Annotated in this window: 103 protein-coding genes, 3 tRNA genes, 1 pseudogene and 1 riboswitch (1 of these 108 only partly in view); of the genes and pseudogenes, 59 read left to right on the top strand and 48 right to left on the bottom strand. The window is 71.2% G+C overall.

From position 1 onward, the window contains the following. Together ACFYMU_RS00535 and ACFYMU_RS00530 are read left to right on the top strand one after the other, a co-directional pair. On the top strand, positions 1–2,481 hold the 3' portion of the coding sequence (locus tag ACFYMU_RS00535; RefSeq protein WP_388366203.1) for a transglycosylase domain-containing protein. The gene continues 225 nt to the left of window position 1, outside the view; the window shows 2,481 of its 2,706 coding nt (coding positions 226–2,706); the start codon falls outside the window, past its left edge; it ends in the stop codon at positions 2,479–2,481. 129 nt (positions 2,482–2,610) lie between these two features. After that, the gene (locus ACFYMU_RS00530) at positions 2,611–4,119 is read left to right on the top strand and encodes a glycosyltransferase family 87 protein (RefSeq protein WP_388366201.1); all 1,509 of its coding nucleotides are present in this window, start codon (positions 2,611–2,613) and stop codon (positions 4,117–4,119) included. Positions 4,120–4,197: 78 nt separating this feature from the next. Here ACFYMU_RS00530 and ACFYMU_RS00525 read toward each other — a convergent pair whose 3' ends face one another. From ACFYMU_RS00525 to ACFYMU_RS00515, 3 genes are all read right to left on the bottom strand, one after another. Then, on the bottom strand, positions 4,198–5,229 hold the full coding sequence (locus tag ACFYMU_RS00525; RefSeq protein WP_388366199.1) for an alanine racemase: 1,032 nt from the start codon (positions 5,227–5,229) through the stop codon (positions 4,198–4,200). Positions 5,230–5,354: 125 nt separating this feature from the next. Beyond that, positions 5,355–6,473 carry a lipid II:glycine glycyltransferase FemX gene (locus tag ACFYMU_RS00520; RefSeq protein ID WP_388366197.1) on the bottom strand — a complete coding sequence of 373 codons (1,119 nt, stop codon included), beginning with the start codon at positions 6,471–6,473 and terminating at the stop codon, positions 5,355–5,357. 155 nt (positions 6,474–6,628) lie between these two features. Next, on the bottom strand, positions 6,629–6,946 hold the full coding sequence (locus tag ACFYMU_RS00515; protein WP_388366195.1) for a hypothetical protein: 318 nt from the start codon (positions 6,944–6,946) through the stop codon (positions 6,629–6,631). 263 nt (positions 6,947–7,209) lie between these two features. Here ACFYMU_RS00515 and rpsF point away from each other — a divergent pair, with 263 nt between their 5' ends. The 4 genes from rpsF to rplI all read left to right on the top strand — a co-directional run bounded on the left by rpsF (position 7,210) and on the right by rplI (position 8,957). Further along, positions 7,210–7,500: a 30S ribosomal protein S6 gene (gene rpsF, locus ACFYMU_RS00510; RefSeq protein ID WP_388366193.1), complete on the top strand. Its 291-nt coding sequence runs from the start codon at positions 7,210–7,212 to the stop codon at positions 7,498–7,500. Between the two features lie 77 nt (positions 7,501–7,577). Then, positions 7,578–8,174 carry a single-stranded DNA-binding protein gene (locus ACFYMU_RS00505; RefSeq protein ID WP_388366191.1) on the top strand — a complete coding sequence of 199 codons (597 nt, stop codon included), beginning with the start codon at positions 7,578–7,580 and terminating at the stop codon, positions 8,172–8,174. Positions 8,175–8,255: 81 nt separating this feature from the next. Continuing rightward, positions 8,256–8,492, top strand: a complete 237-nt coding sequence (gene rpsR, locus ACFYMU_RS00500; protein WP_003949403.1) for a 30S ribosomal protein S18 — start codon at positions 8,256–8,258, stop codon at positions 8,490–8,492. 18 nt (positions 8,493–8,510) lie between these two features. After that, positions 8,511–8,957 (top strand): 50S ribosomal protein L9, encoded by a 447-nt coding sequence (gene rplI, locus ACFYMU_RS00495; RefSeq protein ID WP_388366189.1) that lies wholly within the window; start codon positions 8,511–8,513, stop codon positions 8,955–8,957. 102 nt (positions 8,958–9,059) lie between these two features. On the opposite strand, the gene ACFYMU_RS00490 is transcribed toward rplI, so the two are convergent. Further along, the gene (locus ACFYMU_RS00490; RefSeq protein WP_388366187.1) at positions 9,060–10,397 is read right to left on the bottom strand and encodes an MATE family efflux transporter; all 1,338 of its coding nucleotides are present in this window, start codon (positions 10,395–10,397) and stop codon (positions 9,060–9,062) included. Positions 10,398–10,855: 458 nt separating this feature from the next. Here ACFYMU_RS00490 and dnaB point away from each other — a divergent pair, with 458 nt between their 5' ends. After that, positions 10,856–12,328, top strand: coding sequence for a replicative DNA helicase (gene dnaB / locus ACFYMU_RS00485; RefSeq protein WP_388366185.1), 1,473 nt, complete (start codon positions 10,856–10,858; stop codon positions 12,326–12,328). A 268-nt stretch (positions 12,329–12,596) separates the two neighbouring features. Here dnaB and ACFYMU_RS00480 read toward each other — a convergent pair whose 3' ends face one another. Further along, positions 12,597–13,847, bottom strand: a complete 1,251-nt coding sequence (locus ACFYMU_RS00480) for an MFS transporter (RefSeq protein WP_388366183.1) — start codon at positions 13,845–13,847, stop codon at positions 12,597–12,599. A 1,185-nt stretch (positions 13,848–15,032) separates the two neighbouring features. Further along, the gene (locus ACFYMU_RS00475) at positions 15,033–16,148 is read right to left on the bottom strand and encodes an FAD-dependent oxidoreductase (RefSeq protein WP_388366181.1); all 1,116 of its coding nucleotides are present in this window, start codon (positions 16,146–16,148) and stop codon (positions 15,033–15,035) included. 69 nt (positions 16,149–16,217) lie between these two features. On the opposite strand from ACFYMU_RS00475, the gene ACFYMU_RS00470 reads away from it, so the two are divergent. Both ACFYMU_RS00470 and ACFYMU_RS00465 read left to right on the top strand, forming a co-directional pair. Beyond that, entirely contained in the window at positions 16,218–16,895 is a 678-nt protein-coding gene (locus ACFYMU_RS00470; protein WP_388366180.1) for a TetR/AcrR family transcriptional regulator, read from the top strand. A 100-nt stretch (positions 16,896–16,995) separates the two neighbouring features. Beyond that, entirely contained in the window at positions 16,996–18,381 is a 1,386-nt protein-coding gene (locus tag ACFYMU_RS00465) for a serine hydrolase domain-containing protein (protein WP_388366178.1), read from the top strand. Positions 18,382–18,435: 54 nt separating this feature from the next. Here the strand turns inward: ACFYMU_RS00465 and ACFYMU_RS00460 are convergent, their stop codons facing one another. Together ACFYMU_RS00460 and ACFYMU_RS00455 are read right to left on the bottom strand one after the other, a co-directional pair. After that, on the bottom strand, positions 18,436–18,888 hold the full coding sequence (locus ACFYMU_RS00460) for a GNAT family N-acetyltransferase (RefSeq protein ID WP_388366176.1): 453 nt from the start codon (positions 18,886–18,888) through the stop codon (positions 18,436–18,438). A gap of 56 nt (positions 18,889–18,944) precedes the next feature. Then, positions 18,945–19,403 (bottom strand): MarR family winged helix-turn-helix transcriptional regulator, encoded by a 459-nt coding sequence (locus ACFYMU_RS00455; RefSeq protein ID WP_388366174.1) that lies wholly within the window; start codon positions 19,401–19,403, stop codon positions 18,945–18,947. A 141-nt stretch (positions 19,404–19,544) separates the two neighbouring features. On the opposite strand from ACFYMU_RS00455, the gene ACFYMU_RS00450 reads away from it, so the two are divergent. Continuing rightward, positions 19,545–20,762 carry an MFS transporter gene (locus tag ACFYMU_RS00450; protein ID WP_388366172.1) on the top strand — a complete coding sequence of 406 codons (1,218 nt, stop codon included), beginning with the start codon at positions 19,545–19,547 and terminating at the stop codon, positions 20,760–20,762. Positions 20,763–20,835: 73 nt separating this feature from the next. On the opposite strand, the gene ACFYMU_RS00445 is transcribed toward ACFYMU_RS00450, so the two are convergent. After that, positions 20,836–21,702 (bottom strand): GNAT family N-acetyltransferase, encoded by an 867-nt coding sequence (locus tag ACFYMU_RS00445; protein WP_388366170.1) that lies wholly within the window; start codon positions 21,700–21,702, stop codon positions 20,836–20,838. Positions 21,703–21,899: 197 nt separating this feature from the next. Between ACFYMU_RS00445 and ACFYMU_RS00440 the strand changes: the two genes are divergently transcribed. Continuing rightward, the gene (locus ACFYMU_RS00440) at positions 21,900–22,523 is read left to right on the top strand and encodes an HAD family hydrolase (RefSeq protein ID WP_388366168.1); all 624 of its coding nucleotides are present in this window, start codon (positions 21,900–21,902) and stop codon (positions 22,521–22,523) included. A gap of 14 nt (positions 22,524–22,537) precedes the next feature. Here ACFYMU_RS00440 and ACFYMU_RS00435 read toward each other — a convergent pair whose 3' ends face one another. From ACFYMU_RS00435 to ACFYMU_RS00415, 5 genes are all read right to left on the bottom strand, one after another. Then, a complete protein-coding gene (locus ACFYMU_RS00435) occupies positions 22,538–23,020 on the bottom strand; it encodes an NUDIX domain-containing protein (protein WP_388366166.1) in 483 nt (160 codons plus the stop codon). 188 nt (positions 23,021–23,208) lie between these two features. Then, positions 23,209–24,114, bottom strand: a complete 906-nt coding sequence (locus tag ACFYMU_RS00430) for a LysR family transcriptional regulator (protein WP_388366164.1) — start codon at positions 24,112–24,114, stop codon at positions 23,209–23,211. Positions 24,115–24,399: 285 nt separating this feature from the next. Next, complete coding sequence (locus tag ACFYMU_RS00425) at positions 24,400–25,554, bottom strand: cystathionine gamma-lyase (protein WP_388366162.1); 1,155 nt, start codon at positions 25,552–25,554, stop codon at positions 24,400–24,402. Next, positions 25,551–26,078 carry a low molecular weight protein-tyrosine-phosphatase gene (locus tag ACFYMU_RS00420; RefSeq protein WP_388366160.1) on the bottom strand — a complete coding sequence of 176 codons (528 nt, stop codon included), beginning with the start codon at positions 26,076–26,078 and terminating at the stop codon, positions 25,551–25,553. Before ACFYMU_RS00420 ends, ACFYMU_RS00425 begins: the two co-directional genes overlap by 4 nt. Positions 26,079–26,087: 9 nt before the next feature. Beyond that, positions 26,088–26,465, bottom strand: a complete 378-nt coding sequence (locus ACFYMU_RS00415) for a phage holin family protein (RefSeq protein WP_388366158.1) — start codon at positions 26,463–26,465, stop codon at positions 26,088–26,090. Positions 26,466–26,524: 59 nt separating this feature from the next. Between ACFYMU_RS00415 and ACFYMU_RS00410 the strand changes: the two genes are divergently transcribed. From ACFYMU_RS00410 to ACFYMU_RS00395, 4 genes are all read left to right on the top strand, one after another. After that, a complete protein-coding gene (locus ACFYMU_RS00410; RefSeq protein WP_388366156.1) occupies positions 26,525–26,842 on the top strand; it encodes a cupin domain-containing protein in 318 nt (105 codons plus the stop codon). A gap of 169 nt (positions 26,843–27,011) precedes the next feature. Then, on the top strand, positions 27,012–27,224 hold the full coding sequence (locus tag ACFYMU_RS00405) for a DUF5326 family protein (protein ID WP_388366155.1): 213 nt from the start codon (positions 27,012–27,014) through the stop codon (positions 27,222–27,224). Positions 27,225–27,579: 355 nt separating this feature from the next. After that, the gene (locus ACFYMU_RS00400) at positions 27,580–28,305 is read left to right on the top strand and encodes an IclR family transcriptional regulator (protein ID WP_388366934.1); all 726 of its coding nucleotides are present in this window, start codon (positions 27,580–27,582) and stop codon (positions 28,303–28,305) included. A gap of 99 nt (positions 28,306–28,404) precedes the next feature. After that, complete coding sequence (locus ACFYMU_RS00395; RefSeq protein ID WP_388366153.1) at positions 28,405–28,842, top strand: SsgA family sporulation/cell division regulator; 438 nt, start codon at positions 28,405–28,407, stop codon at positions 28,840–28,842. 97 nt (positions 28,843–28,939) lie between these two features. Here the strand turns inward: ACFYMU_RS00395 and ACFYMU_RS00390 are convergent, their stop codons facing one another. Next, entirely contained in the window at positions 28,940–30,310 is a 1,371-nt protein-coding gene (locus tag ACFYMU_RS00390) for a YibE/F family protein (RefSeq protein ID WP_388366151.1), read from the bottom strand. Between the two features lie 72 nt (positions 30,311–30,382). Then, positions 30,383–30,538: riboswitch (TPP riboswitch) on the top strand. On the opposite strand from ACFYMU_RS00390, the gene thiC reads away from it, so the two are divergent. Both thiC and ACFYMU_RS00380 read left to right on the top strand, forming a co-directional pair. After that, positions 30,531–32,333 carry a phosphomethylpyrimidine synthase ThiC gene (gene thiC / locus ACFYMU_RS00385; protein WP_388366150.1) on the top strand — a complete coding sequence of 601 codons (1,803 nt, stop codon included), beginning with the start codon at positions 30,531–30,533 and terminating at the stop codon, positions 32,331–32,333. (Overlaps the previous riboswitch by 8 nt.) Before the next feature lie 281 nt (positions 32,334–32,614). Further along, the gene (locus tag ACFYMU_RS00380; RefSeq protein ID WP_388366148.1) at positions 32,615–34,831 is read left to right on the top strand and encodes a PAS domain-containing protein; all 2,217 of its coding nucleotides are present in this window, start codon (positions 32,615–32,617) and stop codon (positions 34,829–34,831) included. Positions 34,832–35,202: 371 nt separating this feature from the next. Here the strand turns inward: ACFYMU_RS00380 and ACFYMU_RS00375 are convergent, their stop codons facing one another. From ACFYMU_RS00375 to ACFYMU_RS00365, 3 genes are all read right to left on the bottom strand, one after another. Next, entirely contained in the window at positions 35,203–36,069 is an 867-nt protein-coding gene (locus tag ACFYMU_RS00375; RefSeq protein ID WP_388366146.1) for a hypothetical protein, read from the bottom strand. Between the two features lie 217 nt (positions 36,070–36,286). Further along, positions 36,287–37,378, bottom strand: coding sequence for a metallophosphoesterase (locus tag ACFYMU_RS00370; RefSeq protein WP_388366144.1), 1,092 nt, complete (start codon positions 37,376–37,378; stop codon positions 36,287–36,289). A gap of 247 nt (positions 37,379–37,625) precedes the next feature. Then, the gene (locus tag ACFYMU_RS00365) at positions 37,626–38,741 is read right to left on the bottom strand and encodes a LacI family DNA-binding transcriptional regulator (RefSeq protein ID WP_388366142.1); all 1,116 of its coding nucleotides are present in this window, start codon (positions 38,739–38,741) and stop codon (positions 37,626–37,628) included. Between the two features lie 443 nt (positions 38,742–39,184). Here ACFYMU_RS00365 and hisC point away from each other — a divergent pair, with 443 nt between their 5' ends. The 4 genes from hisC (at position 39,185) to cydD (ending at position 46,757) form a co-directional block, all read left to right on the top strand. Next, positions 39,185–40,264 (top strand): histidinol-phosphate transaminase, encoded by a 1,080-nt coding sequence (gene hisC / locus ACFYMU_RS00360; protein WP_388366140.1) that lies wholly within the window; start codon positions 39,185–39,187, stop codon positions 40,262–40,264. A 304-nt stretch (positions 40,265–40,568) separates the two neighbouring features. Next, a complete protein-coding gene (locus tag ACFYMU_RS00355) occupies positions 40,569–42,077 on the top strand; it encodes a cytochrome ubiquinol oxidase subunit I (RefSeq protein WP_388366138.1) in 1,509 nt (502 codons plus the stop codon). Positions 42,078–42,097: 20 nt separating this feature from the next. Further along, positions 42,098–43,105: a cytochrome d ubiquinol oxidase subunit II gene (cydB, locus tag ACFYMU_RS00350; RefSeq protein ID WP_388366137.1), complete on the top strand. Its 1,008-nt coding sequence runs from the start codon at positions 42,098–42,100 to the stop codon at positions 43,103–43,105. Between the two features lie 97 nt (positions 43,106–43,202). Continuing rightward, positions 43,203–46,757, top strand: a complete 3,555-nt coding sequence (gene cydD, locus ACFYMU_RS00345; RefSeq protein ID WP_388366135.1) for a thiol reductant ABC exporter subunit CydD — start codon at positions 43,203–43,205, stop codon at positions 46,755–46,757. A gap of 501 nt (positions 46,758–47,258) precedes the next feature. Here cydD and ACFYMU_RS00340 read toward each other — a convergent pair. The 4 genes from ACFYMU_RS00340 to ACFYMU_RS00325 all read right to left on the bottom strand — a co-directional run bounded on the left by ACFYMU_RS00340 (position 47,259) and on the right by ACFYMU_RS00325 (position 51,772). After that, entirely contained in the window at positions 47,259–48,146 is an 888-nt protein-coding gene (locus ACFYMU_RS00340; RefSeq protein WP_388366134.1) for an HAD family hydrolase, read from the bottom strand. A gap of 77 nt (positions 48,147–48,223) precedes the next feature. Further along, complete coding sequence (locus tag ACFYMU_RS00335; protein ID WP_388366132.1) at positions 48,224–49,126, bottom strand: LLM class flavin-dependent oxidoreductase; 903 nt, start codon at positions 49,124–49,126, stop codon at positions 48,224–48,226. A 79-nt stretch (positions 49,127–49,205) separates the two neighbouring features. Then, complete coding sequence (locus ACFYMU_RS00330; RefSeq protein ID WP_388366129.1) at positions 49,206–49,766, bottom strand: RNA 2'-phosphotransferase; 561 nt, start codon at positions 49,764–49,766, stop codon at positions 49,206–49,208. A gap of 251 nt (positions 49,767–50,017) precedes the next feature. Then, positions 50,018–51,772, bottom strand: a complete 1,755-nt coding sequence (locus ACFYMU_RS00325) for an SDR family oxidoreductase (RefSeq protein ID WP_388366127.1) — start codon at positions 51,770–51,772, stop codon at positions 50,018–50,020. A 265-nt stretch (positions 51,773–52,037) separates the two neighbouring features. Here ACFYMU_RS00325 and ACFYMU_RS00320 point away from each other — a divergent pair, with 265 nt between their 5' ends. From ACFYMU_RS00320 to ACFYMU_RS00295, 6 genes are all read left to right on the top strand, one after another. Further along, positions 52,038–53,000, top strand: a complete 963-nt coding sequence (locus ACFYMU_RS00320) for an ABC transporter ATP-binding protein (protein WP_388366933.1) — start codon at positions 52,038–52,040, stop codon at positions 52,998–53,000. Further along, positions 52,990–53,898, top strand: a complete 909-nt coding sequence (locus ACFYMU_RS00315) for an ABC transporter permease (protein ID WP_388366124.1) — start codon at positions 52,990–52,992, stop codon at positions 53,896–53,898. The genes ACFYMU_RS00320 and ACFYMU_RS00315 overlap by 11 nt, the downstream gene beginning before the upstream one ends. Beyond that, positions 53,895–54,806 (top strand): ABC transporter ATP-binding protein, encoded by a 912-nt coding sequence (locus ACFYMU_RS00310; RefSeq protein ID WP_388366121.1) that lies wholly within the window; start codon positions 53,895–53,897, stop codon positions 54,804–54,806. The genes ACFYMU_RS00315 and ACFYMU_RS00310 overlap by 4 nt, the downstream gene beginning before the upstream one ends. 10 nt (positions 54,807–54,816) lie before the next feature. Continuing rightward, complete coding sequence (locus ACFYMU_RS00305) at positions 54,817–55,536, top strand: ABC transporter permease (protein WP_388366931.1); 720 nt, start codon at positions 54,817–54,819, stop codon at positions 55,534–55,536. Positions 55,537–55,778: 242 nt separating this feature from the next. Further along, positions 55,779–56,018, top strand: a complete 240-nt coding sequence (locus tag ACFYMU_RS00300) for a hypothetical protein (RefSeq protein WP_388366119.1) — start codon at positions 55,779–55,781, stop codon at positions 56,016–56,018. A gap of 273 nt (positions 56,019–56,291) precedes the next feature. Further along, positions 56,292–56,379, top strand: a tRNA-Ser gene (locus ACFYMU_RS00295). A 216-nt stretch (positions 56,380–56,595) separates the two neighbouring features. Here ACFYMU_RS00295 and ACFYMU_RS00290 read toward each other — a convergent pair. The 9 genes from ACFYMU_RS00290 to ACFYMU_RS00250 form a co-directional block, all read right to left on the bottom strand. Further along, positions 56,596–57,411, bottom strand: coding sequence for an HAD family hydrolase (locus ACFYMU_RS00290; RefSeq protein ID WP_388366117.1), 816 nt, complete (start codon positions 57,409–57,411; stop codon positions 56,596–56,598). Next, positions 57,408–58,685, bottom strand: coding sequence for a serine--tRNA ligase (gene serS, locus ACFYMU_RS00285; RefSeq protein ID WP_388366114.1), 1,278 nt, complete (start codon positions 58,683–58,685; stop codon positions 57,408–57,410). Before serS ends, ACFYMU_RS00290 begins: the two co-directional genes overlap by 4 nt. A gap of 536 nt (positions 58,686–59,221) precedes the next feature. Then, entirely contained in the window at positions 59,222–60,154 is a 933-nt protein-coding gene (gene pheA, locus ACFYMU_RS00280) for a prephenate dehydratase (RefSeq protein ID WP_388366112.1), read from the bottom strand. A 248-nt stretch (positions 60,155–60,402) separates the two neighbouring features. Further along, complete coding sequence (gene efeB, locus ACFYMU_RS00275) at positions 60,403–61,767, bottom strand: iron uptake transporter deferrochelatase/peroxidase subunit (protein WP_388366109.1); 1,365 nt, start codon at positions 61,765–61,767, stop codon at positions 60,403–60,405. Between the two features lie 8 nt (positions 61,768–61,775). Next, entirely contained in the window at positions 61,776–63,842 is a 2,067-nt protein-coding gene (locus ACFYMU_RS00270) for a copper resistance CopC/CopD family protein (protein WP_388366929.1), read from the bottom strand. A gap of 97 nt (positions 63,843–63,939) precedes the next feature. Further along, on the bottom strand, positions 63,940–64,410 hold the full coding sequence (locus tag ACFYMU_RS00265) for a copper chaperone PCu(A)C (protein ID WP_388366106.1): 471 nt from the start codon (positions 64,408–64,410) through the stop codon (positions 63,940–63,942). Continuing rightward, positions 64,407–65,078 (bottom strand): SCO family protein, encoded by a 672-nt coding sequence (locus tag ACFYMU_RS00260; protein ID WP_388366104.1) that lies wholly within the window; start codon positions 65,076–65,078, stop codon positions 64,407–64,409. The genes ACFYMU_RS00265 and ACFYMU_RS00260 overlap by 4 nt, the downstream gene beginning before the upstream one ends. Before the next feature lie 26 nt (positions 65,079–65,104). Continuing rightward, positions 65,105–65,860, bottom strand: a complete 756-nt coding sequence (locus ACFYMU_RS00255; RefSeq protein ID WP_388366102.1) for a YcnI family protein — start codon at positions 65,858–65,860, stop codon at positions 65,105–65,107. A gap of 144 nt (positions 65,861–66,004) precedes the next feature. Further along, positions 66,005–66,823, bottom strand: coding sequence for a hypothetical protein (locus ACFYMU_RS00250; RefSeq protein WP_388366100.1), 819 nt, complete (start codon positions 66,821–66,823; stop codon positions 66,005–66,007). Between the two features lie 242 nt (positions 66,824–67,065). Here ACFYMU_RS00250 and ACFYMU_RS00245 point away from each other — a divergent pair, with 242 nt between their 5' ends. After that, entirely contained in the window at positions 67,066–67,518 is a 453-nt protein-coding gene (locus tag ACFYMU_RS00245; protein WP_388366097.1) for an ATP-binding protein, read from the top strand. A 249-nt stretch (positions 67,519–67,767) separates the two neighbouring features. Here ACFYMU_RS00245 and ACFYMU_RS00240 read toward each other — a convergent pair whose 3' ends face one another. Both ACFYMU_RS00240 and ACFYMU_RS00235 read right to left on the bottom strand, forming a co-directional pair. Continuing rightward, positions 67,768–69,258: an aminopeptidase P family protein gene (locus ACFYMU_RS00240; RefSeq protein WP_388366094.1), complete on the bottom strand. Its 1,491-nt coding sequence runs from the start codon at positions 69,256–69,258 to the stop codon at positions 67,768–67,770. A gap of 83 nt (positions 69,259–69,341) precedes the next feature. Further along, positions 69,342–70,892 (bottom strand): PP2C family protein-serine/threonine phosphatase, encoded by a 1,551-nt coding sequence (locus ACFYMU_RS00235; protein WP_388366091.1) that lies wholly within the window; start codon positions 70,890–70,892, stop codon positions 69,342–69,344. A gap of 480 nt (positions 70,893–71,372) precedes the next feature. Here ACFYMU_RS00235 and ACFYMU_RS00230 point away from each other — a divergent pair, with 480 nt between their 5' ends. Both ACFYMU_RS00230 and ACFYMU_RS00225 read left to right on the top strand, forming a co-directional pair. Next, a complete protein-coding gene (locus ACFYMU_RS00230) occupies positions 71,373–72,038 on the top strand; it encodes a bifunctional DNA primase/polymerase (RefSeq protein WP_388366088.1) in 666 nt (221 codons plus the stop codon). Between the two features lie 54 nt (positions 72,039–72,092). Beyond that, positions 72,093–72,695 (top strand): hypothetical protein, encoded by a 603-nt coding sequence (locus ACFYMU_RS00225; protein ID WP_388366085.1) that lies wholly within the window; start codon positions 72,093–72,095, stop codon positions 72,693–72,695. Positions 72,696–72,952: 257 nt separating this feature from the next. On the opposite strand, the gene ACFYMU_RS00220 is transcribed toward ACFYMU_RS00225, so the two are convergent. The 3 genes from ACFYMU_RS00220 to ACFYMU_RS00210 form a co-directional block, all read right to left on the bottom strand. After that, positions 72,953–73,945, bottom strand: a complete 993-nt coding sequence (locus ACFYMU_RS00220) for a DUF5926 family protein (protein WP_388366084.1) — start codon at positions 73,943–73,945, stop codon at positions 72,953–72,955. Positions 73,946–74,279: 334 nt separating this feature from the next. Further along, positions 74,280–74,909 (bottom strand): ATP-binding protein, encoded by a 630-nt coding sequence (locus ACFYMU_RS00215; protein ID WP_388366081.1) that lies wholly within the window; start codon positions 74,907–74,909, stop codon positions 74,280–74,282. Positions 74,910–75,015: 106 nt separating this feature from the next. After that, positions 75,016–75,825 (bottom strand): glycerophosphodiester phosphodiesterase, encoded by an 810-nt coding sequence (locus ACFYMU_RS00210; protein WP_388366078.1) that lies wholly within the window; start codon positions 75,823–75,825, stop codon positions 75,016–75,018. Positions 75,826–76,095: 270 nt separating this feature from the next. Between ACFYMU_RS00210 and ACFYMU_RS00205 the strand changes: the two genes are divergently transcribed. Both ACFYMU_RS00205 and ACFYMU_RS00200 read left to right on the top strand, forming a co-directional pair. After that, a complete protein-coding gene (locus ACFYMU_RS00205; RefSeq protein ID WP_388366076.1) occupies positions 76,096–77,517 on the top strand; it encodes a S1C family serine protease in 1,422 nt (473 codons plus the stop codon). 82 nt (positions 77,518–77,599) lie between these two features. Then, positions 77,600–77,684, top strand: a tRNA-Ser gene (locus tag ACFYMU_RS00200). A 168-nt stretch (positions 77,685–77,852) separates the two neighbouring features. On the opposite strand, the gene ACFYMU_RS00195 is transcribed toward ACFYMU_RS00200, so the two are convergent. Further along, on the bottom strand, positions 77,853–78,608 hold the full coding sequence (locus ACFYMU_RS00195; protein ID WP_388366073.1) for a GntR family transcriptional regulator: 756 nt from the start codon (positions 78,606–78,608) through the stop codon (positions 77,853–77,855). 78 nt (positions 78,609–78,686) lie between these two features. Here ACFYMU_RS00195 and ACFYMU_RS00190 point away from each other — a divergent pair, with 78 nt between their 5' ends. From ACFYMU_RS00190 to ACFYMU_RS00180, 3 genes are all read left to right on the top strand, one after another. Next, on the top strand, positions 78,687–78,965 hold the full coding sequence (locus ACFYMU_RS00190; RefSeq protein WP_388366070.1) for a hypothetical protein: 279 nt from the start codon (positions 78,687–78,689) through the stop codon (positions 78,963–78,965). A gap of 13 nt (positions 78,966–78,978) precedes the next feature. Beyond that, a complete protein-coding gene (locus tag ACFYMU_RS00185; protein ID WP_388366068.1) occupies positions 78,979–79,293 on the top strand; it encodes a hypothetical protein in 315 nt (104 codons plus the stop codon). A gap of 268 nt (positions 79,294–79,561) precedes the next feature. Continuing rightward, complete coding sequence (locus ACFYMU_RS00180; protein WP_388366065.1) at positions 79,562–79,876, top strand: hypothetical protein; 315 nt, start codon at positions 79,562–79,564, stop codon at positions 79,874–79,876. Between the two features lie 424 nt (positions 79,877–80,300). Here the strand turns inward: ACFYMU_RS00180 and ACFYMU_RS00175 are convergent, their stop codons facing one another. After that, entirely contained in the window at positions 80,301–80,522 is a 222-nt protein-coding gene (locus ACFYMU_RS00175; RefSeq protein WP_388366062.1) for a hypothetical protein, read from the bottom strand. Positions 80,523–81,174: 652 nt separating this feature from the next. Continuing rightward, positions 81,175–81,471: a hypothetical protein gene (locus ACFYMU_RS00170; protein WP_388366059.1), complete on the bottom strand. Its 297-nt coding sequence runs from the start codon at positions 81,469–81,471 to the stop codon at positions 81,175–81,177. Positions 81,472–81,596: 125 nt separating this feature from the next. Between ACFYMU_RS00170 and ACFYMU_RS00165 the strand changes: the two genes are divergently transcribed. Then, positions 81,597–82,169, top strand: a complete 573-nt coding sequence (locus tag ACFYMU_RS00165) for a GNAT family N-acetyltransferase (protein WP_388366056.1) — start codon at positions 81,597–81,599, stop codon at positions 82,167–82,169. 176 nt (positions 82,170–82,345) lie between these two features. Here ACFYMU_RS00165 and ACFYMU_RS00160 read toward each other — a convergent pair. Next, positions 82,346–82,726 (bottom strand): annotated as a pseudogene (locus ACFYMU_RS00160) (VOC family protein); the annotation flags it as partial. 93 nt (positions 82,727–82,819) lie between these two features. Between ACFYMU_RS00160 and ACFYMU_RS00155 the strand changes: the two are divergent. Beyond that, the gene (locus ACFYMU_RS00155; RefSeq protein ID WP_388366053.1) at positions 82,820–83,809 is read left to right on the top strand and encodes a helix-turn-helix transcriptional regulator; all 990 of its coding nucleotides are present in this window, start codon (positions 82,820–82,822) and stop codon (positions 83,807–83,809) included. A 298-nt stretch (positions 83,810–84,107) separates the two neighbouring features. On the opposite strand, the gene ACFYMU_RS00150 is transcribed toward ACFYMU_RS00155, so the two are convergent. Then, positions 84,108–85,448 (bottom strand): helix-turn-helix domain-containing protein, encoded by a 1,341-nt coding sequence (locus tag ACFYMU_RS00150; RefSeq protein WP_388366050.1) that lies wholly within the window; start codon positions 85,446–85,448, stop codon positions 84,108–84,110. A gap of 186 nt (positions 85,449–85,634) precedes the next feature. Between ACFYMU_RS00150 and ACFYMU_RS00145 the strand changes: the two genes are divergently transcribed. The 3 genes from ACFYMU_RS00145 to ACFYMU_RS00135 all read left to right on the top strand — a co-directional run bounded on the left by ACFYMU_RS00145 (position 85,635) and on the right by ACFYMU_RS00135 (position 87,442). Further along, on the top strand, positions 85,635–86,366 hold the full coding sequence (locus ACFYMU_RS00145; RefSeq protein WP_388366047.1) for a DUF4232 domain-containing protein: 732 nt from the start codon (positions 85,635–85,637) through the stop codon (positions 86,364–86,366). A 249-nt stretch (positions 86,367–86,615) separates the two neighbouring features. Further along, a complete protein-coding gene (locus ACFYMU_RS00140) occupies positions 86,616–86,837 on the top strand; it encodes a hypothetical protein (RefSeq protein WP_388366045.1) in 222 nt (73 codons plus the stop codon). A gap of 200 nt (positions 86,838–87,037) precedes the next feature. Beyond that, the gene (locus ACFYMU_RS00135; RefSeq protein WP_388366043.1) at positions 87,038–87,442 is read left to right on the top strand and encodes a hypothetical protein; all 405 of its coding nucleotides are present in this window, start codon (positions 87,038–87,040) and stop codon (positions 87,440–87,442) included. A gap of 56 nt (positions 87,443–87,498) precedes the next feature. Here the strand turns inward: ACFYMU_RS00135 and ACFYMU_RS00130 are convergent, their stop codons facing one another. The 3 genes from ACFYMU_RS00130 to ACFYMU_RS00120 form a co-directional block, all read right to left on the bottom strand. Further along, positions 87,499–88,470 carry an MvdC/MvdD family ATP grasp protein gene (locus tag ACFYMU_RS00130; protein WP_388366040.1) on the bottom strand — a complete coding sequence of 324 codons (972 nt, stop codon included), beginning with the start codon at positions 88,468–88,470 and terminating at the stop codon, positions 87,499–87,501. An 18-nt stretch (positions 88,471–88,488) separates the two neighbouring features. Beyond that, positions 88,489–88,680, bottom strand: a complete 192-nt coding sequence (tgmA, locus tag ACFYMU_RS00125) for a putative ATP-grasp-modified RiPP (protein ID WP_388366037.1) — start codon at positions 88,678–88,680, stop codon at positions 88,489–88,491. A gap of 456 nt (positions 88,681–89,136) precedes the next feature. Beyond that, positions 89,137–90,012 carry a bifunctional DNA primase/polymerase gene (locus ACFYMU_RS00120; RefSeq protein ID WP_388366034.1) on the bottom strand — a complete coding sequence of 292 codons (876 nt, stop codon included), beginning with the start codon at positions 90,010–90,012 and terminating at the stop codon, positions 89,137–89,139. Between the two features lie 334 nt (positions 90,013–90,346). Between ACFYMU_RS00120 and ACFYMU_RS00115 the strand changes: the two genes are divergently transcribed. From ACFYMU_RS00115 to ACFYMU_RS00080, 8 genes are all read left to right on the top strand, one after another. Further along, entirely contained in the window at positions 90,347–90,658 is a 312-nt protein-coding gene (locus tag ACFYMU_RS00115; protein ID WP_388366031.1) for a hypothetical protein, read from the top strand. 306 nt (positions 90,659–90,964) lie between these two features. Beyond that, positions 90,965–92,242: an acyl-CoA dehydrogenase family protein gene (locus tag ACFYMU_RS00110; protein WP_388366029.1), complete on the top strand. Its 1,278-nt coding sequence runs from the start codon at positions 90,965–90,967 to the stop codon at positions 92,240–92,242. Then, positions 92,239–93,468, top strand: a complete 1,230-nt coding sequence (locus tag ACFYMU_RS00105; protein ID WP_388366026.1) for an OB-fold domain-containing protein — start codon at positions 92,239–92,241, stop codon at positions 93,466–93,468. The genes ACFYMU_RS00110 and ACFYMU_RS00105 overlap by 4 nt, the downstream gene beginning before the upstream one ends. A 1-nt stretch (position 93,469) precedes the next feature. Continuing rightward, positions 93,470–94,501 (top strand): acyl-CoA dehydrogenase family protein, encoded by a 1,032-nt coding sequence (locus ACFYMU_RS00100; RefSeq protein ID WP_388366023.1) that lies wholly within the window; start codon positions 93,470–93,472, stop codon positions 94,499–94,501. Next, positions 94,498–94,923: a MaoC family dehydratase gene (locus ACFYMU_RS00095; protein WP_388366020.1), complete on the top strand. Its 426-nt coding sequence runs from the start codon at positions 94,498–94,500 to the stop codon at positions 94,921–94,923. Before ACFYMU_RS00100 ends, ACFYMU_RS00095 begins: the two co-directional genes overlap by 4 nt. Further along, positions 94,920–96,086, top strand: coding sequence for a lipid-transfer protein (locus ACFYMU_RS00090; RefSeq protein ID WP_388366018.1), 1,167 nt, complete (start codon positions 94,920–94,922; stop codon positions 96,084–96,086). The genes ACFYMU_RS00095 and ACFYMU_RS00090 overlap by 4 nt, the downstream gene beginning before the upstream one ends. Positions 96,087–96,241: 155 nt before the next feature. Continuing rightward, on the top strand, positions 96,242–96,796 hold the full coding sequence (locus ACFYMU_RS00085; RefSeq protein ID WP_388366014.1) for a SigE family RNA polymerase sigma factor: 555 nt from the start codon (positions 96,242–96,244) through the stop codon (positions 96,794–96,796). A 120-nt stretch (positions 96,797–96,916) separates the two neighbouring features. Further along, a complete protein-coding gene (locus ACFYMU_RS00080) occupies positions 96,917–98,572 on the top strand; it encodes a long-chain fatty acid--CoA ligase (protein ID WP_388366012.1) in 1,656 nt (551 codons plus the stop codon). A 108-nt stretch (positions 98,573–98,680) separates the two neighbouring features. Here ACFYMU_RS00080 and ACFYMU_RS00075 read toward each other — a convergent pair whose 3' ends face one another. Both ACFYMU_RS00075 and ACFYMU_RS00070 read right to left on the bottom strand, forming a co-directional pair. Continuing rightward, the gene (locus ACFYMU_RS00075) at positions 98,681–103,051 is read right to left on the bottom strand and encodes a PAS domain-containing protein (protein WP_388366009.1); all 4,371 of its coding nucleotides are present in this window, start codon (positions 103,049–103,051) and stop codon (positions 98,681–98,683) included. A 225-nt stretch (positions 103,052–103,276) separates the two neighbouring features. After that, complete coding sequence (locus ACFYMU_RS00070; protein WP_388366006.1) at positions 103,277–103,708, bottom strand: SSI family serine proteinase inhibitor; 432 nt, start codon at positions 103,706–103,708, stop codon at positions 103,277–103,279. Positions 103,709–103,910: 202 nt separating this feature from the next. Here ACFYMU_RS00070 and ACFYMU_RS00065 point away from each other — a divergent pair. Continuing rightward, a tRNA-Ser gene (locus ACFYMU_RS00065) sits at positions 103,911–104,001 on the top strand. Between the two features lie 63 nt (positions 104,002–104,064). On the opposite strand, the gene ACFYMU_RS00060 is transcribed toward ACFYMU_RS00065, so the two are convergent. Together ACFYMU_RS00060 and ACFYMU_RS00055 are read right to left on the bottom strand one after the other, a co-directional pair. Further along, positions 104,065–105,609, bottom strand: a complete 1,545-nt coding sequence (locus ACFYMU_RS00060) for a tyrosine-type recombinase/integrase (RefSeq protein WP_388366003.1) — start codon at positions 105,607–105,609, stop codon at positions 104,065–104,067. Continuing rightward, positions 105,610–106,176, bottom strand: a complete 567-nt coding sequence (locus ACFYMU_RS00055) for a helix-turn-helix domain-containing protein (protein ID WP_388366001.1) — start codon at positions 106,174–106,176, stop codon at positions 105,610–105,612. Positions 106,177–106,285: 109 nt separating this feature from the next. On the opposite strand from ACFYMU_RS00055, the gene ACFYMU_RS00050 reads away from it, so the two are divergent. The 10 genes from ACFYMU_RS00050 (at position 106,286) to ACFYMU_RS00005 (ending at position 113,071) form a co-directional block, all read left to right on the top strand. Continuing rightward, positions 106,286–106,507, top strand: coding sequence for a hypothetical protein (locus tag ACFYMU_RS00050; protein ID WP_388365998.1), 222 nt, complete (start codon positions 106,286–106,288; stop codon positions 106,505–106,507). After that, a complete protein-coding gene (locus ACFYMU_RS00045) occupies positions 106,504–106,878 on the top strand; it encodes a helix-turn-helix domain-containing protein (protein ID WP_388365995.1) in 375 nt (124 codons plus the stop codon). Before ACFYMU_RS00050 ends, ACFYMU_RS00045 begins: the two co-directional genes overlap by 4 nt. Before the next feature lie 75 nt (positions 106,879–106,953). Then, positions 106,954–107,739, top strand: a complete 786-nt coding sequence (locus ACFYMU_RS00040) for a phage antirepressor (RefSeq protein ID WP_388365992.1) — start codon at positions 106,954–106,956, stop codon at positions 107,737–107,739. Positions 107,740–107,865: 126 nt separating this feature from the next. Further along, on the top strand, positions 107,866–108,159 hold the full coding sequence (locus ACFYMU_RS00035; RefSeq protein WP_388365989.1) for a DUF6907 domain-containing protein: 294 nt from the start codon (positions 107,866–107,868) through the stop codon (positions 108,157–108,159). A gap of 91 nt (positions 108,160–108,250) precedes the next feature. Next, a complete protein-coding gene (locus ACFYMU_RS00030) occupies positions 108,251–109,951 on the top strand; it encodes a hypothetical protein (RefSeq protein ID WP_388365987.1) in 1,701 nt (566 codons plus the stop codon). Between the two features lie 38 nt (positions 109,952–109,989). After that, complete coding sequence (locus ACFYMU_RS00025; RefSeq protein ID WP_388365984.1) at positions 109,990–110,253, top strand: hypothetical protein; 264 nt, start codon at positions 109,990–109,992, stop codon at positions 110,251–110,253. Positions 110,254–110,465: 212 nt separating this feature from the next. Further along, a complete protein-coding gene (locus ACFYMU_RS00020) occupies positions 110,466–110,912 on the top strand; it encodes a hypothetical protein (RefSeq protein WP_388365981.1) in 447 nt (148 codons plus the stop codon). A 153-nt stretch (positions 110,913–111,065) separates the two neighbouring features. Beyond that, positions 111,066–111,866 (top strand): hypothetical protein, encoded by an 801-nt coding sequence (locus ACFYMU_RS00015; RefSeq protein WP_388365979.1) that lies wholly within the window; start codon positions 111,066–111,068, stop codon positions 111,864–111,866. Continuing rightward, entirely contained in the window at positions 111,859–112,194 is a 336-nt protein-coding gene (locus tag ACFYMU_RS00010; protein ID WP_388365976.1) for a hypothetical protein, read from the top strand. Before ACFYMU_RS00015 ends, ACFYMU_RS00010 begins: the two co-directional genes overlap by 8 nt. Before the next feature lie 304 nt (positions 112,195–112,498). After that, positions 112,499–113,071: a helix-turn-helix domain-containing protein gene (locus ACFYMU_RS00005; RefSeq protein ID WP_388365973.1), complete on the top strand. Its 573-nt coding sequence runs from the start codon at positions 112,499–112,501 to the stop codon at positions 113,069–113,071. Positions 113,072–113,169 lie beyond the last annotated feature (98 nt).

The raw sequence follows: 113,169 nt of genomic DNA, 5'->3' as shown, positions 1-113,169 counted from the left end.
GGCGCGGGACGCGGCGCCGGCGGCGGCGGAGGCCGCCGCGGCGGTCCCGGCGGCCCGAACGGGCCCGGCCGCGGCAGGGGACGCGGCCCCGACCCGTCCAGGAAGCGTTTCATCGACTACCCGCGCGCGGGCAAGTACGGAGCCGCGCGCTGGTTGCCGTCGTGGAAGCTGGCGTCGGGGCTGTTCATCGGCTTCATAGGAAGTCTGGTGGCGGTCGCGGGCATCGGGTACGCCATGGTGAGCGTCCCGAAGGTGGCGGATACCGCGACCGCGCAGAACAACGTCTACTACTGGGCCGACAACACCCAGATGGTCGCCACGGGCGGTGAGACGAACCGCCAGATCATCAGCTTCTCGGAGATCCCGAAGGCGATGCGGTTCGCCGTCATCTCCCAGGAGAACAAGACGTTCTACACGGACAGCGGCATCGACCCGAAGGGCATCGCCCGCGCCGTCTTCAACATGGCCACGGGCGGCCAGACCCAGGGTGGCTCCACCATCACCCAGCAGTACGTGAAGAACGCCAGGCTGGACGACCAGTCCCAGACGATCTCGCGGAAGTTCAAGGAGATCTTCATCTCCATCAAGGTGGGGGCCACCGTCAAGAAGGACGAGATTCTGGCCGGCTACCTGAACTCCGCGTACTACGGTCGCGGGGCCTACGGCATCCAGGCCGCCGCCCGCGCGTACTTCAACAAGGAGGCCAAGGACCTGAACCCGGGCGAGTGTGCCTTCCTGGCGGCGATGCTCAAGGGCGCCACGTACTACGACCCGGCGGGTGCGACGTCGATCGACCCGATCGCAGCCACCCCTGACAAGAACCGCAAGCGGGCCGAGCTGCAGATGCAGGACACCCTCGACAAGATGGTCCAGTACGGCCATCTGGACGCGACGGAGCGGGCCCGTTACACCAAGCTCCCCCCCGTCCAGAACCCGCGGTCCAACACCCGGCTCAGCGGGCAGATCGGCTATCTCGTCGACCTCGCCAACAGCTATCTGGTCACCCACAGTGAGCAGACCCACATCACCGCGAGCAGGTTGCAGCAGGGCGGCCTTTCGATCTACACGACCTTCGACAAGAAGAAGGTCAACCAGCTCCAGGCCGCGGTGCAGAAGGTGCAGAAGGCGAACATCAAGCCCAAGGAACGTCCCAAGACGGACACCTTCGTGCAGTTCGGCGGCGCCTCCGTGGACCCCGCGACGGGTGCCATCAAGGCCATCTACGGCGGTGAGGACGCGACCAAGCACTTCACCGACAACGCCGACTCCACCGGCGCCCAGGTGGGATCGACGTTCAAGCCGTTCGTGCTGGCGGCGGCCATGCAGTACGGCGTCCGCAACCCCGAGGGGCTGCCCTCCCAGGCGCAGGACGAGCGCAAGCAGGCCTCGGTCAAGAGCATGTACAGCGGCAAGAACAAGCTCAAGATCATGGAGTACGACAAGAGCGTCTGGAAGAACGAGAAGGGTGAGGAGTGGCTGCAGACGAACGACGGCAATGAGTCGGTGGGGAGCCCGCCGGACTACAAGATCGACCTCCGCGAGGCGATGCGTCTGTCGGTCAACTCGGCCTACGTCCAGCTCGGCATGGATGTCGGCCTGGACAAGGTCAAGCAGGCTGCCCTGGACGCGGGCATCCTCAAGTCCAGCCTCGCCAGCGCCCGCTTCCCGTCGTTCTCCATCGGCACCTCCTCTCCGAGCGCGATCCGCATGGCCGGCGCCTACGCCACCTTCGCCGCCAGGGGCAAGCACAACGAGCCGTACTCCGTGCAAAAGGTCACCGGCATTGAGGGGACGGCCTTCGAGTACACCGCGCAGCCCACTGAGGCGTTCACCCGGCCGGTGGCCGACAATGTGACCGACGTCCTCAAGACCGTGGTCGAGAAGGGCACCGGTACCGCGGCGCAGCTGCCCGGCCGCGATGTGGCGGGCAAGACCGGTACGACCGACGGCAACAAGTCGGCCTGGTTCGTCGGGTACACCCCGCAGCTGTCGACGGCGATCGGCATGTACCGCATGGACGACAACGAGAAGAACAAGTCGCGCCAGTTCCTGGAGATGTACGGAACCGGCGGCCAGAAGAAGATCCACGGTGCTTCGTTCCCCGCCGAGATCTGGCACGACTACATGGCGCAGGCGCTCAAGAACCAGCCTGCGGAGTCCTTCCCCACGCCCGAACCCATCGGCGAGGTCATCAACGACGCCCCGAGCCCGAGCGCGGTGCCCACGCCCACCGAGACGGTGACGAACAGCCCGACCCCGACGCCGACGCCCACGCCGTCGCTGACCGTCCCGCCCCCGCCGACGCCGAGCTTCACCTGCGGCAACTTCGGCTGGAACTGCAACACCAACGGCGGCACCAGCAACGGCGGTACCACCGGCGGCAGCACGGGCGGAACGACCTCCTCACCGTCGCCCACCCTCAGCAGCGGAAGCTCCCGGGGGAACGGCAACGGTGGCATCTTCGGAGGCCCGTACGGGTAGTCGTCACGGACTGTGTTTCACGTAAAACGCTCTGTTTCACGTGAAACATCGGCCGACGAAGGGCCGTCACACCGGTCAGGTGTGGCGGCCCTCGGCGTTCCCTCAGCCGGATGCGGCAGGATGGCCCTCATGCCCAGTGCGGAGACGACGCGAGCGAGTGTGCACGAGCCGGACACGGTGCGGCCGACCAGGGAGGACGAGGTCGCCGCGGCCGGCAGTGAGCTGATCGGGGGCCCCATCGGGCGACGCGCGCTGCTCGGGACGTCCTGGTGGACACCCGTGCGAGTCGTGGCGCTCGTCGCCATCGGGATGTTCGCCCTCGGCATGGTCCAGAAGCTGCCCTGTTACGACAGCGGCTGGTTCTTCGGCGCCAGTTCGCAGTACACACATGCCTGCTACTCGGACATCCCGCACCTCTACCAGGGGCGCGGCTTCGCCGACGGTCTCGTGCCGTACTTCGACAGGCTCCCGGGCGACATGGACTACCTCGAGTACCCGGTTCTCACCGGTGTGTTCATGGAGGTCGCGTCATGGCTGACACCGGGCGGCGGGGAGCTCCAGTCCCGTGAGCAGACCTACTGGATGGTCAACGCGGGGATGCTCATGGTGTGCGCCGCGGTCATCGCCGTGTGCGCCGCCCGCATTCACCGCCGGCGCCCCTGGGACGGCCTCCTGGTCGCCCTTGCGCCTGCCTTCGCGCTGACGGCCACCATCAACTGGGACCTGCTCGCCGTGGCCCTGCTCGCCGCCGCGATGCTGATGTGGTCGCGCGGTCATGCCCTCGCCTTCGGCCTGCTGGTCGGGCTCGCCACGGCCGCCAAGTTCTATCCGTTCCTGGTACTGGGGCCGCTCTTCGTGCTGTGCTGGCGGGCGGGCAAGTGGCGTGAGTTCCTGGCCGCGCTACTGGGGGCCGCAGGCGCGTGGCTCGCGGTCAATCTGCCCGTGATGTTCCTCGCCCCCGAGGGGTGGGCGAAGTTCTACAGCTTCAGCCGGGAGCGCGGGGTCGACTTCGGGTCGGTGTTCCTGTTCGTCTCACGCTGGTTCGACGTGCAGATCACCTTCGACACGGCCAACGCCTGGGCGATGATCATGATGCTCTTCGTCGCCGTGGGCATCGTCGCGATGACGCTCACGGCGCCGCGCCGCCCCCGCTTCGCTCAGCTCGCGTTCCTGATCGTCGCCGCGTTCATCCTCACCAACAAGGTCTACTCGCCGCAGTACGTGCTGTGGCTGGTCCCCCTCGCCGCGCTGGCACGGCCGCGCTGGCGGGACTTCCTGATCTGGCAGGCGTGCGAGGTGGCGTACTTCCTCGGGATCTGGACGTACCTCGCGTACACGACCAGCGGAGACGCCCACAAGGGTCTGCCGACGGACGGGTACCAACTGGCGATCCTCGTGCATCTGCTGGGGACGCTCTACCTGTGTGCCGTCGTCGTGCGCGACATCTTCATGCCGGAACGGGACATGGTGCGCCGGGCCGGGGACGACGACCCGGCGGGCGGCGTGCTGGACGGCGCCCCCGACGTCTTCGTACTGGGAGCCGCAGCTCATCCGCCGCGTCACGCCGCACACTTCGACGGGCCGCAGGTCGACTGGGGCAGCCGGGGCACGGAGCCCACGGGACACGGTTCGCCCTGAGCGAACAGGGTGCTGGGACGCCGTGCGAAAGGCCGTACACGGTCTCCGTGGACGGCCTTCGTGCTGTCCCGCGCGGGCTCAGCGGTCGACGAGCCGGTCGAACTGGGTGGTGGTGTGCCGCAGATGGGCCACCAGCTCGTCGCCGACCTTCGGCTCCGTGGCGTCCGCCGGAACGAACAGGATCGAGACCTGCATGTGCGGGGGCTCGGCGAACCAGCGCTGCTTGCCCGCCCACACGAACGGGGACAGGTTCCGGTTCACCGTCGCGAGCCCGGCCCTGGCCACGCCCTTGGCGCGGGGCATGACGCCGTGCAGGGCCTTGGGGGCCTCCAGGCCCACCCCGTGCGACGTTCCGCCCGCCACGACGACCAGGAAGCCGTCGGAGGCCGCCTTCTGCTGCCGGTAGCCGAACCGGTCACCCTTGGACACGCGCGTGACGTCCAGGACGGCCCCGCGGTACTCGGTCGCCTCGTGGTCCCCCAACCACAGCCGTGTGCCGATCCGGGCCCGGAAGCGGGTCTGCGGGAACTGCTGCTGCAGTCGCGCCAGTTCCTCGGCCTTGAGATGGCTGACGAACATCGTGTGCAGCGGCAGCCGGGCCGCGCGCAGCCGGTCCATCCAGCCGATGACCTCCTCGACGGCATCGGAGCCGTCCGTGCGGTCCAGGGGAAGATGGATGGCGAAGCCCTCCAGGCGGACGTTCTCTATGGCGGCGTGCAATTGCGGCAGTTCCTGCTCGCTCACCCCGTGCCGCTTCATCGAGGACATCACCTCGATGACCACACGGGCTCCCACGAGCCCGTACACGCCGTCCACGGACGACACCGAGCGGATGACGCGGTCGGGCAGCGGCACCGGCTCCTCGCCCCGCCGGAACGGGGTCAGCACCAGCAGGTCGCCGCCGAACCAGTCCTTGATCCGGGCGGCCTCGTACGTCGTGCCCACGGCGAGGATGTCCGCGCCCAGACGCGTGGCCTCTTCCGCCAGCCGCTCGTGGCCGAAGCCGTAGCCGTTGCCCTTGCAGACGGGGACGAGCCCCGGGAACTGCTCCTGCACGTGCTTGTGGTGTGCCCGCCAGCGCGCGGTGTCGACATAGAGCGTGAGCGCCATGGCCGGTCCCGGAACCTTTCTTGTGGCTGCGGTGTGTCAGGGTCTGAAAGGGAATTGTGACGGATTCGCCCGGCCGGCGGGGCCCGATGCCCGGCAGTCGAGCGCCCCGGCAGGGCTCCGGCAGGTCAGCGGCGCGACATGTAGATGTCGAGCGCCTTGTGGAGGAGCTTGTTGAGCGGGAAGTCCCACTCGCCGAGGTACTCGGCGGCCTGCCCGCCCGTGCCCACCTTGAACTGGATCAGGCCGAAGAGGTGGTCGGTCTCGTCCAGCGAGTCGGAGATGCCGCGCAGGTCGTAGACGGTGGCGCCGAGCGCGTAGGCGTCGCGCAGCATCCGCCACTGCATCGCGTTCGACGGCCGGACCTCGCGTCCGACGTTGTCGGAGGCGCCGTAGGAGTACCAGACGTGCCCGCCGACGATCAGCATGGTCGCCGCCGACAGGTTGACCCCGTTGTGGCGGGCGAAGTAGAGCCGCATGCGGTTGGGGTCCTCGGTGTTGAGGGCCGTCCACATGCGCTGGAAGTACGACAGCGGGCGGGGCCGGAAGTGGTCGCGCACAGCGGTGATCTCGTACAGCCGCTGCCATTCCGCGAGGTCCTGGTAGCCGCCCTGGACGACCTCGACGCCCGCCTTCTCGGCCTTCTTGATGTTGCGGCGCCACAACTGGTTGAAGTTCTTGTGGACCTCTTCCAGGGATCGGTTGGCGAGGGGGACCTGGTACACGTACCGGGGTTGCACGTCGCCGAAGCCGGCGCCGCCGTCCTCCCCCTGCTGCCAGCCCATGCGGCGCAGCTTGTCGGCCACCTCGAAGGCACGCGGCTCTATGAAGTCCGCCTCGATGTCGCGCAGGCGTTTCACGTCGGGGTTCTGGATGCCCTGCTTGATGGAGTTGGCCTCCCAGCGCCGGATGATCACCGGCGGGCCCATTTTCACCGAGAAGGCACCCTGCTGCCTGAGGTGTGCGAGCATCGGCCGGATCCACTCGTCCAGATTCGGCGCGAACCAGTTGATGACCGGGCCCTCGGGCAGGTACGCGAGATAGCGCTTGATCTTGGGCAGCTGGCGGTACAGCACCAGTCCGACACCGACCAGCTCGCCGCTCTTGTCGAACCAGCCGAGGTTCTCCGAGCGCCACTCCGCCTTGACGTCCGCCCAGGCCGGAACCTGCATGTGGCTCGCCGACGGCAGGCTCTGGATGTACGCCAGATGCTGCTCGCGGCTGATCGTCCTCAGGGTCAGGCTCATTCGGGGCGCTCCTCGGGCTGGTGTGTCCCCATGGGTACAGGGGCTCCGGCTCTCGCGCCGAAGCCTACTGCGCCCTGCGAGCGCCCCGTCTGGCCGTGTGGAACCTTTGTGCGGCGAACCGCCGGGCGGTCCGTGACCGTCCGGCGGCTCCGGCGTCAGCCTCCGACGACCCCGCCGAACAGGCCGCCGTGCGCCATGCCGAGGAAGAAGCCGATGGCGGCGGCACCGAGACCCAGGACCAGGCCGAAGCGCTCGCGGGTCGTCACGGAGATGAACTGTCCGTACGCGCCCGTGATGATCCCCACCAGGCCGGTCCAGGAGCTGACGAGATGCAGGTTGGGGAACATCGCCGTGACCAGGGCCGTGATCCCGAGGACCAGGGTCACCCCGAGCATGGTGTCCTGGACGGGATGCGGCTTGCCGTCGGTGGCGAAGAGGGAACCGGTGGTGCTGGGTCGCAATACCTGTGCCATGGGGCACCTCCTGCGGAAGTCGGCGCTTCGTAGCGCCATACACACCCGATGTGTACAGATTGACGGCTCTCGGGCCCGGATTTCAACCGGAAGTCGTGTGCGGGTACTCTGTACCGTCTGCACCGGTGTCTGTCCAGGCCGAGCCGGGGAAACCGCCGAGCGGCCCCCGATTGTCAGTGGCGGCCGATACCGTTGCGTACGCATCACAACCCTCCTGCCACGGAACGACCGTGGCCGCTGAGTCCAGAGGAGGTGGGTTCCACATGCGTCACTACGAGGTGATGGTCATCCTCGACCCCGATGTCGAGGAGCGCGCTGTCTCCCCGCTGATCGAGAACTTCCTTTCCGTCGTCCGCGACGGTGGCGGAAAGGTCGAGAAGGTCGACACCTGGGGTCGTCGTCGTCTCGCGTACGAGATCAAGAAGAAGCCCGAGGGGATCTACTCGGTCGTCGACCTGCAGGCCGAGCCTGCGGTCGTCAAGGAGCTCGACCGCCAGATGAACCTGAACGAGTCGGTCCTCCGGACCAAGGTCCTCCGCCCCGAGACCCACTGAGCGTCCGCGCTCAGCCGGTCCCGGGATTCGAGTAGCAGTACAAGCAGCCAGCAGCAAACCCGCCGAGAGGTTCCCCCATGGCAGGCGAGACCGTCATCACGGTTGTCGGCAATCTTGTCGACGACCCCGAGCTGCGCTTCACCCCGTCCGGTGCGGCGGTCGCGAAGTTCCGCGTCGCGTCCACCCCCCGCACCTTCGACCGCCAGACGAACGAGTGGAAGGACGGCGAGAGCCTGTTCCTGACCTGCTCGGTCTGGCGCCAGGCGGCGGAGAACGTCGCCGAGTCGCTCCAGCGAGGCATGCGCGTCATCGTGCAGGGCCGGCTGAAGCAGCGGTCCTACGAGGACCGTGAGGGCGTCAAGCGCACGGTCTACGAGCTCGATGTCGACGAGGTCGGAGCGAGCCTGCGCAATGCCACGGCCAAGGTCACCAAGACCAGCGGTCGCGGCGGCCAGGGTGGTTACGGCGGCGGTGGCGGCCAGGGTGGCGGCCAGGGTGGCGGCGGTTGGGGCGGCGGCCCCGGCGGCGGTCAGCAGGGCGGCGCTCCGGCCGACGACCCGTGGGCGACCAGCGCTCCGGCCGGTGGCCAGGGCGGCGCTGGTGGCGCTGGTGGTGGCGGCGGCTGGGGCGGCGGCTCCGGCGGTGGCGGCTACTCGGACGAGCCCCCCTTCTAGACCTTCGGGTCGGGTCCTCGGGACCGGGCCGGGTCGAGGGCGGGGCATACCCCAACTTCTTGATCACACAGGAGAAACACCATGGCGAAGCCGCCTGTGCGCAAGCCGAAGAAGAAGGTCTGCGCTTTCTGCAAGGACAAGGTCACATACGTGGACTACAAGGACACGAACATGCTGCGGAAGTTCATTTCCGACCGCGGCAAGATCCGTGCCCGCCGCGTGACCGGCAACTGCACGCAGCACCAGCGTGACGTCGCCACGGCCGTCAAGAACAGCCGTGAGATGGCGCTGCTGCCCTACACCTCCACCGCGCGCTAAGGGAAGGGTGACCGACTCATGAAGATCATCCTCACCCACGAGGTCTCCGGCCTCGGTGCCGCGGGCGATGTCGTCGAGGTCAAGGACGGCTACGCCCGCAACTACCTCATCCCGCGGAAGTTCGCGATCCGCTGGACCAAGGGTGGCGAGAAGGACGTCGAGCAGATCCGTCGTGCTCGCAAGATCCACGAGATCCAGACCATCGAGCAGGCCAACCAGGTCAAGGCCCGGCTCGAGGGTGTGAAGGTCCGCCTGGCGGTCCGCTCCGGCGACTCCGGCCGTCTCTTCGGTTCCGTCACCCCGGCCGACATCGCCTCGGCGATCAAGGCGTCCGGTGGCCCCGAGGTAGACAAGCGCCGTATCGAGCTGGGCGTGCCGATCAAGACGCTGGGCTCTCACGAGACGTCCGTGCGTCTGCACCCCGAGGTGGCCGCCAAGGTCAGCATCGAGGTCGTCGCGGCGTAAGCGCAGTACTCGCTGAAGCGACTGTGGGGCCGCACCCTTCGGGGTGCGGCCCCACGTGTTGGTGGCGTTTCACGTGAAACATCGTGAAACGGCAGCCTTCGGTCAGCGCGTCGCGCCGGTGACGATCCATTGCCCCGAGCGGGAGCGCAGCCACAGCGTGAGCATCCGCACCGTCATCATCAGGGTCATCGCCGCCCACAGGGCCACCAGCCCGCCGCCGAGGGCCGGAACGAGCAACGCCACGGGAGCGAAGACGGCCAGCGTGAGCAGCATCGCCCAGGCGAGATAGGGTCCGTCGCCCGCCCCCATCAGCACCCCGTCCAGGACGAAGACGACCCCGCACACGGGCTGTGTGGCGACCACGAGCACCAGAACGGGCAGGGCCGCGTCGTGCACGGCCGGATCGCTGGTGAACAGCGGCAGGATGAGCGGGCGGGCGGCGAGGACCAGCAGTCCGAGCGAGACCCCCGTGACGACGCCCCACTGCACCATGCGACGGCATGCGGCACGGGCACCCTCGGCGTCGTTCGCGCCGAGATGGCGTCCGATGATGGCCTGCCCGGCGATGGCGATGGCGTCCAGGGCGAAGGCGAGCAGGTTCCACAGGGACAGGACGATCTGGTGTGCGGCGATGTCCACGTCACCGAGCCGGGCGGCCACGGCGGTGGCGATCACCAGGATCGCCCGTAGGGAGAGTGTGCGGACCAGCAGGGGAACTCCGGCCTGGGCACAGGCACGAATCCCGGTCATGTCGGGCCGTAGCGAGGCGCCGTGCCGACGAGCGCCTCGGGTGACCACCGAGAGATACACGGCGGCCATGCCGCACTGGGCGATGACGGTTCCCCAGGCGGAGCCGGCGATGCCCAGACCGGCACCGTAGACGAGGCCGGCGTTGAGGGCGGCGTTCGCGACGAAGCCCGCGCCGGCGACGTACAGCGGTGTTCTTGTGTTCTGCAGGCCCCGCAGGATTCCCGTCGCGGCCAGGACGACGAGCATCGCCGGGATGCCGAGCGCCGAGATCCGCAGATAGGCCGTCGCATGCGGGGCGGCCGTCGGTGAGGCGCCGAAGAGGTCCACGATGCCGGGGGCCGACGGCAGGACGACGGCGACGACGGTCACGCCGAGCAGGAGCGCCAGCCAGATGCCGTCCACGCCCTGGCGGATGGCGGCCCGCAGATCGCCCGCGCCGACGCGGCGGGCGACCGCGGCCGTGGTGGCGTAGGCCAGGAAGACGAAGACGCTCACGGCCGTGGTGAGGAGGGCCGAGGCGACGCCGAGGCCGGCCAGCTGTGCGGTGCCGAGATGGCCGACGATCGCACTGTCGGCCATCACGAAGAGGGGCTCTGCGACAAGTGCGCCGAAGGCCGGAACGGCCAGGGCGACGATCTCCCGGTCGGACCGGCGTCGGCCGGCGCGGGGTGGCGCGGAAGCCTGTGTCATGGCCACCAATCTAATCGTCCACAGGTAAGCGACGCAATCGGGGTCTGACCCTTACAGTAAATCTCGGGTGCCGCGGTGCTGTGTACCGTTCGTGAGGATCTTGAGCCGACCGGGGAAGTTTTTCTTCTGCACAGCCGGTGGACGGGAAAGTAGCAGGTCAAGAGGGTTCGAGGGGAGGATTCGCGGGCTTGTTCACAGCGCTGTCCACCGTGTCGTGCACAGGTTTTGAGGGGTTCTCCACAGGATGGGGCCTGTCATCCACATGCCCTGTGGATAACCAGATTGGCTGACGGTGCCGACGGGCCTACCGTGGTCCGGCGCCCGCTTCCCGTCCGTCCTCGGGAACGCGTACATCCGACGCGTCTGAACCGGAGCTGGGCTTCTCGCTTTGTCAGTGTCGTGTCCTAGAACAGAGGTGCACGGCGAGGTCCGCGTGGCGGACGGGAGGAGGCGGCCCGGTGAGCCTTTCCGAGCCCTTGGACGATCCGTGGGCCGACAGTGGACCCAGCGATCGTGTGCCCGCCTCCCGCCGCCGGGAGGACGGCCGGGGCCGCGACGAGCAGCACGACCGGGGCCGCGACAGCGGTGCGTGGGACGGTGGAGGGGCCTCGTTCGAGCGTGTGCCGCCTCAGGACCTCGATGCCGAGCAGTCCGTCCTCGGTGGCATGCTGCTGTCGAAGGACGCGATCGCCGATGTCGTCGAGGTCCTCAAAGGCCACGACTTCTACCGGCCCGCGCACGAGACGATCTACCAGGCCGTCCTCGACCTGTACGCGAAGGGCGAGCCGGCCGACCCGATCACGGTCGCCGCCGAGCTGACCAAGCGCGGCGAGATCACCAAGGTGGGCGGCGCCCCCTATCTGCACACGCTGGTCCAGACGGTCCCGACCGCGGCGAACGCCGAGTACTACGCGCAGATCGTGCACGAGCGCGCGGTCCTGCGCCGCCTGGTCGAGGCGGGCACGCGCATCACGCAGATGGGGTACGCGGCAGACGGCGACATCGACGAGATCGTCAACAGCGCACAGGCGGAGATCTTCGCGGTCACCGAGCAGCGCACGGCCGAGGACTATCTGCCCCTCAGCGAGATCATGGAAGGCGCGCTCGACGAGATTGAGGCGATCGGCTCACGGTCCGGGGAGATGACGGGAGTCCCGACCGGCTTCACCGATCTCGACCAGCTCACCAACGGCCTGCACCCCGGCCAGATGATCATCATCGCCGCCCGCCCCGCCATGGGTAAGTCGACGCTGGCCCTGGACTTCGCCCGCGCGGCGTCCATCAAGCACAACCTGCCGAGCGTCATCTTCTCGCTGGAGATGGGGCGCAACGAGATCGCGATGCGTCTGCTGTCCGCCGAGGCACGCGTGGCCCTGCACCACATGCGGTCCGGCACGATGACGGACGAGGACTGGACCAGGCTCGCGCGCCGTATGCCGGACGTCTCGGCCGCCCCGCTCTACATCGACGACTCGCCGAACCTGTCGATGATGGAGATCCGCGCCAAGTGCCGCCGCCTCAAACAGCGCAACGACCTGAAGCTGGTCGTGATCGACTACCTGCAGCTGATGCAGTCCGGGTCCAAGCGGTCGGAGAGCCGGCAGCAGGAGGTCTCCGAGATGTCCCGGAACCTGAAGCTGCTGGCCAAGGAGCTGGAGCTGCCGGTGATCGCGCTCTCGCAGCTCAACCGAGGCCCGGAACAGCGTACGGACAAGAAGCCCATGGTGTCCGACCTGCGTGAGTCCGGCTCGATCGAGCAGGACGCCGACATGGTGATCCTGCTGCACCGCGAGGACGCGTACGAGAAGGAGTCGCCGCGGGCGGGCGAGGCGGACATCATCGTCGGCAAGCACCGCAACGGCCCTACGGCGACGATCACCGTCGCCTTCCAGGGCCACTACTCCCGTTTCGTGGACATGGCGCAAACCTGAGGCAAGCACGTGGGGCCGGGGCTCGCAGCGACGGAACGTCTTCGAACGAGTGGACACGTCCAGTCGTTCCGGCCGTGGCCGGCGGGGCGGGACCGGCCACGCGGTGCGGTCCGGCCCGCGCACGGCATCCCGCTCACGGCGCTGGCCGATCCGGCAGTACGTCCACCGTCGCCGGACCCTGGGCCGGCACTCAGCGGTCAGGGCCGGAGAACGCCTGAGCCGATTCGCGGCCGCATCCGCCTGCCCCGGTCGAAGACAGCCTCACCCGTCACCTTGTGCCGTGCCGTCGAACGGACGGGAGCGCGAGTATCACCCCGACCGCGGTCAGTTGCCACACCACGCCGAGCCCGAGGAGCCGGTCTGCCCCTACGACGTCCGACACCGGCCCGGCCAGCGCCAGTCCGAGCGGTCCCAGGGCGAAGGCGCCCAGGCTGTCGAACGCACTGACACGTCCGCGGACCTCGGCGGGCATCTCGCGCTGGACGACGGTCGTCACCAGGGTGTTGCACACCGCTGCCCCGGCCCCTGCAAGGAGTGCGGCTGCGGCCACCCAGCCCAGCGGCAGCCGCGCCGCCAACGCTGCTGCCGGGAGGGCCCAGCCCAGGGACGCGGCCACGGACCAGACGAGTGCCCGGTTGGGGTTCCTGCCGAGCAGGGCCAGGCCGCTGCCGATCGAGCCGATTCCGTAGAGGGCCAGCACCAGCCCCCAGGCACTGGCACCGCCGAGCCGCTGCTGGGCAAGAGCCGGTCCCAGCACCAGGAACGGTGCCCAGAGGACGCAGTTGAAGAGGCCGATGTGGAGGGTCGTGACCCACAGCCATGTGCGGGAGGTGAACTCCCTCCAGCCGCGCCCCAGGTCGGCGACCAACCCCTGGCGGGGCGTGGCCGACTGTGAGAGGGGCAGCCCGGCCAAGGCCAGGATGCTCACACCGTAGGTGACCGCGTCGACAGCGACCACGGTGCCCGCATCGGAAACGGTGATGAGCAGACCGGCCAGGCCTGGACCTGCGACCGAGGCCACCGCCTGGGCGATCTGCAGCAGCGAGTTGGCGTCCGCAAGGTCGTCTGCAGGAACGAGGCCGGGCACCAGAGCCGTCAGGCCCGGGCTGAATCCTCCCTCACCGACTCCGAGGACCACCGCCAGCACCACCGCTTCCCAGACCCTCGCGCCATGGGTGAGCAGCAGTACGGCCAGTGCGCCCTGGGCGGTGAACCGGAGCAGGTCCGCGGTCAGCATGACTGCACGGGCTCCGAGCCGATCGGTGAACACTCCGCCGAGCAGCAGCACGGCCAGCACCGCGAGGATCCGCGCCGCCATCACCACGCCGACGGTGCCGGCCCCGCCACCGGGCATCTGCAGCACGGCGAAAGTCGTACCGATCGTGTTCATCCCGGTGCCGAGCAGCGATGTGCTCTGGCCGATGAGGAAGCGGCGGAACCGGGAGTACCGCAGCGTCCGCAGGCGGTGGGTGGTGGCCCGGGGCCCGGAGGCAGCGGGCGGACGAGTGCGAAGCGTCATGGCTCCGCACTTTTCCTCTGTCAACCTATTACCTGCAAGCGATTCCGGGAAATAATTTCCGGTATTTCGCGAGTCATTTACTTCCGGATGAATTGGCGCAGTAAATGGCCCGTATTTACTGCAACATGCCTGGTGGTAGGATCGGTGGCAGCAGAATAGGGCAGGCTTCATGGAGTTCATTTACTGCGGATGGCCAGCATGAGTCAGCACCACAACGACGGTGTGGGAACACCTCGCCCGGCGCCGGTGGAGTACAGCGTCGCCGTTGACCGCTATCTCTCTGCGGCCGATCTCGGCAGCGCTTCCCGCCGCGTCTACCGCATCTCGCTGGCCGGGTGGTCCTGGCCATTGGTCGACCGCCGGGCTCCGACCGGTCGCGAGCGTCGGGGGGCCCGCCCGCCTGTGGTCCCTCTTGCCCTGCTCGACGACCCGAGGGCCCCTCAGCGGCTGCAAGGGGCACTGTCCGACCGTGCCGCCGCTGCCGAGCCGCGCACGCTGGCCCGCGAACTGGCCTGCCTTCGAGCCGCTACGGCATGGTGGCTGGCAGAGGGCTGGATAACCGCAGACCCGGCCGCGGGGCTGGCGCCGCCGGCGCCGTGTCCAGGACCGGTGCCGGACTCCTCTGGGGCTTCCGCGGCTGCGAGGGTCACCGCAGCCGACCCGGATCGGGCCCGCGCCGCCCTCGCCTTGCGGGCTCCGCTCAGGGAGTTGACCCTGTGGCACCTCCTGCACGAGTCGAGAGCCCCCGTCGAACAGGTGCTCGCCCTCAACATCGACCACCTCGACCTACCCGGTCGACGCACCAGGGCGCCCGCGGTAACCCCCCTGAGCTGGGGGCGGGGCACAGCACGCCTGCTGCCCATGCTGCTGACCGGGCGCACTGCGGGGCCCGTGTTCGTCACCGACCGGCGGGCCCCCGCCTGTACGCCGGCAGTCGACCGCTGTCCGGTGACCGGCCGAGGGCGGCTTTCCTACCGCCGGGCCGCAGAGCTCTTCACCGCCGCGACCAGGCCGATCGATCCAGTTGGCCGGGGCTGGACCCTGCTTGCCCTGCGTGATCGGGCACCCCGGAACGGGCCGGTCCCCAGATGACCTCCCGGCACGCTGGAATCCACAGTCTCCCGAAGACGCCCGCTGGTCGTGCGAAGCACCACTGGCAGCCGGCCGACGGTCGGCGCTCGAGTCTCAGACTCCGTCGGGTCGGAAGAACGCGAGCATGCTCCGGGCGGCATCCGGCGACATCAGCAATTCCTGGATGTCCGCGGACATCCGGGCGGCAGCGCTGGTGCGTTCGAACATCTCGCGTTCGTACTCCCTGACGGCGGCGGGAAAGTCGTCCGGCTGCGCGGCCAGCGCGAGGCCGAGCAGGGCGCCGTCGAGCAGCGCCATGTTGGCGCCCTCTCCCACCGGCGGCATCAGGTGCGCGGCATCGCCGAGCAGCGTGACGCCTGGCGTCGACGGCCAGGTCAGGCCGACCGGAAGACTGGTGATCGACCGCGGCACGACCGTGTCGTCGCAGGCCGCGATCAGTGCGGTGAACCGTGGGTCCCAGCCGGGGAGCAGGTCGATCAGCCGCGCCCGGGCGGCGGCCGGGTCGTCGAAGGGGATCCCGCTGGTGGTGAACCAGTCCTCGGCGGTGTGGTAGAAGCTGAGGCCGATGCGGACGCGGCCGTCGCCGTTGCGCTGCGCCGCCAGGGATATTCCGTCGCCGAGCACCCAGTAGTTGCCGCGCCCGACCATCGCCGAGAGGTCGGGGTGCGTGCGGTCGATGTCGGGAATGCCGATCTCGACGACGTTCTGACCGATGTGCACCGGGCGGGCGTCGGTGAGCAGTGCGCGGACCCGGGACTGCGCGCCGTCCGCGCCGACCAGCAGGTCGTACGTCGCACTGCTGCCGTCGGCGAAGTGCAGCAGGCCGTTGTCGGCGGACGTGAACGTGTGTCCCCAGCGGACCACGTCTTCGGGGAGGGAATCCAGCAGCAGGTTGCGCAGATCGGCGCGGTCGACCTCGGGTCGATCGAGCGGGGCGTCGTCGGGCGTGTCCTCCTGGAGCAGCAGAGTGCCGTCCGGCTCGAGAAGACGCATGTCCTGGCCTTCACCGCGGGCGATCGCGGAGAACTGGTCGATCAGACCGGCCTCGCGCAGTGCCCGCTGGCCGGAGTGGATGTCGAGCATGCCGCCCTGACCGCGCGCCGCGCGTGACGATTCACGTTCATGCACCACGGCGTCGATGCCGTTCACGTGCAGCACACGGGCGAGGGCCAGGCCGCCGAGGCCGGCTCCGACGATGGCGATGGTCATGGTTGCCTCCTTCGATACACCGTATTGATCAATACAGTGTATCGATCCGTGCGATGTATTGTGAGCGCCATGTTGGTGTGGGAGAGGCCGGAGCCACCGGATCGACCCGTGCCGGCCCCGTTGAGCCGGGAGCGGATCGTGCGAGCGGCGATCCAACTGGCGGACGCGGACGGCCTGGACGCGGTGTCGCTGCGCAAGGTCGCCACCGCGTTGGACGTCCGTCCGATGCGGCTGTACGGCTACATCGCCGGCAAGGAGGAGTTGCTCGACCTGATGGTCGACGCCGTCCACGCCGAGATCCGGCCGGTCGGAGACGGCTGGCGGGAGGTGCTCCGGTCGCTCGCCGAAGCCACTCGGCACGCCGCTCACGAGCACGAATGGCTGGCCGATCTCCTGGGTGGCCGACCCCAGCTCGGGCCGCACGCGCTGGCCAGCGGGGAGACCGTGGTGGCCGCACTGCGCGGCGTCGACGTGGACGCCATCATGCCGCTGGTCGCGGCAGTCAACGCGTACGTGATCGGCGCGGTGCGTCGGGAGATCGCCGAGCGGCGTGCCGAGCGGGCCACCGGGATGGACGAGAAGGGCTGGCAGGCATCACTGGGGCCCTATCTGGAGCGGACCTTCGCCACCGGCCGATTCCCCGCGCTGGCCACGGTGGTGCGTGATGCCGCCCATCTGGATGCCGACCGCACCTTCCAGATCGGCCTCGATTGTCTGCTCGACGGCATCGGGGCCCGCATCATCTGAGATCACCATGTCACGCGACGCGGGCCCCACAGCCGTCCGAGGCGGGCGACCCGGAATCAAAGCGCTCGACGTGGGAGGCCGGGCCGGGTGGACTGGGGGCATGACGACATCTCAGGAAGAGCTTCTCCCCGCCACCCGCAGGGCGCTGCTGCACCGCATCGCCGTCGCTCAGACGGAGGGGCGGGCGCCGTCGCTGGCGGCTGCCGTCGTACGGGACGGGCGGACGGTGTGGCACGGTGCGCGCACCTCTGTGGAAGGCCATGCCCCGGACGAGAACGTCCAGTACCGCATCGGGTCCATCACCAAGACCTTCACCGCGGTCCTGGTGCTGCGGCTGCGTGACGAGGGTGCGCTGGATCTCGGTGACCCGCTGGAGAAGCACCTGCCCGGCACCGGCGTGGGGGAGGCCACCATCGCCGAACTGCTCGCGCACACCGGTGGTCTCGCAGCCGAGTCGCCCGCGCCCTGGTGGGAGCGTACGCCCGGCTCGCTGCGCCCCCGGCTCGCGGATGTGCTGGGCGAGCAGCCGCTGCGGCACCCGGTCGGTCGCAGGTTCCACTACTCCAACCCGGGCTACACGCTTCTGGGCGCGCTGGTCGAGGAGGTGCGCGCTGCCCGGTGGGAGGACGTGCTGCGGCATGAGGTCCTGGAGCCCCTGGGTCTGCACCGGACGAGCTGTCGACCGCAGGCGCCGCACGCGGGTGGCTGGGCGGTGCATCCATGGGCGGACGTGATACTCCCGGAGCCTGCGGAGGATCTGGGCCGTATGGCGCCCGCCGGTCAACTGTGGTCGACGACGGGCGACTTGGCGCGCTTCGCCGTCTTCCTGGCCCGGGGCGACGACCAGGTGCTGAGCGCGGAGTCCGTCCAGGAGATGCGGACGCCCGCGGCGCCCGCCGAGGCGGAGGATGTGAGGGACGGTTCCGCCTACGGTCTCGGGTTGCAGCTCCAGCGTCGTGACAGGCGCCTTCTCGTCGGGCACTCCGGCTCTCTGCCGGGCTTTCTGGCGGGTCTCGCCCTGAGCGTGGAGGACGATGCTGCGGCTGTGGTACTGGCCAACTGCACCTCGGGGCCGTCGACCTTCACTGTCGCGGCCGACCTCGTCGGCATCGTGGCCGAGGCCGAGCCCCGGATTCCCGAGCCGTGGCGGCCGCTTCCCGGTGTGGACCCGTCCGTCCTGGAACTGACGGGGCAGTGGTACTGGGGTACGGAGGGTTTTGTCCTGCGGCTGACGGGCGACGGTGATGTCTCGCTGGCTCCGCTGTCCGGCGTGGGCCGTCGCTCACGCCTGCGGTCCAACGGCGATGGCACCTGGACGGGGCTCGACGGCTACTACGCGGGAGAGCTGTTGAAGGCCGTACGACGGCCGGACGGGTCCGTGAGCCATCTGGACCTGGGGTCCTTCGTGTTCACGCGACAGCCGTACGACGAGGGGGCTCCCGTGCCCGGTGGCGTGGATCCCGAAGGGTGGAGCGGGATCCAGTAGAGGACGGGTCGCGGGGGCGTGTTTCACGTGAAACACGCCCCTTCGTCCGGAGTCTCAGAGTGGCAGTTTGAATCCGACATGAGACGCCTCGAAGCCCAAGCGCTCGTAGAAGCGGTGGGCGTCGGTGCGCGTGGTGTCGGAGGTCAGCTGGACCAACCGGCAGCCGTGGCGCCGGGACGCGTCGATCGCCCACTCGATGAGCCGTGCCCCGAGGCCGCCGCCGCGCTCGTCGGCGTGGATGCGTACGGCTTCGATGAGCGAGCGGGTCGCGCCTTTGCGGGACAGCCCAGGGATGATCGTGAGCTGGAGGGTGCCGACGACACGGTCGTCGCGCACGGCGACCACGAGGTGCTGGTTCGGGTCATCGCGCAGCCGCTCCAGGGCGCTCAGGTACGGCGTCAGATCGTCGGGTGACTCGCGCTGGGCACCGAGGGGATCGTCGGCGAGCAGGGCGACAATGGCCGGGACGTCGGCCGCGACAGCGGGGCGAATGTCGAGATCTCCCATGACGGCACCCTAAGCGGATGGGTGCGGCAGCCGCGTGGGCAGGGTGCGAGCGGGCCTCAGGCGGATACGCTCAAGGATTCGACGACGCGGACCAGCGGTGCCAGTTCGGGGTTTTTCGCCGCCTCGTCGAGCGCTTCCCGCAGGGCGGCATCGTTGGTGGGTCGGGCCTCTTCCAGGAGCTTGAGGCCGGCCTCGGTGACGTTGGTGTAGATGCCGCGGCGGTCGGTGGGGCAGAGGTAGCGCGCGAGAAGACCGCGGTCCTCGAGCCGGGTGACCAGCCGGGTGGTGGCGCTCTGGCTGAGTACCACGGCGTCGGCGACCTGCTTCATCTGGAGATGTCCTCCGTCGCCGTCGTGCTGTCGGCTGAGCACGTCGAGCAGCGAGTACTCCCGCACGCTCAGGCCGTGTCCCGTCTGGAGGGCGCGCTCGATGTGGCCCTCGATCCTCCCGTGCAGCAGGGAGAGGGCGCACCAACCCTGGGCGAGGGCGGTGAGCGAGGGATCCGTCGCTGTCATGGCGTTGTCCTCCGTCCCGGAGCGGCTCAGCTCCAGGGTAGAGCACTTCTGCAATAGTCAGCGGTTGCATATATAGCGCGTCTGCAATTATTGTGCGAGAGCGTAAGACGCTCATGCAATCGTTTGGGAAGGTGTACCCCCATGCCTCTCGCGCTTCTGGCCCTCGCGATCGGGGCCTTCGGAATCGGAACCACCGAGTTCGTGATCATGGGTGTGCTGCCCCAGGTCGCGAGCGACTTCGGGGTCTCCATCCCCACCGCCGGCCTGCTCGTGACCGGATACGCCCTGGGCGTGGTGGTCGGTGCGCCGGTCATGACCGCGCTCGGCACCAAGGTCTCCCGCAAACGGATGCTGATGGTCCTGATGGGTCTGTTCGTCCTCGGCAACCTCCTCTCCGCGGTCGCCCCGGCCTTCGCGCTGATGCTGGTGGGCCGCGTGGTGGCCTCACTCGCTCACGGCGCGTTCTTCGGTATCGGCGCCGTGGTGGCCGCCGAGCTGGTCGCCCCGGAGAAGAAGGCCGGAGCCATCTCGATGATGTTCAGCGGCCTGACCGTCGCCAATGTCGTCGGCGTCCCGCTCGGCACGCTCGTCGGACAGTCCGCCGGGTGGCGCGTCACCTTCGCCCTCGTCGCCGCGCTCGGCGTGTTCGGGCTGTTCGGCGTGGCGCGACTGGTGCCCGAGATGCCCCGGCCGGAAGGTGTTCACCTGGGCCACGAACTGGCCGCCCTCAAGAACGTCCAGGTGCTGCTCGCGATGGCGATGACCGTTCTCGGTTTTGGCGGAGTGTTCGCGGCCATCACCTACATCGCACCGATGATGACCCATGTCGCAGGCTTCGCCGACGGCTCGGTCACCTGGCTGCTCGTCCTCTTCGGTCTCGGCATGGTCGGCGGCAACCTCATCGGCGGCCGGTACGCGGACCGTGCCCTGATGCCGATGCTGTATGCCTCGCTCGGTGGCCTGGCCCTCGTGCTCGCGCTGTTCACCGTGACCGCGCACCACAAGGTGCTCGCCGCGCTCACCATCGCGCTGATCGGTGCTCTCGGGTTCGCGACGGTGCCTCCGCTGCAGAAGCGGGTGCTGGACCACGCGCACGGCGCCCCGACCCTCGCCTCGGCCGCGAACATCGGCGCCTTCAACCTGGGCAACGCCCTGTCGGCCTGGCTCGGTGGCATCGTCATCGCGGCCGGCCTCGGCTACACCGCCCCCAACTGGGTCGGCGCCCTCCTGGCCGCCTCTGCCCTGCTGCTCGCGTTCCTCTCCGCCGCCCTGGAGCGCCGCGGTCCCGTCTCCGGCACGGTCGCCGTCGGCGCCACGAGTGCCGTGTCCGGCGAGCGGCGGAGCACCGTCCACCACTGAGCGGAGTCGGCTCTCCGACCGGACCGTGTGCCCCCGCGGAACCGGGGGCACACACGTGTGCGTCGTCGCGTCCTCAGCCTGCCGCCACCGTCAAGGGAGCGAAGCGCCGTCGCCAGTCGCCGGGAAGGTCCGGGACGCCGTGCGTCATGACCGCGTTGAAGCCGACGGAGGCGAGACCACGCTCCTTGAGCCATGCCAGCAGGTCCGCGTGCCGCACGTCGACATCGGTGCGCAGCGGGCGGTCCGTGGCGGCGGCCAGGGAGGAGACGAGGGCCTTCGCCGTCCCGAGATCCCGAGCGATGAGCGGGCCCACGACATGTGTGTCCATGTTGGGCCACGCGGCCGCGTACCCGGTGATCCGCCCGTTGTCCTCGGCGACCCGCACCAGGTCGGCGAAGGCGGGCAGTCGGGTGATCAGGTGCGTGCGGTCGACGCCGAAGACCTCTCCGTCCAACCGGACCAGGGTGGTGAGGTCCTCCGCGGTGGCGGGCCGCGTGGCGACGGCCGACGTCGGTCCGTCGGCCGTGAAGTGTCCGAGCACCATCTCGGAACTGCCGGTGGCCTTGAAGCCGAGTTCCTCGTAGAGGGGGCGCCCGTTGGGGGTCGCGTAGAGGGTGAGCGGAGAGGTGCCGCACTCCGCCATGACGTGCCGCATCAGCCGACGGCCGACGCCCCGGCGGGCATGCCGCTCGGCGACGAGGACCATGCCGATGCCGCACAGATCCGGAGTGTGCCGGGAGCCGTACCCGGTCACGACGCAGGCGGTGACGAGACCGCCCTCGGGGTCGTCGATGCCGTACCCCGTTCCTGCGGCGAGGAGCAGGCCCCACTTGTGTTCCTCCCGGGGCCAGCCCCGGTCCTCGGACAGGTCGGCGCAGGCGGTGAGATCCCGGGGCGTCAGCCGGCGAATGGGCAGGGCGGCGAGAGGAGGCATTGGCACGCAGGTCAGGCTGTCCGACCCGCACGTCCGGCGTCCACCGGTTTGTGGTCGAGCGGACACGCTTTTGGCCATGGCGGCAGGCAGATGCGGCGCACGACAGACGTTTCACGTGAAACGGCGCAGACCCCCGTCATGACCGGACGCCGGGGAAGGCCCTTCGGGCGGGGAACACGGCCACAGCACTAGCCTCCTCGGACATGGCGAGACTTCATCTCTTCGATCTGGACGGGACGTTGCTGCACGGGACCTCCGCACCCGTCGAGATATCGCGGCAACTCGGCCTGGAGACCGAGACGGTGGCGCTGGACCGGGCGATCGCGAGCGGGAGCATCGGTCCTCCCGAGTACGCGACGCAGGTGCACGCCCTGTGGTCGGCGCTCACGGAGGCTCATGTGGCGGCGGCCTTCGCGGCGGCTCCCTGGCTGGCCCGCATCGAGGAGGTGTGGGCACAGATCCGCGAGGACGGCGACTACTGTGCGGTCATCTCGCTCTCACCCTCGTTCTTCGTCGAGCGGCTGACGGGGTGGGGCGCGCATGCGGCGTTCGGTTCGCGGTTCCCCCCGCTGCCGTTCCGGGAACCGGTGGATCCGGCGGGGCTCCTCAGCGCCGCCGCCAAGGTGCACGTCGCGGACCGGCTCTGCGCGGAGTTCGGGGTGCGGCGGGCCGACTGTGTCGCCTACGGAGACTCGATGTCGGACCGGGATCTGTTCGAAGCGGTGCCCGTGTCCGTGGCGGTCAACGCGGACCGGCATCTGACGGGTCGCGCCACCCACTCCTACGTCGGGCGGGACCTGTGGGAGGCCTATGCGCTGGTGCGGTAGGGCCCGTAGGAACGTCAGCCCAGGTCCGGCGCGTGCATCGCTCGTACACCCTCGATGTTGCCGTCGAGGTAGTGCCGCAACGACAGCGGAACGAGATGGACCGACGCGATGCCCACACGTGTGAAGGGGACGCGCACGATCTCGTACTCGCCGCTGGGCTCCTCCACCTCGGGGCCGTGCCGAAGGCTCTCGTCCATGGACTCCAGGCGGCAGACGAAGAAGTGCTGGACCTTCACACCGGTCGCGCCGCCGTCCTCGCCGATGTGCTCGACCGTGTCCACGAAACAGGGCACCACGTCGGTGATCTTGGCACCGAGTTCCTCGTGCACTTCCCGGTGGAGCGCGTCGACGACCGTCGGGTCCGACGGCTCCACCCCGCCACCCGGGGTGACCCAGTAGGGATCGACGCCGGGCTTGGTCCGCTTGATCAGGATGAGGTCTTCACCATCGAGCAGGATGGCACGGGCGGTGCGCTTGACCACGGGACGAACGGTCATGGGTGAAATGTGGCCCAGCCCGTTCCATGTGAAACATCCCGCACCCCACATGGCGTCGAACCCCGCGTGAACACAGGGTGACGTGGGCGGTGGAGGGCTCGCGGCCGAGGTACGCCCTGGTCAGCAGCCCGTCCGGCGCCGCTCCGCCGCCGGCCGCCGTCCCCTTTGACCTCGCCCACCGTGGCCGGTCAGTTCCAGTCCGCTGCCGCCCGCAGCAGCCACTCGTGCGCCCGGGCGATGTGCGGCATGGCCAACGTCCCGGTGCGGACCACGAGGAAGTACGTCCGCAGCGGGGGTACCGCCGGTTCGTGGAGTGCCACCACGTCGCCCCGTTCCAGGGCCATGGCGCAGAGGTAGCGCGGGAGCACGGCGAGACCGGCGCCGGTGGCGACGCACGCGAGGACGGCCCGCAGATCGGGGACGATGACGGTGCCGGAGGCGGCCGGGCGGGAGTCGAAGACGGAGGCCCAGTACCGGGAGACGAACGGCAGCGACTCGTGCACCTCCACCATGGGGAAGTCCTCCAGGGCGGGCGCACCCTTGCGGCGCAGCTTCCCGGGGCCGATGAGGGAGGCCAGGGTCGGGGCCGAGACCAGCACGTGCTCCTCGTCGCAGAGCGGGATCGCCGTGAGCAGGGCGCCGCGTGGCCGGGTCGTGGTGATGGCCAGATCATGGTGTCCGGCGGCGAGCCCTTCCAGCGTCTCGTCGGCGTTGCCGAAGGAGGCGCGCAGGGCGAGCCCCGGGCCGTTGTCGCCGGTCAGCTGTGCCAGCGCGGGCAGGGCACGTTCGGCGGTGAACTCCGGTGGCCCGGCGAGATGGAGCGTGCGTACGGGCGCGTGGTCGTCGAGACCTGCCTCGGCGATCTCCACGAGGGCGTCCAGGTGGGGTGCCGCCTTGTGCGCGAGTTCGTCGCCGATGGTCGTCGGGGTCACCCCGCGCGCCCGGCGCAGGAAGAGGGGGCGGCCCAGCTGCCGTTCCAGGGTGCGGATCTGGGAGGTGACGGCCGGCTGGGAGAGGCCGAGCAGCGCGGCGGCGCGGGTGAAGGAGCCGGCCCGGTGCACGGTCACGAAGGTGCGCAGCAGGGCCAGATCCATGGTGCTCCCTTCCCGCTCCACACCCCCGACCGCGCCAACTATAAATAAGTCGATAGGTCTCTGTCGCTAGCGTGATTGGACACTGACACAGAGTCAACTAGCCTGGGTCGCGCGGTTCTTCGCGCGCAGAACCGGGACGGTCCGAGCCACGAGGGGGGAGGCTCGGACCGTCCGCCGTCCGCCGTCCGCCGTCCGCCGTCCGCTGTTCATGGACGGGGCCGCAGAGACAGCACGTCGGAGCCCGCGTGCGCGCAGCCGGGGCACCGGCCGCCGCTCGGGACGTGGTCACCGCGCCGACTCGTCGAGCGCGCGCAGCACGTCCGCCACCAGGTCCTCGGGGTCCTCGGCGCCCACGGAGAGGCGGATGAAGCCCTCGGGCACCGCGTCACCGCCCCAGCGTCCGCGCCGCTCGGCCGTGGACCGCACCCCTCCGAAACTCGTCGCGCTGTCGACGAGGCGCAGCGCGTCCAGGAAACCGTCGGCACGCGCGCGTGAAGGAAGGCAGAACGACACCACGCACCCGAAGCGCCTCATCTGCTGCGCGGCGATCTTGTGCGAGGGGTCGTCGGGCAGGCCCGGATAACGCAGTCCGGTCACCTCCGGCCGGCCGCGCAGTGCCTCGGCGACCGCGAGGGCGTTGGCGGTCTGCCGATCGGCGCGCAGCTGGAGCGTGGCCAGGGAGCGGTGTGCCAGCCATGCCTCCATCGGGCCCGGGATCGCGCCGACGATCTTGCGCCAGCGCCGCACGGAGGCCATCAGGCCGGTGTCCCGGGACGCCACATAGCCGAGGAGGAGGTCGCCGTGCCCGGTGAGCATCTTGGTCCCGCTGGCCACGGAGAAGTCGGCGCCCAGCTCCAGGGGGCGCTGACCCAGCGGGGTCGCCAGGGTGTTGTCGACGGCGACGAGCGTGCCCTGCGCGTGCGCCGCCGCCACGAGCCGCCGCAGGTCGCAGACGTCGAGACCGGGGTTCGAGGGGGTTTCGAGCCACAGCAGCCGTGCTCCGTCGAGGACGCCGAGCTGAGCGTCGCCGCCGGTCGGCGCGGTCCGCACCTCGACGCCGTACGCGGTCAGCTGCTCCCGCGCCAGAGGCAGCGCCTGGTAGCCGTCGTCGGGCATCACCAGGGCGTCGCCCGCGCGCAGCTGGGAGAAGAGGACGGCCGAGATCGCGGCCATGCCGGAGGCGAAGACGAGCGTCTCGACCCCGTCCTCGCCGGGCGCCTCGAGCTCGCCGATGGCGCGCTCCAGACGCGACCAGGTGGGGTTCTCGTCCCGCCCGTAGGTGTACGGCCCGGTCGGCTCACCGGGCAGGTGGTAGTGCGCGGCGAACACGGGACCCGGCAGGGTCGGCTCGTACTTGACCGGTTCGGGCAGCCCGGCCCGTACCGCTCGGGTGCCGTCGCCGACGCTCCCGCCGGCCACGCCGGTGTCATCCGGATTCATGCCGCCCGTCCCTCCATGTGCTCCCGTACCGCGGCGAGCAGACCGAGGCTCGCCTCCTCCACCATCTCAAGACACTCCTCGAAACCGTCCATCCCCCCGTAGTACGGATCGGGAACGTCGAGGTCGTCGCCTGCGGGTGCGAAAGCAGCCTGCGCGGCGCTCTCGGGTGACGGACGGGCGTAGGAGCGCAGCAGGTGGATCTTCGCCGCGTCCCCAGGGGTGGGCGCGAGGCGGCGCAGGGCCTTGAGGTGCCCGGCGTCGAGGGCGATCACCAGGTCGAGGCGGGAGAACCAGGACGGCTGGAAGCGGCGTGCCGTGTGATCACTGTCATAGCCGCTCTCCTCCAGCACGGCGACGGTGCGCGGATCGGCGCCCTCTCCCTCGTGCCAGCCGTCCGTGCCCGCGCTGTCGACCTCGACGAGGCCGGCGAGACCGGCCTCCTCGACGCGCGCACGGAAGACGTACTCGGCCATCGGGGAGCGGCAGATGTTGCCGGTGCACACGAAGCAGACGCGATAGGGCATGCGGCTCACTCAGTCTTCGTCGGGCAGGACGACGTGCAGTGCCCAGGAGACGACCGAGATGATCAGGCCGCCGAGCACGGCGGTCCAGAAGCCCTCGACATGGAAGCTCAGGTCCAGCTTGCCCGCCAGCCACGAGGTGAGCAGCAGCATCAGGGCGTTGACGACCAGGGTTATGAGGCCGAGCGTCAGGATGAACAGGGGAAAGGTCAGCACCTTCATGATGGGCTTGACCAGGAAGTTCACCAGGCCGAAGAGCAGGGCGACGACGAGCAGGGTGCCGACCTTCTTGCCGGTGCTCGAACCGGTCAGGGTGATCTTGTCGAGGATCCAGACGGCGACGGCCAGGGCCCCCGCGTTGGCGATCGTCTTGACTACGAAATTCTTCATGTGTCAGATCGTGGCAGACGGGGCCAGAGGTGAGTACCGAGCGAGGGCGGACAAGAACGATGAAGGCATTCCGGCTGGACGAACTGGAGGCGGAGCGCGCGGCCAACGAAGGTGCCTACCTCCAGTTCCTCAGGGAGCGGAACATGTCGGTCGGCCTGTACGCGCTGGGCGCGGGTGACCACGACCCGCAGAACCCGCACCAGCAGGACGAGGTGTACTTCGTGGTCAGCGGGCGCGCCTCCCTCACCGTCGGCATGGAGACCACCCAGGTCGCCCGTGGCAGCGTCGTCTACGTGCCCGCCGGGGTCGCCCACAAGTTCCACCACATCACCGAGGACCTGAGGGTTCTGGTGGTGTTCTCTCCGCCCGAGAGCTGAGCCCCGTCCCGGGGTTCCCTAGGGGGAGGATCAGGGGAGGACAAGGGGCGCGAGTCGCCCGTTCCCACCCCCGGCGGGCCTAGCATCGAAGGCAGGACACCGCAGGACCCGGACAGCAGGGCCCCCGAAGGAGTCGGGGGGCAACGGGTGGAGAGACAAGGACGAGGCGATGCGAGAGATCTTCGCGGGTTTGCCGTGGTGGGTGAAGTGGGTCGCGGTGCCGGTCATCGCCCTGGTCGTCTTCGGCGGCGTGATAGCGAGCGTCATCGGCTTCGTCATCGGGCTGCTCTTCAAGGTGCTGCTCTTCGTCGCGCTGGTCGGCGGTCTGATCTACATCGTGCGGAAGTTCATGTCGAGCTCGACCTCACGCGGGGACTGGTGAGCCGCCCCGGGTCCCCGGCCCGCCGGGTCGCCGGGCGTGCGGTAACGGGCGTGCGGTAACAGGAATCTGAGGTTCCCTCGGGCGGGGGAAGTTTTGCCGGTGACGCGGTCTGCGGGCGGCGGCCGACCGTTAAAGTCCGGAGCTCGACGCGCGGCAGGCCCCGCGCGCGGCGCATCCCCTCCCGCGTCCCCGCACGGGAGGTCCCCCTCGCGCTCCGGGAGTGACCTTGTCCACGGTTGGCACCGCACCCGTGAACTCACCAGCCCCGCCCACCCCGCCCGCACAGCGGCGCACCTCACCGGCGGAGGCGCACCGCCCGCCCGTGCAACCGCACTCCACCACCCTCATCGGATCCGTGCAGCGGGCGATGCGGCTGTTGGAGGCCGTCGCCGCCCGCGAGTACGGGGCCCCCGCCAAGCAGCTGGCGCGCGAGGTCGGCCTGCCCCTCCCCACGGCGTACCACCTGCTGCGGACCCTGACCCACGAGGGCTATCTGCGCCGGGAGAAGGGCGTGTTCTTCCTGGGTGAGGCCGCCGAGCGGCTGAGCGGCGCCGCGGCTCAGCAGAAACGTCGCAGCACGGTGGGTGAAGCGCTCGCACAATGGCGTGATTCCATCGGCGTCCCCGTGTACTACGCCGTCTACCGCGAGGGCGAGGTCGAGGTCCTCGGCGTCGCCGACTCCCCTGCCTGTCCGGCGGTCGCGGAGTGGGCCGACTTCCGCCGGACCGCGCACGCCCACGCGATCGGCCAGTGCCTGCTCTCCCAACTCGGCGCCGAGGCCCGCCGGGACCACCTCGACCGTCACCCCGTGCAGCAGATCACCCCGTACACCGTGCGCGACGAGCAGACGCTGCTGCGGCGACTGGAGGGCCTGGGGCGGATGGACCCCGTCGTCGAGCGCCAGGAGTACGCGCTCGGGACGGTCTGTGCCGCGATTCCCCTCACCGCGGGGGCGACGGCCGCCGCGGTGGCCATCTCCCTTCCGTCCCACCAGGCGGACCGGTTGCTGCCCGCGGCACGCCGGTTGCAGGCGGAGGCCGGCAGGCTGCTGGGGACACGCGCCCTCTCTATCAGCATCTGAAAACTCACTCCTTGTGATCTACCGTGTACTTTCAGCAAACTTGCATCAGGTGGCCGGTGATCATTCCTGGCCAGTCGAGGGCTACTGACGGGGTAGGCGATGCGCGAGTCGGTGCAGGCAGAGGTCATGATGAGCTTTCTCGTGTCGGAGGAGCTCTCGTTCCGCATTCCGGTGGAGCTGCATTACGACACGTGTGATCCCTATGCCGTGCGGCTGACGTTCCATCTGCCCGGTGACGCCCCCGTGACGTGGGCCTTCGGGCGTGAGCTGCTGGTGGACGGGGTGGGCCGGCCGTGCGGGGAGGGGGATGTGCACATCGCTCCCGCCGAGCAGGACACCTTCGGCGATGTGCTGATCCGGCTCCAGGTGGGCGCGGACCAGGCGCTGTTCCGTTCCGGGGCGGTTCCCCTCGTGGCGTTCCTCGACCGCACGGACAAGCTGGTGCCCCTCGGGCAGGAGGGTTCCCTCGAGGACTTCGACGCTCATCTGGAGGAGGCGCTGGACCGGATCCTGGCGGAGGAACAGAGCGCGGGCTGACGCCGCATGCGGCGCCGTAACGGTTCCTCGCAGCGGTACGGCAGATCCCCAGCGGGGTGCCGTAACGCTTCTGCACGGCGCTCCCGCGCGAGTCGACTCAGTGCCTGCGGCGGCGACCTCTTCCCCCACGAGCGGGCGCCGCAGTCCGGGCGGCCGGGGCGGCGGCGGTCGAGCGGTCCGCCGAGACCACGAGGGCGGCCAGCGCCGTGGTCACCGGCACCGAGGCGACCAGACCGATCGAGCCGACGAGCGTCCGTACGATCTCCTCGGCGACCAGCTCGCTGTCGGCGACCGTGACGACGCTGCTCTGCGCGATCGAGAAGAGCAGCAGCAGGGGCAGGGCGGCCCCCGCGTAGGCCAGGACGAGCGTGTTGACGACCGAGGCGATGTGGTCGCGGCCGATGCGGATTCCCGCGCGGTACAAGCCGCGCCAGCCCATCGACGGATTGGCCTCGTGCAGCTCCCAGACCGCGGAGGTCTGCGTCACCGTCACGTCGTCGAGGACACCGAGGGAGCCGATGATGACGCCGGCGAGCAGCAGACCGCTCATGTCGATGGACGGGTACAGGCCGTGGATCAGACCGGTGTTGTCGTCCGTGTTGCCGGTCAGCGCCGCCCAGCCGATGAACCACGAGCCCAACACACCGATCAGCGACAGCGAGACGAGCGTGCCGAGCACCGCCACCGAGGTGCGGGCCGACAGGCCATGACACATGTAGAGGGCGATCAGCATGATGGCGCTCGACCCGACCACGGCCACGACCAGTGGATTCGAGCCCTGCAGGATCGCCGGCAGGATGAACAGGCTCAGCACCAGGAAGCTGACGGCCAGCGCGACGAGCGCCATCACGCCGCGCATCCGGCCCACGATCACCACGGCGACGGCGAAGATGCCGGCGAGCAGCGCCATGGGGAAGGAGCGGTTCACGTCGGTCACCGAGTACTGGAGGTCCTTGGGCGCGGAAGGCTCGTACGCGACCACGACCTTCTCGCCCTGGTGCAACTGCCGTGACTGGTCCGGCTGGACGATCTCCGTGAATGTGCGGCCCTTGTCCTTGCCGGTGTCGACGCGCACCGTCGCCTTGTGACAGGCGCCGGCCGACTCCTGGAGGGCGGAGGACCCCTCAGCGGTGGAGGTGTCACCGGTCGGCGTGTCCCCCGAGGCGTTCACGGACTTGCAGTCCACCGCCACCAGCTTGGCGACCGTGGCCTGCTGGGACTGCCGGTCGAAGCCGACGCCGGTGCGCTTGTGCGCGGGGACGCCGTCGGGCCACAGCACCGCCAGACCGACCACGACCGCCACCGTGAACGGGATCAGGATCGCGGCGATGACGCGGCGCAGGTGCCGCGACACGGGGGCCGCGGGGCCATGGCCGTGGCTGTGCGCATGGCCGTGGCCGTCGCCGGCGCCATGGCCGTGGGGCGGCTCGGAGGGCAGGGGCGGAGGCGGGTGCTGTGTCGTGGTCACGGACCGAATCATCGCAAGAGTGCGCGAGGCCCACTGTTCAGCTTGCCCGAAGAGACGCTAGCGTGAGAGGACCTTTGCACACGCGGGAGCTCGGAGCACCGGGCTGAGAGGGCGCTGACCTCCGCAGACGCGATGTTTCACGTGGAACATGGCGAGCGGACACCGCTGCGTCGACCGCTGAACCTGTTACCGGGTAATGCCGGCGTAGGGAGTAGGTCTCATGACCATCAAGGACGCACGCACGCCTGCCTCCGTTCAGGACGACTCGTCCCAGGAGGCCGGGAAGTCCATCGGCTGGCACAAGGGATATGTCGAGGGTTCGCGCCCCGACCTCCGAGTGCCGGTTCGCCAGGTGCATCTCACCAACGGGCGGTCGGTCACCCTGTACGACACCTCGGGCCCGTACACCGATCCACTCGTCGAGACCGACGTCCGCAGGGGCCTGGCGCCGTTGCGGGAGAACTGGATCGTCGCCCGCGGCGACACCGAGGAGTACACGGGCCGTCCCGTCCGCCCCGAGGACGACGGAATCAGGCACACCGCGCCCCGCGGTGGGCTGCGCAACCTCGACGCGGTGTTCCCGGGCCGGCCGCGCCAGCCGCGCCGCGGCCGTGACGTGCAGGCGGTGACACAACTCGCGTACGCACGCCGAGGGGAGATCACCCCCGAGATGGAGTTCGTGGCGCTCCGGGAGAACGTCTCCCCAGATGTCGTCCGCGAGGAGCTCGCGGCAGGCCGTGCGGTGCTCCCCGCCAACGTCAACCACCCGGAGAGCGAGCCGATGATCATCGGCAAGCGGTTCCTGGTGAAGGTCAACGCCAACATCGGCAACTCGGCGGTGACGTCCTCCATCGAGGAGGAGGTCGAGAAGATGACCTGGGCGACCCGCTGGGGTGCCGACACGGTCATGGACCTGTCCACCGGCCGCAACATCCACACCACCCGCGAGTGGGTGCTGCGCAACTCCCCCGTGCCGATCGGCACGGTGCCGCTCTACCAGGCCCTCGAGAAGGTCGACGGGAAGGCCGAGGAGCTGAGCTGGGAGATCTACAAGGACACGGTCATCGAGCAGGCAGAGCAGGGCGTGGACTACATGACGGTCCACGCGGGCGTCCGCCTGGCGTACGTGCCGCTGACCGCGAACCGGAAGACCGGCATCGTGTCGCGGGGCGGCTCGATCATGGCGGCGTGGTGCCTCGCGCACCACAAGGAGTCCTTCCTGTACGAGAACTTCGAGGAACTGTGCGAGATCCTCGCGGCCTACGACGTCACGTACTCGCTGGGCGACGGCCTGCGGCCGGGCTCGATCGCGGACGCCAACGACGAGGCGCAGTTCGCGGAACTGCGGACTCTCGGGGAACTCAACCGCATCGCCCGGCGTTTCCACGTGCAGACCATGATCGAGGGCCCGGGGCACGTCCCGATGCACAAGATCAAGGAGAACATCGACCTTCAGCAGGAGATCTGCGAGGGTGCTCCGTTCTATACGCTCGGCCCGCTGACGACGGACGTCGCACCGGCGTACGACCACATCACCTCCGGCATCGGTGCCGCGATGATCGCCTGGTGGGGCACGGCCATGCTCTGCTACGTCACGCCCAAGGAGCACCTGGGCCTGCCCAACCGAGACGACGTCAAGACCGGCGTCATCACCTACAAGATCGCGGCCCACGCCGCCGACCTCGCCAAGGGGCATCCCGGGGCGCAGGAGTGGGACGACGCGCTGTCCGACGCGCGCTTCGAGTTCCGCTGGGAGGACCAGTTCAACCTGGCGCTCGACCCGGACACGGCCCGGGACTTCCACGACGAGACGCTCCCGGCGGAGCCGGCCAAGACAGCCCACTTCTGCTCGATGTGCGGACCGAAGTTCTGCTCGATGAAGATCAGCCACAGCATCACGGAGCGGTTCGGGGGTGAGCGGGCCGAGGACGCCACAGCCGACGACATCGCCGAGGGGATGCTGCAGAAGTCCAAGGAGTTCGCGGCGAGCGGGAACCGGCTGTACCTGCCCCTGGCCGAGTGACCACGGCCGGCGCCGGGACGCCCGGGAGCACGGGGACCGGCTGACGGCTGACGGGGGACGGCTGACGGGGGACGGAGCAAGGACGAAACGGGGGACGGGTGACGGGGGACGGGGTTCCGGGCGTGAGAGCCCCGGACCCCGAACCCCGGAGCCCCGAGCGACGGATCCCTCCCGGGCATCGTCGCTTTCGCCGAGCGTGCTCCGCTGATCGGCGTAGCTCTTGGGCGAGTGAGCCTGCCGTCCTCCTGGGCAGGGCAAAGATGCGCGGGAGGTGCTGCGCGATGGCTGGCGGTGACGTGCTCATGCTTGTCGACGAGAGCGGGCGGGTGCTCGAGTGGCGGCGTCCGGCCGAGGAACGGTACGGCTGGTCCGCGGAGGAGGCCGTGGGCCGTCCCGTGGCGGCGCTCATGCACGAGGTCGCGGCCGGTGACGCATGGCGCAGGGAAAGGTTCTCGGACCTCTCCCCCGTGCTGGTCAAGCCCGTACTGCAGGATGCCTCGGTGGGGTGGGAGGTGTTCGCCGCGGCGGACACCGCGACGGGTCAGGACGTGGCGATCCTGAGGGCGATGTTCACGCAGTCCCCGGTGGGCCTGCACGTCCTCGACGACCAACTGCGCGTGGTCCGCATGAACACCGCGACGCGCGCCCTGCACGACAGACCGGTCGGCCACCTGATCGGCAGGCATTTCACCGACGTGTACGGCCTGGAGAACGCCGAGGAGGAGGCGCGGGCACGCGAGGTCCTGGAGACCGGGGAGGCGGTGGTGAACCGGCTCGTCCGGGGCGTCCACGGCCAGGGCCGGCCCAGACGGCGCGCCTACTCCGTGTCCTTGATCCGCCTGGAGAACGCCCGCGGAGACGTACTGGGGCTGGTGGCGTCGGCGGTCGACGTCACGGAGCGGGAGAGCGCACGGCGGCGCCTGGCGGTTCTGGACGTGGTCCGCACCCAGGTGGGACAGCGGCTGGACGTCATCGCCGTCTGCGAGGAACTCGTCGATGCGGTCGTCCCGGCCTTCTCCGGGATCGCCGTGGTCGAGGTGATCGAGGACGTGGTCCGCGGAGAGGAACCGCCGCCGGCCCCCGTGCACCGGGACGTCCTGCTGCGCCGCGCGGCGTTCCGGGGCCGCATGTCGGCCCACCCCGTCGGTGACGTGCGCCGGCTGCCCCACGGCACCCCGTTCTCACGGGTGCTGTCCGACCTCAGGCCGCGTCTGGTCTCCGTGGAGGAGGACAGCCTGTGGCTGGCTGCGGACCCGGCGCGGGCCGAGGCCATCCGGCGCTCCGGCGCCCACTCCCTGATCGCGGTCCCCCTGTCCCTGCGCGGTGCAGCGCTGGGCGTGGTGAGCTTCTACCGCCATGAGTCGGAGGACCCCTTCGGCGACGAGGAGGTCGCGCTGGCGTCCGACGTGTGCGCGCACGCGGCGCTGTGCATCGACAACGCCCGCAGGTACACCCGCGAGCGGACGATCGCCGCGACGGTCCAGCGCCGGCTCCTGCCCCAGCGGGCCGGAGTCCGGACCACCGTGGACGTCTCCCCGCTCCACCTTCCGGGCCTCGAGGGCGGAGGAGCCTGGTTCGACGTGATCGCGCTGCCCGGCGCGCGGACCGCGCTGATCGTGGGCGACGTCGCCGGACGAGGCATGGCGGCGGCCACCACGATGGGCCAGCTGCGGACGGTCATCCACTCACTCGCCGCCCTGGACCTGCAGCCGGACGAACTGCTGGCCCGCCTGAACGACACCGCCGTCCTGCTCGCCGCCGAGCGTGCCGCGCTTCCCCCCGGGGACCCCCTGCACCGCGAACCCCTCAGCGCCGACTGCCTGATCGCCGTCTACGACCCGGTCGAACTGACGTGTACGATCGCCCGCGCCGGGCTCGCGGAACCCGTCGCCGTCTTCCCGGACGGGAGCTCGGCCACCCTGTCCGTTCCGTCGGGCCCGCTGCGCCCCCTTCTGGATCGCGGCCGCGGTCAGTCCGTCGCGGAGCTGTGCGACACCATCGTGTACGCCATGAGGGACCGTGACCCGGCGCACGAGACGGTCATGCTGCTCACCCGCACGAAGGCGCTGCCTGAGGACCGGGTCCTGACCGTCCCGCTGCCCATGGACCCCGAGGCCGCCCCGATCGCCCGCGCGGAGGTGCGGCGCCGGCTGGAGAGCTGGGGCACGGATGAGGAGACCGCGTTCACCACCGAGCTCATCGTCAGCGAACTGGTCGGCAACGCGGTCCGCTACGGGGCGCCTCCCCTGCGGCTGCGGCTGATCTGTGACCGCATGCTGACCTGCGAAGTCAGCGACGCGGCGACCAGCGCTCCCCGTGTGCAGCACGCGCGGACCGTCGACGAGACGGGACGAGGGCTCTTCATCATCGCGACCCTCGCCACACAGTGGGGCACGCGTTATCACCCGCAGGGAAAGACGATCTGGGCGGAACTGCCGGCGGAGGCGTCGCCGCAGGGCGTCCTCCCCGTCATGTCGCCCGGCGCCGTGCCGAGGTGAGTGCGAGGGAGCGGCCGGCAGGTCCCGCCCCGGGCGCCCCTGCCCGGCGGTTGCCGTAGGGGTGCGCGTACGGTGCCCGTGCCTGTACCCGTGCGGTGCTCGCGCCCGTATCCCATGCGCGGTACCGGTGCCCGTACCGGCACACCGTCACGAGCGTCCGTACCCGCGCACGCCGCAGGCACCAGTGCCGTCCCCCGTCGGACGGCCTGGTGTGCGACGACCTCGCGTCGGACGACCCCGGCGCCCGGCGCACCTGCCGTGTGACGCACCACCGACGACCCGCATCCGAGGCCCGTCGCCCGAGCCCCGTCGCCCGGGCCCCGTCGCCCGAGCCCCGTCATCCGGCCCCGTCGCCCGGCGGCCGCTGCCCGTCACTCCGGCTGGTGTTCCGGCCCCCCGAAGTCCGGGCTGGTGAAGTCCGGGCTGGAGAAGCTGGGTCGCGGTCCCGCGGCGGGGCCGCTGTCGGGGCTGCTGAAGCCCGGGCGGTCGTAGCCGAGGTGCGGGATACGGCTGGGTGTCGGTTCCGGTGTCTTCCGGCTCAGCGCGGCCGCGCCCGGATCGGCGAGCGCGTCGCGCAGGAACGGCAGGATGCCGTGCTCCAGCAGGGCCTCGCGCCACGCTTCCCTGGCCCGGGCCACCTCCGCCGTCAGCTCGCCCCTGGAACTCTCCTCGTGTGCGGAGGAACCGTTGCGCAGTGCGGTGAGCAGGAGGCCGATCGCGGCGACCAGTATCGCCGCCGCGGTCACCGCGCCGAAGACCCACCCGGTGGTCAGGAGGGTCCGGGCGAACGCCTGGTGCGGGTTGACCATCCTGAGGACGTAGCCCACGAGCAGGAAGATCGCCGCGGCGGCACCGGCGAGGAAGGGGGCGAGCACCGCGACGACGGCACCGGCCCCGGCGCTCGCGGCGGCCTCTCCCACGGCGGTGGCGAGCCCCAGCCCGTCCGGGTCCGGCCCCGTGGCGGCGGGCGTTCCTTCGTGGACGGGCGGGGCGGACGGCGCCGGCCGGCGCAGTTCCTCGCGCACCTTCACGTAGTGGTGGTACTCGGTGGCCGCCGCCGCGGTGATGAGGGCGGTGGCGTTCAGCGCCATGGTGCGCAGCTGTTCGGGGTTGAGCCGCTGTCCCACGGCGGTCAGGTCCGGGCGGTGTGGTGCGGAGCGCAGCGCCTCATCGAGGATCCGCTCGTATTCCTGGCGGTCCTCGCTCATCAGGTGCTGCGGAACGCTGTTCATGTGCATCCCCCGATGCTCCGTAGGGCTTGGGGCTCGGCATGCTGACGAGCCGTCGGGCAGAAACGGAGGGGAGCCTGCTACGGATAAGCCGATGGTAGAGCGGTGACGGCGCACGGTGACAGGGGGTTTCCAGAAATTGGCCCCGGTCCTGCGCCGTCCCTCGCCGGTTCCTCGCCGGTCCTTCACCGGTCCTTCGCCGGGGGGACTGCTGTCCGGCGAACGCTCAGACGCCGAGGGGAAGTTGCTGGACCAGCAGTTTTCCGGCCATGGTGACGCCGCCGTCCATCGCGATCGCCAGCCCGTCCGCGTACACGTGCGGTCCCTCGACCACCGGACCCGCGCCGTCCTCGCCGTCCTCGGAGCCGACCTCGCCCAGGAGGTACGGAATGGGACTGTGCCCGTGGACGACACGCCGGCCGCCGTAGGTGTCCAGGAGGGACCGTACGGCGTTGGCCCCGCCCTCGTCGCGGAAGGCGAACCGCTTCGTGAACTTCCGGAAGAGGTCCCACACCTCGTCCGCGTCGTTGCGCGTGAGTGTCTCCCGGACGGTGTCGTTGACCGCCTCGATGGAGTCGCCGTAGTCGAGGTAGGCGGTGGTGTCCGAGTGGACCAGCAGATGCCCGTCGACCTCCTCGACGGCGTCCAGGCGGGCCATCCACTGCAGGTGGTGGTCCTGGAGGCGGTCCATGTCGGTCTTCTGGCCGCCGTTGAGCAGCCACGCCGCCTGGAAGGTGGCGGTGCCCGCGCCGGAGTTGACGGGCGTGTCGCCGAACCGCTTCGCGCCGAGCAGCAGCAGCTCGTGGTTGCCCATGAGCGCCTTGCAGTAGCCGCCGGCCGCGGCCGCCTCCGCCGACAGCCGCATCACCAGGTCGATGACGCCGATGCCGTCGGGCCCGCGGTCGGTGAAGTCGCCCAGGAACCACAGCCGCGCCGTGCCCGCCGACCAGTGGCCCGCGGTGTCGATGAGCCCCTTCTCCTGGAGCGCCGCCACCAGCTGCTCGAGGTAGCCGTGGACGTCCCCGACGACGAACAGCGGGCCGGGACCGTCGGCGGGCTGCGGGGCGGGCGCCGCCGCGGGGTCGACGGCCACCTGGAGCGTGTCACCGCGGTTGATGACCGGCAGGTCCCGCTCCGTGGGGGTATAGGCGTCGGGGAACTCCTGGGGATACGTCTCCGCCGCGCCCGGGCCGGGGGCCTCGCTCGGGGGGACGCTCTGCGCATAGGGGCCGGTCTCATGGACGTAAGCGGGCACCCGGAAGTCGCGCAACGTAGCCGTCCGCTCCACCTCGGGTCCCTGACCGGCCCCCTGAGTCATCGACCCCTCCACCATCGCGCCGCATCTGCACCGCATCGGACTGCCTGGTCGCAGCGGCCCGCGGTGTCGTGCGCCCATCATAGGAATGCGGATCGCGCCATGTGATGACCCAGGGGTGGTGAATCGAGGGAGACCCCAGATCACCGAGGCTTTCGCCCTAATTGGGCGGGGCTCGTGCCGCCGGGACGCAAGGCCTTCCGCGGTCGGCCGCGGGCAACCGGTTCGTCACCCACGGACCGTCGGCGGGCTACCTCCCGTCGGGCGACCGGGGAGGGCTGACCGTGGTACGGGGCGGGCGCCGCCGCTCGGACGATGTACGCACGATCAGTTCCGTCGGTATCACCTGCTCGACCGGCTGGTCCGACTCCACTCCCTCGATGGCGTCGATGAGGAGCTGGACCACCGCGGTGCCGATCCGGCGCGGCTTCAGGGAGAGGGTCGTGACCGGCGGCTCGGTGTTGGCGTACACGGTGGACTCGCTGCAGCAGACGAGCAGCAGATCGTCGGGGACCCGCAGTCCGTAGCGGCGGGCGGCGGCCAGCAGGTCGGTGCCGTTGGGGTCGAAGAGTCCGTAGACGGCGTCGGGGCGGTCGGGGCGGGCCAGCAGCCGGTCGGCGGCGACGGCTCCCGCGCAGGGGTCGTGGGCCGGGTACGCCTCGTAGACGGGGTCCTGCCCGACGCGCTCGCACCAGTTCAGGTAGGCGGTCGTGGACAGGTGCGTGTAGGTGTCGGTCGTGGTGCCGGTCAGCAGTCCGATCCGACGGGCGCCCGCCTCGGCCAGGTGGTCGAGGATGCCCAGGACCGCGGCCTCGTGGTCGTTGTCTACCCACGCGGTGACCGGGAGGGAGCCGGCCGGACGGCCGTCCGAGACGACCGGTAATCCCTGCCGGACCAGCTCGCTGACCACGGGGTCCTGGTCGGACGGATCGATGACGACCGTGCCGTCCAGGGCGACGTTCGACCACACGTCGTGGCGCGAGGTCGCCGGGAGGATGACCAGGGCGTAGCCCCGGGCGAGCGCGGCCGAGGTGGCGGCTCTCGCCATCTCCGCGAAGTACGCGAACTCGGTGAAGGTGAAAGGTTCATCCCCGTATGTGGTCACGGTCAGGCCGATCAGCCCCGACTTGCCCGTACGGAGGGTGCGGGCGGCGGCCGAGGGCCGGTAGCCCAGCCGTTCGGCGACCTCACGGACATGGCGTCGGGTGGCGTCCGGCAGCCGCCCCTTGCCGTTGAGGGCGTCGGAGACGGTCGTGATGGAGACCCCGGCGGCGGCCGCCACGTCTCTGATGCCCGCCCGGCCCGGCCGGCTGCCTCGGCGGGAGGTTTCCGCGCGGCTCACCTGGTGCTTCCCTGCTGCTGTCATGGCGAGCCGATAGTAGGGCTCATGCGGTGGGGTAGTGCGGACGCATATGCACCCATTGAGAGGCACGTTTCTGCATGGTCAATGATCCCCAAATGCCTTGCATTGCAAGGGACTTGGGCCATGCGACAACAGTACGTGACTTGTCGACCCGCAGAAGCCTGCCAAGGTCGCCATATTGCGAAGAGGTCTCAACTCACCTTCACGAGGGATGCGCGCCACGGCGCGAGCCACCGGCGCGCGTGGTGACGGGCGACGCGCCCCTCGATTCATGCGCCTTCGTACGGTGATGTGCCGGGCTTCGTTCCATGATCGTCCCGGTTCCTTCCGTGATGTCCACGAAGGTTGTCCACAGCCCATTCGCAGCGACGCCGAATCCTCATAAAGTGAGAAGCATTGGAAGCCGGTGGCCGTCATGAGCCGGTGGTTGCGCGAGGAGGACTGCGGTGAGCGAGACGAGCCCGAGGCTGCGTGCCGAGCTGGAGGGTATCCCCACCTACAAGCCCGGCAAGCCTGCCGCGGCCGGCGGCCCGGTGGCCTACAAACTGTCCTCGAACGAGAATCCCTACCCGCCGCTGCCGGGCGTGATGGAGAGCGTGACCGCGGCGGCCGCGTCCTTCAACCGCTATCCCGACATGGCGTGCTCGGGCCTGATGCGCGAGCTGTCGGAGCGCTTCGGGGTGCCCCAGTCCCACCTCGCGACGGGCACCGGTTCGGTCGGGGTCGCCCAGCAGCTGCTGCAGGCCACGAGCGGCCCCGGCGACGAGGTGATCTACGCCTGGCGGTCCTTCGAGGCGTACCCGATCATCACGCAGATCAGCGGCGCGACGTCGGTGCAGGTGCCGCTGACCCCCGAAGACGTGCACGACCTGGACGCGATGGCGGACGCGATCACCGACCGGACCAGGCTGATCTTCGTCTGCAACCCCAACAACCCGACCGGCACCGTGGTGCGCCGGGCCGAGCTGGAGCGCTTCCTCGACCGGGTGCCGGGGGATGTGCTGGTGGTGCTCGACGAGGCGTACCGGGAGTTCAACCGCGACATCGAGGTACCGGACGGCGCGGAGCTGTACCGCGAGCGGCCGAACGTCTGCGTGCTGCGCACCTTCTCCAAGGCGTACGGCCTCGCCGGGCTGCGCGTCGGCTTTGCGATCGCCCACGAGCCGGTGGCCGCGGCCCTGCGCAAGACGGCGGTTCCGTTCGGCGTGAGCCAGTTGGCGCAGGAGGCGGCGGTCGCCTCCCTGCGCGCGGAGGACGAGCTGATCGGCCGAGTCGGCTCGCTGGTGTGCGAGCGCGCACGCGTGCTGGACGCGTTGCGCGCCCAGGGCTGGCACGTGCCCGACAGCCAGGCGAACTTCGTCTGGCTGCGGCTGGGGGAGCGCACGGTGGACTTCGCCGCCGCCTGCGAGCAGGCCGGTGTGGTGGTGCGGCCCTTCCCGGGCGAAGGGGTGCGCGTGACGATCGGTGAGACCGAGGCCAACGACATCTTCGTGAAGGTGGCGGAGGCGTTCCACAGGGAGCTCTAGCCTCCGTCGGTTCATACGGAGACCATCGCGCATCGCGGTGGTGAGCGTGTGCGGGTCGCCATGGGGGCGGCCCGCACCGTCGTCATGCCCTCGCGGGGCGGTACATGCCCTTGGTCCACGAGCCGGTGCCTGTTGGCCCGGGGTTTGGGGACCCCCCGCCCTTTCAGCGACTTAACTCATGAGTAATAATGCTTGTGAATGTGAACGCGTTCACAAGCGGGCAGTGTTGCTCCCGTGACAGGTGCAACAAGAAGGGCAGGCTGCCCCGCGTGACTTCGGCGACGTAAGGAAAGGAGGGGGCGACGTGGACCTGGCTTTGGCGCCGGAGACGTTGGCTCGGTGGCAGTTCGGCATCACCACCGTCTACCACTTTCTGTTCGTCCCGCTGACGATCTCGCTTGCCGCACTGACGGCAGGCCTCCAGACCGCCTGGGTGCGAACGGAGAAGGACACATACCTCAGGGCGACGAAGTTCTGGGGCAAGCTCTTCCTGATCAACATGGCGATGGGTGTCGTCACCGGCATCGTCCAGGAGTTCCAGTTCGGCATGAACTGGTCCGACTACTCGCGCTTCGTCGGCGACATCTTCGGTGCGCCGCTGGCGTTCGAAGCGCTCATCGCGTTCTTCTTCGAATCCACCTTCATCGGGCTGTGGATCTTCGGCTGGGACAAGTTGCCCAAGAAGCTCCACCTGGCCTGCATATGGATGGTCGCCATCGGCACGGTCCTGTCGGCGTACTTCATCCTCGCCGCCAACTCCTGGATGCAGCACCCCGTCGGCTACCGCTTCAACGAGGCGAAGGGGCGCGCGGAGCTCACCGACTTCTGGCACGTGCTGACCCAGAACACCGTGCTCACCCAGGTCTTCCACACCCTGTCGGCGGCCTTCCTCACGGGCGGCGCGTTCATGGTCGGCATCGCCGCCTACCTCCTGCTGCGCAAGAAGCACGTGGCGGTGATGAAGACCTCGCTGCGGCTGGGCCTCGTGACCGTCGTCGTCGCCGGCCTGCTCACCGCCGTCAGCGGCGACTTCCTCGGCAAGGTCATGTTCAAGCAGCAGCCGATGAAGATGGCCGCCGCCGAGGCACTCTGGGACGGCCAGGACTCCGCGCCGTTCTCGATCTTCGCCTACGGAGACGTCAGCGAGGGCCACAACAGCGTCGAGTTGTCCGTGCCCGGCCTCCTGTCGTTCCTCGCCAACGACGACATGAGCTCCTACGTCCCCGGCATCAACGACACCAACCAGGCCGAGCAGCAGAAGTACGGCACCGGCGACTACCGCCCCATCATCCCCGTCACCTTCTGGTCCTTCCGCTGGATGATCGGCTTCGGCATGGCGTCCTTCGCCATCGGCCTGGTCGGACTCTGGCTCACCCGCAAGAAGTTCATGTTGCCGCAGTACCTGCGGGTCGGTGAGGACGAGGTGCCGCACCTGGTCCTCTTCAGGAAGAAGGCACTGGGTCCGACGCTCACCGTGTGGTACTGGCGCATCGCGATCCTGACCCTGGCTTTCCCGCTCATCGCCAACTCCTGGGGCTGGATCTTCACCGAGATGGGCCGTCAGCCGTGGGTCGTCTACGGGGTGCTGCGCACCAGTGCCGCGGTCTCGCCCGGCGTCTCCCAGGGCGAGGTCATCACCTCGATGACCGTGTTCACGCTGCTCTACGCGATCCTGGCCGTCATCGAGGTCAAGCTGCTCGTGAAGTACGTCAAGGCCGGACCGCCCGAGCTGACCGAGGCGGACCTCAACCCGCCCACCACGATCGGCGGCGACTCCCAGGACGCCGACAAGCCGATGGCCTTCTCCTACTAGGCCGAGGGAGCGCTGACATCATGCATCTTCACGACGTCTGGTTCGTCCTGATCGCGGTCCTCTGGATCGGGTACTTCTTCCTGGAGGGCTTCGACTTCGGGGTCGGCATCCTCACCAAGCTGCTGGCCCGGAGCCGCCCCGAGAAGCGCGTGCTGATCAACACGATCGGCCCCGTCTGGGACGGCAACGAGGTGTGGCTGCTCACCGCGGGCGGTGCGACCTTCGCCGCGTTCCCCGAGTGGTACGCGACCCTCTTCTCCGGTTTCTATCTGCCGCTGCTGATCATCCTGATCAGCCTGATCGTGCGCGGCGTCGCCTTCGAGTACCGGGCCAAGCGGTCCGAGGAGTACTGGCAGCGCAACTGGGAGACGGCGCTCTTCTGGACCTCGCTGGTCCCGGCGTTCCTGTGGGGCGTGGCCTTCGGCAACATCGTGCGGGGTGTCAAGATCGACCGGCACCTGGAGTACGTGGGCACGTTCTGGGACCTGCTGAACCCGTTCGCGCTGCTCGGCGGCCTGGTGACGCTCAGCCTGTTCACCTTCCACGGGGCGGTGTTCACGGCGCTGAAGACGGTCGGGGACATCCGGGAGCGGGCACGGAAACTGGCCCTGAAGGTGGGGCTGGCGACCGCGGTGCTGGCGCTGCTCTTCCTCACCTGGGCCCAGATCGACCAGGGTGACGGGCGGAGCCTCGTCGCCATGATCGTGGCGGTGGTCGCGCTGGTCGCGGCGCTGGCGGCGAACCAGGCGGGGCGCGAAGGCTGGTCGTTCGCGCTCTCCGGCGTCACCATCGTGGCGGCGGTCGCGATGCTCTTCCTGACGCTCTTCCCGAACGTCATGCCGTCCACGCTCAATGCCGACTGGAGCCTGACGGTGACCAACGCCTCCTCGAGTCCCTACACCCTGAAGATCATGACGTGGTGCGCCGGGATCGCGACGCCGATCGTCTTGCTCTACCAGGGCTGGACGTACTGGGTGTTCCGTAAGCGCATCGGTACGCAGCACATCGCCGCGGAAGCGGCGCACTGATTTCGGCCGGTGGGTGTGTTTCACGTGAAACACACCCACCTGGGATCGAAGGGCATGTTTCACGTGAAACCTGCCCCAGGGGAAGAGGGTGTCTCAGGTGAAACCGATCGATCCGCGGCTGCTCCGTCACGCCCGCGCCACCCGTTCCTTCCTCGCGGCGGTCATCGGCCTGGGTGGCGTCGGGGCTGTTCTGGTCATCGCCCAGGCGATGCTGATCGCCGAGGTGGTGGTCGGCGCCTTCCAGCATCACCACTCGGTCGCCGGCCTGCGCACTCCCCTGGTGCTGCTGGTGGTCGTGGCGGCCGGTCGAGCGCTGGTCTCATGGCTCACCGAACTCGCCGCCCACCGGGCGAGCGCGGCGGTGAAGTCCGAGCTGCGGAGGCGGCTGCTGGAGCGGGCGGCGGCTCTTGGACCCGGGTGGCTGAGCGGCCAGCGGACCGGATCGCTGGTCGCGCTGGCCACGCGGGGAGTCGACGCCCTCGACGACTACTTCTCCCGCTATCTGCCCCAGCTGGGCCTGGCGGTCGTCGTGCCGCTGGCCGTGCTGGCGCGGATCGTCACCGAGGACTGGGTGTCCGCAGCCGTCATCGTCGGCACGCTGCCACTGATCCCGCTCTTCATGATGCTCATCGGCTGGGCGACGCAGTCCCGGATGGACCGTCAGTGGCGGCTGCTGTCCCGGCTGTCCGGACATTTCCTCGATGTCGTCGCCGGGCTTCCCACGCTCAAGGTGTTCGGCCGGGCCAAGGCGCAGGCCGAGTCGATCAAGCGGATCACCGGCGAGTACCGCCGGGCCACCATGCGGACGCTGCGGATCGCCTTCCTGTCGTCGTTCGCGCTGGAACTGCTGGCCACGATCTCGGTCGCGCTGGTCGCGGTGACCATCGGGATGCGGCTCGTCCACGGGGACATGGACCTGTACACCGGACTGGTCATCCTCGTCCTGGCGCCGGAGGCGTATCTGCCGTTGCGGCAGGTGGGCGCGCAGTACCACGCGGCGGCGGAAGGGCTCTCCGCGGCCGAGGAGATCTTCGCGGTGCTGGAGACGCCGGTGCCGGCCTCCGGCACACAACGCGTTCCCGAAGGGGAGATCACCTTCGAGGGAGTGACGGTCCGGTACCCCGGGCGGTCGTCCGACGCGGTGTCCCAGGTGTCCCTGGCGGTGGAACCGGGCGAGACGGTCGCCCTCGTCGGACCCAGCGGCGCGGGCAAGTCCACCCTGCTGAACGTTCTGCTCGGCTTCGTGCGGCCCACCGAGGGGCGGGTGCGGGTCGGGGGAGTCGATCTCGGCTCGGCCGATCTGCAGGAGTGGCGCTCGCGGATCGCCTGGGTGCCGCAGCGCCCGCATCTGTACGCGGGCACCATCGCGGAGAACGTACGGCTGGCCCGGCCGGACGCGGAGGACACGGCGGTGCGGCGCGCGCTGGCCGATGCGGGTGCGCTGGAGTTCGTGGACGCGCTGCCCGACGGGGACGGCACCGTGCTCGGCGAGGACGGGGCGGGGCTCTCCGCCGGTCAGAGGCAACGGCTTGCCCTGGCGCGGGCATTCCTCGCCGACCGGCCGGTACTGCTGCTCGACGAGCCCACGGCGTCCCTGGACGGGGCGACCGAGGCGGAGGTCGTGGCGGCGGTGCGCCGGCTGGCCGTCGGCCGGACGGTGCTGCTGGTGGTGCACCGGCCCGCGCTGCTGGGGGTGGCGGACCGGATCGTGCGGCTGGACGTGCGGGAGCACGCCACGGCGAGCGTTCTCCCACCGGCCGCGGCGGTGGCCGCGTCCCGGCCCGGCACGCGGGACGCGGTGCCCGCCCCCGAGGACGTGCCCGCCTTCGACGCCCCGCCGTCCACCTCGCGCGCGGAGCGGCGGGGAGATGTGCTCGCCCGGGTCCGTGCCATGGCCGGCCCCCGCCGTGGGCGGCTCGCGCTCGCGCTGCTGCTCGGCAGTCTCGCGCTCGGCAGCGCCGTCGGGCTGATGGCCACCTCCGGGTGGCTGATCTCACGGGCGTCCCAGCAGCCTCCCGTGCTGTATCTGATGGTCGCGGTGACGGCCACGCGGGCGTTCGGGATCGGGCGGGCCGTGTTCCGGTACGCGGAGCGGCTCGTGTCGCACGACGCCGTGCTGCGGATGCTCGCCGACACCCGGGTCGCCGTCTACCGCCGTCTGGAGCGGCTGGCCCCGGCCGGGCTGCGCTCGGCCCGGCGCGGAGACCTGCTGTCACGGCTGGTCGCCGACGTGGACGCCTTGCAGGACTACTGGCTGCGCTGGCTGCTGCCCGCCGGTGCGGCACTCGCCGTGTCGGTGGCGGCCGCGGGCTTCACCGCCTGGCTGCTGCCGGAGGCCGGCGTCGTGCTCGCCGTCGGGCTGCTGGCGGCCGGAGCCGGCGTACCCCTGGTGTCCGGGGCTGTGGCACGCCGCGCGGAGCGGAGGCTGGCGCCGGCCCGGGGCGTGCTGGCCACCCGGGTGACCGATCTGCTCACCGGCACGGCCGAGTTGACGGTAGCCGGTGCGCTGCCCGCGCGGACCGCCGAGGCGCGCCGGGCCGACGGCGCGCTCACCCGCATCGCCGCCCGCGCCGCCGCCGCCACCGCACTCGGCGACGGGCTCACCGCGCTGGTGTCCGGGCTGACCGTGACGGCCGCCGCCCTGGTGGGCGCGCAGGCCGTCGCCGAAGGGCGGCTCGGCGGCGTGGCCATGGCCGTCGTGGTGCTCACCCCGCTGGCCGCGTTCGAGGCGGTGCTGGGACTGCCGCTCGCCGTGCAGCACCGGCAGCGGGTTCGCCGGAGCGCCGAGCGGGTCTACGAGGTGCTGGACGCTCCCGAGCCCGTGCGGGAGCCGGAACGGCCGCGGCCGGCGCCCGCGTCGCCGTTCCCGCTCGTCGTGGAGGGGCTCGCCGCCCGCCACCCAGGGCAGCACGGGGACGCCTTCACCGGCCTCGGTCTCACTCTCGACGAGGGGCGCAGGATCGCCGTCGTCGGTCCCTCCGGGTCCGGAAAGACGACCCTCGCCCAGGTGCTGCTGCGGTTCCTCGACGCGGGTGCGGGCACGTACACGCTGGGCGGCACGGACGCGTACGCCCTCGACGGCGACGACGTGCGGCGTCTGGTCGGGCTGTGCGCCCAGGACGCACATCTCTTCGACAGTTCGGTGCGCGAGAACCTGCTGCTCGCGCGGAAGGACGCGAGCGAGGAGGACCTGCGCGACGCGCTCGCGCGGGCGCGGCTGCTCGACTGGGCCGACGGGCTGCCCGCCGGTCTCGACACGCTGGTCGGCGAGCACGGCACCCTGCTGTCCGGCGGCCAGCGCCAGCGACTCGCGCTGGCCCGGGCCCTGCTCGCCGACTTCCCGGTCCTCGTCCTCGACGAGCCCGCGGAACACCTCGACCTGCCGACGGCGGACGCGCTCACCGCGGATCTGCTCGCGGCCACGGAGGGCCGGACGACGCTCCTGATCACCCATCGGCTGGCGGGCCTGGAGGCGGTCGACGAAGTGATCGTGCTGGTGGACGGACGGGTGGTCCAGCGGGGCGCGTATGCGGAACTGGTGGCCGTGGAGGGGCCGTTGCGGGAGATGGTGGAGCGGGAGGCCCGCGGGGACCTCCTGGGCGAACGCACGCGCCCCATCGGCCCGGCCCGGCCGGTCTTCGCCGGCGACTAGGGCGTGTTGCGAAAGTGGCGTCGTCCGCCCGAAGGGCGGGGCCCGCGGCGTCTGGTGCGGTGCATCGCAAGGCGGAGGGTCGTCCGCGTACTGGGCGTACGCGGGCGATCCCGACAACGCGGCGAGGCGCCGTGCCAGGCGTCGCGGGGCAGACGGGACTTTCGCAACACGCCCTAGTGCCCCGGCAGGCCGCGTTCGCCCGTCAAGGGCGTCGCGACGGGGCGCACGTTGCCTGTTGGGCACTGGCCGGGCGACCTGGAGACGCGGCCCGCGACCGCGACGGGGCCTCACGCCCCGTGAACGCGCCCCGTCAACGCGCCCCTGAACACGCTCCATGAACGCGGCCCGCGGACTCGGCCGGGCGCCTCGATCTGCGGAGTCGGCCGGGCGCCGCGGCCTGCGGAGTCGGCCGGGCGCCTCGATCTGCGGACGCGACCGGGCGCCGCGACCGGGCGCCGTGATCGCGCGGTGCGACCGGGTGGTCCGACCAGGTAACGCCGCCTACAGCCGTTGCGCGAGGATCCGCTCGATCACCAGAGCCACTCCGTCGTCGTTGTTGGCGACCGTCACCGCGGACGCCGCGGCGATCGCGTCCGGGTGCGCGTTGCCCATCGCGTACGACCGGCCCGCCCAGGTGAGCATCTCCACATCGTTCGGCATGTCGCCGAAGGCGATGACCTCCTCGTGGGAGATGCCGCGCTCGGCGCAGCAGAGCGCGAGCGTGCTCGCCTTGGAGACACCCGGGCCGCTGATCTCCAGCAGCGCGCTGGGGCTGGAGCGGGTGATGCTGGCGCGGTCGCCCACGGCGACCCGGGCCAGGGTGAGGAACGCGTCCGGCTCCAGCTGCGGATGGTAGGCGAGGATCTTGAGGACCGGCTCGTGGGCGCCGGGCGCGTCCGCCGCCAGCAGTTCCTCGGCGGGCGCGAGCAGGTCCGGGATTTCCATGTGCAGCTTCGGGTACGACGGTTCCTGGTAGAAGCCGTAGGTCTGCTCGACGGCGTACACCGTCCCGGGTGCGGCGTCCCGCAGCAGTTGCACGGCGTCGACGGCGTTGTCCCGGGCCAGTTCGCGGACGTTGACGAAGCGGTGGGCGCCGGGGCCGCCGTGCAGGTCGACCACGGCCGCGCCGTTGCCGCAGATCGCGAGCCCGTGGCCGTGCACGTGCTCGCTGACGACGTCCATCCAGCGGGCCGGGCGGCCCGTGACGAAGAACACCTCGATGCCGGCGTCCTCGGCCGCGGCCAGGGCGGCGACCGTCCTCTCGGAGACCGACTTGTCGTCACGCAGGAGGGTGCCGTCGAGGTCGGTCGCGATCAGCCGCGGCGGAAGGGTGGAGGTCGGGGTCTCGGGCTGTCGGGTCGCTGAGGTCACCGGCCCATTCTCGCGCATATGCCCGCACGGGCGTGCGACGCTCTGCACAAGTGAGTGGTGACGCTGCTCACCAGAACCGTCACGGTCCGTCATGATCAAGCCAGTTGGGCGGTGGCTTCCATGGCGATCCGCTCGAAGACCTTCTGGTCGGCGGCGAAGTCGGAGTCGGGAATCGGCCAGTGGAGCACGATGTCGGTGAAGCCCAGCTCCGCATGGCGGCCCGCGAAGTCGACGAACGCGTCGAGGGATTCCAGCGGTCGGCCGCGGTCCGGGGTGAAGCCGGTCAGCAGGATCTTGTCGAGGCCGGTCATGTCGCGGCCGAGGGCGGCGCACGTGTCGGCCAGCTTCTCGGTCTGCCCGCGCAGGGCCCGTACCGACTGCTCGGGAGTGCCGTTCTCGTACAGCTTCGGATCGCCGGTCGTCACCCATGCCTGCCCGTGGCGCGCGGCGAGGCGCATACCGCGCGGCCCGGTCGCGGCCACCGCGAACGGCAGCCTGGGACGCTGGACGCAGCCCGGGATGTTGCGTGCCTCGTGCGCGGAGTAGTGGTCGCCCGTGAACGAGACGGAGTCCTCGGTGAGCAGCCGGTCGAGCAGCGGGACGAACTCGCCGAAGCGGTCGGCGCGCTCGCGCGGGCTCCACGGTTCCCGGCCGAGCACGGTGGCGTCGAAGCCGGTGCCGCCCGCGCCTATGCCCAGGGTGACGCGGCCGCCGGAGATGTCGTCGAGCGAGATCAGTTCCTTGGCGAGGGTGACCGGGTGCCGGAAGTTCGGCGAGGTCACCAGGGTGCCGAGGCGAAGCCGGTCGGTGACGCCGGCCGCGGCCGTCAGCGTCGGTACGGCACCGAACCACGGGCCGTCGCGGAAGCTCCGCCAGGACAGGTGGTCGTAGGTGTACGCAGTGTGGAAGCCGAGCTCTTCCGCGCGCTGCCAGGCCGCGCGGCCGCCCTCGCTCCAGCGGCGGTACGGCAGGATCACGGTGCTCAGACGCAGATGCATGCTCCGAGCGTAAGCGCAGGCGGAGGCCGGTCATCTCCGGCGCCGGCCGGCGCGGGCGCGGGGGATCACGGGTGGGAGGTCAGCGCGGGCCCGGAAGGCGCAGGTACTGCGGCGGCACGGCCCTGGTGAGCCATACCCCGTTCGCGCTGACGTGGAAGACGTGGCCGTCGCGGTGCATGGCACCGGCGTCCACGGTGAGGACCACCGGGCGGCCCCGGCGGGCGCCCACGCGGGTGGCGGTCTCGCGGTCCGGGGAGAGGTGCACGTCGTGGCGGTTCATCGGCCTGAGGCCCTCGGCGCGGATCGCGTCCAGGGACCGCGCCACGGTGCCGTGGTAGAGATGTGAGGGCGGGGTCGCCGGGGGCAGCCCCAGGTCGACGTCGATGCTGTGGCCCTGGCTGGCGCGGATACGGGTGCCCTCGATCGCGAACCGCTTCTTGTCGTTCGCGGCGACCACGTGGTCCAGTTCGCCGCGCGTGATGCGGAAGCCGTGCTCGGCCGCCGCGGCGAGCAGCGTGTCGATCTCGACCCAGCCGCCCTCGTCGAGCGTGAGCCCGATCCGGTCCGGCTGATGCCGCAGGTGTTTCGAGAGGTATTTCGACACCTTCACGGTGCGTCTCTCGTCGTGCCTTTCCGTCATCCCTCCAGCGTGCAGGAGAGACGTGGATCACGCACATGATTTTGCTCCGGATGTTTGATCCACAAGCAAGTGCGGTTATCCACAGGCCAGTTGAGCATTCTGTGGACAACTCGCCTTGTGCTGGGGGAGCTTTGGCCGACTGCGCCCGTGAGAACCGGTCGCGTTCACGATCGGGTGAAGGGCGGGCGAGGCCGGGCCCGGCCCGAGCGGCCTTTCGGGTGCGGCGGTCCGGCGCTCCGCAACGGGCTTGCTCACAAGCGCGGTTCCCACCGCGCGATCGCGCGCGCCACCCGCGGAGCGAAACGGGACATCATTCGCATACCGCGCGCCTCCGGGGTCACCGGCACGACGGCCTGGTCGCGCACGACGGCCCGCAGGATCGCATCGGCGACCTTCTCCGGCGGATACCCGCGCAGGCCGTACCACCGGGCCGCCCGCCGCTGCCGCCGCCTCTCCTCTTCTGCGTCGACGCCCGTGAAACGGGCGGTCGATGTGATGTTCGTGCGGACGAACCCGGGGCAGATCGCCGACACCCCGATGCCCTGCCCGGCCAACTCCGCGCGCAGGCACTCGCTGAGCATGAGGACCGCGGCCTTGGAGGTGCTGTAGGCGGGCAGCGCCTTCGAGGGCTGGTACGCGGCCGCCGACGCCGTGTTGACGATGTGGCCGCCCTGTCCGCGCTCGGCCATCTGCTTCCCGAAGAGCCGGCAGCCGTGGAGGACGCCCCACAGGTTGACGTCGAGGACCCTCCGCCAGTCCTCGGTGGTGGTGTCGAAGAAGGAGCCGGACAGGCCGATTCCGGCGTTGTTGACCAGCACGTCCACCACCCCGTACGCGGCGGCGACCTTCTTGGCGAGCCTCTCCATGGCCTGTTCGTCGGAGACGTCGACCGTCTCGGCCCACGCCTCGGGGGCTCCGATCAGCCGGGCCCGCTCGGCCGTGCGGGCCGCGCCGTGCCCGTCCCGGTCGACGGCCACCACGCGCGCGCCGGCCTCGGCGAAGGCGTACGCCGTGGCCCGCCCGATGCCGCTGGCCGCACCCGTCACCAGGACGAGCTGCCCGCCGAAGCGGTCGGCGTACCGCCCGGACGCCGCCGGCGTGGGCCGGCCGCCCTCCACGCCGGTCACGAACTCGGTGATCCAGGCGGCCAGCTGATCGGGGCGGGTGCGGGGGACCCAGTGCTTGGCCGGCAGGGTGCGGCGGGTCAGCCGGGGGACCCACCGCTCCAGTCCGTCGGAGAGCCGCTCCGACAGGAACGCGTCCCCCAGGGGCGTGATGAGCTGCACGGGCGCGTGGGCGTAGGCGTCGGTGCGCGGGCGGCGCAGCCGGGAGCGCACGTTGTCGCGGTACAGCCAGGCGCCGTGGGCCGCGTCCCGGGGCAGCGAGCGGGTCGGATAGTCGCCGCCGGGCACCTTCTCGAGGCGCCGCAGGATCCCGGGCCAGCGTCTGCCGAGCGGCCCGCGCCAGGCCAGTTCCGGCAGGACGGGGGTGTGCAGCAGGTACACGTACCAGGACTTGGCGCCCTGGCCCAGCAACTGGCCCACCCGGCGCGGGGTCGGCCGGTGCACCCGCTGTGCGATCCAGTGCCCGAAGTGGTCCAGGGACGGTCCCGACAGCGACGTGAAGGACGCGATCCGGCCCTCGGTGCGCCGGACGGTGACGAACTCCCAGGACTGCACCGATCCCCAGTCGTGCCCGACGAGGTGCACCGGCCGGCCGGGGCTGACCGCGTCCACCACGGCGAGGAAGTCGTCCGTCAGCTTCTCCAGCGTGAATCCGCCGCGCAGCGGCTTCGGCGCCGTCGACCGGCCGTGGCCGCGCACGTCGTACAGCACGACGTGGAAGCGGTCGCCGAGCCGGTGCGCCACCTCCGACCAGACCTCCTTGCTGTCCGGGTAGCCGTGGACCAGGACGACCGTCGGCTGCGCCGGGTCCCCCAGCTCGGCGACGCACAGCTCGATCCCGCCCGTCCGTACCCGGCGCTCGCGCGCCCCCACGAGAGTCACCCGTCCTCCGTCCAGCGCCACCGACTGCGCTACGTGCCCGTAACGTGACACGGGCGAATGTGACAGTTGTTAGAGAATTCGTCAATAGGTGCTGGGTGGGCTGTGGACAACTGTGGCGTCGCGGGACGACCCGGCCCGCGAGGTCACCTGGTTGTTCGACTTCAGGGGGACCCCTACGGGCCTGTACGACTGGAGTCTGAGGCGCAGACAGCTCTGCGGTCTGACGACGGCGGTGGGCCGCGTCACTACCGTCGTCGACGTGACTGTGATCGCGACCGAAAGCCTGAGCAAGCGGTTCCCGAGGGTGACCGCTCTTGACCGGCTCTCCGTGGACGTCGGACCCGGTGTGACGGGGCTCGTCGGCGCCAACGGAGCCGGAAAATCCACACTGATCAAGATCCTGCTGGGTCTGTCCCCCGCCAGCGAGGGCCGTGCCGAGGTGCTCGGACTCGATGTCGCCACCGAGGGCGGCGCCATCCGCGAGCGCGTCGGGTACATGCCGGAGCACGACTGCCTGCCGCCCGACGTGTCCGCCACCGAGTTCGTCGTGCACATGGCCCGCATGTCCGGCCTGCCCGCGGTGGCCGCACGCGAGCGCACCGCGGACACCCTGCGCCACGTCGGCCTGTACGAGGAGCGCTACCGCCCCATCGGCGGCTACTCGACCGGCATGAAACAGCGGGTGAAGCTCGCGCAGGCGCTGGTCCACGACCCGCAGCTGGTGTTCCTCGACGAGCCGACCAACGGCCTCGACCCGGTCGGCCGCGACGAGATGCTCGGCCTGATCCGCCGCATCCACACCGACTTCGGCATCTCGGTCCTGGTCACCTCCCATCTGCTGGGAGAGCTGGAGCGCACCTGCGACCACGTCGTCATCATCGACGGCGGCAAGCTCCTGCGCTCCAGCTCCACCAGGGACTTCACCCAGACCACCGCGACCCTCGCGATCGAGGTCACCGACACCGACGAGCACCCGGACGGCACCCGCGCGGTGCGCGAGGCCCTGAACGCGCGCGGGGTGACCACGCACGACGGCAGCGGGCTGCCCGGCGCCGGGCACATCCTGCTGCTGACGGCGGAGGGCGAGCAGACGTACGACCTCGTCCGGGACGTCGTCGCCGACCTGGGTCTCGGCCTGGTCCGCATGGAACAGCGCCGGCACCACATCGCGGAGGTCTTCAAGGACAGTGACGAGCAGCGGAAGGAGGCGGTCGGCCATGGCGGTTGAGCAGCCCACGGCCCGTGCGGCCGAGCAGACCCGGATCCACGACATCGGCTACCGCTCGTACGACGGCCCGCGCCTGGGCCGGGCCTACGCCCGCCGTTCCCTGTACTCGCAGTCCCTGCGCGGCGCCTACGGACTCGGCCGCTCGGCGAAGTCCAAGGTGCTGCCGATGCTGCTGTTCGTGGTGATGTGCGCGCCGGCGCTCATCATGGTCGCGGTCGCGGTCGCCACCAAGGCGAAGGACCTGCCGGTCGAGTACACCCGCTACGCGATCATCATGCAGGCCGTCATCGGACTCTACGTCGCCTCCCAGGCGCCCCAGTCGGTCTCCCGCGATCTGCGGTTCAAGACGGTGCCGCTGTACTTCTCGCGCCCCATCGAGACCGCCGACTACGTGCGCGCCAAGTACGCGGCCCTGGCCTCGGCGATGTTCATGCTGACGGGCGCGCCGCTGCTCGTCCTCTACGTGGGCGCGCTGCTCGCCAAGCTCGACTTCTCCCACCAGACGAAGGGATTCGCCGAGGCGCTGGTCTCCGTGGCGTTGCTCTCCCTGCTGTTCTCCGGGATCAGCCTGGTCATCGCCGCGGCCACGCCCCGCCGCGGCTTCGGCATCGCGGCCGTCATCGCCGTCCTCACCATCTCCTACGGCGCCGTCTCCACCATCCAGGCCATCGCCTACGTGCACTCCGGCGATTCCGCCGCCACCATCTGGACGGGCCTGTTCTCGCCCGTCACGCTCATCGACGGCGTGCAGACCGCCTTCCTCGACGCGACCTCCTCCTTCCCCGGAGGGGAAGGACCTTCGGCCGCCCAGGGAGTCGTCTTCCTCCTCGTCGTCCTGGGGCTCATCGCGGGCTGCTACGGCCTGCTGATCCGCCGCTACCGAAAGGCCGGACTGTGAGCACGCTATCCATCGACCATGTCTCGCGCTGGTTCGGCAACGTGGTGGCGGTCAACGACGTCACGATGACCATCGGCCCCGGCGTCACCGGTCTGCTGGGCCCGAACGGCGCCGGAAAGTCCACCCTCATCAACATGATGGGCGGCTTCCTCGCCCCGTCCACCGGCTCCGTCACCCTCGACGGCCAACCGGTGTGGCGCAACGAGCAGATCTACCGGCAGATCGGCATCGTCCCCGAGCGTGAGGCGATGTACGACTTCCTGACGGGGCGCGAATTCGTCGTCGCCAACGCGGAGCTGCACGGGCTGGGCGCGAAGGCCGCCCAACACGCCCTTGCCACCGTCGAGATGGAGTACGCCCAGGACCGCAGGATCGCCACGTACTCCAAGGGCATGCGCCAGCGCGTGAAGATGGCGTCCGCCCTGGTGCACGACCCGTCCCTGCTGCTGCTCGACGAGCCGTTCAACGGCATGGACCCGCGCCAGCGCATGCAGCTCATGGACCTGCTGCGACGCATGGGCGCGGAGGGCCGCACCGTGCTGTTCTCGTCCCACATTCTCGAAGAGGTCGAGCAGCTGGCGGCGCACATCGAGGTGATCGTCGCGGGACGGCACGCGGCGAGCGGCGACTTCCGGAAGATCCGCCGCCTGATGACCGACCGGCCGCACCGCTACCTGGTGCGCTCCAGCGACGACCGTGTCCTCGCGGCCGCGCTGATCGCCGACCCGTCGACGTCCGGCATCGAAGTGGACCTCGCCGAGGGCGCCCTGCGCATCCAGGCGGTCGACTTCGGCCGCTTCACCGCCCTGCTGCCGAAGGTGGCGCGCGAGCACGGCGTCCGGCTGCTCACGGTGTCGCCGTCCGACGAGTCGCTCGAGTCCGTCTTCTCGTATCTGGTCGCGGCGTAGGAGGCCCATGATGTATGACCCCACAGTCGCCCGGCTCACCTACCGGGGCCTGCTCGGCCGCCGCCGTGCCCTCATCCTCGGCGCGCTGCCCGTCCTGCTGATCGTGATCTCCGCGGTCGTCCGCTCGCTGACCGGCGCCGACGACCAGGTCGCCCATGACGTCCTCGGCGGATTCGCGCTCGCCACGATGGTGCCCATCATCGGCGTGATCGCCGGCACCGGCGCGATCGGGCCCGAGATCGACGACGGCTCCGTGATCTATCTGCTGGCCAAGCCCGTGAAGCGGCCCACGATCATCTTCACGAAGCTGATCGTCGCCATCGCGGTGACCATGGCGTTCTCGGCGCTGCCGACGCTCGTCGCGGGCCTGATCCTCAACGGCAACGGCCAGCAGATCGCCGTCGCCTACACGGTGGCGGCCCTGGTCGCCTCCATCGCGTACGCCGCGCTGTTCCTGCTGCTCGGCACGGTGAGCAGGCACGCCGTGGTCTTCGGCCTGGTCTACGCGCTCGTCTGGGAGGCGCTGTTCGGCTCGCTGGTCTCCGGGGCGCGCACCCTCAGCGTCCAGCAGTGGGCGCTCGCCGTGGCCCACAAGGTGTCCGACAGCTCTCTGGTCACCTCCGACGTGAAGCTGCCCACGGCGACGGCGCTGCTGATCGCGGTGACCGTGGGTGCCACCTGGTACGCGGGGCAGAAGCTGCGGACGCTGACCCTGGCGGGCGAGGAGTGACCGTCTCCCGGACCGTCCCCTAGGGACGCCCTGGGCACCGGCGGGACAAGTGCGCGGGCGCGGCCGGAAAAGGGGTCGCGCCCGCGCAGGCAGGGCGACCGGCGGCGCGCGGGGGGACAGGGACGACGCGCGCACGGACACGGACGCGTTCGACGCGCCCCTTACGACGGCTTTCTTGACAGCGGCTTCATCCGCGCCCGGGCACAGTGGGCACAAGGGATGCGCGGCGGAATGGAACGGGGATGGCAGCGCAGACACCGCGGGGCGGGGAGCCGGACGAGGAGGGGGAGGTCTGGGACGGCCTCGTGTTCGACGAGGACTTCATACGGTCCGCATCGGCCGCGGAGCCCTCCGCGCGCGCCCGGATGCTGGCGGCGCGCTGGCGCGACCGGGCGCCCGACCCCCAGCCGTGGCGGTCCGACGAGCCGCCCGCCGGCTGGTTCTTCAGCAAGGCGCGCCGCCGCAGGTGGCGCCGCAGGTAGCGGTCCCGTGCCCGTCGGCCGGGCGCTTTTTAATCGGTGGCGCCCGCCTCGGCGGACCGGCAGAGTGGTGGTGTCCACGACGCCGGACCAAGCCCGGCGCCACACACGGGGAGCGGAGTCCGGCGATGTCCAGTGACAGTACGTCGCACTCCCGACAGGGCAGCCCGCGGCAGGTCCCGGAGTAGTTTCCCCTCCGTGGAGCCCGCCCCGCCCGGGAGCTGCCCGGGGCGGCCGCTTCGAGCGCGCGATTCCCTTCGCGCGGGCCGCCCACCCGGAGGATTGGCCGAGTGGTAAGGCACCGGTCTGCTAAGCCGTGGTCGGGCCTGGAAAGCCCGCGCGCGTTCGATTCGCGCATCCTCCGCACGACTGAGTGTTCCGACACCAGACCCGACACCCGCCGCCTGACGGCTGCCGCCGGACACCCGGCAGCCGATACCCGACACCCGGCAGCCGATACCCGACACCCGGCAGCCGATACCCGACACCCGGCAGCCGATACCCGACACCCGGCAGCCGATACCCGACACCCGGCGTCCGATGGCCGGCGCCGGACGCCCCACGTCCGGCGCCGAACCGCTCAGCCCAGCAGCCTCTCCAGGACGACGGCGATGCCGTCCTCGTCGTTGGAGAGGGTCACCTCGTCCGCGACCGCACCCAGGTCCTCGTGCGCGTTGGCCATGGCCACGCCGTACGCGGCCCACGCGAGCATCGGGATGTCGTTGGGCATGTCCCCGAAGGCGATCGTGTCCGCGGCCTTCACCCCCAGGCGGCGGGCCGCCAGCGACAGACCCGTCGCCTTGGTCAGGCCGAGGGGGAGGAGCTCCACGATGCCCTCGCCCGCCATCGTCACCCCGACCAGGCCGCCGGCCGCCTGCTGCGCCGCCTCGGCCAGTTCGTCGTCGCCCAGCGTCGGGTGCTGGAGGTAGACCTTGTTCAGCGGGGCGGACCACAGCTCCGCGGCGTCCTGGATCGGTTCGTACGGAAGCGGTCCGCCGACCCGGTAGCCGGGGCCGGCCAGGACCTCCCCGTCCAGCCCGTCCCGGCTCGCCGCCAGCAGCAGCGGGCCCACCTCGGCCTCGATCTTCGCCAGGGCGAGCGCGGCGATCTGCCGGTCCAGCGTCAGCGACGTCAGCAGCCGGTGCTCCCCCGCGTCGTACACCTGGGCTCCCTGGCCGCACACGGCGAGGCCCCGGTAGCCGAGGTCGTCGAGGACCGGGCGGGTCCAGGCCACCGCACGTCCGGTGACCACGATGTGCGCGACGCCCGCCGCGGCGGCCGCGGCGAGCGCCCCACGCGTGCGCTGCGACACCGTCCCGTCGGAGCGCAGGAGCGTCCCGTCGAGATCGGTGGCTATCAGCTTGTAGGGAGAACCGGAGGGTTCGGCCGTGCTCACTCGGCCACGGGCTCCAGCAGCTCCCGGCCGCCCAGGTACGGGCGCAGGACCTCGGGCACCCGCACGGAGCCGTCCGCCAGCTGGTGGTTCTCCAGGATGGCCACGATGGTGCGCGGTACCGCGCAGAGCGTGCCGTTCAGCGTCGCCAGCGGCTGCACCTTCTTGCCGTTCCGCATGCGGACCGACAGCCGGCGGGCCTGGAAGCCGTCGCAGTTGGACGCCGAGGTCAGCTCACGGTACTTGCCCTGGGTGGGGATCCACGCCTCGCAGTCGAACTTCCGCGACGCCGACGCGCCCAGGTCGCCCGTCGCCACGTCGATGACCTGGAACGGCAGCTCCAGCGAGGTCAGCCACTGCTTCTCCCAGTCCAGGAGCCGCCGGTGCTCGTTCTCGGCGTCCTCGGGGGACACGAACGAGAACATCTCGACCTTGTCGAACTGGTGTACGCGGAAGATGCCCCGCGTGTCCTTGCCGTACGTCCCGGCCTCGCGGCGGAAGCACGGCGAGAAGCCGGCGTAGCGCAGCGGCAGCCGCTCCGCGTCGATGATCTCGTCCATGTGGTACGCGGCGAGCGGGACCTCGGAGGTGCCGACCAGGTAGAAGTCGTCCTTCTCCAGGTGGTAGACGTTCTCGGCGGCCTGGCCGAGGAAGCCCGTGCCCTCCATGGCGCGCGGGCGGACCAGAGCCGGCGTCAGCATCGGGGTGAGCCCGGCCTCCACGGCCTGCGCCATCGCCGCGTTGACGAGTGCCAGCTCCAGCAGGGCGCCGACGCCCGTCAGGTAGTAGAAGCGCGAGCCGGAGACCTTCGCACCGCGCTCGACGTCGATCGCGCCGAGCGCCTCGCCGAGCTCCAGGTGGTCCTTCGGCTCGAAGCCCTCGGCGCCGAAGTCACGGATCGTGCCGTGGGTCTCCAGGACGGCGAAGTCCTCCTCGCCGCCGACCGGGACGTCCGGGTGGACCACGTTGCCCAGTTGGAGCAGGAGCCGCTTGGTCTCCTCCTCGGCCTCGTGCTGCTCGGCGTCGGCCGCCTTGACGTCGGCGGCGAGCCGGCCGGCCTTCTCCAGCAGCCCGGTCTTCTCCTCGCCGGCGGCCTTGGGGATCAGCTTGCCGAGCGCCTTCTGCTCGGAGCGGAGTTCGTCGAAGCGGACGCCGGACGACCTGCGCCGCTCGTCGGCGGAGAGGAGGGCGTCGACGAGCGCGACGTCCTCACCACGGGCGCGCTGGGAGGCACGAACACGGTCGGGGTCCTCACGGAGCAGGCGAAGGTCAATCACCCCTCAAGGCTACCGGTGCGGGGTTCCGGCCCACGACTCCGTATTTCGATCAGTGAGGCATGTCCGGCTATGCGGCAATTACTCTGTGTGTCAAGGAAAAGGGGCGATGCACCCCGTAAGGGGGCGATGGGCGTGTGCCTCGTTGACCCGACTTCCCAGTGCGGAACGGGATTTGGTCTGCGCTTGTCCACAGGCATCCACAGTCGACCCAAGGTTATCCACAGGCTGTGCGGAAGATCTGTGGACTTCCGAGTTGATCAATCCGAATGCCGCACGAGAGGCGCGGAATTCCCGCTCCAAACCCCTACTACATGCACTTTCGGGTGGAAAAGGGTCGCCCTGAAGTGTTGGTCGAAAGAAACGAGTGGACAACTGTGGCGGACGGGGCGGTGGACGGGTGGAGGACTCTTAGGGGGATTTGTCGACCGCACCGTGCCGTGTTGTCGACTTGTCCCCAGATCGAGAAGCCCACCTGTGGATAACTTCTGTGGACAGCGAAAATCTGCAGGTAGGACCGACGCCCTGACGCCGGCAGTCTAGAACCGGCCGTCCTGGCAGCGCGCCACCCAGTCCGCGGCCGACACGAACTCGTCGTCCGACGTACCGGGCCGCAGGGCCCGCGCGTCACCCGGCCGGATGTCCGCACGCGGGTACGAGCCGAGGAAGCGCACCTGCAGACAGATCCGCTTGAGCCCCATCAGCGCCTCGGCGACCCGGCGGTCGGAGATGTGCCCCTCGGCGTCGATGCAGAAGCAGTAGTTCCCGATGCCCGCCCCGGTCGGGCGCGACTGCAGCAGCATCAGGTTGATCCCCCGCACCGCGAACTCGCCCAGCAGGTCGCGCAGCGCACCGGGGTGGTCGTCGCGCTGCCACAGGACGACGGAGGTCTTGTCCGCGCCGGTCGGAGCGGCCGGCCGGGCGGGCCTGCCGACCAGTACGAACCGCGTCTGCGCGTTCTCCGCGTCGTGGATCCCGGTCTCCAGCGCCTCAAGACCGTAGCGCGCGGCGGCGAACTCGCCCGCGAACGCCGCGTCGTAACGGCCCTCCTGCACCAGCCGCGCGCCGTCCGCGTTGGACGCGGCCGACTCCCAGACCGCGTCCGGAAGGTTGTCCTTCAGCCAGTTGCGCACCTGCGGCTGCGCGGCGGGGTGCGCGGTGACCGTCTTGACCTCCGAGAGCTTCGTGCCGGGCCGGACCAGCAGCGCGAAGGTGATCGAGAGAAGCACCTCGCGGTAGATCATCAGCGGCTCGCCCGCGACGAGCTCGTCGAGGGTCGTCGTGATGCCGCCCTCCACCGAGTTCTCGATCGGTACGAACGCGGCCTCGGCCTCGCCGCTGCGAACGGCGTCGAGCGCGGCCGGAACCGACACCATCGGGACGAGCTCCCGGGTGGCGGCCTCCGGCAGCGTGCGGAGGGCGACCTCGGTGAAGGTGCCCTCGGGACCGAGATACGCATAACTGGCTGGCATGACTTCACCCTAATAGGCGCGGCGGACCTCGGCTCACGCCCGTGGACGGCCGCGGCCCGCCCGGGCACGCGTCCCGCCCCGGCCCCTGGACGGCCGCGGCCCCTCCGGGCCGCCCGATCCGCCAGCCCGCCAGCCCGGCCGCCCGATCCGCCAGCCCGCCCGCCCGGTCCGCCAGCCCGCCCGCCCGGTCCGCCCGTCCGTCCGCCCGGTCCGTCCGTCCGCCCTGCCGGTCCGGCCCCGTCCGCCGCTCACCCCTCCAGCAGTCGCTGCCCCACGTACTCCCCCTTCGCCGCGCCGCCCGGAGCCGCGAACAGACCGCTCGCCTCGTGGCGGATGAACCGCGACAGCGCGTCCCCCCGGTCGAGCTTGCGCTGCACGGGGACGAAGCCGCGCAGCGGGTCCGCCTGCCAGCAGACGAACAGCAGGCCCGCGTCAGGGGTCCCGTCCGCGTCGAAGCCGTCGTGGAAGGAGAACGGGCGGCGGAGCATGGCCGCGCCCCCGTTCTGGTCGGGCCGGCTGATGCGGGCGTGCGCGGTGAGGGGCACGACCGGCTTGCCGTCGGCGCCGGTCCTCTCCAGGTCCATCGCGGTCGTCTCGGCGCCGCCGCCGAGCGGTGCCCCGTCGGACTTGCGGCGCCCGATGACCTCCTCCTGGGCACGGAGCGGGAGCTTGTCCCAGTCGTCGAGGAGCATGCGGATGCGGCGCACCACGGCGTACGAGCCGTTCGCCATCCAGGCCGGGCCGCCGGAGGCGGGGACGAAGATGCGCCGGTCGAAGTCGGGGTCGGCCGGCTTCGGATTGCGCGTGCCGTCGATCTGGCCCATCAGGTTGCGGGCCGTCATGGGGTGCGCGGTCGCGCCGGGGGAGCGGTTGAAGCCGTTCATCTGCCAGCGCAGCCGTGCCGCGCCGCCGGCGTCCTTCTGGACGGCGCGCAGGGCGTGGAAGGCGACGAGCGCGTCGTCGGCGCCGATCTGCACCCACAGGTCGCCGTTGCTGCGGCGGGGGTCGAGGCGGTCGGAGGAGAAGTCGGGCAGCGGGTCCAGGGCGGACGGGCGCTGCTTCTCCAGCCCGGTGCGGGAGAAGAAGCTGTTCCCGAAGCCGAAGGTGATCGTCAGGGACGACGGGCCGGCGTCACGGGCGATGCCGGTGTCGTCGTGCGCGGCGGTCTCGCCCGCCATCAGCCGCTCGGCCGTGGCCGACCAGCGGCGCAGCAGCGCGGCGGCCTCCTTGCGGCCCGCGCCCGCCGCGAGGTCGAAGGCGACGAGATGGCCGCGGGCCTGGAGGGCATCGGTGATGCCCGGCTGGTGCGTCCCGCGGAACGCCACCCGTTCCGCGCCGAGCGACGTCAGCGGGACGGTCTTCTCGGAGGGCGCCGCGGCGTGTCCCGCGACCGCGCCCGCGGTACCCAGCACGAGCCCGGTGGCGCCGGCGGTCCCGAGGAGCCGCCGCCGTGAGATCGCCCCCGAGGGGGAGGAGGTGCCGGCGCCCGTCTCTTCGGGGGCGCCGTTCCCGCGAGCGCCCTCCTCGGGGGAGCGCTCCTCGATGGGACGGCCCTGGTGGGTCCGGGGACGGTCGTCCCGGGAGGACACGGGGGGCGTGGACTGGTCAGCCATGGTGAGGTTCAGCCGATCTGCGCGTTCTTGTTGACGGTCACTTGGTCGATGTCGGACGTCCGCACGGTCACCGCGATCTTCCAGTCGCCCGCCATGGGGATCTGTACGCCGCTCGCCGACCAGTGGCCGGTGGCGACGCGGTCGGGCACCACGGGCAGCGGGCCGATGCCCTTCGCCTCGAGCGTGAAGGCGACCTTCACCTCGGGGACGTCGAAGGCCCTGCCGTTCGGCCGCACCACGTAGAGGTGCATCAGGTTCCCGCCGGCGCGGGCCGGGTCCAGGGTGAGCGCCACGGTGCCCCTGCCGTCCTGGCCGCCCGTGTCGAAGGGGAACTTCAGCGTCAGGGAGCCGGATGAGGGCTGCGACGTGGCGGCGGTGGCCGCCCGGGCCGCCTCCTCCGTGCGCCCCGGCTCGGTGCTGGTGAGCGCGGCGGTGACGGCGAGCAGCACGATCGCGACGCCCGCCTCGGCGAGCACGGAGCGGCGCAGCCCGGAACGGACGGGGTCGGCGTCCCGGATCCGCCGGGCCCGCGCCTCGGCCACCGCGGCCTGCTGACGGGCCAGCTGGGCGGCGCGTGCGGAGCGCCCGGACGTGCCGGGGGCCCCGCTCCCGGAGCCGCGGTCCCTGCCGGAGGCCCCGGGCCCCCCGCTCTTCGCGGACACACCGCTCCCGGCCGGGGACTTGGCGGCCACCGCCGACCGCTTCTTCTCCGCCGCGCGCTGCCGTTCCGCCGTACGCCACGCCGCCACCGCGGACGCCGACGCCTCCGTCAGTCGTACCGTCCAGCGCCGGGAGACCCAGGCGAGGCCGACGAGCACGGCGACCAGGCCGACCTTCGCGATCAACAGCTGTCCGTACGTCGTCCCGGTCAGCGCCGACCACGAGCCGAGCTGCCGCCATGCCTGGTAGACGCCGGTCGAGACCAGGGTCACGACGCTTGCGAACGCCACGCGGGAGAAGCGCCGTACGGCCGCCCTCTCGATCGACGGGGCCCGGTACAGCGAGACGAGCAGGGCCGCGAGGCCGCCCAGCCAGGCGGCGACCGCGAGCAGGTGGAGGACGTCGACCGGCATCGCGAGGCCGGCCTGGATGCCGGTCGAGGCGTGCTCGGCCATCGCCCAGGTCGCCGCGAGCCCCGCCGCCACGACGGTTCCGCCGATGGCCAGCCCGAAGGTGAGGTCCCGCCTCTCGGCGGCGAGGTCGGCGGCGTCCTCCTCGAGCGCACCGCCACGGGGCGTGCCCTTCGCGGCGCCGGACCCGCCGGCCCTGCCGCGGCCGCCGCCGGTCGCCTCCTGGGCGTCCGCGTCCCGTTTCACGTACGCCCCGAAGAGCACCGCGACGAACAGCGCCCCCGCGGCCAGGAGCAGCAGCCGGGAGACGAGCGCCGCGCCCGACTTGGTCTGCAGCACCTGCCCCATCAGGGACAGGTCGAAGACATCGGCGATCTTCCCCGAGGTGGTGTACGAGCCGCGCAGGAGCAGCAGCGCGAGCGTCGCCGAAGTGAGCGCCAGCCACCCGGAGACCACGAGCCGCTGCACCGCCCGCACCCCGGCGCCCCGCTGCCAGCAGGCGAGCACGAAGGCCGCGCCGCCGGCCAGGACGATGAATCCCGCGTAGGAGACGTACCGCCCGAACCCGTAGAGCCAGCCGACCACCCCGCCGCCCGCGGTGGGGCCGGAGACGGTGACCGTGGTCGCGGACGGGGCGCCGACGGAGAAGGTGAAGGCGCCGGAGACCGGGTGGCTGTCCGCGGACACCACCTGGTAGGTCACGGTGTAGGTGCCGCGGGGCAGCCCCGCGTGCACCTTCACGCCGTACATCGCGCCGCTCTGGTTGAACGCCCTGCCGGTGTCGACGCGCTGCCCCCTGGGGTCGAGGACGCGCAGCGAGTCGTCGGAGAGCGCCACCGTCTCGGAGAAGGTGAGCGTGACCTGGGCGGGTGCCTTGTCGACCACCGTTCCCTGCGCGGGGTCGCTGCCGATCAGCGCGGCGTGCGCGGAGGCGGGCGCGGCCCCGCCGAACAGCGCGCCCACGACGGCGAGCAGCAGCGCCAGCAGCCCGCGGACCGCCCGGATCCGGGCCGTGGGCCCGGCTGCCGTACGGGCCCTCCCCCGGACGTGCTCCGGGACGCGCCCGCCGGGAGCGATGGCCTGTGTCACGGTGATGCCTCCCTCAGTGCCCGGTCATCGGGTGGTACGTCGCCGGTTTCACCGGCATGTCGACCGTCACCGTTCCGGACTCGGCGAAGTGCAGCTGCACCGACACCTTCTCGCCCTGCCTCGGCCGGTGGCCGAGGTTTGCGAACATCAGGTGGTTGCCGCCGCTGTCGAGGACGAGGCTGCCGTCCGCGGGCACGGCGAACGACTTCTCCTCCCGCATCGTGCCGCCCTCGGAGGAGTGCAGCGTGATGTCGTCGGTCAGGTCGCTGGTGACCGACGTGAGGGTGTCGGCACCGCCCGAGTTGGTGACGGTGAAGTAGCCGGCCGCCATGTCGCCGGTGACGGGCTGGGGCATGTAGGCGCCGGTGACCTTCAACTCGGGCCTGGCCGAGGAGGAGAAGCCGGAGGCGTCCGAGCCGCCGCAGCCCGTGAGTATCAGTCCGGCCGTCATCATCACGGCGGGCAGGCAGAGACGGCGGGTCACGGGTTCTCCCCCTTGATGATCTTGGGAAGGTCCCTGGTGTAGTCGTCGACGGTGGCGTCCTGGCTGTACAGCACATAGCCCGCGTCGGTCTTCGGCGAGAACGCGATGACCTGGGTGCCGTGGGTGGACACGACCGTGCCGTCCTTGTCCTTGGTCGGCGGCTCGACGCTGATGCCGAGGGAACGGGCGCCGGCCTGGATGGTGGCGAAGTCACCGGTCAGGCCCACGGCCTGGGGGTCGATGCCCTTCAGCCACGTGCCGAGCGCGGACGGGGTGTCGCGGTCCGGGTCGGTGGTGACGAACACGATCCGCAGCGAGTCCTTCTGTGCCTGGCTCAGCTGCTTGTTCGCCGCCAGCTGCTTCTTGGCGACGGCGATGTTGTTCATCGTCAGCGGGCAGACGTCCGGGCAGTGGGTGTAGCCGAAGTAGACGAGCGTCGGCCTGCCCTTGGTCTCCGCGCGGAGGTCGTACTTCGTGCCGTGGGTGTCGGTGAGGACGAGGTCCGGCTTCTCGAACGGCTGGTCGAGCACGGTCGCGGCCTTGTCCGCGCCCTTCTCCGCGGAGACCTGGACGACGGGCTTGTCGCCGCCGTCTCCGGATCCGCAGGCGGAGAGGGTGAGCGCGACGGCGGCGAGGAGGCCGGCGGCGGCGAGATTCTTCTTGCGCATGGAAGGGGTCCCGAAGGTAGGGGGTCTCAGGAGTCGGTGGTACGTCGGCGGCCGGCCAGAACGGCGTACGCCACGCCCGCCGCGCCCACGGCGATGCCCACCATGCCCAGGACGCGGGCGGTGGTGTCACCGCCGCCGGAGGCCGCGGACCGGGTGTCCCCGGCGGCCGACGTGGCGGAGGCGTCCTCGGCCGTGGCGCCGCCGTGGCCGGAGGCCGCGGCGGTCAGCTCCAGCACCGGGGCGGGGTTCTCGGGCTCTTCCCCGCCCTCCTGCTGCGGCTCGATCCAGCGGACGACCTCCTTGTTCGAGTAGGTCTGCACCGCCTTGAAGACGAGTCGGCCGGTGTCCTCCGGGAGCGGTCCGATCGAGAGCGGGAACTTCTGGAAGTAGCCGGGCTCGATGCCCTTGCCGGTCGCGGTCCAGGTGACCTTGGTGACGGCCTCGTCGATCGTCAGGCCGTGCAGCGTGACCGGCTTGTCCAGCTTCGACCTGGTGAGCCGCACGCTCCAGCCCTCGACGGGCTGAGGCATCACCGAGGCGAGCGGGTGGTCGGCCGGGAAGCTGACGTCCAGCCGGACGGTCGAGGCGTTGTCGCGCTCGTTGGGGACCTTGAAGCCGACCGTCGCATACCCGCCCTTGGCGGCTTCGCCGTCCGGTTGCACGTCGATGTGCGCGGACGCGGGTGCGGACAGGACGAGGACGGCCGACGCCGCGGCGGCACCGGCGACGGCGAGGCGCGCGATGCGGGACGGCGCCTTGGGGAAAGCCGGGATGGCCTTCATGAGAGCACTCCACTCCGGGAGAGAGTCGGTCGAGGAAGAGGGGCGCGTGCGCAGGGGCGACCACGGCCGTGGCACCTCGCGGGCACGCGCGCGTGCCGCACGACGGCATCCCCTCCGCACGGACGAGTGGAGTGGAGCGTCGCGTCAGGCAGCGAGCACGTGGAGGGGCGGGCAGGGCGGCCCGCGCCGGATCACCGAATGCTGGAGCGCGGACGCGGGCGGCCTCGGCGGTACGAGGAAGGCGATGCGGGGGGCGCGCGGCCCGGTCCCGGACGCGCCGGGGAGCCCGGCCAGCAGGGCGCGCGCGAGCGAGGACGCCGCGCGCAGGGACCGTACGAGCGCCCCCTCCGCGAGCTCCTGCGCCGACAGCCGCAGAAGCCGCAGGAGCGCGATGTCACCGCGACGCAGCACCCAGCCCGCGGCCACGGCCGCGAGGACGTGACCGAGCAGCATGGGCACGGACGGCAGTACCGACCCGGGACCGGCCATCGTCGCCAGGGCGTCCGCGGGGTGGTGCACGGAGGATGCGTCCATGCCCGTGTCGAGGCGCGCGTCGGCGAGGATCTTCTGGGCCCGCGCGGGGGAGAGCACCGCCGCGCCGGTGCCGCACAGGAGGCGCGCGGCCCGTTCCACGAGTGCGGCGTCGGCCGCCGGCATCGGGTGCCCGCTCGTCGGCACGGCACCCGGGTGCTGCCCGAGCTCGAACAGCGTGTGCAGCACGGTCTGGCCGACCGCGAGGAACGCGACGATGCCCGGCAGGGTGCGCTCCCGCCCGGCCGCCCCGGCGGCGACGGCGAACACGGCGAGGAAACCGGCGCCCAGCGTCCACGGCGGAACCGTGGCGCAGGAGGCGAGCCCGTGCCCCGCCGCGGCCAGCGCGACGCAGACCGCGGCGAACACCGCGGCCCGCAGGAACCGGAGATCGTATCCGGTGCGCGCCGTGCGCGGGAGGGGGGCACTCATGGCGGCCTCATCATCGCACTGGCCCCGCGAGCCGTGTACGGCAGGTCCGCAAGGCGACATACATGCGGTAATCGGAGAGGCGGACCGGAAGATCACGTTCGAGTGCGAGCGGCCTCCGCATTACACCCCTCACGGCCGTGGCACATCCGCCGGATGGGCGGGATCTCGTGGATCGCGCGCATGCCCTCGCCGTGCGTGGCTATACGTAACGGTATGTCGAGCCGCGGCCAGGAGGCTGGAGCATGAGCATCTGGTGGTCACTCCATCTGCGGCGCGAAGCTGCGAGCGTGCCGCTCGCCCGACGGCTCCTGATGGGCACGATGGAGACCGCGGGCGTCGACCCGGACATCTCGTACGACCTTTCCGTCGCGCTCAGCGAGGCGTGCGCCAATGCGGTCGAGCACGGAGGCGGCGGTCACGGCGGTACGTCCGAGGCGTACCGGGTCACGGCCTACCTCGACGGCGAGAAGTGCCGCATCGAAGTCACCGACGCGGGCCCTGGTTTCCCGTCCGGCAGATCCCGTCCCACGCTGCGCCCGGCCCGCTTCGACGCCGAGCACGGCCGTGGCCTGTGTCTCATCCAGGAACTCGCCGACCATGTCCACATCGGCAACAAGCCGGGGCGGGGCGGTGCGGTGGTGAGCTTCGACAAGATCCTGAAGTGGCGGAAGGACGCACCCCCGGTGGCGGTGTAGCCGAACGGCGAGTGGCCGGCCGCGAGCCGGCGGACGGGCCGCGTGCCCGGGGCCATGCGCCGGCGGACGGGGCATGCGCCGGAGGGCCGGGCTGCGCCGGAGGGCCGGGCTGCGCCGGAGGGGCGGGCATGCGCCGGAGGGCCGGGCTGCGCCGGAGGGCCGGGCATGCGCCGGAGGACCGGGCTGCGCCGGAGGACCGGGCTGCGCCGGCCGGGTGCCGAAGTCGGCACCCGGCCGCGCACCCGCGTGTCAGTCCTTCGTGGACGACCTCAGGGACGCCATCCACAGCTCGACCTCGTCGGAGCGCCGCGGCAGGGCGGCCGAGAGGTTCCGGTTGCCGTCCTCCGTGACGAGGATGTCGTCCTCGATGCGGACGCCGATGCCGCGGTACTCCTCCGGGACGGTCAGGTCGTCCGCCTGGAAGTACAGGCCCGGCTCGACCGTGAGCACCATGCCGGGCTCCAGCGTGCCGTCCACGTACGTCTCCGTGCGGGCGGCCGCGCAGTCGTGGACGTCCATGCCGAGCATGTGGCCCGTGCCGTGCAGGGTCCAGCGGCGCTGCAGGCCCAGCTCCAGGACGCGCTCCACCGGGCCCTCGACCAGCCCCCACCCGACCAGCTTCTCGGCGAGCACGCGCTGCGCGGCGTCATGGAAGTCGCGGTACTTGCCGCCCGGCTTCACCGCCGTGATGCCGGCCTCCTGGGCCTCGTACACGGCGTCGTAGACGGTCTTCTGGATCTCGCTGTAGACGCCGCTGACCGGCAGCGTGCGGGTGACGTCGGCGGTGTAGTACGTGTGCGTCTCCACGCCGGCGTCCAGCAGGAGCAGGTCGCCGGAGCGGACCGGCCCGTCGTTGCGCACCCAGTGCAGCGTGCAGGCGTGCGGTCCGGCCGCGCAGATCGAGCCGTAGCCGACATCGTTGCCCTCCACGCGCGCACGGAGGAAGAACGTTCCCTCGATGTAGCGCTCGCTGGTGGCCTCCGCCCGGTCGAGGACCTTCACCACGTCCTCGAAGCCGCGCACCGTCGAGTCGACCGCCTTCTGCAGCTCCCCGATCTCGAACGCGTCCTTGACCAGCCGCATCTCGGAGAGGAAGACGCGCAGTTCCTCGTCGCGCTCCGCGGTCACCTTGTCGTGCAGCGCGGCCTCGATGCCCGTGTCGTGGCCGCGGACCACCCGGACCGGGCCGGTGGCCTCCCGCAGCTTCCCGGGCAGCTCGCGCACGTCCGCGGCAGGAATGCCGTGGAGTTGTTCCGCCTCGGCGAGCGAGTGGCGGCGCCCGACCCACAGTTCGCCCTGGCCGGAGAGCCAGAACTCGCCGTTCTCACGGTCGGACCGGGGCAGCAGGTAGATCGTCGCCCGGTGGCCGCCCGTCCCGTCCGCGACCGTCGCCGGCTCCAGCACCAGGACACCGTCCTCCGTCTGGTTGCCCGTCAGGTACGCGTACTCGACGGAGGCCCGGAAGGGGTAGTCGGTGTCGTTGGAGCGGGTCTTCAGGTTGCCCGCGGGGATCACCAGGCGCTCGCCGGGGAAGCGGGCGGAGAGGGCGGCGCGGCGGGCGCGCGTCTCGGCGGCCTGGGCGACGGGCTGCAGGTCGTGCAGCTCGGTGTCGGCCCAGCCGGACTTCATGTTCTCGGCCAGCTCGTCGGACAGGTCCGGGTACAGGCCGTTCTTGCGCTGCTTGACGGGCTCCTCCTGGGCAGTCTCCGGGGTCTCCGGGAGCTCTTCCGCCACGGTCATCCTCCTAGATGCGGCACTGGACCCCGTCCATCGTACGGTCGCACGAGCGATCGGCGGCTTGTTCGACGAGGCCCGGCGGGGGCTCACTCGAACCGTGCCGCCAGCAGGATCACGTCCTCCGCGCCGTGCTCCCCCGGCCGCGGCGCCGACCGGCCGGGTGGCGCCGCGGCCGGCCCGTCCGGCAGCATCGCCCGCAGGATGTGGTCCACGATCGCCCCCGGATCGGTGCGCACCGGCCTCGGCACGCTCGCGGCCGCCGCGTGCAGCCGGGCGAAGGCGCGGTCCATCGGGTCCCCGGCGCGCTGCAGCAGGCCGTCGGTGTAGAGGAGCACGGTCTCGCCGGGCTCGAGGGTCACATCGATGCTCGGCGCCTCCCAGCAGGCCAGCATCCCCAGGGGTGCCGACAGTGAGGTCTCCACGAACTCGGTGCGGCGCGGACCGATCAGCAGGGGCGGGCTGTGCCCGGCCCCGGCCAGCGTCAGCCTGCGCATCGCGGGCTCGCAGTACGCGAACAGGGCGGTGGCCGAGCGGGCGGGCTCGGTGAGCCTCAGCAGCAGCTCCAGGTCCGAGAGGACCGCCACCGGGTCCTCGCCCTCCATCACGGCGTACGCGCGCAGCGAGGCCCGAAGCCGGCCCATCGCGGCCAGCGCGCCGGGCCCCGACCCGGTCACGGATCCGACGGCCAGGCCGAGGGCGGCGTCCGGCAGCGGCAGCGCGTCGTACCAGTCTCCGCCGCCGCGCGGACCGGTGCGGCGACGGGCGGCGAGCTGCACGCCGGTGATCCGGGGCAGCCGGGCGGGGAGCAACTCCTCGGCGATCGTCCTCATGCACGCGCGCGTGCGCTCGGTCTCGACGAGCCGGGCCAGGTGCTCGGCCGCGTAGCGGGCGTAGAGGCCGGCGAGGTGGCGCTGGCGCTCGACCGGCTCGGCGGGCTCGTCGTAGAGCCACACGGCGGCACCGAGCCGGCCGGCCGCCTCGGTGGACAGGGGGAGCGCGTAGCTCGCGGCGTAGCCGAGCCGGGCGGCCACCTCGCGGTGGCGGGGGTCGAGCCCGTCCTCGGAGAACAGATCGGGCTCGGCGATCTCGCGCTCGCCGCCCGGCAGTCCGTCGAGGATCCGGCCGTACGACATCGAACTGCGCGGCACGGTCTCGATGTGGCCGAGGTCGGCGCGGGCCAGGCCCAGGCCGATCGTGGTGTCGGGTCCCTGACCGTCGCGGGGTTCCAGCACGACGAGACCGCGCCGGGCGCCCACGAGGGCGGCTCCGGCGCGCAGCAGTTCCTGGAGCGCTTCGGCGAGTGAGTCCGTGCGCGCCAGGCGTTCGGTGAGTTCGTGGAGGGTCGTGAGGTCCGAGACCCAGGCCGCGAGCTGGTCCTGGAGCAGGGATTCCGGGGCGACGGATGCGTGGGGGGTGGCCGGAGGGACGTCCGTGGCGGCAGCGATCGACGCGACAGTGTGTGTGGGCGGGGGAACCGTGGAGTCGATTCCAGCCACTTTCGGAGGGTGAGGGGCGTTCATGGTGCCCGGCCTTCGGACCGGTGCATAGTGCTCGATAGCATCGCAAACCCCCATGTCAATCTGCGCCGCTAGCAGTGTCTCCACATGTACACGTACTCGTGATGAGATGTCCAGCATTGTCCTGCTGGGATTCGTGGTGTCCGTGAGGCTCCGTTACTCTCTTGTGGAAAGGCAAAGTTGGCCTAAAAAAGCCTCGGGCGTCGCCCTATTGCGGTCGACTGGCCTTGTTCGACGGAGCGTCACAGCGGTCGTGATGGGTACGTACTCGGTGAAGGCCAGGGATGGTTGGGAGCCATCCGGAACCTGGCGCCGGACCCGGGCGTCTTAGCCACCGACGGCCGAGCCCCATCCTCCCCTGGTGGAGGCGGCGAGCAGGAGCGGGACGGCACATCGCCAGGCGTCGCCACCCCACGCCATGCCCATGATGGTGATGGGCGCAGTACGGACGCGGACGCAGCCAAAGCTCGGCCCAGAGGGGTTCCCCTTGTCCAAGACAAGGGTGTGATGCGCCAGCAGGTACGCACGGTGAAGTGATCGACACATGGTGTGACATGGTCTCGGTGTTGCCAGGCGTGCAACGGAAAGGAACGAGCGCTCATGCGCGAGATCCTCGGAAGGCGACGCAGGCTCCTGTCCCGGCGGAACGACAGGAGGTCTGAGTCGATCAGCGCGGCCCTGACCTTCGCGACCGCATGGCGGTGGCCCGTTCTCCCAGGTGTGGCACCGGATCCGGAGGGGCGGGCCCGCTGCGGGTGCCCCGACCCGGAGTGCACGGTCCCCGGCGCGCATCCGTTCGACCCGGGGCTGCTGGCGGCCACCACCGACGAGCGCATGGTGCGGTGGTGGTGGACCAACCGGCCCACCGCGCCGATCGTGCTGGCCACCGGCGGCCGGGCGCCCTGTGCGGTGAGCCTGCCCGCCCTCGCGGCCTCACGCGCCCTCGCCGCCCTCGACCGGACGGGCATGCGCCTCGGTCCGGTCGTGGCGGCGCAGCACCGCTGGGCGTTCCTCGTGGCGCCCTACTCGATGGAGCAACTGGGCGACCTGCTCTACGCCAAGGACTTCGTCCCGGGATCGCTGCGCTTCCACGGCGAGGGCGGCTATCTGGCGCTGCCGCCCTCCGAGACCGCCCATGGGGAGATCCGCTGGGAGCGGGCGCCGCTGCCCGGTTCGGCCGCGCCCTGGGTGCCCGATGTGGAGGCCGTGGTGGACGCGGTCGTCGACGCCCTCACTCGTACGGGTGTGAGCGCGCCCGAGTTGTAGGTGTCGGGCGCGCGGCGGGGCCGAGCGCCGGTGATCGGCGGATATCTTCGGCTCATGCTGATTCGTCCTGGGGGGCACGGGAAACAGGGGCAGGAGACAGGCGCGCCGGGCCAGGGCCGGCCCGAGCCGCACAGGCTGCGCCTGTTCGCGCTCATGGGCGCGGTGACGGTCGTGGCCGCGCTGCCGCTCGCCGTGGCCTCCGCCGGGCCGGTGGGTGACGCGGACCGTGACGCGATCCGCACGCTCCCGCACGATGACGCGAAACGGTCGACCTCCTCCCCCGCGCCGAGCCGGCCGGGCCTCGGTGCGGCCACCGCGGCCCGCTGCGGCTCCCAACTGTCCTCCCCGGAAGGGATCGAGGCGCAGACCTGCGTCATGACGCAGGGGCCGGAGACCTGGGCGCGCACGTACTACCGCAATGCCACCGGCGGCCGGCTCAGCTCCGTCCTGAGCTTCATGGGGCCGGAGGGGCGCACCATCGAGATGCACTGCCCGGTGGCGGCGGCGAACGACCCGAGGACCTGCGAGACACCGCGGCAGCGCGTCGCGGGCGCGCCGAGCGCGTACTCGGCGGTCGTGGAGTTCGCCCGGAGCGACGGGAGCGGACCGCTGATGCTGCGCTCCGGAAGTGATGCGACGGGGCAGAGCAGGCGGTAACGGAGCGGCACCGCAAGGCAGTTGACGCCACGGGCCGTTTCGTCCACATGCATGCACATGAAAAGACCCGGTTGCTGGCGACGGGGGATGCACCAGCAACCGGGCTACTGGAACGGTAACAAGAGATCGGCGGTTCGCAAATTCGATCTCGGCTATTCGGACACGGATTTACCTGTCGCAACGGGTACTTGTGACGGGAGTCACCCAGAGGGAGACTCCCGCACCTGCTGACCGGTCGGTCCGGCGAGGGCCGGAGATCAGCTCAGCGTCACCTGCCGGTTGGTCAGCCCGCCGCGGGCCCGGCGCTCCTCGGCGGTGAGCGGCGCCTCCGACGTCAGAGCGGCCGCGAGGCGCTCGGCGAACTCGGCGGCCGGCTTCTCGACATCCTCCGCGCTCATCGCGCTCGGCAGGTCCCAGACCGGCACCGTGAGCCCGTGCGCGCGGAAGGATCCGACCAGGCGCGTGCCCTCGCCGAGGCCCGACTGCCCGGCCGCCTGCAGCCGCGCGAGGGCGTCCAGAAGCTGCTCCTCGGGGTGCGGCATGACCCACCGCAGGTGGTTCTTGTCCGGGGTCTCGCACCAGTACGCGGCGTCGACACTCCTGAGCTTCACCGTGGGGATGGCGGCGGCGTTGGCCCGCTCCAGGGAGGCGGTCACCTCGGGTGTCGCGTTCTCCACCTCGGGGACCCAGAACTCGAAGCCGCTGTGCACGACTGGCTCGAAGGCGCCTTCGGGATCCAGCAGGTCCTGGAGGCGCGGGCTGTCGGCGGGCGCGCGGCGGCCCTTGACCGGAGAGCCCGGCTCAGCGGTGAGGGCGCGCCGAAGGGTGTCCGCGAGATCGCGGCTGAGGTCGCCCGACGCCGTGTCGTTCTGCAGGCCGAGCAGGACCGAGCCGTCGTCGCGCCGCAGCGCGGGCCAGGCCATCGGCAGGACGGTGGCGAGCGTGACCGACGGGACGTCGTCCGGGACGATGCCTGCCCCGAGCTTCAGCTCGGCGGTCGCCGCCGGCACCAGCTCGCGCAGCGCCACCCAGTCGCACTCGCCGGGAAGTCCCTCGAACGGACGCTGCACCAGCTCGGTCGCCGCGTGCGAGGCGGTCCGGCCATGACACGCCTTGTAACGGCGGCCGCTGCCGCAGGGGCACGGCTCCCGGGCGCCGACGACCGGGACATTCCCCTCGGCACCTGCGACGCGGGCACCGTCGGTGGGCTGCGGGCGCTTGGCCTTGGTCTGGGGTCGCTTCTTGGCCATCGTGGGTGTCTCCCGGTTACGGCTCGTTTCGTACGGGCGCGAGCCTAGCCGCTCGTACGACGGTCGACGGGATCCTGTGGACAACGCACCGAACCGTCTCCGCAAGGCGCCCGCCCGACGGGGGCGAGGCGTTCGCCGGCAGAGCCCGGAGGCCTCCGTGGGAGCCGTGCGTGCGGGGGCGCCGGGGTGGAGCGCGGACGCGGAGCCCCCCGAATCGTGCCGCCGGGCCGCCGCCGGCCCTGACGCCCCTTCAGACCTGTCGCGGCCATGTGCTCCTGGCCGTGTTCGGCGGCCCTCCGTGGCGGGGCGTCAGGCATGCCCCGCCACGACCCGCTCAGTCCAGGTCGTCGAACGCGTCGGCGAAGTCCAGCCCCGCCATCCTCGACACGGAGGGCGCCGTCACGCGCGTGGCGAAGTCGTCGCGCCGGTTCGCCGAGACGGCGTCGTCCTGGACGACGACCCAGACCGTGACCTCGCCGTGGACGTCGTCCCGTACACCCCAGTCCTTGGCCAGTGCGGTGATGATGTTCAGCCCGCGGCCGCCGTGTGCGGTGACCGAAGGGGTCGCGGGTACCGGACGGGTCGGTCCGCCGCCGTCCGTCACCTCGACCGTGACGCGTCCGGAGGCGTCCACGCGCCACGCGGCACGCACGTCACCGTCCCCCATCAGGCTGTCGCCGAGTGGTCGGCCGTGGCGACAGGCGTTGCTGAGCAGTTCCGAAAGAATCAATACGGCATCATCGATGACCGATTCCGACACCCCACCGGTCCGCAGTTGCTCGCGCATCCGGTGCCGTGCGTCCCCCACGCCTGCAGGACCATGGGGCACGGCCATGCTTGACGACGTGGGCACCTCCTGTGCCACCACCAACGCCACCCCCGAGACCTCCTTCGCCCCACGCCACGGTGTGAATGCCCTCTTGGACCGGACCGGAAACCGACCCTCGTCCGGCTGCGGACGCACTCACACCGGTCGAACACGGAACGAACGCGCCGGTGCACTCCTCGTAGTCGTGCGGTTCGATTTCCCTGCTCATGCGGAGGAACAGGGGGCGGCGCGTGCGGGCGGTTCAGCGACCGAGCTGGCTCAGTACCGCCCGCGGACGGTTGGTGATGATGGCGTCGACGCCCAGTTCGGCGCAGAGTTGCACGTCCTCGGGCTCGTTCACAGTCCAGACGTGCACCTGGCGGCCGGCCTCCTTCAGGCGCGTGATGTAGGCCGGATTGCTGCGCACGATCCGCATCGAGGGGCCCGCGATCCGGACACCCGCGGGCAGCCGTCCGTCCCGCAGCCGGGGCGAGAGGAACTGCAGCAGGTAGACCGTCGGCAGGGTGGGAGAGGCGGCCCGCACACGGTGCAGCGACCGTGCCGAGAAGCTCATGATCCGCACCGACGACGCACCCGGGGAGTCGGGGGTGTCCAGGCCGAACCGCTTCAGCAGGAGCAGCAGCCGCTCCTCGACCTGTCCCGCCCAGCGCGTCGGATGCTTGGTCTCGATGGCCATCTCGATCGGGCGTCCGGCGTCGGCGACGAGTTCGAGCAGGCGCTCCAGGGTGAGCACCGAGGTGTGCTCACGGTCCTCCGGGCGGTACTCCCAGTCGGGTTCCTCGTCGCGGCTCTTCCAGGATCCGAAGTCCAGGGCGGCGAGATCGGCGAGCTCCAGGGCGGAGACGGCACCGCGGCCGTTGGACGTACGGTTGACGCGTCGGTCGTGCACGCAGACGAGGTGCCCGTCCGCCGTGAGCCGGATGTCGCACTCGAGGGCGTCGGCACCGTCCTCGATCGCCTTCTTGTACGCGGCCAGGGTGTGCTCGGGGGCGTCTTCGGAGGCCCCGCGGTGGGCGACGACCTGGATCGGGTGCTGTCGTGCGTGGGTCACTGCGTCATGGTGCCACCGTCGCGGGGAACATGTGGGATCGGAAGGGTATCGAGAAGGTGCCGAATATGAGGACACTTGTTCCGCCATGTCCGATATAAAGGATGGTCCGGAACCCACAGCCGTCGCTTATGGTGCCCTGACGGCCGGTGGGAAAAGCTTTACGACGTACACAAAGCCGTGCGCAGCCGACACGCGCCCGGCGCCGCGCAGGGCTGACGAGCGCGGGCGAGGGCGACCCAGAAGACCAGCCGTGGAACGAGGAGAAGAGCTGTGAGCACCGAGAACGAGGGCACTGAGGTACCCCCGGCCCCGTCTGCACCTCCCGTGCCGGTGGACGCTCCTGCTTCCGCGCCGGGCGCGGTCCCCCAAGGCCACGCGCCCTCCGCGGGGGCCGCCGGCCGGCCGGAGGGCGCGCCGACGGCGCAGCTTCCGCCGGTGCCTCCGGGACAGCCCGGGGCCTCGCCGGCCGCCGAGGCGGGCTGGCCTCCTCCGACGGCCACCCCCGCGTACCCGGGCGGCGGTGCCGGCGGCGCCTGGGGTGCCTCGTACCAGGACCCCGCCCCCAAGCCGAAGAGGGGCCGCGGCGGACTGGTCGCCGCGGTCGTCGTCGCCGCGCTGGTCGCGGGCGGCGTCGGCGGTGGCATCGGCTACCAGCTGGCCAAGGGCGACGACTCCACCAGCTCGACGACCGTCTCGGCCGCCACCAGCGGCGGCGACGTCAAGCACGCCTCGGGGTCCATCGCGAACGTGGCCGCGACGGCACTGCCGAGCACGGTGACGATCCAGGCCGAGAGCACCAGCGGCCAGGGCGGCACCGGCACGGGCTTCGTCTTCGACACGCAGGGCCACATCGTCACCAACAACCACGTCGTCGCGGACGCGGTCGACGGCGGCAAGCTCACGGCGACGTTCCCCGACGGCAAGAAGTACGACGCCGAGATCATCGGCCACGCGCAGGGCTACGACGTCGCCGTCATCAAGCTGAAGAACGCACCCTCGGACCTCAAGCCCCTCCCTCTCGGCGACTCGGACAAGGTGACGGTCGGCGACTCGACGATCGCGATCGGCGCGCCCTTCGGCCTGTCGAACACGGTGACCACGGGCATCATCAGCGCCAAGAACCGCCCGGTGGCCTCCAGCGACGGCAGCGCCAGCAGCAGGGCCTCGTACATGAACGCCCTGCAGACGGACGCCTCGATCAACCCCGGCAACTCCGGCGGGCCCCTCCTGGACGCGAGTGGCGCGGTCATCGGCATCAACTCGGCGATCCAGTCGACCAACGGCGGTGGCCTGGGCGGCAGCGGCCAGTCCGGCTCGATCGGCCTCGGCTTCGCGATCCCCATCAACCAGGCCAAGTTCGTCGCCCAGCAGCTGATCAAGACCGGCAAGCCGGTCTACGCGAAGATCGGGGCCTCCGTCTCCCTGGAGGAGAGCACCAACGGGGCGAAGATCACTGATCAGGGTGCGGGCGGGTCGGCCGCGGTCGAGTCGGGCGGCCCCGCGGACGAGGCGGGCCTCAAGCCGGGCGACGTGATCACCAAGCTCGACAAGAGGGTGATCGACAGCGGCCCGACCCTGATCGGCGAGATCTGGACCCACAAGCCCGGCGACAAGGTCACGGTCACCTACGAGCGCGACGGCAAGTCCCACACGGTCGACCTCACCCTTGGCTCCCGAGTCGGCGACAGCTGAGCCCGCCACCCGTTCCCGGGGCACCCACGCGCGGGTGCCGACCCGTTACTCTTGTCCCCGCGCCGCCGATCACGGCGGGCGGGGTGGGTTGCCCGAGCGGCCTAAGGGAACGGTCTTGAAAACCGTCGTGGCGCGAGTCACCGTGGGTTCAAATCCCACACCCACCGCGTGGTGTTCACGGCCCCTGACCAGGCAAGACGGTCGGGGGCCGTCGCCGTGTGCGCTCCCCGCCGGACACCGCTGTTCCCCCTGGTTTTCCGCTCTATCGGGCACGCGAGGGGCACGACCGGGGCACGGCGTGTGGGCCTTGGATCATGGTCTGAGGGGGCTGTCGCCTACCGGTTGATGGGAATCTCGTAGACGATCTCGCAGTGGGCGGCGGGTACGACGATGTCCGCCGTCTCGACGGGTCGTCCCTGGTCGCTGTAGTAGGTCCGCCGGATGTGGGTGACGAGAGCGGCCTTCTGGATGCCGAGCAGTGAGGCTTCCTCGGCGGTGGCCTGCCGGGGCTCGGGTTGCTCCACGGCGTGGCTGACGGTGATCCCGATGGCGGCCATGCGGTTGACGACGCCCTCTCCGGCGTGCGGGCCTCCCTCGGGGAGGACGACGAGGGTGCCGGCGGTGAGGTCGTACGGCTCCCAGCTCGTGGACAGTTGCACGGGCCTGCCGTCGGCCAGGAACTCGTACGAGGTCCGCACACACAGTTCGCCTTCGGTGATGCCCAGCCGCGCGGCGATGTCGGCGGGTGCGGGGACCTTGGCGTCGGTCCGGCTCTCCCAGTCGCCCCGCTTGCCGAGAGCCTTCATATCCGCGCGAAACGGCGACCCGTCGGGCTGCTCGCGCGCCGAGGACCGGACGATCCGCATGCGTTGACGGGGCTCGGCGACGTAGGTGCCCGATCCGGCTCGCCCCTCCAGCACACCCTGCGAGATCAGCAGCTCCTGCGCCCGGCGGACGACGTTCTCGCCCACGCCGCACTCCTGGCCGATCTGGGACCGGGAAGGAAGACGGTCCCCCGGCTCCCACACATGCTCCGCGATCCGCCGCCGGAGCTCGTCGGCGATGCGGAGATAGGGCGGCTGCTCAGGCATATGGAAAATCTAGTCCACTAGCTCTAATCTAGTTAACTAACTTCACCGACAGTGATTGCCCATGACGGAGGCTGCCCTGTGCCCGCTTCGGGAGTGCGCGCGGAGGCCATCGCCGCCCGGCTGTCCGCCGTCGGGCTCCCCACGCGAGTGGAGGAACGCGCCGGATTCACCTCGGTCGAAGCGGAGTTACCGGAGTCGCTCTCCGCCGAGTCGTGGAGGGAGGTCCTGGAGGTGGTGGCCGAGGCCGACCGGTTCGGGCTCAACGCCACCAGCCTGAACGGCCGCACGCTCTGGGCGGTCGTACGCAAAGCGGTCCCCACGACGGGCGATGTCGGGGGACCGGGCTATCAGCGATAGGAGCTGATTCAGCGTGCTCAACCGTATCCGCCGCGCCATCTCCCGCGCCAGGGCGCGGCATGCGCCCAAAGGCAGGCACCGCCGCCACCTGACGCCGTCCCGGCCACCGGCCGTCCCTGGCTCCTCCGCGCCCGTCGATCAGCCGACGGTCGCTCTGGGAATGGCCCTCGACCGGACGAGTCACCGCTACTTCCTCAGGGGCGAGGACACTGCGCTCGTCCGCCCGTACCTGCTGGCCTGGGAGGAGACCGTACGGCGACACCCGATGGATGCCGTGATCGCCGGTGAGCCGGCCCGGGCGAGGTCGGTCCTTGCGGGGGTCGGCTGATGCCCCCTCAACGGCAACTGCCCAGCCCGGACGCCTCGGCCGTCCACTATCGCTCCACTGCCTGCCATATCGGCACGCACCACGAGTGTGCGGAGTCTTCTCCGGCTTCGGCCCCGGTCGACGTCCCACTGATCTACGAGGCGTGTGACTGCTCGTGCCACTCGGCGCCTGACCCCCTCGACTCCCAAGAAGTGGAAGCGGTGAGCGGCTGGGGTCCCGGTGGCCCGTCGGCATCCGACATCGATTATCGAGAGGCAGGTGCACAGGGATGACGGCACAGAACGGGCTGAGGCTTCTCCCGTGGGTGGGTCCGGAAGGTAAGCCGTGCTACCTGAACACCGATGACCCGGAAGGTTACATGTCCCGCCTCGCGGACCACATCGAGGCGATGCAACTCGGTATGGCGTCCGAACTACTGGAGCAAGCACTCCCGGTACTCGATGACGAGACCACGAGTGGGGAGGAGCTGAGCCTTCTCGCCGGGCAGTTGGCCGGCGCGTTGCGGGATGTACTGCGTGTGGCCACCAGCCGCGGACACCGTCATGCGTCCGCCGTGGACGCGGGCGCTGAATCTGGCTTATAACGCCGCAGCGGAGAAGTCCTGTCACCGACTGGGCAGATGGAGCTGATGACAGGGTGGGACGACCCACAAGAGGCTGGGTCGTCTCGCCCTCCGCGCCTTCTGATCCGTAGCTCTAGCCTCGATCTTGCGTGACGGTCCGCCGACTCAGTCGGCGGACCGTCACGCAAGATCGAGGTCAAGCCACCTTGGGGCGCGCCGCACGCATGCCTGAGGCGGGCTCCTGTGCATCGTCGAGCAGGAAGATCTCGTCTTCCCTGAGGTCTGGGGCCTGGAAAGGGTTTGTCGTCGGAGGCGGCGACGCTGCAGTGGAGCAGCGGGGTTGCTTTTCCAGAGCGGAGAACAGCGACGTTGGATCGATGAGAGGTCTCTCTTTCGTTACAGGTCCCTGATGGGGCCTGGAGTGCCGTGATCGGGCACGGTGGTCCTACAGCTTGGTCATCTTGGCGTACGGGCTCAAGATCCGCATTTGCGCCGAGCCGAAATCCACCAGCGCCGCGATTCCGTCCTCGATGCTGATTACCCGGCCGAGACCGTACACGTCATGTGTAACCTGGTCGCCCGTGGCGAAGTGCTTGGGAGCCGGTGTGACCGGGGCCTTGAAGGGGCTGGTAGGCAAGTGACGCTTCGGTGCAGCAGGCTTTGTCATGACTCAGTATGAGCCTACGTGTATCCCGCTCGCTGTGGCCGTCGGCACAGATCCGGACGAGAGCAACCGCGTCATGCCACTGACCTGCGGTTTCGAGACCTGGTGAGGCGAAACTCGGCCGCAGCCTCCTTCGCTGACCGTGGCTGATCTCTGTACTTGGCACGGTTGGGGCACGAACCTCAGCCGACGACAACCAGCCACGATGGCGGGCCCGGCGACCGATCAGGCGCGCGTGTGCCTCGCTGCACCCCCACCGGCCGCAGCCGCGCTGCCATGCCGTCGACCAGAGCAAGCCACGACGGCGGAAGCGTGCTAACCAGCCGCTGGGGCCGCGACTTCTTCGTCCCGAAGCAACTGGCGTAGGCGCTTGACCTTGGATCGGTGCGCCTTCCACCTGCTACGACGGTCCGTAGACGTCCGCGGTTGTCCGCTGCTGTGCGTCGGCAGTGTCACGCAGTCAGACACTCACCAGCCCAACCCGACCAGGCGCCGAGAAGATGCGGGCACCCGAGCCGCCCTGGCTCGGCAGTCTCCCTGTCGCCTTCGCGACAAGCTGCCCGGGTCGTTGCCATCCACGGTCGGGGGCCGTCGCCGTACGCGCTGGCCGACGCCGTCGGGGCCTGGTGCCCCGACCGCATTCGGTGCGTCGGCTTCAGGGAGGTGGCAGCGGCCCTGCGAGGGTGACCGTGCCGGTCCACCAGTCCGGTTGATCGGGCGCGTGCCAGAGGACGTCGAGTCGGTGGTGGGTGAGTTCCTCCGCCTTCTGAACCAGGGCCGCCTGCGCGATGTCCGGCTCGGACGAGGGCGGAGGACCAGCGAGAGTGCCGTCGGCGATGCCGACCGGCCCGGTGAAGTGGACGGCGTACCTCCATCCGTCCGGGGTCCGGTACAGGACGAGGCTGGTCGGCGTCCCGAGGGTGCGCCAGTACGGCCGCCGTTTGCTCGTCATGCCGGCACGGTACTGCGGACTCACCGCCCATGCGGCGCGTCCGGTGTCACCGGCGATGTACGCGCCCCCGACCGTTCGGACAAACGGATGGTCGGGGGCGAGCGTGAGGCGGCAGGATGCTCCGCGTGACCTTGCCCACCCCCGAGCTGCACACCGCCCGCCTGCGACTGCGGCCGTTCACCGACGCCGACGCGGCGCCGCTCTACGCGCTGCACAGCAGCGCCAACGTGCTGCGCTACTGGGACTCCCCGCCGTGGACCGAACCGGCTCGCGCTGAGCGCTTCATCGCGACCTGCCGGACGATCGAGGAGGAAGGCACGGGAGCGCGGGTGGCCGTCGACCGCGTCTCCGACGGCGCGTTTATCGGCTGGTGCGGTCTGACCAGATGGAACCCGGACTTCCGCAGCGCGTCCCTGGGCTACGTCTTCGACGCCGCCGCGTGGGGCCACGGCTACGCCACGGAGACCACGCACGCCGTCCTGCGGTGGGCGTTCGACACCCTGGACCTGAACCGCGTCCAGGCCGAGACCGACACCCGCAACGTGGCGTCCGCCCGGGTCCTGGAGAAGCTCGGTTTCGTCCTCGAAGGCACCCTCCGCGAGGACTGCGTCGTCAACGGCGACGTCTCCGACTCCTGGATCTTCGGCCTCCTCCGCCGCGAGTGGCACCCGACGGCCACGCCGACGGCCGGCCGCTAGGACCGAGACCTGCCCGCCTTTCGGTCCGCAACCCCACCGAGGTCATCATGGGCCGCTCCGGCGAGCTCAACGTCTTCGCATGCCCCACCGATCCCGACCATCCGCAGCGCTGGAGCATCGAGTAGCTCGTAGGGTCCGCCTGGAGCGGCAACATTCTCATCGGCGTGCGCGGGTGCGATGGCCTCCGGGGTGATGGGGGTGAAGAAGTTGACGAGGTTGCCGTCGGGGTCTCGGAACAACAGCGACCGGTTGCCCCAGGGCATCGTGGTGGGCTCGGTGACGAAGTCGGTGACGAAGCCGGTCAGGTTCTGGTGAACGCGGTCCACGTCGTCGACGAGGAACTCGGTGATCACGCTGTGGTTGTCCGCCGGGCGGGCAGAGCCCGGGGCGAACAGCGGGACGGTGCGGGTGCCGGCGATCGCGAGGGTTGCGCCCGCGGTCTTGAGTTCGGCGAAGTCCTCGGTGGCCCGTATCGCCTGCATCCCTGTAGCTCGCTCGTAGAACTCGACGAGGCGTGCGACGTCGCTGGTGATGATGCGGATCGAGACGAAGTCCATGGGAATCTCCTCGGCTGCGCTGGAGGCGTGCACGTCGCAGGCTAGGAGAAATAGTGGACAGAATCGGTCCTGTATTCGCGTTAGGCTGCGAACATGCCACGACCCACCGGCCGCGTGCTGAGACTCCTGGAGCTGCTGCAGTCGGGCTGCACCCGGACCGTGGCCGAGCTCGCCGACCGTCTCGGCGTCGAAGGGCGCACTGTGCGGCGGTATGTGGACCAACTGATCGACCTGGACGTGCCCGTGGAGTCGGTGCGCGGCCGCTACGGCGGGTACCGGCTGGCTCCCGGGTACCGCATGCCTCCGCTCATGCTCAGCGACGACGAGGCGCTGGCCGTGCTGCTCGGCCTGGTCGCCGGCCGCCGGGCGGAGCTGACGGCGACGGAGCGCACGGCGAACGAGACGGCGTCAGCGAAGATCCGGCGGGTGCTGCCCCAGCACATCGCCCGCCGGCTCGACACACTCCTGGAAGCTCTCGCCTTCACGGATCGGCCCGGCGAGTTGGACCACCCGGACGCCGGGCTCCTGCTCACCATCGCCGATGCGGTGCGCCACCGCCGACCGGTCTCGATCCGCTACAGCGACCGCGACGGACGGCGCAGCGAACGCACCCTGCACGCGTACGGGATCGTCGCCCATGCGGGCCGGTGGTACGTGACGGGCAAGGACGCCCAGGTCGGCGAGGACCGGACCTTCCGGCTCGATCGCATCGCAGCCGCGAGAGCCCTGCCCGGCTCATTCGAAGCGCCCATGGGGCCCGGTCCGGCACAGCGCGTGTTGTCAGGATTCGCCACGGCCGAGTACAGGCATCAGGTCACCTTGCGGATCCACGGGGCAGTCGAGCAGATCCGCGCCCACCTCCCCGCCAGCGTCGCGAGCCTGGAGGAGCACGAGCCCGCGGCCGGCCAGGACCCGGCGGCCGAGCGCTGGCTGCGCGTCGAGCTACGGGCGGAGCGGCTCGACTGGCTGCCTCCGGTACTCGCCTCACTCGACCGGCCGTTCGTCATCGAGCGCCCCGATGAACTCCGCGACCTCGTCATCGCGCTCGCCGACCGCCTCACGTCGTACGCCCGCCGGGTCTGACCGCGAGGAACCAATTGCGGGCGTCCAGGGCTTCGGCCGGGTAGGAGGTACCTACGTCCGGCCGTGGTGCTGTGCCGGGGTGTGCTGTGTCGGAGCTGATCGTCGATAAGACGGGCGAGCTTCGGCGAGCGCAACAGCTCCTTTCGGGCCTCGTCCTCGGCGTGGAAGTGGCCCGGGAGCCGCGAGGCCGGGTGCGCGATGACCGGACCGGGCGGGCAGAGGCGTCGTACGGTGCTCCAGCGGAGATCAGCAGGAACGTTCGAGGCAGGGCTTCACGAACTGTTGCAGCCGATGCAATTCATCCTGTTTCCCGTTTGATCCACTCGCCGCCGCCGAGCGGGTAGTCGTAGCCCGGGCGGCCCGCGTCGGCGCTGGTGCGGAACGGGGTGCCGCCGTTGTCGACGCGGACGGTGCCGTGGCGGCTGCCGCTGGACCAGTCAAGGGTGAGGTCCCAGCGAACGTCGTGGGCCTCGGTGTGGGCGGTGACGTAGAAGACCTCCGGGTCGGACTCGCTGACCTTGTACGGGAAGTCGCGCTGGCCGTTCTTGACGGTGACCGTGGGACTGCCGTTGTCGAGGTCGATGTCGAACGACTTCGTGGCGACGTTGCCGCCGCAGCCGACGCCCATCGAGTAGTCGTTCCAGGCGAGCGGCGCGCCCTTGCTGAGGACGCGTACGTGCAGGGCCTCCAGGACGACGGTGTCCTCGCCGGTGCCCTGGACGGTGAGGGCGACCTCCTGTTCGGCCGAGGACACCGCCCCGTACGCGGCGGCCCAGCGCGGGGCGTCCTGCTCGCTCGCCGGCGGGCCGACCTGCTCGGGTTCGCTGTCGACGAGGAAGTGCTGGCTGCACGGCTCGTCGTAGACGTAGGGACGGGTGCCGACGGTGAGCGGGACGGCGACCGTGGCGCTGCCGTCGGTGCCCTGGGCCCCGCCCTGCTTGCCCCCGCTCTGCTTGCCGCCGCCCTTCGAGGCGCCGGACTCCTGGGACTCGGTGGCGCCGACGGAGGCCGATGCGGACGGTTCGTGTCCCTTCGCGCTCGGGGGCGGGGAGGCGGACGGTTTCCCGGCGTCGGCCACGCCGGTGGCACCGGCTGCCCGTCGGCCGCCGGTGTCGTTCCCGCCGCCGAACGGACGCAGGGTGAGCACGAGGGCCCCCAGCACCGCGGCCAGCGCGAGGGAGGCGATCAGCACGGTGCGGCGTGGCGGCGCGAGTCGGCGCGGCACGTCGACGACGACCGGCTCGTGGTCCCCGGCTTCGCCGCCTCGATCCGGTGCCGGCGGTGATCCCGGATCCACCTTGTCGGCCGTCTCCGCCGTCGCACCAGCCGAACCGGCCCTCCGAGGCGAACCCGTCGCCGTGACCTGATCCGCCCTGCTTCCTCTTGCCGCGTCCGCCAGGACCCAGCGCCGGTGCAGTTCGACCAGCTCCTCCGGCGTAGCCCGGCAGACCCTTGCGAGGCGTTCCACCGGTGCGTACTCGACGGGTACCGCCGTGCCGTTGCAGTAGCGGTGCAGCGTCGACGTGCTCATGTGCAGCCGCTTCGCGAGGGCTCCGTAGCTCAGTCCCGAGCGGTCCTTGAGTTCCCGCAGCAGCCGCGCGAAGTCTTCCGTTCCACCGGCCCCTGTCGCCCCTGGCACCCGTTTCCCCATCCCCTCGTGTTCCAGTCCCGCGTTCCAGGACCACGGCTTTCTCCCTGGTCAGACCGCGTTTCACCGTTCCAGCGTCCCCAACTGCCCGCCGGGCGTGGCGGTTGGGACAGATCGCCGCACAAGCTTCGGTCATCCAATCACCACCCCCCTCCCCACACCGAAGGGCACGTCCACATGTCCAGCCTCCGCACCTCCCGTACTCGTCTGGTCGGCGCCGCCGCGACCCTCGTTCTCGCCACGCTCTCCCTGACCGCGTGCAGCAACGGCACAGGCGTCCACGACGAGGGCGCCTCGGCGGCCACCACGCCGGCCGCGAACTCGTCCTCCGGCCCGTCACCGTCCAGCACTTCGTCCTCCGGCTCCGCCTCCCGCTCCGACTCCGCCTCCTCGGGAGCCGGGACCGCCGCCGGCACCGCAAGGCCCGCCGCGGACGCCTCTGCCGCCTCCGCGTCGAAGCCGTCGGTCCCGTCCGGCAAGCGCCCGGTCACGTGCGAGGCGTCCAACACCAAGACGGTCGCGGCCCCGTTGAACCGCCCCGTGAACCACCTGCTGCTCACCGTGACCAACACCGGTGGCAGGAGCTGCTACCTCTACGGCTATCCGGCCGTCCGCTTCGGCGATGCCCAGGCCGTGCCTCCGGTCATCGAGGACTCACAGCCGCAGGCGGTGGTCACGCTCGAGCCGGGCGAGTCCGGGTACGCCTCGGTGAACCTGTCCGCCGCCGACGGCAGCGGCTCGCACGGCCACACCGTGCACTCCCTGACCGTCTACTTCCGCGGTCGCTCGGGCAACGAGAGCGTCGGCGCGGGTGCTCACCCGTCACTGCCCGCGGCGGGTGTCTACGTCGACGACTCGCTCAAGGTCACGTACTGGCAGCAGTCGATGGACGACGCCATCGACTGGTGACGCCGAACCGGGCGCAGACGGCTGCCTGCCTCCCGTCTCCCGCGAGTTGTCTGCGCCCGTCCCCTTCGGCGACCGATGTCTGTTCGGCCCTTCCGCAAGCGATGTCTGTTCGGCCCTTTCGGGATGCGATGTCCGTTCGGCCGCGACTGCCGATGGGTACGCTCCCCTCATAGCTGCTGGGGGCAGGCCGGAGCGCCGGATCGCGCGGCGCGGTAGGGACGGGTAACGGGGGCGACGATGATCTCTCTGGTGCTGATGGCGCTGGTGCTCGCATCCATCATGGCGGCCGCGGTCACCGTGCTGCTGCGTCGTGAGCGGCGCCGGACGGGTTCGAGTCCGGACGGGCGGCACATCGAAGCGGCGGCTATGAGAGCCTTTCGCGACGCGCGTCGGCAGGCTCACACCTATGAGCACTTCGGTACTGTCGGTGGCAGCATCAGTGCCCTGCGGGACCGTGACTCACGCTCGTAGGCGTCTGGGTCGACGACGGTACGAAGAGGCGAGACGGCCGTTCTTCCATGGCATGGAGGGTTCGCAGAAAGTCGTGCGTGACGACCTGCAGCCGAGAACGTCCCGCCGGTCCTGAGGCCCTGGACACCGGGGAGGTACTCGGGTGCGAGCTGAGTACGTGCGCTCTGTTCGGCCGGGGAGTGAGCCGGAACGCTTGGGGCATGCGTCAAAGACTGATGACAACCGCTCGCCGGCTGTTTCCGATCCTCGTGTCGGCCGTTGTGTCGCCGGCCCTGTGGGCCGCCTGGCTGGGGTGGGACCAGCGTCGTGATCTGCAGCCCGACGGTACGACGACCGGCCCTTACCAGGCGTGGCAGGTGATCGGGCTGGTGCTGACGTTGCTGGTGCCGGTGTACTGGGCCGCCTCACGGCGCCACTTCGCGGGCGCCGTGCTCGGCACCACGGCCGGCCTCACCGTCGCCGCCTACGGCGACTGGTCGGACGACTCCAGCGGCCTCTTCGTGGTCGGCGTCGGAATGGTCATGGTGGGGAGCCTCGTCGTGACCTCCGGCGTCTCCGCCGTGATCGCCTCCGCGCAACGACACCGCCTCCGGGCCGCAGGCTGACGGCACGCCGCGCCGCCCCGAGCCGCCCGTCATGTGGGCGCCCCCTGGTTCCGGAGCTACGGAAGCCCGGCGCCGGCGGACGGCTGAGGGAACGCTGTACGGGTGCCGCGCTGTGACAGCCACAGGGCGACCGCCTCCGAGATCGGTTGGCCGGTCTGCAGTTCGACGAAGCCGAACTGGCCGCCCTGGTTGCACTCGAGGAACCACCAGACGCCGTCCTCGTCCTCGGCGAAGTCGAAGGCGGCGTACGCCAGTCCGGTGAGGGCGACGTACTCGTGCACCGACCTGCCGATGCGTTCGGGTACCGGCACCGCCTCCCAGGCGTGCTCCGTGTCGCCGTACCGTCCGTCGACCTGGCCGGGTTCGGCCGTCTTCCGCGCGGCGAACAGCCGGACGCCGACACAGGTCAGACGAATGTCGGCGCGCTTCGGCACGTACCGCTGCAGCAGGGCGGGGCCGGCCGCGACGGCGGAGAAGTCGGCGTCGGGGCCGATCAGGGTCGTGGGCAGGGCCAGCCCGGGATCACCGGGAGGCGGCCCCGAGGCGGACTTCACCACCACGTTCCGGTGCTCCTCGGCGAACTGCTGGGCGAGGCGCGGGGTGGTGGTGAAGACCGTGGGCGGTACGGCGAACCCGCTGAGGTGAGCGATCCTCAGCTGCCAGGGTTTCAGGCGGGCGCGGTCGGCGTTGCATGGATGGTTCATCCAGCGGGTAGGGGCGGAGTAGAGCATTCCGTACAGCGCCTGACGGGTCTCGGCGGTCAGCCACGGCGAGGGGTGTGCCGCGTGCGCCGCCGGTTCGCCCGGCCTGCGTACCCATACGGAGCGCAGGCCGCCCATGCTGAGCACATGCCCGTTCACCGACAGGTGGCCCTCGAAGTCGCCGTAGGCGTAGTCGGCGGAGAGCACTGCCTTGCCCGGCAGGTCCGCCGGGTCGAGTCGTATGACGGGGGCCCCTGCGCCGTGCAGCCGGGCGACCACCATGTCGGCGGTCACGTCCTCCTCGGATGTGAGGATCAGTACGGTCATTTGCTTGCGGGTCGTCGGTCAGTCGTCGAAGTGTGTCTGTGAACCGGCGGTCGACGTCGTCGTACCGACGGCCAGGAGAAGGTCGGGGTCGCTGACGGCCGGGCGGCCGTCGGGAAGCACGTTCAGTTGACGTGACTCGTCGAAGCGGTACGGCGTCACCACGGCCGGAAGCACCTTCGGGAAGGCGTAGTTGAGGGTGAACGGTCGCACGCTGAACCTCCAAGTTCGCACGTTGAGTGCGTGCAGTCCCCTACACCGTGCCCGGGTAAGGGATTCATCGCTTTCCGCCATATCGGGGGGAGGGCCCTCACACGGCCCACCGCTTCGCTCGCGGTATCCGCATCACCGGCGTGAGTCGCTTGCAGCTTCCCCATGAATGACACATCGGACTGGGCGTCACAACCGTCACTGGAGCTACCTGCGGTGACTGCTTCCTCACCTTCGGCAGGTTCCCGTGGCCCCTTTCATGCGCAAAACACTGGTCATGCAGCACAAGTCGGGCTTGGCGTGGATTCCGGAAAGGGGCGGCCCAGGGCGATGGAGAAGGCGGCCGATGACGGTGAGCGTGGTGGCGGCGGATCCGGGCGAGGCGTCATTCCGGTGCGGGGCGAGGTGGTTCCCGTGTCATGCCGTGCCGCCCGGCTCACCGCGGTGGGGGCGGCGCGCTCAGGGCCGCTGCCCGGTCATCCGGGCGGCCGAGGCGATCGTCGAGCGGGCCTCGCGTTCCGTCAGCCCGGTGCGGATCGCCGCGTCGATCAGCGCGGGGGTCAGGTCGGGGCCGATCCCGTTCTCGTGGGCCCGGCAGGCGGCCCAGAAGAGGCGGGTGTTGCGCTGGCCCTCGTGCGCGGCGAGCACGAAGTGCACCAGGCCCTCGCCGTGCCGCCCGGTCGAGGCGGGTGTGGGGTGACGGGCGTGCCGCGGCGGGGGCATGAGCAGGCGCAGCAGGGCGGGCGGGCAGGGCGCAGGCGGCAGCTGCGCGGTGCCCGGTGCCGTGCGGTAGGTGCCGTGTTCGGTGCGTGAGCCGGGGCCGACCAGGTATCCGCCGGCGCCGCGGACGTCTATGCCGGGGGCCAGGCGGCTCGCCGAGTTGGGCACGACGACGTCCGGCGGGCCGCTCAGCCACAGGTGGCGGCCGCCGCTCGGAGTCAGCACGACCACGGTCTCGGGGAGGGTGAACAGGTGGCGCAGCGCGAGTTCGCGCAGGGCCGCGGAGGAGTCGGTCCCGGACTTGGTGTCGAGATCGATGCCGATGAGGTGGTGGGGGTGCAGGCCGCAGGCGATGCCGTAGCCGGTGGCCCAGGGGGCGGCGGCGAACAGTTCGCGGATGCGGCGGGGGTCGGTCGTGGCGTCGTACACCCCGTGTCCGGGTCGGCCGCACGCGCCGTGGCAGGCACGTGCCGACGGATCGGGGTCGTCGCGGTGGGGGGAGCGCAGGGCCGGCAGCTTCGTCCGCGACAGCGGGATCACCGCCAGTCCGCGCTCCGCGGCGGACAGCGCGTGGGCCAGGGCCAGGGTGGTGGCCTGCCGGTCGATGGTGGCCATGGTCCTATTTTCGTACTCACGTTCGAAAAAGGGAAGAGGGTGGGGGTGGGGGTGCTGAATCGCTTCGGTCCTTGGCGGGATCGGGTGCGATCGTCCCGATCCGCGGCCTCTGAGGTGAAAGCAGGGAACCATACCCAAAGGGGTTTATCCGCATGTCGTCACGCTTCAGAGCGAATCGCGGCTTGCGGGGTGATTCGGTGGGTGCCGGTGGGCAACTCTGAAGGCGCGACGTCGTACACCGTCCAAGGCGGTCGGCCAACTGCCTCGGCACAAGCGGTACTTACGTACATCCCGGCGCAACAGGCCGGCACCCACCGGGTTCTGGAGGAATCACATGGCAAGCATCCGTACCGCCCGCGTCCTCGCCGCCGTCACGGCTCTGCCGCTCGCCGCCGCCCTCTTCGCGGGCGTCGCCTCGGCGGACACCGGCGCGTTCGCGGACGACGGATCGAACGCGGCCGTCGCGGGCGTGAGTCGCAGCGGGGTCGGGCACAACAACCACGGCAATTCGTCCACCACGCAGCAGCAGGCGGTCGGCTCCGGTGCCTCGAACCAGAACAACACGGCCCAGGTGAACCGCTCCGCGTTCACCTCCATCAACCAGAGGAGCGAGAACGTGGTCATCCACTTCACCCACCTGTGGTGAGCGACGGGCCGAGGCGTCGCCGTCGGCCCTGACGTCCCAAGCCCCTTCCGGGGCGTGCTTTCCAGGTCACAGACGTCCGCGCGACGGTGCTCCGGCGCCGTCGCGCGGACGCTTCTCGATGTCCGCACCCCACGCGTGCGTGCCCGCGGACCATGGGGCCGGGGTCAAGGAGGGCGGTGACGGCCGGGACGACGGGGGTGACGAGGGTGACGGGACCTTGACAGCGGGGCTTGATCTGACGGACAGTCAGAAACTCCTCGATCGTTCGCGATCCCCTCGTCGTACGAGGTCCGGGAGGCCCCCGCCGTGCACCTCGCCCCCACCGAGCGCCAGCAGCGGCTGCGCGCCGAACTGCGCTCCTACTTCCGTGAACTGATGCCCGACGGGCCGCCGTCCGCGGACGACGGTGCCCGCCGCCGTGCGCTGCTGCGCCGCATCGGCGCCGACGGTCTGCTCGGCCTCGGCTGGCCCGTCGCGTACGGCGGTCAGGGGCGCGGCGCGGACGAGCAGTTCGTGTTCTTCGACGAGGCGTACCGCGCGGGCGCCCCGGTGTCGATGGTCACCCTGAACACCGTCGGCCCGACGCTGATGGCGTACGGGAGCGAGGAGCAGAAGGCGTACTTCCTGCCGCGGATCCTCAGCGGTGAGACCGTCTTCGCCATCGGCTACAGCGAGCCGTCGGCAGGCACGGACCTGGCGTCGCTGCGGACCCGGGCCACGCGGGTGACCGGGGGCGGCGGCGCGGAAGGCCGGGGCGCCGGTGCCGCGGCCGGCGCCCCGGGGGACGGGTACGGCGGTGCCGGTGCGGAGCCCCACGACGAACGGCCCGGCGGCCCGGACGCCGGACACTGGCTGATCGACGGCCAGAAGATCTTCACCTCCAACGCCCAGCACGCCGACTGGATCTGGCTCGCCTGCCGCACGGATCCCGACGCGCCCCGGCACGAGGGCATCTCCATCCTCCTCGTCCCGACCGACGCCCCCGGGTTCTCCTGGACGCCGATCGAGACCGTGGGCGGCCTGACCACGACGGCCACCTACTACGACGGGGTCACCGTCCCGGCGGCGAACCTCGTCGGCGAGGAGAACGGCGGCTGGCGGCTCATCACCAGCCAGCTGAACCACGAGAGGGTCGCGCTCGCCGCGCTCGGCATGCAGGCGGAGGAGTTCTACGCGGCCGCGCTGGAGGCGGCGCGCACCCCCGATCCGGTGACGGGCCGACGGCGGATCGACGAGCCGTGGGTGCGGTTTCGGCTGGCCGAGGTGCATGCCCGGCTGGCGGCGAACCGCCTGCTCAGCTGGCGTCTGGTGGGGGATGTCGGGGCCGGCCGGCTGGCTCCCGGCGACGCCAGCGGGGTGAAGTTCGCGGGGACGGAATCGACGGTCGCGACGTATCGACTGTGCCAGGAGATCGTCGGGGAGCAGGCGCTGGTGCGGGCGGGCTCGCCCGGGGTGTTCGGCGACGGCGAGCTGGAGCGGTTGAACAGGGCGGCGCAGATCAACACGTTCGGGGGCGGAGTGAGCGAGGTGCAGCGGGAGATCGTCGCGACGATGCGGCTCGGGATGCGGAGGGGGCGGCGATGAGCGACGTGGCGCAGGACGAGGCGGAGTTCGCCGCGCGGCTGAAGGCGTACGAGGGGCGGCCGGCCGCGGTCGCGGGCGTCGGCAAGGACCGGGTCAACGAGGCCATGATCCGCCACTGGTGCGAGGCGATGGGCGACAGGAATCCCGCGTACACCGGGCCGGACGCGATCGCCCCGCCCACCATGCTGCAGGTGTGGACGATGGGCGGCCTCTCCGGCCACGAGGGGCGCACCGAGGCGTACGGCGAGCTGCTCGCACTGCTCGACGAGGCCGGCTGCGGGTCGGTCGTGGCCACCGACTGCGAGCAGGAGTACCTGCGCCCGCTGCGGCCCGGCGACGAGATCACGTTCGACGCGGTGATCGAGTCCGTCTCCGAGCGGAAGCGGACGAAGCTCGGCACCGGGTACTTCGTCACGACGCGGATGGACGTCCGCGTCGGCGGCGAGCCGGTGGGCACCCACCGGTTCCGGATCCTCAAGTACGCGCCTGCGACGTCGGCGCGTGCGGTGTCCGCGCCTGAAGCGTCCGTGAGCGCGGCGTCCGTGCCTGCGGTTTCCGAGCCCGCGGCGTCCGTGTCCGCGGTTTCCGCGCCCGTGACGTCCGCGGCGGCCGCGGTGTCCGTGCCTGCGACGTCCGTGCTTGCGGGTTCCGCGCCCGCGGGTTCCGCGCCCGCGGGTTCCGCGCCCGTGACCTCCGCGCGCACGAAGTCCGCGCGCACGAAGTCCGCGTCGGCGGCATCCGCATCCGCATCCGCGCGCCAGGAGTCCCGCGGCCGACGGCCCCGACCGGTGATCAACCGGGACAACGCGGGGTTCTGGGAGGGTGTCGGCCGGCACCGGTTGCTGATCCAGCGGTGCGCCGCCTGCCGGACCCTGCGCTTCCCCTGGCTGCCGGGGTGCAACGCCTGCGGCGGTGCGGAATGGGACACGGTCGAGGCGAGCGGCGAGGGGACGGTCTACTCGTACGTCGTCATGCACCATCCGCCCTTCCCCGCCTTCGATCCTCCCTACGCGGTCGGGCTGTTCGAACTGGCCGAGGGCGTCCGGATCGTCAGCAACGTCGTCGGGGTGCCGCACGACAAGGTCCGCATCGGTATGCCCGTGCGCCTCGCGTTCGTGCGCTACGACGAGGAGATGGAGCTTCCGGTCTTCCGGCCGGCCGAGGCACTGGAGACGCCCTCCTCCGGCCCCGGTGATGGTGACGGGCGGCGGGGCGGTGGGCGCTGACATGGACTTCACGCCCACCGAGGAGCAGGCGGCGGCCCGGGATCTCGCCGCCCGGATCTTCGGCGACCTGTCGACGCCGGAACGTCTGTCGGCCGCGGGCACCGGCAGCGACGCCGAGTTGTGGAAGGCACTGTGCGCGGCCGGGCTGGTCGCGGCGGTGGCGGACATCGGCCTGCTCGGCCTGGTGCTCCTGCTGGAGGAGCAGGGGCGGACGACGGCGCAGGTCCCGTTCGCGGCGAGCTGTGTCCACGGGCTGCTGGCGGTGGCCGCCCACGGCTCGGCGGAGCAACGGGACAGGCTGCTGCCGGGGATCGGGGACGGTGCGGTGGTGGTGACGGGGGCGCTGCCGTCCGCCGGAAGCGTTCAGGCGGATGCGCGCGGGGAGCTGACCGGTGCGGTGCCCCTCGTGCCCTGGCTGAGGGACGCGACGCATGTCCTCGTGGCGGACGACCGTCAGCGGCTGTGGCTGGTACCCACGGCCGATGCCCGATGCGAGCCGGTGGAGTCGACGGCGCCCTGGGCGGCGGGGCGGCTGATCCTGGACGCCGCCCCGGCGGAGCCCCTGGGGCCACCGGGGGCGTACGCCGATGTGCTGGCCACCGCGCGTACCGCCTTCGCCGGCCTGCAGGCGGGGGTGTGCGCGGGCTCGCTGGCGAGGGCAGTGGCGCACACCAACACGCGGGAGCAGTTCGGACGCCCGCTCGCCGCGAAACAGGGGGTCCAGCTCCGGGCCGCCGACGCGTACATGGACACGGAGTCGATCCGTGTGACGGCGTACGAGGCGGCCTGGCGCCGTGACGCGGGCCTGCCGTACGCCACGCACGCGCTGACCGCGGCCTGGTGGGCGTCGGAGGCGGGCACCCGGGTCGTGCACACGGGGCAGCACCTGCACGGCGGAGCCGGGGCCGACCTGGAGCATCCGGTCCACCGGCACTTCCTGTGGGGACGGCAGCTGGACGCCCATCTCGGGTGCGGGAGCCAGGTGCTCCAGGAACTGGGGGAGCTGATCGTGAGCGGAGAGGAGCCGGTATGAGGGCCGGGGGACCGGAGGGCGGTGCGGTGCGGGCGGGAACCGGGCTGCCGCCGCTGGAGATCGAGATCACGCGCACGCTGATCGTGGCCGGGGCCATCGCCTCCCGCGACTACCAGGACGTGCACCACGACGCGGAGCTGGCCCGCCGGAAGGGCTCCCCCGACATCTTCATGAACATCCTGACGACCAACGGCCTGGTCGGGCGCTACGTCACCGACCACTTCGGCCCCGACGCGGTCCTGCGCACCGTGGCCATACGGCTCGGCGCGCCCAACTACCCGGGCGACACGATGGTGCTGACCGGCACGGTGGAGAAGGCCGACGGGGACACGGCCACCGTGAAGGTGGTCGGGACGAACGGCATCGGCCGGCATGTCACCGGCACCGTGGTGGTCGACGTCCCGAGCGGGGGCGCCCGATGAGCGTACGCACGAAGGACGCCCTCGGCGGACGGGCGGCGATCGCCGGGATCGGGGCCACCGAGTTCTCCAAGGACTCGGGACGCAGTGAGCTCCGGCTGGCCGTGGAGGCGGTGCGGACCGCCCTGGACGACGCGGGCCTGCGGCCGGCGGACGTGGACGGCATGGTCACCTTCACGATGGACACCAGCCCCGAGATCACCGTGGCCCAGGCGGCAGGGATCGGCGAGCTGTCCTTCTTCTCCCGGATCCACTACGGGGGCGGGGCGGCCTGCGCGACGGTCCAGCAGGCCGCGCTCGCGATCGCGGCCGGGGTGGCCGAGGTCGTGGTGTGCTACCGCGCGTTCAACGAACGCTCCGGCCGCCGCTTCGGCTCCGGGGTGCAGCACCGCGAACCGACGGCGGAGGGGGCCGCGCTGGGCTGGTCACTGCCGTTCGGGCTGCTCACCCCGGCGTCCTGGGTGGCGATGGCGGCCCAGCGGTATCTGCACAGCTACGGGCTGACGCCCGAGGCGTTCGGTCATGTGGCCGTCGTGGACCGCGGGTACGCGGCGACCAACCCGGCGGCGTACTTCCACGGCAGGCCCGTCACGCTCGCCGACCACGCCGCCTCGCGCTGGATCGCGGAGCCGCTCAGGCTGCTCGACTGCTGCCAGGAGACGGACGGCGGCCAGGCGCTGGTGGTCACCTCGGTGGAGCGGGCGCGGGACCTGCCGCACCCGCCTGCGGTGATCGCGGCCGCCGCGCAGGGCGCGGGCCGCGCTCAGGAGCAGATGACCGGTTTCTACCGCGGCGATTTGACCGGCCTGCCGGAGATGGGTGTGGTGGCCCGTCAGCTGTGGCGCACCTCGGGAATGGGCCCCACGGACATCGACGTCGGCATCCTTTACGACCATTTCACCCCGTTCGTCCTGATGCAGTTGGAGGAGTTCGGGTTCTGTGAGCCGGGCGCCGGGGCAGATTTCGTGGCCGCGCGCACGCTGCCGCTGAACACCCACGGAGGGCAGCTCGGCGAGGCGTACCTGCACGGGATGAACGGCATCGCGGAGGCAGTGCGGCAACTGCGCGGCACCGCGGTGAACCAGATACCCGGCGCCGTCCGCACCCTGGTCACCGCGGGCACCGGCGTCCCCACCTCGGGCCTCGTCCTGACCGCTGACCGCTGACCGGGCGGACCCTCAGGGGCGGACCCTCAGGGGTGCGGGGAGGATCGTCCACCTCCAGTAGGTGGGGGTGGCCCCCCGCCTACAACCTGAGGCGGAGACCGCTTCGGGACCTGCGGGCGATCCGCCGGATCGCGGGGCGAACCTAGCGTGGAGCCATGACCACACCCGTCTGCACCCGCGCTTCGAACGCCGCTACCTCGGCGAGGCGGACGCTTGCGTACCCGTCGTTCTCGTCGTACGTGAAGGCCCGCCAGCCGGTGCTGCTGCGCACCGCCCGGTCGCTGACCGCGAATCCGAGCGACGCGGAGGACCTGCTGCAGACCGCACTGGCGAAGACCTACGTCGCCTGGGAGCGGATCGAGGACCATCGCGCGCTCGACGGGTACGTCCGCCGGGCGCTGCTCAACACCCGGACGTCGCAGTGGCGCAAGCGCAAGGTCGACGAGTTCGTCTGCGACGAGCTGCCCGAGCCGGAGGCCACACCGGGCACGGACCCGGCCGAGGAACAGGCGCTGCACGACGCCATGTGGCGGGCGATCCTGAAGCTGCCCGCGCGGCAGCGGGCGATGGTGGTCCTGCGCTACTACGAGGATCTCAGCGAGGCCCAGACGGCGGAGGTGCTCGGCGTCTCCATCGGCACGGTCAAGTCGGCCGTCTCCCGCGCCCTCGGCAAGCTCCGGGAGGACCCGGAGCTGGAGCCCGTGCGTTGAACATCACGTCACGAACACTGATCGATCCGCCCAGGGCCTAGTGACATACCGCTTGGTACGTGCGCAGAATCTGCGCAACCCCCTACCGCCGCGTAGGCAGTGTCGCCTCGGGAGGAAACCGTGCTGAGCACCATGCAGGACGTACCGCTGACTGTCACCCGCATCCTTGCGCACGGTGTGCAGGTGCACGGGCAGTCCCAGATCATCACCTGGACGGATCAGGGCGAGCCGCAGCGCCGGACCTTCGCCGAAACGGGCACGCGCGCGGTGCAACTGGCCCACGCGCTCCACGACGACCTCGGTGTCCAGGGCGACGACCGGGTCGCGACGCTGATGTGGAACAACGCCGAGCACGTCGAGGCGTACTTCGCGATCCCCTCCATGGGCGCCGTTCTGCACACGCTCAACCTCCGCCTCCCCGCCGAGCAGCTGGTGTGGATCGTCAACCACGCCGCCGACCGCGTGATCATCGTCAACGGCTCGCTGCTCCCGCTGCTCGCGCCCCTGCTGTCGAAGATGCCGACGGTCCAGCACATCGTGGTCTCGGGGCCGGGCGACCGTTCCGTCCTCGAGGGTGCGCACGCGCAGGTCCACGAGTACGAGGAGCTGATCGCGGGCAAGCCGACGACGTACGACTGGCCGGAGCTGGACGAGCGCCAGGCCGCCTCCATGTGTTACACCTCCGGCACCACCGGCGACCCCAAGGGCGTCGTCTACTCCCACCGCTCGATCTATCTGCACTCCATGCAGGTCAACATGACCGAGTCGATGGGTCTGACCGACCAGGACACGTCGCTCGTGGTGGTCCCGCAGTTCCACGTCAACGCCTGGGGTCTGCCGCACGCCACCTTCATGACCGGCGTCAACCTCCTCATGCCGGACCGCTTCCTGCAGCCCGCGCCGCTCGCCGAGATGATCGAGCGCGAGCGCCCCACGCATGCCGCCGCGGTCCCCACCATCTGGCAGGGCCTGCTCGCCGAGCTGACCGCCAGGCCCCGTGACGTCTCGTCCCTCACCCAGGTCACCATCGGCGGCTCGGCCTGCCCGCCCTCGCTCATGCGGGCGTTCGACAAGCTCGGGATGCGCGTCTGCCACGCCTGGGGCATGACCGAGACCTCCCCGCTCGGCACGGTGGCACGGCCGCCGGCCCATGCGGTGGGCACCGACGAGGAGTTCGCGTACCGGCTCACCCAGGGCCGCTTCCCGGCCGGCGTCGAGGCCCGGCTCACCGGCCCCGGCGGCGAGCGGCTGCCCTGGGACGGCGAGTCCGCGGGCGAGCTGGAGGTGCGCGGGCCGTGGATCGCGGGCGCGTACTACAACGGCCCGGACGCCGCCCCCCTGCGCCCCGCCGACAAGTTCAGTGAGGACGGCTGGCTCAAGACCGGCGACGTGGGCACCATCAGCCCCGACGGCTTCCTGACCCTCACCGACCGCGCCAAGGACGTGATCAAGTCCGGCGGCGAGTGGATCTCGTCCGTCGACCTGGAGAACGCTCTGATGTCCCACCCGGACGTCGCCGAGGCCGCGGTCGTCGCCGTCCCCGACGACAAGTGGGGCGAGCGTCCGCTCGCCACCGTCGTCCTGAAGGAGGGCGCCACCACCGACTTCATCGCTCTGCGCTCGTTCCTCGCCGAGGAGGGAAAGATCGCCAAGTGGCAGCTCCCGGAGCGCTGGACGGTCATCGAGGCGGTGCCCAAGACGAGCGTCGGCAAGTTCGACAAGAAGGTGATCCGTCAGCAGTACGCGGCGGGTGACCTGGACGTCAAGAAGATCTGAAGGCGGACATAAGGGAGTTGGGGCGGTGTTTCACGTGAAACACCGCCCCAACTCTTCAGGTCTGGGCCGCGGTACGCGACCGCGCGGGGCGTTTTGCCCTGATCTGCCTCAGTTCGTCCCGATCCGTGCCAGCAGATCCACGATCCGCTCCTGCACCTCGGGACTGGTCGAGCGCTCCGCGAGGAACAGGACCGTCTCCCCCGACACCAGCCGGGGCAGATCCGCCTGGTCGACGGCGGCGGTGTAGATGACGAGCGGGGTGCGGTTGAGCAGACTGTTCGCGCGCAGCCAGTCGACGACTCCGGCCTGGCGACGGTGTACCTGCATCAGGTCCATCACCACCAGGTTCGGCCGCATCTGCGCGGCCAGTGTGACCGCGTCCGCGTCCGACGCGGCCCGCGCGACCTGCATGCCCCGCCGCTCCAGCGTCGCCGTGAGCGCGAGCGCGATCTCCGCGTGCTCCTCGATGAGCAGCACACGCGGCGGGTGCTGCTCGGAGTCGCGGGGGGCGAGCGCCTTCAGGAGCACGGCGGGGTCGGCGCCGTACGCCGCCTCGCGCGACGCCTGCCCGAGGCCCGCCGTGACCAGCACGGGAACTTCGGCGGCCACCGCGGCCTGGCGCAGCGACTGAAGCGCGGTCCGCGTGATCGGGCCGGTGAGGGGATCGACGAAGAGCGCGGCCGGGAAGGCGGCGATCTGCGCGTCGACCTCCTCGCGGGAATTGACGGTGACGGGCCGGTAGCCGCGGTCACTCAGCGCCTGCTGGGTCGTCACGTCCGGCGCGGGCCACACGAGCAGCCGACGTGGGTTGTCGAGCGGCTCCGGAGGCAACTCGTCGTCCATCGGCCGAGTGTGGGGCTGGTCGGCGACCTCCACGGCACCGCCGGGGCCGTCCAGGGGCTCGGGCCCCTCGGCGGCGTTCTCGTCCGGGGCCCCGATGGCGTACGAGCGTCCGGCGCCCTCGGAGACCACGTTCAGGGGGGACTGCCCGGCCAGGGAGGGCTGCGCAGGGAGCGGAGCCGACGTGGGTGTGGGCTGCGGATGGGGGCGCGCCGCCGTCTCCTGGCGCTCGCCGGCCGGCTCGGGGCGCGTACCGAGCTTGCGGCGGCGGCCCGCCCCGCCCGGCTGGTGCGGTGGAGGCGTCGCGGACTGCGGGCGGGGCTGGGCCTGTGGCTGGGCCGCCGCCTGACGGGCGAAGGGCACGCCCTGCCCGAGCGTCCGCACACTGATCGCGCGTCCCTGCGTCGAGTTGGGGTCGACCGGCGCGGCCGCCTCGGCGGGCAGCGGCTGGGCCGCCCGTGACTGGGCGGTTCCTTGCTGGGCGTTTCCTGGCTGAGCGGCGCGCTCCGGAGGCAGCGGGGTGCCTGCCGAGGGGGTGGGCTGCGGCACGGGCACGCCGGCGCCGGAGGTGTCGGCCGCACCGGGCCAGGTCTGCGGATGGGCGGTCTGCGGGGGCAGCGGAGTGCCAGAGGCGGGAGTGACCGTTCCGGGGACCCCGCCCGCGGGGGCGGTGGCCTGCGGAGGGACCGTCTGCTGACCCGGCTGCGCCGACACCGCGGGCTGCGGCACCTGGGAGGGCTGTCCGGGCAGAGGTTGAGCGGGCAGGGGCTGTCCGGGCAGGGGCTGAGCGGGCGCGGCGGCGGGGACCGGCTGCCCCGGTGCCGGTGCCCCCGGCGCGGGCTGCGCGGAACCGGGCTGCACAGGGGCGACGGGTGCGGCGGGCTGCACGGGAACGGCCTGGCCAGGAGCCGCCTGGCCAGGATGCGCCTGGGCAGCGGTCGCCCGGGCCGGCACCGGCTGCCCCGGTGCCGTCTGTCCGGCCGGTGCCGCCTGAACCGGAAGGCCCTGCGCAGGGACCGCCCGGGCTCCGGCCGCGGGCACGCCCTGCGCCGGAACGGGCTGCGGACCGTGCGGGCCCTCCTGCGCGGGCACACCCTGGGGAGACGCCGGCTGGGGGGCCACCCCCTGGGCCGGCGCCGTCCCGGCCGGCGGTTGCGCGGGGGCGGCGGCCGGGTGCGCGTGGCGGCGGCCCGCGGCCGGCTGCACCGGGTGCGGCTGCGGCGGCGTGTGGTCCTCGGCCGGGTCGTGCGCCACCGCGTCATGACGGCCCTCATCGGCCTGACCGGGCGCGGGAGCGGGGACGGGCTCCGGCGCGAGCGGCTGCGGTACGCGGTCCGCCTCGGCCGGCGGCAGCGCGAACACCGCACGGGCCCCGGGATCCGCGGCGTCGGCACGGTCGTTCGCGGCGGCCAGGGCCCGCCGACGACGGCCGGTCGGGGCCGCGGCGGCCCCCGCACCACCCGTGCTCTCCGGGGACGGAGTGCCGGGGGCCGCGGGCAACGCGGGCGGCAGCGCCTGTCCATCGGGGACACGGCGGGCGCGCCGGCCGGTGGGCCCGGGCACCCCCTGCGGCGGCACGGTCTGTCCCAGCCCGGTGGCCGCCGCGCCCGCGGCGTGCTCGGCGGCGGTCACCACCGCGCCCTCGGACACGCCTTCGACGGGGCTCGGCCGTCCACGCCGCCGTCCCGTACCGCCGGCCCCGGTCTCCTCGGCGCCCTCGGCCGCGGGCGCCTGCGCCGCCTCGGCCACCCCGGCCGCGGCCTCCGCAGCACGCCGCCTGCGCCGCCCGGTGGGCGTCGCCGCGGCCGTGTCGGAGGAGGCGGCCGGGCCCGCGTCGACCTCGCTGTCCAGGAACGCGTCCACGGACGACCGGCGGGCCCGCCGCCGGCCACCGCTCTGCTGCTCGGCCGGCTCGAGCGGCACGGCCGCCACCCCGGACTCCTCCGCGGGGATCTGGGCCGGCGCCGCCACCGCCCCGGCGCCGCCGCCGAGCGGCACCTCCAGCACGTAGGCGCTGCCGCTCATGCCGGGCACCTCGTGCGTCTGCAGCACACCGCCGTGCGCGCGCACGATGCCGCGCACGATCGGCTGGTGCACCGGGTCTCCGCCGGTGTACGGGCCGCGCACCTCGATCCGTACCACCTCGCCGCGCTGCGCGGCGGCCACGACGACCGTGTTGTCCATGTAACCGCCCGCCGAGACGGGGGCGTTGCCCGTGGCGTCCACGCCCGCGACGTCCGCGACGAGATGCGCGAGCGCCTGGGCGAGCCGCTGCGGGTCGACCTCGGCCTCGATGGGCGGGGCGTGGACGGCGAACTGCACACGACCGGGCCCGATCAGCTCGACGGCGCCCTCGACACCGGCGGCGACGACCGCGTCGAGCATGACCGGCGTCCGCACGAGCCGGTCCTCGCCGGCATCCAGACGCTGGTAGCCGAGGACGTTGTCCACGAGGGTGGTGATGCGCGAGTAGCCGGCCGCGAGGTGGTGCAGCACCTGGTTGGCCTCGGGCCACAGCTGGCCGGCGTCGTCCGCGGCGAGCTTGGACAGCTCACCGCGCAGCTCGTCGATGGGGCCGCGCAGCGACTGGCCCAGCAGGGTCAGCAGTTGGTCGTGCCGGGCGGCGAGCGCCTCGTAGCGGTCCTTCTCGCGCTCGCCGAGCGCGGCGTACCGCTCGTCGCCCGCCGCGATCTCCTCCGCGTGCCGCTCCCGCAGCCCGTCGAGTGCGGCGGCGTGCTCCTCGCGCAGCCCCTCCAGTTCCTCCTCGTGCTCCTTGACGACCCGCTCCAGCTCCCGCCTGTGCTGCTGGTCGGCCTCGTCCTTCTCGGCGACGACCGTGTCGTAGGGCCGCCGGTCGGTGAACGTCAGCACCGCGCCGACGAGCTGGTCGCCGTCGCGCACCGGCGCCGTCGTCAGGTCGACCGGCACCTTGTCCCCGCTCTTGGACCACAGCACCTGGCCCCGCACCCGGTGCTTGCGCCCGGAGCGCAGGGTGTCGTGGAGCGGCGACTCCGTGTAGGGGAAGGGAGCACCGTCCTCGCGGGAGTGCAGCACCAGGGTGTGCAGCTCCTTGCCACCCAGGTCGCTGGCCCGGTATCCGAGTATCTGGGCGGCGGCCGGGTTGACGAGCACGATCCGGCCGTCGGTGTCCGTGCCGACCACGCCCTCGGACGCGGCCCGGAGGATCATCTCGGTCTGCCGCTGCGACCGGGCGAGTTCCGCCTCCGTGTCGACGGTGCCGGTCAGATCGCGGACGACCAGCATGAGCAGTTCGTCGCCGGTGTAGCCGTACCCGTCGTACGCCTGCCGGCCGTCCTCCAGGTTGGCGCTGGTGACCTCGACGGGGAGCTCGCTGCCGTCCGTGCGGCGGGCGATCATCCGCGTCGGCTTGGTCCGCCCGCGGGGGTCCGTCGAGTCGGGGCGCCGCATGGATCCGGGGATCAACCGCGAGTCGAACTGCGGCAGCAGGTCGAGCAGCCCGCGCCCCACCAGGGCGGTGCCGGGGGTCTCGAACGTCTCCAGGGCGATGGTGTTGGCGTTGACGACGGTGCCGTTGGCGTTGACCAGGACCAGCGCGTCGGGTAGCGCGTCCAGTATGGCAGCGAGGCGAGCAGCGCCTCGGGATGGCCTGCTGCTCACGAGACGCTTCCTCCCTGTTACCGCACCTTGCCCACCGCGGAGGCCATCTTGCCAATCCGCCCGCGGCGTGTCACGCGAGGGAGTCTACGGGCAGCGGTCCGGCCCGCGACGCCGGATGAGAGGGAGGTCGCACGCGGAAGTGACGCAGAACCTGTGACCGTGCAGGTCGCCCGCGGGACCCGGATGTCACCGGCGGGGACGGCCCCGGTCCGGCGGCGCGTGAGCCTACGAACGAACGTCCGGGAGCACGGGCACGAGGTCGTCCCAGCGGGCGATCTGGCAGCCGTTGCTGCGGTCGTACCGCGCGTCCACCGGGCGCCCGGCCCACGTCCCGGTCACCCGCGCCGTGGCCGGGCCGCCGTACTGCATCGTGCACAGGCTGCGGGGTGGCACCGGGGCGAAGGGGTCCCGGCCCCAGACGGTCCGCCGGTCGAGCGCGGTGCACGCATCGGCGGGGTCCGGGTGACTGCCGCCGCCCGGATGACACCGCAGCACGTACGTCCCGTCGGCGCGCCCCGCATGGCTGACGGTGACGACGATCCGGTCACCGAGGGGAACGGGCGGACGTCCGTGTGCGGAGGCCGACGCCGGGGTCGCGACCGCGGAGAGAAGAGCGACGACACCGAGCAGCGCGCCGCGCGAGGTGAACTGGACCATGCCGTGACTAACGGCGCCGGGGCGTGACGGTTGCGGATGCTCTCGGAGCCGGCCGTCGCGGGGGGCGCCGCCCCGCGGATTGCGGCCCAGTGCTTTGCCCTGCGGGCTTTCTGCCTAGTACCGTAGGGGGCGATTGGTGGCACCCCGCTCGGCTGTGTCATCATCTGCACGCACCACTCGCGCTCGCGCGGGCGGCTGTGCTGGAGGCGTCGCCTAGTCCGGTCTATGGCGCCGCACTGCTAATGCGGTTTGGGCCTTAAAGCCCATCGAGGGTTCAAATCCCTCCGCCTCCGCCCTCTGACCAGGGAGTTCGGCCATTTTCGGCTGGGCTCCCTGAGTCGCGTTCAGGGCCATTTTCAACCCCCTGATGGCACGGTGATGGCACCAACGGCTGAGAGTGGTGCAGCGGGCACTTCTGGGGCCGGTCCCGAGGCCCGGTTCGCGCGCGGGATGAACGCCGCGATCCGGCGCGTGGCGTCCGCCGCCATCTCCTCGGCGACGACCGCATAGACGTCCTTCGTGAACGCCACCGAGGCGTGCCCCAGCACCTCGCTCACGAACTTGTCGTCGACCCCGGCCGCCAGGAGCATCGTCGCCGCGCCGTGCCGAAGGTCGTGGAAGCGGATGGGCGGCAGCGGCATCAACAGAGCCACGCGCACCGCGGCCTCCGTCGTCCGGAACTTCCGTGCGATCCGCTCGACCGGCCAGCCCTCGCCGGCCTTCTCCCGGATGTTGGCGTGCCGCTCGATCAGGATCCGGTGGCGGCTCGACAGGTACTCCGGCTTGAGTTCCGTCCCGTCCTCGTAGACGTACACGCGCCCCGAGTCCTGGTATGCCTCGCCCCACTGCAACCGTTCTTCGAGCTTCCGCTTCCGCCACGCCTTGTGGACCCGGACGGTCTCCTCGTCGAGTGGGACCTGTCGCCAACCAGCCTCGGTCTTGGTGTCGTCGAGCTCGTCGTCAGCCTGCGCCTGGAGGATGTGCAGCCAGCCGCGTTCGAGGCTGAGGTGCTGGTCCTCGGCGCCGACCAGCTCGCTTCGGCGCGGCCCGTAGTACGCCGTCAAGTGGAAGGCCGGGTACAGCCGTTCCTCGGACGCCTCGGCGAAGTCCAGGAAGTTCCCGGTCTGCGTGGCCGTCCACACCATCACCTTCGCCGGGACGACGCCCGTGCGCTGCCACTGCTCGACCCGCTCGGCCGTCCACAGCAGCGGCTTCGCCCGGCCCTTGCTGCGCTTGCCGCCCTTCGACCGCCAGAGGTCCGAGATGGGGTTGTCCGGCCGGATCTTGGACACCTTCACGGCGTCCGTCAGGGCGCCGTGGAACACGGCGTGCACGCGCTTGATGCGGGATTCGGAGATCGGGCGGGAGTGGATCCGCCGGCCGTCCCGCGTCGCCCGCGCCTCGACGAGCCGCCGCAGGGTCTCGGACCTGTCGTCCTTCTCGTCCGGCTTGTTGATCTTCCGCATGGCGGCGTACAGCTCGCGTGCGTGCTCGTCGGTGAGGTCGACGACCTTGATGTGCCCGAGGCCGGGCTTCAGGTACAGGTCGATCGCCTCGCGCTCGGCCTCCAGCGTTCCCTTCGCCAGACCCTCACCGGTCTCGGCCTCCGCCTTCCGCCAGGCGTAGCGGCGCTCGAGGTACGCCCCGAGCGTGGTGTTCCGCTCCTCGTGCGCCTTCGGTGTGGTGGCCGTACCGAGCACCTTCGCCAGCTCGGCCTTGCACTCGCGCTCCGTCGGGAACGGGCCGACGCGCGGCTGCCGGCGCTTCCCGTCCGCGCTCTTCGGAGCCTCGTACCGCGCGTACCAGCCGCCGTGACCCTTCTTCGACAGCTCCGGGCACTTCCTGCCCAGCAGCCGTTTCGTCTTCGGGTCTCGACAACTACACGCCTTGTACGGCTTCATTCACTCCCCCAAGTCGTCATCGAATGGCTTGATGTCGAGCTCCTCGACCCGCCCGTCCGGCCACTCGCGGAAGAACGTGCCGTCGCGGCGCCGACGAATCGGGGCCCCGTCGTACTCCTCCATGAGCGCCTGGCGGCCGGGTCCAGTCATGCCGTAGCGGCGGAGGCCGGCCGGGCGCGCCTGGCGCTGGAAGTCCACGCGCGCCGTGCCGTCGTCCCCCTCTGGGATGCGCAACGGCCGCATGCCGTCCGCCCACTGCCATGCCCTCTTGGCGTCAACCGTTCCGACGCCCGTGAGCTCGACCGTGCCCTCGGCGGTGTTCGGCAGCAGTAGGGCAGAGACGTTTACCCCCAGAGCGACCGCCAGGGCCATCAGGTCGTCGGCGTCGACGCGCCGCTCACCTCGCTCTATGCGGCGCAGCCCGAGCACCGGGATGCGACGGCCGAGTTCAGTGAGTCGTTCGGACAGCTCCACGTACGTCAGCCGCTTCGCTGTGCGGATGCGCTCGATGTTCTGCCGCACCGTCTCGCCGGTCGGTCCCAGGGGTGTCTTCTGCTTCTCTGCCACGCCCCGCAGCATCGCATCAAAATGATGCGTGCACAAGACGCGCTTGATGCGCTTGACGCACGTGTCTGATGCTCGTCATGATGATCGCGTGAAGAATCATTCTGATCGCTTGACCGATGGGTCATGCTCCGGGAGCGCATCGATCCCGGACCCCGAGAAGTTCCCCACGATCTCGGTGGCCGCCGCCGCCCGGATCGCGGGCGTCGCCCGCCGCACCGGATACGCCGCCGCCGCTCGCGGTGAGTGGCCGGTCGTGCGGACGGGCCGGGCGGTGCGCGTGCGCACCCGCCAGTTCCTCGCCCAGTACGGATTCCTGGAGGCCGCCCCGTGACCGGCTGCGCCTGGACCCGCGAGGCGATCGAAGCCCTCGGCCCGACCACGGACGTGCCGACCACCGCGGCGATCGTCGGCGTCGACTCGGACACCGTGTACGCGATGATCCGGCGCGGCGAATGGACGATGACCCGCGTCCTCCGCCTCGGCCGGAAGATCAAAATTCCGACCCGGGACCTGGTCGCCTACCTGTACGGCGCCGAGGCCATCGCCGAGGGCGTTCCGGCGCAGACCCCGGCTGTGCCAACCGCGTGCCATCACACCGCATCGCCGCAGGTCACGGGCTACGAACCGCATGCCCCATGCGGTTGCACCCCTGCCTCGGCCGGGGTGATCCCACTCCGACGGACCGCCCTCACGCCCACGTGAGCCGGGGCCACCGGCCCCTGAGAAACGCGACGGCCCCCGGAGGCACCCGGAGGCCGTGCACAGAGGAGAACGTCCATGCTGAGTATCCCCGAACCGCAGCCCGCGGTTCACACCTTCCCCGACACCGGCCACAGCGTCCGCACCGTCCTCCGCGACGGTGAGCCCTGGTGGGTCGCCGCCGACGTCTGCGCCGTCCTCGGGTACAGCCGAGTCGCGGATGCCCTCCGCATCCCCGACGCCGATGATCTTGGTACGCACTTCGTGCGTGGCCAGGACGGCAGGGAGCGCCCGGCCCAGATCATCAACGAGCCCGGCTTGTACTCCCTCGTGTTCCGTAGCCACCGGCCCGAGGCGCGAGCCTTCAAGCGCTGGGTGACGCACGAGGTGCTGCCTGCCATCCGGCGCACCGGCCGGTACGAGGTGGCACGGCCGGAGCCGACCAAGCTGGAACTCGCCCGTGACCTGGTCGTCGCGCTCGAAGCTCAGGAGGCCGCCGAGCAGCGCGCGGCCGAGCTGGAGCCCTCCGCCGCCGCGTGGGACACCCTCGCCGCCGAGGCCGTCGGCGACTACAGCGTCCGCGAGGCCGCGCAGCTCCTCAGCCGAGACGCGTGCATCCGCACCGGCCAGAACCGACTGTTCGCCACGCTCCGCGAACTCGGATGGATCGACGCGTCCGGCGAGCCGTACCAGCGCGAGGTAGACGCCGGCCGTCTCGTACGCCGGACCCTCAGCTACTCCCACCCCCACACCGGCGAACCGGTCCTGACCTCCCAGGTCCGCGTCACGCCGAAGGGGCTCGCTGCCCTCCGCGACCGCCTCGGCTGCGGGAGGCAGCTCCCCACGGCCGCACCGGCGGCATAGACCGGCCCGGCTGTCGGTGACACCAACACCAGCAGCCGGGCCTTCGACGCACCATCCACGCCGAGCCCCGGCACCTACCGCCAAGCAGATCCGGGGCCCGGCGTTCGAGAAAGGAACGCCACGCTCATGCTGGCACACAGCAGCAAGATCGTTCACGCCGCCGGGCAGCACGACCCCGCCGTCGACACCGCGCGCCTCACCTTCCCGAACGGCTGGTACCTGGCCGCCGAGATCTCCCGCGAGACACCCCGCCCCGTCCTCGCCATGTGGGCACAGGACACCAGCGGCTGGCCAGGCGGTGACTGCCAACTCGACGCCGCGGGCGTTGACGAGCTCCTCGCCGACCTGCCCCGTTTCGCCGCGCAGCTCCGTGCGCTCCGCGACCAGCTCGCCGCCGAGACGTCCGGAGACGCCCGGTGACGACGCACAACACCAGCGCTTCGGCGGCCGGGGTTCGTCCCGGCCGCCGTGGCCGTTCCCGCACGCACCTCCCGTGCGGAGGTGGCGCCCGATGACCCGACGCCCCTCGAACACGCACCGCCCGAGCGTGAGCCGCCCCGGCTCCACCGGGCTCCGGTTCGGCATGTTCGCCGTCTGCGTGGCCAGGGACCCGGACGCCGAGCTGAACAAGGGCAAGGCCAAGCCGTTGTACGACCTGCTCGTGTCCTTCGCGGACGTCAGCTCACGTGACACCGGCCAGGGCTACCCGTACCGCTCTGTCCTCGCTGACTGCCTCGACTGCTCGAAACAGACCATCGACCGGGCCGCGGCGTACCTGGAGAAGGAGATCGGCCTCATCCGGATCGTCCGCCGGAAGGTGGAGGGCAAGGAGGACGAGAACGACGCCAACCTGTACATGATCTTTGACGCGTGGCTGATCCACGGCGTCCCGCCGCCAGGAGACACCCCGCCTCAGCTTGTCGCCCGGTACGGCCGCACCATCCCAGGCTTCGACGTCGCCGCCTGGATGCAGGAGCACGCGCCAACCTTCGACCTGGCCGGATGGCAGGCCGCCTACGACGAGAAGGTGCGCGTCCAGCAGGCCAAGCGTGAGGAGCAGCGACGCAAGGAGCGCGCCCGCCGGAAGAAGCCGAAGACGGAGGGTGGCGTCACCAGTGACGCCACTCCTCAGGACTCGGCAAACCAGGGGGGTGGCGTCATGGATGACGCTACCGGTGGCGTCACCGGTGACGTGTCCCGTGGCGTCATGGGTGACGCCCTATCTAAAGACGGTGGTCAAGAGCCTTCTTTCGAGACAGACGTTGCGCCTTCGGCGCGTAGCGCCCGTGGCGTGCGCAGCACTTCAACCTCAGGTAGTAGCGCGCGCGAGGCTTCAAGCGGCTGCGCCGCGACGGGCAAAGCGGCCTCGTCGACGGGGAAGGGCAAGGCGTCCGGCGTGCCGGTCCAGCGTGACGGCGGGGCCGGGAAGCTGAGCCGGGAGCAGGCGGCGGCGGTGCGCGCCGTAGAGGCCCTGCTGCCGCCGCTGCTGGTCCGTGAGCTGCCGTACGGGCACGTCCCCGGCCGGAACCGCGCGGCCGTGCTGGAGGCCCTGGAGTCGCGCACGGTGGACCAGCTCCGGGAGCGGATCGCCCGCCGGTGGGTCGCCTACGGGTACGAGCCCGCGATCCACGACGGCGAGCTGCGGTCGGCGGTCGGCGCGGCACTGGAGCTGATCCGCCCGACCCGGTATTGCCCCGACCCCGGGTGTGAGGACGGCGAGCTGATCGACACCGGCGAAGACTGCCGCGCCTGCGTGGAGCGGAAGGCCAGGCGGCGGGCCGACCACCTCGCCGGCAAGACACCGGACCGCCCCAAGGGCAAGCAAGCCGCGCCCACCTGCGACGTGTGCGAGAAACCGTTCCCGGGCCCCCTCCCGGTCGACCTCCTGTGCACGCCGTGCCGCGCCGAGTTGGACCGCGCCCGCCAGCACCTCACCGCCGACCCGGCCGCCGAGGAGACCGACCGCCAGGAGCAGGAGGAGGCCGCGCGCCGCGAGGCGGAGGACCTGGAGCAGGAAGCGCAGCGCCGCCGGGCCCTCCGCGCCGCCGCCCGCGCCGAGGCGGCCCCGGCCGTCGAGGACGTCGACCCCGAGCAGACAGCCGCACAGCAGGCCGAGGACGCCCGCCTTCGCGCGGAGCTGCTGGCGGCCAACCCGTGGATGGCGGACTACATGCAGCAACCCGCCGACGTCCAGGGACCCGCGCCGTTCTGACCAACCCACCAGCGCCCCACGCACCGAAGGACCCGATCATGACCACCTGCGCCCGCTGCACCACTCCCACCGACCGGCCCCTGCCCTGGAACAACGGCCGCTTCCTGTGCCCTGAGTGCTTCGGATACCTGAGCTACGAACTCGGCTTCCGCGACGCCGCCCAGCGCGCCGGCCTCGCCTGGAAACCCCTCGCCCTCGGCAGCCTCGTCCCCGCCGCCGACGTCGAGCACGACCAGCTCGCCGCCGTCATCCCGCTCCACCAGTGCACGAAGCGCCACCAGCGCGCCCAGCAGAGGAGGTGACAATGCGTCACAGCAACGTCAAGGCGGGCGGCTACCGGCCACTCGTTGCCCGGCTGGAGCCCGCCGTCCGGCGTCCCGGCCGGGACCGGCGACACCCGCAAGCCAACCGCCCGGACGTCTGTGTACCTGCTGGTTCAGGGCCGAGGTCAGAGGAAACGTCCGCCGGACTGGTGCTAGGCCGCGGCGACGTCACGACACGTGAGGGCTGTCCCATGCCTGCCCCGTCCCCTGACCCCGGCCTGCCCGACCCGTCCCGCCACGAGGCCGCCGCCGCCTTCCTCCAGAGTCTCCCAACACCGTGGGCGCTCGGCCCGATCAGCGCTCACCGCCTGGCGCCCGAGCTGCTGGAGCGCTGCGACGCCACCGGGTGGGCCCTCGACGACCGGCTACGCCGCAAGCTGACCTCCCGCCCGGTCGGTGTACGGGACTTCGCCGCCGTCCTGGTCGCCCGCGTACGCGACCTCACCCCGCCCGACTCACCGACGGCGCCCAAGCCCCGTACACCGTGCACGAGATGCGGCAGCCTGCGCAGCCTCGTGCACGGCCGCACGGTCTGCGTCGCCTGCCTCACCGCCGCGCCGGAACCGCCGGCCTCCGACCCGGCCACAAGGAAAGCCGAGGCCCTGGCCGTCCTGCGAGACGCGCGGCGGGCCTCATGACCCCGACCGCCCGCACCGGCCCCTGCGCGCCCGTCTCCGTCCCGTGCACGGCCCGTGACGGCCCCGTCACCCGCCGCGCCACGAGATCGGCCCCCTGCGGCCCGCACAGAGCCGTCCCGACCCGCATCCCCACCCACCGGAAGGACCCCACCCATGGACCTTGACCGCTCGCGCGCCGAGTTCATCGAGCGCGCCCGCGCCTTCGCACGCCGCAACCCGGACAACCGGGCCCACGCCGAAGCGCTCGCCCTCGTAGACCCGGACTGGACTCCGCCCTCTCCCCGGCCGCTCAACCTCGCCGCCGGGCGCGCCGCCCTCGCCGCCTCCCGTGCAGCCGCGGCACCTGGTCCTGCTCGCCCTGCCGCACCCACGCCGACACCGGCCGCTACACCGCCGAAGCCGAGTGCCGGCGCCGCCTACCGCATCCCGCCCGGGGGGCTGAACATCGCCTCGTACCGCAGGCCGCCGACCGATCTGCCTGGCGAGGACGCCCCACCGCCGAAGACGCACGGCGCCCTCAGCTTCACCGCCTCGGGCCGGTGGCGCTGGATCGACGTGCACGGCGGCTTCCCCCAGTGGCAGAGCTGGAGTTCCCTCGTCGCGGACCTCACCGCCGCCTCCCCGCTGGACGCCGTCACCGTCCACCTCACCCCACTGCCCGGGCCGAACGCCGGCCTCACCCGCGTCCGCACGAACGGCCGGGAGACCTGGTGCTGCGTGGACGTCGACCCGCGCACCGACCCGGAGACCCGGACCCGCGTCCTGCGGCACGAGCTGGGCCACCTCGCGGACGTCGTCGCGGCCGGGCACGACTGGTCACGGCTGACGGACCCGCACCTCACCGCCGACTCCGAGCGGTTCGCGGAGCACTGTGAGACCTGGCTCCGCCCCGGGATGCGCGCCACCGACGTCCTCGCCGAGGCCCGCCGCTTCCGTGGAGGCCGCCGTGCCTGATCCGAAGCTCACGCTCTACTTCGGCCAACCCCACCTGTCCCGCATGGCCGCCGAGATCGCCCGCCAGGCCCTCGACGTCCCCGCCCAATGCACGCACGTCCCCGCCCCATACATCACCGCCCTGCACCCCGACACGGGGTCCTGGTGTGAGCCCTGCGTCGTCCCGCACTTCTGGGAGCTGGTGGACGTCGCCACCTGTCTCCAGTGCGGCACCCGCCCGCCCACGAAGACCCTGCTCACCCTCCCCACCGAGGACGGGCACGTCGTCCTGACCCGCCTATGCCGACCGTGCTGCTACGGCATCCCCCCGCAGGACGGCCACCGATGACGCACCCACACCTCCCCGTCACCTGGTCCCCCCTGCACCGAGACCCGCCCGACGCCGACGACCTCGCCCTGACCGCCGGGTGTCTCCCCGGGGAGACAGTCCCCGGCACCGCCCCCTCGACGGCCGCCGGCACCCCGGCCGGGACCGTCCGCACGGACCGGCCACCGTCCGAACGCCTGGCCGTCCGAACGCCCCCACCGGCGAACGGCACGTCACCGCAGGTCACCGGCCCGTCCGGCGAGGCTGACCGGCGGCCGCCGTCCGAACGGTCCCCGGACCCGTCCCACACCCCGAGGAGGACCCCGTGAAGCGTCAGCCGGTACGCGGTGCGAACGGCCGCTTCCTGAGCACCGAGGAGGCCGCGAAGATGCGCGGGGAAGCCGTCCAGCTCCGGGCCTCCGGTCTCTCGTACGCCCGGATCGCGCAGCGGCTCGGGGTCAGCAAGTCCACCGTGTGGGAGACCATCCAGACGGCTTACGCACAGGTGGCGCTGGACTCCGCTCCGGTGGCGCTGCACCTGGAGCTGGAGCGGCTGGACGAGGACCTGACGACGCTCTCGACCATCAAGGCCAAGCTGCTCAAGTCGCTCCGGGCGCAGGACGAGGGCGGGGACGGGCCAGACATCATCGCCGTGTCGAACACCCTCGTGAAGCTCACCGAGGCGCGCGGCCGGATCGGGGAGCGGCACGCCCGTCTGCGGGGCCTGGACGCCCCCACAACGGTCCGTGTGGAGACGACCGAGGGCGTACCCGTCTCGGAGGTGCTGGCGCGGGTGGCGGCTGCCGTACGGCCGTACCCGGACGCTGCCGCCGCCGTGGCCCTGGTGGCGCTGGAGCTCGCGGGCTCGCTGCCGGGGGCGGAGGGCGAGGAGTCGTGACCACTAGGTCCTGTCTGGAGTTCGGATCAGGAGTTCGGTAGATCGCCTGCGCGCGGGGGCTCGTTCTTGATAGGCCGTCAGTCATGGCGCGAGGCGAT

The sequence above is a fragment of the Streptomyces sp. NPDC007264 genome (assembly GCF_042869095.1).
Taxonomy (GTDB): domain Bacteria; phylum Actinomycetota; class Actinomycetes; order Streptomycetales; family Streptomycetaceae; genus Streptomyces.
This window is presented reverse-complemented; position numbering and strand designations above follow the sequence as displayed.

Coding starts and splice junctions, on each gene's coding strand:
- ACFYMU_RS00530 (WP_388366201.1), top strand. CDS start 2,611: ATGCCCAGTGCGGAGACGACGCGAGCGAGTGTGCACGAGCCGGACACG.
- ACFYMU_RS00525 (WP_388366199.1), bottom strand. CDS start 5,229: ATGGCGCTCACGCTCTATGTCGACACCGCGCGCTGGCGGGCACACCAC.
- ACFYMU_RS00520 (WP_388366197.1), bottom strand. CDS start 6,473: ATGAGCCTGACCCTGAGGACGATCAGCCGCGAGCAGCATCTGGCGTAC.
- ACFYMU_RS00515 (WP_388366195.1), bottom strand. CDS start 6,946: ATGGCACAGGTATTGCGACCCAGCACCACCGGTTCCCTCTTCGCCACC.
- rpsF (WP_388366193.1), top strand. CDS start 7,210: ATGCGTCACTACGAGGTGATGGTCATCCTCGACCCCGATGTCGAGGAG.
- ACFYMU_RS00505 (WP_388366191.1), top strand. CDS start 7,578: ATGGCAGGCGAGACCGTCATCACGGTTGTCGGCAATCTTGTCGACGAC.
- rpsR (WP_003949403.1), top strand. CDS start 8,256: ATGGCGAAGCCGCCTGTGCGCAAGCCGAAGAAGAAGGTCTGCGCTTTC.
- rplI (WP_388366189.1), top strand. CDS start 8,511: ATGAAGATCATCCTCACCCACGAGGTCTCCGGCCTCGGTGCCGCGGGC.
- ACFYMU_RS00490 (WP_388366187.1), bottom strand. CDS start 10,397: ATGACACAGGCTTCCGCGCCACCCCGCGCCGGCCGACGCCGGTCCGAC.
- ACFYMU_RS00480 (WP_388366183.1), bottom strand. CDS start 13,847: ATGACGCTTCGCACTCGTCCGCCCGCTGCCTCCGGGCCCCGGGCCACC.
- ACFYMU_RS00475 (WP_388366181.1), bottom strand. CDS start 16,148: ATGACCATCGCCATCGTCGGAGCCGGCCTCGGCGGCCTGGCCCTCGCC.
- ACFYMU_RS00470 (WP_388366180.1), top strand. CDS start 16,218: ATGTTGGTGTGGGAGAGGCCGGAGCCACCGGATCGACCCGTGCCGGCC.
- ACFYMU_RS00465 (WP_388366178.1), top strand. CDS start 16,996: ATGACGACATCTCAGGAAGAGCTTCTCCCCGCCACCCGCAGGGCGCTG.
- ACFYMU_RS00460 (WP_388366176.1), bottom strand. CDS start 18,888: ATGGGAGATCTCGACATTCGCCCCGCTGTCGCGGCCGACGTCCCGGCC.
- ACFYMU_RS00455 (WP_388366174.1), bottom strand. CDS start 19,403: ATGACAGCGACGGATCCCTCGCTCACCGCCCTCGCCCAGGGTTGGTGC.
- ACFYMU_RS00450 (WP_388366172.1), top strand. CDS start 19,545: ATGCCTCTCGCGCTTCTGGCCCTCGCGATCGGGGCCTTCGGAATCGGA.
- ACFYMU_RS00440 (WP_388366168.1), top strand. CDS start 21,900: ATGGCGAGACTTCATCTCTTCGATCTGGACGGGACGTTGCTGCACGGG.
- ACFYMU_RS00435 (WP_388366166.1), bottom strand. CDS start 23,020: ATGACCGTTCGTCCCGTGGTCAAGCGCACCGCCCGTGCCATCCTGCTC.
- ACFYMU_RS00430 (WP_388366164.1), bottom strand. CDS start 24,114: ATGGATCTGGCCCTGCTGCGCACCTTCGTGACCGTGCACCGGGCCGGC.
- ACFYMU_RS00425 (WP_388366162.1), bottom strand. CDS start 25,554: ATGAATCCGGATGACACCGGCGTGGCCGGCGGGAGCGTCGGCGACGGC.
- ACFYMU_RS00420 (WP_388366160.1), bottom strand. CDS start 26,078: ATGCCCTATCGCGTCTGCTTCGTGTGCACCGGCAACATCTGCCGCTCC.
- ACFYMU_RS00415 (WP_388366158.1), bottom strand. CDS start 26,465: ATGAAGAATTTCGTAGTCAAGACGATCGCCAACGCGGGGGCCCTGGCC.
- ACFYMU_RS00410 (WP_388366156.1), top strand. CDS start 26,525: ATGAAGGCATTCCGGCTGGACGAACTGGAGGCGGAGCGCGCGGCCAAC.
- ACFYMU_RS00405 (WP_388366155.1), top strand. CDS start 27,012: ATGCGAGAGATCTTCGCGGGTTTGCCGTGGTGGGTGAAGTGGGTCGCG.
- ACFYMU_RS00395 (WP_388366153.1), top strand. CDS start 28,405: ATGCGCGAGTCGGTGCAGGCAGAGGTCATGATGAGCTTTCTCGTGTCG.
- thiC (WP_388366150.1), top strand. CDS start 30,531: ATGACCATCAAGGACGCACGCACGCCTGCCTCCGTTCAGGACGACTCG.
- ACFYMU_RS00380 (WP_388366148.1), top strand. CDS start 32,615: ATGGCTGGCGGTGACGTGCTCATGCTTGTCGACGAGAGCGGGCGGGTG.
- ACFYMU_RS00375 (WP_388366146.1), bottom strand. CDS start 36,069: ATGCACATGAACAGCGTTCCGCAGCACCTGATGAGCGAGGACCGCCAG.
- ACFYMU_RS00370 (WP_388366144.1), bottom strand. CDS start 37,378: ATGACTCAGGGGGCCGGTCAGGGACCCGAGGTGGAGCGGACGGCTACG.
- ACFYMU_RS00365 (WP_388366142.1), bottom strand. CDS start 38,741: ATGACAGCAGCAGGGAAGCACCAGGTGAGCCGCGCGGAAACCTCCCGC.
- cydB (WP_388366137.1), top strand. CDS start 42,098: ATGCATCTTCACGACGTCTGGTTCGTCCTGATCGCGGTCCTCTGGATC.
- ACFYMU_RS00340 (WP_388366134.1), bottom strand. CDS start 48,146: ATGCGCGAGAATGGGCCGGTGACCTCAGCGACCCGACAGCCCGAGACC.
- ACFYMU_RS00335 (WP_388366132.1), bottom strand. CDS start 49,126: ATGCATCTGCGTCTGAGCACCGTGATCCTGCCGTACCGCCGCTGGAGC.
- ACFYMU_RS00330 (WP_388366129.1), bottom strand. CDS start 49,766: ATGACGGAAAGGCACGACGAGAGACGCACCGTGAAGGTGTCGAAATAC.
- ACFYMU_RS00315 (WP_388366124.1), top strand. CDS start 52,990: ATGGCGGTTGAGCAGCCCACGGCCCGTGCGGCCGAGCAGACCCGGATC.
- ACFYMU_RS00305 (WP_388366931.1), top strand. CDS start 54,817: ATGTATGACCCCACAGTCGCCCGGCTCACCTACCGGGGCCTGCTCGGC.
- ACFYMU_RS00300 (WP_388366119.1), top strand. CDS start 55,779: ATGGCAGCGCAGACACCGCGGGGCGGGGAGCCGGACGAGGAGGGGGAG.
- pheA (WP_388366112.1), bottom strand. CDS start 60,154: ATGCCAGCCAGTTATGCGTATCTCGGTCCCGAGGGCACCTTCACCGAG.
- efeB (WP_388366109.1), bottom strand. CDS start 61,767: ATGGCTGACCAGTCCACGCCCCCCGTGTCCTCCCGGGACGACCGTCCC.
- ACFYMU_RS00260 (WP_388366104.1), bottom strand. CDS start 65,078: ATGCGCAAGAAGAATCTCGCCGCCGCCGGCCTCCTCGCCGCCGTCGCG.
- ACFYMU_RS00255 (WP_388366102.1), bottom strand. CDS start 65,860: ATGAAGGCCATCCCGGCTTTCCCCAAGGCGCCGTCCCGCATCGCGCGC.
- ACFYMU_RS00250 (WP_388366100.1), bottom strand. CDS start 66,823: ATGAGTGCCCCCCTCCCGCGCACGGCGCGCACCGGATACGATCTCCGG.
- ACFYMU_RS00245 (WP_388366097.1), top strand. CDS start 67,066: ATGAGCATCTGGTGGTCACTCCATCTGCGGCGCGAAGCTGCGAGCGTG.
- ACFYMU_RS00240 (WP_388366094.1), bottom strand. CDS start 69,258: ATGACCGTGGCGGAAGAGCTCCCGGAGACCCCGGAGACTGCCCAGGAG.
- ACFYMU_RS00235 (WP_388366091.1), bottom strand. CDS start 70,892: ATGCTGGACATCTCATCACGAGTACGTGTACATGTGGAGACACTGCTA.
- ACFYMU_RS00230 (WP_388366088.1), top strand. CDS start 71,373: ATGCGCGAGATCCTCGGAAGGCGACGCAGGCTCCTGTCCCGGCGGAAC.
- ACFYMU_RS00225 (WP_388366085.1), top strand. CDS start 72,093: ATGCTGATTCGTCCTGGGGGGCACGGGAAACAGGGGCAGGAGACAGGC.
- ACFYMU_RS00220 (WP_388366084.1), bottom strand. CDS start 73,945: ATGGCCAAGAAGCGACCCCAGACCAAGGCCAAGCGCCCGCAGCCCACC.
- ACFYMU_RS00195 (WP_388366073.1), bottom strand. CDS start 78,608: ATGCCTGAGCAGCCGCCCTATCTCCGCATCGCCGACGAGCTCCGGCGG.
- ACFYMU_RS00180 (WP_388366065.1), top strand. CDS start 79,562: ATGACGGCACAGAACGGGCTGAGGCTTCTCCCGTGGGTGGGTCCGGAA.
- ACFYMU_RS00175 (WP_388366062.1), bottom strand. CDS start 80,522: ATGACAAAGCCTGCTGCACCGAAGCGTCACTTGCCTACCAGCCCCTTC.
- ACFYMU_RS00170 (WP_388366059.1), bottom strand. CDS start 81,471: ATGACGAGCAAACGGCGGCCGTACTGGCGCACCCTCGGGACGCCGACC.
- ACFYMU_RS00155 (WP_388366053.1), top strand. CDS start 82,820: ATGCCACGACCCACCGGCCGCGTGCTGAGACTCCTGGAGCTGCTGCAG.
- ACFYMU_RS00145 (WP_388366047.1), top strand. CDS start 85,635: ATGTCCAGCCTCCGCACCTCCCGTACTCGTCTGGTCGGCGCCGCCGCG.
- ACFYMU_RS00135 (WP_388366043.1), top strand. CDS start 87,038: ATGCGTCAAAGACTGATGACAACCGCTCGCCGGCTGTTTCCGATCCTC.
- ACFYMU_RS00130 (WP_388366040.1), bottom strand. CDS start 88,470: ATGACCGTACTGATCCTCACATCCGAGGAGGACGTGACCGCCGACATG.
- ACFYMU_RS00120 (WP_388366034.1), bottom strand. CDS start 90,012: ATGGCCACCATCGACCGGCAGGCCACCACCCTGGCCCTGGCCCACGCG.
- ACFYMU_RS00115 (WP_388366031.1), top strand. CDS start 90,347: ATGGCAAGCATCCGTACCGCCCGCGTCCTCGCCGCCGTCACGGCTCTG.
- ACFYMU_RS00105 (WP_388366026.1), top strand. CDS start 92,239: ATGAGCGACGTGGCGCAGGACGAGGCGGAGTTCGCCGCGCGGCTGAAG.
- ACFYMU_RS00100 (WP_388366023.1), top strand. CDS start 93,470: ATGGACTTCACGCCCACCGAGGAGCAGGCGGCGGCCCGGGATCTCGCC.
- ACFYMU_RS00095 (WP_388366020.1), top strand. CDS start 94,498: ATGAGGGCCGGGGGACCGGAGGGCGGTGCGGTGCGGGCGGGAACCGGG.
- ACFYMU_RS00090 (WP_388366018.1), top strand. CDS start 94,920: ATGAGCGTACGCACGAAGGACGCCCTCGGCGGACGGGCGGCGATCGCC.
- ACFYMU_RS00085 (WP_388366014.1), top strand. CDS start 96,242: ATGACCACACCCGTCTGCACCCGCGCTTCGAACGCCGCTACCTCGGCG.
- ACFYMU_RS00070 (WP_388366006.1), bottom strand. CDS start 103,708: ATGGTCCAGTTCACCTCGCGCGGCGCGCTGCTCGGTGTCGTCGCTCTT.
- ACFYMU_RS00060 (WP_388366003.1), bottom strand. CDS start 105,609: ATGAAGCCGTACAAGGCGTGTAGTTGTCGAGACCCGAAGACGAAACGG.
- ACFYMU_RS00040 (WP_388365992.1), top strand. CDS start 106,954: ATGCTGAGTATCCCCGAACCGCAGCCCGCGGTTCACACCTTCCCCGAC.
- ACFYMU_RS00035 (WP_388365989.1), top strand. CDS start 107,866: ATGCTGGCACACAGCAGCAAGATCGTTCACGCCGCCGGGCAGCACGAC.
- ACFYMU_RS00030 (WP_388365987.1), top strand. CDS start 108,251: ATGACCCGACGCCCCTCGAACACGCACCGCCCGAGCGTGAGCCGCCCC.
- ACFYMU_RS00025 (WP_388365984.1), top strand. CDS start 109,990: ATGACCACCTGCGCCCGCTGCACCACTCCCACCGACCGGCCCCTGCCC.
- ACFYMU_RS00020 (WP_388365981.1), top strand. CDS start 110,466: ATGCCTGCCCCGTCCCCTGACCCCGGCCTGCCCGACCCGTCCCGCCAC.
- ACFYMU_RS00015 (WP_388365979.1), top strand. CDS start 111,066: ATGGACCTTGACCGCTCGCGCGCCGAGTTCATCGAGCGCGCCCGCGCC.